This is a genomic window from Streptomyces cupreus (assembly GCF_014257025.1).
Lineage (GTDB): Bacteria > Actinomycetota > Actinomycetes > Streptomycetales > Streptomycetaceae > Streptomyces > Streptomyces cupreus.
On the sequence record NZ_JACMSF010000020.1, the window covers coordinates 1 to 114,615 of the forward strand.

A 114,615-nucleotide genomic window follows, 5' to 3' on the forward strand; every position below is an offset into this window, starting at 1 on the left:
CACGCACCTGCCCCAGCCACTGGAGCGTCCGTCGGATGTCCGTCGCCATGGGGTGGGCGGGTCCGTGCAGGCGTTCCACGTCGTGCAGGAGGCGTACCAGGGTGTCGTGGGCGGCGGGTCGGTCGCCGAGGGCGAGGAGGAGGTGGCCGATGCGGCGGCGGACGTCGTGGGCGAGCTCCGGGTCGCCGGCCACGTACTGGTTCTCGTAGTACGGAAGCAGCGCCCGGTATTCCGTCAGTGCCGCCGCCGGGTCGCCGAGCTGCTCCAGGCACTGGGCCGCGTCGTAGCGGAAGCGCAGGGACTGGGGGTCGGCATGGCCGGCCTCGGCGGCGCGTTCGGCGGCAAGGGCGCGCAGGACGGGGAGCGCGCGCCGGTACTGGCCGTCGTCCATGAGCGTGGCCGCGTACTGCTTGCGCAGGGTGCGCACGACCGGGGAGTTCTCGCCGTGCTGCTCGGCGGCGACCGGGAGGATCGCGCCGAGGATGTCGACGGCCTGGGTGATACGGCCCTCGCCGAGGAGGCGCTTGACCTCGTCGACGGCGCGGGCGACGTCCGGCTTCTCGGCGACCGGGGTGACCGGTGTGGCGGGGGCGGGCTGGGGCGCGGGCGTGCGAGCGCGGTCCGGCCAGGGGGCGTGCGGGCGCAGGAACGGGCGCGTGGGGTCGAGGGGCGCCCCGGTGGGCATCCCGCGCGCGGGCAGCAGCAGCGCCAGGTCCTCGTATACCTCCTGCGCGGACGCCGGACGGTGCTGCGGGTCCTTGGCGAGCAGGCGCAGGACCAGCGCTTCCAGTGCCTCGGGCACCTCGGGACGCATCCGGCGCACCGGCAGCGGCGGCTCGTACAGATGCCGGTGCAGCACACCGAGCGCCGTGGAGCCGGAGAACGGCACGTCGCCGCTGAGGAGTTCATGCAGCAGCACACCGAGCGCGTACAGGTCGGTGTACGGGCCGACCGCGCCGCCCATCGCCTGCTCGGGCGCCATGTAGGCGGGCGAGCCGATGGGTGTGCCGGTGTGGGTGAGGCGGGTGGTGTCGGCGTCCATGACGGAGGCGACGCCGAGGTCGAGAACGGTGACCGTGCCGTCCTGCTTCACCATCACATTGCGCGGCTTGAGGTCGCGGTGGACGATCGGCACGGCGTGCACGGCGCTCAGCACGGCGCACAGTTGCGCGGCCACCGCGACCGCCCACTGCCAGGGGTACGGGTCGTGCTCGGCGAGATGGTCGGACAGGTCCGCGCCGTCGACGTACTGCATGACGAGGAACAGCTCCTCGCCCTCGCTGCCCGCGTCATGCACGGTGACCAGACCGGGGTGGTCGACCTGCGCGGTCACCCGGCACTCGCGCACGAACCGACGGCGCAGTTCGTCCGCCTCCTGCCCCGCCACCTTGTCCGGGCGCAGCAGCTTCACCGCCACGCGCCGGTCGAGCCGTTGGTCGTACGCCGTCCAGACCTGGCCCATGCCGCCCTGCCCGATGAGCGTGGACAGTTCGTAACGGCCGGCGACGACACGCCCTGTCGTCACGGTCACCTTCCGCCCTCGTGGTCCCCGCCGCGGCCGTCGTGGTTGCGCAGATAGTCACTGAGCTCGTCGAGCTCGGCGCGCACCTGGTCGATACGCGCGGGTGCGGGCCGCTGCGGCGGCGGGGGCGCCGGTACGGGGCTGGGGGGCACGGCGTCCTGGGGCATCGGCGGACGAGGGGCCGCCGCCGGGTGCGGTGTCGGCGTGGGCGGCTGCTGCGCCAGGGGCTGCTGGACCGGCGTGGTCGTGTACGGCGCCGGCGGCTGCGGATAGCCGTAACCGGCGGGCCCGTGCGGCGCGTGGATCGTCGTGGCCTGCGCCGGCGCGTAACCGCCGTACCGCTGGCGGCGCAGCGCGCTGTGGAAGCGGATGTCCATCACCAGGAAGTACACGGAGCTGAACGCGCCGAGCAGCAGGACCGCGGCCAGCGCGATGTCCGACTTGACGTCGGTCTCCGGCACCGAACCGACCACCGCGAAACACGCGATGGACAACGGCAGGCTCACCCAGGCCAGCAGCCAGTCCGGCCAGCGTCCGCGCAGGATGGCCACCCTGAACAGCGGCACGCACGCGAGGATCCCGCAGGACAGGAATCCGGCGGCGGCGAACAGCACGCGCAGGGAGATGACTGTTGCCTCGCTGCGGGTGGGCGGCGCCGCGCCGTGGCCGTACATGACTGCTCCTGGACCGGTTGGCCGATGGGACGAAGGAACGACAGAGTTCGAGCGTATAGGCCGACACGGACAACCGGTCCCGGGTTGTACCGAACCGTTGTTGTACTGATCACTTCCCTCAGTCGGGAGCGACCGTCCCATCGGTCAGACCGTCGTACATCCCGCGCACGAGCTGGTCCCCGAGCCGGTTCGCGTGCCTGAGCGCCCGCTCGAACTCGTCGAGTGCGCGGAAGCGCGCGCCGTAGCGCCGCTGCTCGTCGAGCGGCAGCCGGGGCAGCTGGAGGCGGCGCACGTCCAGGCGCGTGGCGGTGGAGGCGTAACTGCTGGCCTGGCGGTTGTTGGCGGTGCCGCGCAGGAAGCCGGCGAGGAACCAGGAGTCGAGCGCCGTGCGATCGGGGCGCAGCAGCACGAGGTTGCGCCCCAGGGCGGCGCCCCCCGTCGCCTCGTCGATCACGCGCGCCATCGAGCCGCCGCCGAGCACCGGCACGACGACATCGCCCGGCTCCGTCAGCACCGGCTCCTCGTCGCTCTCGGGCAGTGTCCCCGAGGGGGCCGTCCCGGCGAGGACGTCATGGTCGGTGAGCACGGGCACACGCGCGTGGCCGCCGTTTCCGCCGGTACGCATCACCAGGGCTCCCCCGCGCGCGAGTTCACCGACGGTGGTGAGCGGCCAGCGCACGGGCCGAGCGCCCGCGGCGGGCGGCGGGGTGAGCTCGGCGGCGAGTCCCAGGGTTTCCCCCAGGCGCTCGCGCACGGCCGTGAGCTCCTCGGCGCCGTCGGCCGCGGTGGGGGGCGGCAGATGGCGGGCCGGGGCGAGGTCGACGTCGTCGTCGAGGAGTTCGATCACGGGCAGCGCGCGGGCCAGACCGGGCCGCTCGTCGAGGGTGCCGGTCCGGTCGAAGGCATGCCAGGCGTCGAGCACGGCCTCCCGCACGGCCCGCCAGTCGGGCCCGCCACGCCCCTCCGTCGCGAACTGCCCGGCGTCCGCGAGCAACACCTCGGGCTGCGCCGGCGCCTTGTCGGGCCTGCGCAGCACCCACAGGTGCAGCGGGATGTTGTACGGCGGTGCAGCGCCGACCGGCAGCGCGACGACGGCGCGCAGCGCACCGCGCCGCAGCAGGTCGGCGCGGATCCGGCGGCCGGAGCGGCGGGAGGCGGCGGCAGGCGGCATGAGCAGCACGGCCGTACCGCCGTCCTTCAGGCGCGCGAGCGCGTGCTGCACCCAGGCCAGCTCGGACTCGTTGCGCGCCGGGAAGCCGTACTCCCAGCGGGGGTCGTAGGCGAGTTCGTCATGGCCCCAGTTGCGCTCGTTGAACGGCGGGTGACACAGGACGGCGTCGGCGCGCAGCTCCGGATACGCGTCGGCGCGCAGGGTGTCGCCGGCGGCGGCGCGCACGGTGGCCCGGGTGCGCAGGGCGAGCCGCAGCGCGGTGACGGCGGCGAGGTCGGGGGCGGTGTCCTGGGCGTACAGCTCCTGCTCGGGGCGGGGGGCGACGGCGCGCAGGAGGGCGCCGGTGCCGCAGGCCGGGTCGAGGGCGGTACGGGCCGGGCCGGCCAGGTCGGCCATGAGCCCGGCGAGTTCGGCGGGCGTGAGCGTGTACTGGCGCGGGTTGGCGTCGAGGTGCCGGCCGAGCAGGAACTCGAAGGCCTGGCGGGCGCCGCCCATCTCCGCGGCGAGCTCTGCGGCGCCGCGCAGGAGGGGGGCGGAGGGGAGGACTTCGGGGCCGGTGGGGGTGTGTACGGCGGGGGTGGTGTTCACAGGGGGTGGGGTGTTCACGGCGCCGGGGCGATTCACGGCACTGGGCGCGGTCGGGGCGATGGGGGTGTTCACAGCGCCCGACGGGTTCACGGAGCCCGGTTCGTTCACGGAGCCAGGCTCATTCACAGAGCCGCGTTCGTTCACAGCGACGCGGGACCTCGCTCCGCCACGCGAGTTCACAGCACCCGGCGAGTTCACAGCCGAACGCGAGTTCACAGCCGCCGCGCCCCTTCGCGCCGACGTCGCCCCGAACCGCGGTGCGAGCACCTGCTCCAGCGCCCCCGGCAGCATCGCCGCGAGCCGTTCGTCGGAGCCGGCGCTCACCTCCAGCCAGAGCGTGGGCCGGTCATGGATGAGCAGGAGCACACAGCCGGCGTGAGTGAGGGCGGTGACCGGACCTTCGGGATGTCCCGCGAGCTGCTGCCAGACCCGTTCGCGCAGCGGGACTTCGGCGAGTTTGCCCTGGCGGCGGAGCCAGGCCTCGACCTCGGCGAGCGCGAAGGAGGGGCTGGTCTCGGTGCCGCCCACGGGCTTGGGGAAGTCGGCGTGCCGACGCCGCCAGTTGCTGACGGCGGCACGGCCGACGCCCGCGAGCCGGGCGATTCCGGCCGCGGTCACCTCTGTCGCATTGTCCTGCACCGCCCGGCTCCCCTCGCCCGCCCGATTTCGCCTGCATCCGATCTGTGGCGTCGAGCATACCGACGTACGCAAGATCCGGGCATTCACGCCCGTGTACATAAGCCATCCCGTGAATCGTGTTGACTCGGTTCACAAGCTCTGGTCTTATTGACCCATCGAACGAGCGACCGCCGGTGAAGGCGGTCGCCGCTCAGGGGAGGGGAACAGCCATGGGCATGAAGGGCAAGGTCGCGCTGGGCGCCGTCGTGGGGATCGTCGTCATCGGCGCCGTGTCGGCGAACGCCGGAAGCGACGGCGGCAACTCCGGCGACAAGGGCTCTTCGGCATCCGCGGACCGCAGCACCGGTGGCGACAAGAAGAAGTCGGACGCGGCGGAAGTCGCCGAGAAGAAGGTCGCGTTCGAGGGGGACGGCGACTTCCAGGTCGGTTCGGACATCAAGCCCGGCACCTACCGCACCACCGGCAACACCGACGGCCTGTGCTACTGGGAGCGGGCCAAGGACTCGTCCGGCGAGATGGACTCGCTGCTGGCCAACGACAATGTGACCGGCACCAGTTACGTGACCATCAAGGCCACCGACAAGCTCTTCTCCTCCAGCGGCTGCGGCGACTGGGAGGCCGTCGACGAGAAGGCGAAGGGCTCCCGGGCCTCGAAGATGGCCGGCGACGCGGGCATGCTCAGAGTCGGCGTCGACATCGCGCCCGGCACCTACAAGTCCACCGGCAACACCGACGACTCCTGCTACTGGGAGCGCGCCAAGAACGCCGACCACTCGATCGACTCGATCATCGCCAACAACAACGTGACCGGCACGGCCGTCGTCACCATCAGCGCCTCGGACGCCTACTTCAAGACGTCCGGCTGCCAGGACTGGAAGAAGTCCGCCTGACCCAGGCCCCCGAGGCCACTCGTCGCCACGCGGGGCGCGGCACACCAACAGCACCGCCACGCCCCGCCCGCGTCGCCGCCCGCCGTGAGGGCGGCCCACCTCATCAGCTCACCTCAGCGCCCCCGCGCGCTTCGTCTTCATCGAGGAACCCTCATGCGTCGTACCGCACTTGCCGCTCTCTGTCTCACCGCCGTCGCCACCATGGCCGTCACCGGCTGTCAGGGCGACGACAAGTCGGAGGGCAAGGCGAAGGACAAGCCCAACGCCGGCCAGTCGGACAAGGCCGGTCAGTCCAGCAAGCCGAAGGAAGCGTTCGCCGGACTGACCGGCGGGGAGATCGTCGACCGGGCGGTGAAGGCGACCAGCGGCGCCGACTCGTTCCGGATCAAGGGCGACATCCCCGACGAGGAGAGCGGCGGCACGATCTCCATGGACATGGCCCTCAACCGGAAGGGCGACTGTGCCGGCCACATCAGCATGGACGGCGAGGGCCGGGCCGATCTGATCAAGAGCGGCGACACGGTCTACATGAAGTACGACGAGGCCTTCCTGCGCGGCCAGAGCGAGGGCGAGTCCAAGGCGGAGGCCGACGCGGCGGTCGCGATGCTGGCCGGGAAGTGGACCAAGATGTCCGCCAAGGGCGCCGACGCCGAGGAACTCGCCGGCTTCTGCGACCTGAACACGATCCTCGGTGACGCCGCCGACGGCGAGTCGGACGCCACCCGCGGCAAGACCACCACGGTCGACGGCACGCCCGCGATCACCCTGTACGAGAAGGACGGCAACGAGAAGGCCGGCAAGGAGAGCTTCACGATCTACGTCGCCACCGAGGGCGAGCCGTATGTGCTCAAGCTCGTCAGCACCACCCCCTCGGACCCCGGCTCGCTCTCCTTCAGCGACTACGACAAGCCGGTCCCGACGGACAAGCCCACCGGCGAGATCATCGACCTGGACGCGCTCGGCTCCTGACCGCCCCGGTCCGGTCGTGCCACTGCTGAAGCGAGCCTGACGTTCGGGCGGGCGTCAGCCTCCGCACTGGCGCAGCATCATCTGCTTGTCGGGCGGTGTCACGGGCAGCTCGTACTTGAGCGAGACCTGGGCGAAGCGCACCGCGTAGGAGCAGCGGATCTGTTTGTTCGGGGGGAGCCAGGCGGCGGGGCCCGAGTCGCCCTTGGAGCTGTTGGTGGGTCCGTCGACCGGCATCAGGTTCAGCGGGTCGTTGGCGATGTCCTGGCGTTTGCCCTCGGTCCAGCGTGCGGCGCCCATCTGCCAGTCGTAGGAGAGCGGCATGACGTGGTCGATCTGGACCTCTGTGGCACGGGACTTGGTCCAGTCGATCGTCCTGCCCGTGTACGGGTCGTCCAGCCGCATCGACATCACCACGCAGTCCGAGCCGGACCGGAAGCGCAGGTCCTCGCCGTCCCGCTGGAGGAGGTCGTTGCGGGTGTCGCAGCCGTTGCGGGCGAACGGTATGCCGCCCGGGGCCGAGTCCATCCAGGCGTAGCCGAACTCGTCGCGGTCGTACCCGGTCCTGGGGCCGCGACCCTTGGTCGCCACCTTCTCGATCAGAGCCCGCGCCTCGGCCCGGTCGGCGTCGGAGGTGATGGCGGCCAGGCCCGGCTCGGTGCCGTCGGGGTTGTCCAGGGGGCTGACCGCACGGCCCGGGCCGGCGCCCTGGGCGGAGCCGGAAGCGGCGTCGTCCAGGGGCAGGTCGTCCAGGTCGTCGCAGCTCGTGAGTACGAGCACCATGCCGAGCACCGCGGCGGATGCCGCCGCCCCGCCCCTCAGACGCATCACGCTGCGCCCCTCCCCTGCGTGCCGGTCCCGTACCGGTTTTCCGACCCCCCACGGTAGCGGCCGAGAGGTTCAGACCATACCGATCGAAAATGCGCATTCGTCGCATCAGCGGCGTATCGTCGGTTGGGAGTCACCTCCGGAAGGAGCTCTGGATGGGCATCTTCGACAGATTCAAGAGCAACCGCGGAATGCAGGACAAAGCCAAGGACATGTCCGACACCGCGGAGAAGAAGGTCAACGAGAAGACGGGCAACAAGTACGAGAGCCAGGTCGACGACGCGCAACGCAAGGCCGAAGGCGCGCTCGGCATGGACCGCGACAAGCCCGGACAGCCATAAGGCCGGAGACCCACGGAGGTCCTGAGACCCGCCGGACGGCATCCCCCGCGGGGGCGTGCTCCGCCGGGTTCCCCGAACCATCCTGGAAACAGAAGCCGTCCGATAGACCCACCACCCGCGGGCGGCTTCGCCTGTTCGAAACCGCTGCACCACCGCGCGCCTTCAGACCTTCCCTATCCCCAGCGTCGTCTCCGAGGGCAGCAGGCCCGAGGAGAGAACCGCGACCCAGAACTCGCCCAGCAGGTCGGCGAGTCGGTCGATGTCCTGGGGCGTGAGTGCGCGCCAGGGGTCGGCGGCGACATGGTCGGTGTGGTCCTCTATGCCGCGACGCAGGTCGTGACCCGACTCGGTTGCCGTGCCGTCGGCGTTCAACAGACCACGGGCGACGAGCCGTTCGCGCGCCGCCGCCCACTCCTGCACGCTCCAGCCCCGGCTCGCGAAGCGCTCGACGGACGCGGCGCCTATCGCGGCGAAGGACACGAGCGACTCGATCGGGTCGAGGCCGGCGACGAGCAGGGCGGCGAGATGGCCGTCGCCGCGGTGCTCGCGCAGGATCGTCGCCGCGTGCCACAGCTGAAGGTGTGGGGCCTGCGGCCAGTCCAGTTCGGCGTTGGCCGCGGCGAGCGGGCGGCCCGCCGTGTTCGCCGCCTCGGCAGCGCGCCGGGCGAGGGCGGCGACCTCTGCAAGTTCCGGGCTGTCGACGCGGTCGCCGAATATCGCGCGGTACGCCCGGTCCATGCCGCGCAGTCTCGCCGTCACCACGTCGTCAGGACTCGCACTCCGCCATGCCGGGTCGATGTGCTCGGCGACCATGCGCGGGCTGAAGCTGTAGAAGGCGGAGGTCACGCGCTCGGCGCCGACCGCACCCAACGGCGCGGCGCGCAGCGGGAAGTAGCTCGGCCAGCGCTCCTTCGTGTCGTACCCGAGCGCGGCGGCCTCCTCGAAGACCTCCGGCGCGTAGTACAGCACCGCGTGCAGCGGCTCCAGCAGGTGCCAGAGCTGGCGGACACGGGTCGGTTCGATCCCGCCGGACTCCTCGTCGTACGTCGACATGGTGATTCCCCTCGCACCCCAGGCCGGTGATGACCGAGTCTGGAACCCGCTCACAACTTGACACTGGCTAGATTGCCCGAGCCGCCGCCAACTTGTCAATGCCTAGATTCCGCGTAGGCTGCTGAGCATGCCGCCCGCACAGTCGAGGAATTCCGCCGAACGCCCGTACCACCACGGTGACCTGCGGCGTGCCGTCCTCACCGCCGCGCTCGACGTCATCGCCGCCGACGGCCCCTCCGGCCTGAGCCTGCGCGACCTGGCCCGCCGCGCCGGGGTCTCGCACGCGGCGCCCGCGCACCACTTCAAGGACCGCACCGGCCTGCTGACGGCGATCGCCGCGGAGGGCTTCGGGCTGCTGGCGGCCACCCTCACCGAGGCCTCGGACCTGAAGGACGCGGGCGTGCGCTATGTACGCTTCGCCCGCGAACACCCGGCGCACTTCCAGGTGATGTTCTCGCCCCAACTGCTGCGCGCCGAAGACCTGGAACTCACCACGGCCCGCGTGCTCGCCGGTGACGCCCTGCGCGGAGCCGTCGCGACCGTACGCCCCGGCGAGCTCGGCCTCGACCCCCGCCTCGCCGGAGTCGCCGCCTGGTCCCTGGCCCACGGCTTCGCCACGCTGCTCCTCGGCCACAACCTGGACGGGCCCGTGGGCAACCGGGACCCGGAGGAGGTGTTCGGGGCGGTGGCGACGATGCTGTTCCGAGCTGACGCAAGCGTCAAGGACGCCTGACCGGCTCCGGATTGCGCACCACCCACTCCTGGAACTCACGGTGGCGGAACTGGTAGGCCACACCGGAGGTGCGCAGCAGGCCCGCGGTCACGGACCAGTCGAGGAAGGCCTGGAAGCGGAGGCCCAGGCGGGGATGGCGAATTCGGTAGATGTGGTAGCCGATCCAGTCCTGCATGCCCGTCAGCGCGGCGGCCAGCAGCCCGTCGGTGAAGATCAGGTCGCCGAGCCCGATGTGACCGCTGACCATCTGGCCGCTCGACAGCAAAAGCGTGGCGAGCGCGATCAGGTACCAACCAGTGCGGATCGGGCCGCTCGGACCGACGGCCGTGCTGTCCAGCTGTGTGATGACGCCCAGCCCCACGACCACCGCCATGAAGCCACCCGTCAGCCACAGCACCCAGGGGTCTCCCAGTCCACCCCATGCCTCAGGAAGCGCCACCCACAGGCTGAACACCAGCATGGCGAGCACGGCGTAGGTCCACACGCTGCGTGCGTGCCACATCCTGCGCAGCCCCAGCCTCCACAGCGGGCCGCCCAGGGGCGGGGTCGCCATCGCGGAGAAAGACGGCGAGAAGATCCCGCCGCTCTCGCGCAGCTCCCAGTACAGCAGGTAACAGGTGAGGAAGAGGACCGCCCCCGCGAGGAACAGCTCGTCCACGTAGCTGTCCCACCGCGCCAGCACAAGCGCGGGCAGGATCGCGAGAGCCACCAGCCCGACCAGAACCGTCGGCCGCAGCGCTCCCCGCACCCGATCCGCCAGCCGCAGGAGCACCAGATCGGTCTCGTCCGCGCCGTCGGCACCGAGCGTCAGCGCGAGCTGGTGCAGCCGCTCATGGATCAGCCGCTCCTCGTAACGTCCGGCCTCTCCGGGCGCGTTGTCCGCCGCGGCCCCGATGAACCGGCCCAGCAGCAGCTCCGCCACCGAGCCGTCCGGTCCGGTCGCCGCCCGCAGCAAGTCCCCCGGATCCCCCCGGCGTTCGTACACCGTGGCCGTCAGCATCAGCCGCCACGGCGTGGACAGGTCACGGGCCAGCGTGCCCGAGGGCGCGTTCCGCAGTTCGTCCAGGACCGGCTGCCACGCGGCAGGCCTGCGGGCGGCTCCCCTCTGTTCGAGGAAGCGCACCGCTTGCTCCGGGTCCACCGGATCGATCTCGATCCTGGCCGCGTCGAGGATGTGGCTGCCGTCGGCCTCCAACTCGTCGTAGCGGCGGGTACGGCAGGTCAGCACGAGCGGCGCCGGATCCGTGCCGTCCTGGTAGCGGGCGAGCGCCTCCAGAGCGGCACGCGCGCGTGAGTCCTCCGCGGCCACTTCCGCGGCGTCCATCTCGTCCAGTCCGTCGAGGACGGGCAGGACCCGGCGCCCGCGCACCACTCGGCGGGCGGAGCGGCGCGGCATGCCGAAGTCCCGTTCGAGATGCCGTGCGATCCAGTCACCGAGCCCCTCGCGTGTGTCCCAGTCGGCCAGGGCGACGAGGACAGCGACCGGTTCGCTCTCACCGCGTGCCTTGTTGAGCTCCATCACGAGCTTGCGCGCCAGCACGGTCTTACCGGCTCCGGGCTCCCCCGTGATCACCAGCCGTCGTGGTCGTACGGCCCGATAGTCCTCGACCACTCGCTCCAACTGCCCCGCCGGGGTGGGCGGAAGCGCGGCGGCACGCGCGTGGGCGTACGGCCGGAAGGAGAAGGTCACGTCGATGGCCTTGAGGTCGCCGCCGAGGCTGTGCATCCACTGGGGCTCGCCGACCGACCGCACCTCCCGTACGAGCCGGGCCACCGCCGCCGCCTCGTCCTCGTGCGCGCCGGAACGCGTCGCCAGCCAGCCGATCAGGGCCAGCACCAGGGCGAGCAGTGCCGCGACCATGGAGATCAGACTCATGCGGTCCGACACTCCCAGCGACCCCTGCCGCCCCGCCAGCACGTACGCCAGCGCCCCGCCGACCAGCACACAGGTCACCGCCACCCAGGCAACGGCGACCCTGCTCCCGCTTCCCCCGACAGCCATGCCCGACATGGTGCCGGAAACCGGCCGGCTACGACCCCAGAATCGACGCCAAGAACTCCCCGACCCAGCCCAGCAGTTCCCGCCCGACCAGCGGCTTCCCGCCCACCTTCGCAGTCTTCGGGCGCGGCACCAGCACCTGATGCACCGCCGGTTTGACGACCGATCCGGGGTACAGCCGCTTCAGCCGCAGTTCCTGCGACTCCCGCAACTCCACCGGTGCGAAGCGGATGTTGTTGCCCTGGAGGACGATCTCGCCGACGCCGCACGCGCGTGCGAGCATGCGCAGGCCTGCCACCAGGAGGAGGTTCTCCACCGGTTCGGGCAACTTGCCGTAGCGGTCGACGAGTTCCTCTCGTACGGCCTTGATGTCCTCCTCCGTGTTGGCGGAGGCGATCGAACGGTAGGCCTGGAGCCGGAGTCGCTCGCCGGGCGCGTAGTCGTGCGGGACGTGTGCGTCGACCGGGAGCTCGATCTTGACCTCCAGCGGCGGTTCCTCCTCCACGCCGCCCTCCAGGGACGCGCGGTAGTCCGCCACCGCCTCGCCGACCATACGGACGTACAAGTCGAAGCCGACGCCCGCGATATGGCCGGACTGCTCGCCGCCCAGGAGGTTGCCGGCGCCTCGGATCTCCAGGTCCTTCATGGCCACGTACATGCCCGCGCCCATCTCCGTGTGCTGAGCGATGGTCGCCAGCCGCTCGTGGGCCGTCTCCGTCAGCGGCTTCTCCGGCGGGTACAGGAAGTACGCGTAGCCGCGCTCGCGGCCACGGCCGACCCGGCCGCGCAGCTGGTGCAGTTGGGAGAGGCCGAAGTTGTCGCCGCGCTCCACGATCAGCGTGTTGGCGTTGGAGATGTCGATGCCCGACTCGACGATCGTCGTCGACACGAGCACGTCGAACTTCTTCTCCCAGAAGTCCACCACCACCTGCTCCAGCGCCGACTCCGACATCTGGCCGTGCGCGGTGGCGATTCGGCCCTCGGGGACGATCTCGCGGAGCCTGGCGGCCGCGCGGTCGATCGACTCCACGCGGTTGTGGATGTAGAAGACCTGGCCCTCGCGCAGGAGTTCACGGCGGATCGCCGCGCCGATCTGCTTCTCCTCGTACGGGCCGACGAAAGTCAGCACCGGGTGCCGTTCCTCCGGCGGGGTGGTGATCGTGGACATCTCGCGGATGCCCGTCACGGCCATCTCCAGCGTCCGCGGGATCGGCGTCGCGGACATCGTCAGTACGTCCACGTTCGCCCGCAGCTTCTTCAGCTGCTCCTTGTGCTCGACGCCGAAGCGCTGCTCCTCGTCGACGATGACCAGACCCAGGTCCTTGAACTTCGTCTCCGACGAGAACAGCCGGTGCGTGCCGATGACGACGTCCACCGCGCCGTCCTTCAGGCCCTCCAGGACCGCCTTCGCCTCGGTGTCCGTCTGGAAGCGGCTGAGCGCCCGTACGTTGACCGGGAACTGCGAGTACCGATCGGAGAACGTCCCGAAGTGCTGCTGCACCAACAGCGTCGTCGGCACCAGCACCGCCACCTGCTTGCCGTCCTGTACGGCCTTGAAGGCGGCCCGGACCGCGATCTCGGTCTTGCCGTAGCCGACGTCGCCGCAGATCAGGCGGTCCATGGGGACGGACTTCTCCATGTCCTCCTTGACCTCGGCGATGGTGGTGAGCTGGTCCGGGGTCTCCGCGTAGGGGAAGGCGTCCTCCAGCTCGCGCTGCCAGGGCGTGTCCGCCCCGAAGGTGTGGCCCGGGGCCGCCATGCGCGCGCTGTACAGCTTGATCAGGTCGGCAGCGATCTCCTTGACGGCCTTCTTCGCGCGTGCCTTGGTCTTGGTCCAGTCCGCGCCGCCCAGGCGGTGCAGCGTGGGCGCCTCGCCGCCGACGTACTTGGTGATCTGCTCCAGTTGGTCGGTGGGGATGTAGAGCCGGTCGCCGGGCTGGCCGCGCTTGGCGGGGGCGTACTCCACGACGAGGTACTCGCGCGTGGCGCCCTGGACGGTCCGCTGGACCATCTCGATGTAGCGGCCGACGCCGTGCTGCTCGTGGACGATGTAGTCGCCGGACTCCAGGGTCAGCGGGTCGATGGTCTTGCGGCGGCGCGCGGGCATGCGCGCGCCGTCCTTGCCGGCCGCCTTCTGGCCGGACAGGTCGGTCTCGGTGAGGACGGCGAGCTTCAGCGCCGGGTCGACGAAGCCGTAGTCGATCGAGCCGCACGCCACGTGCACGACGGACGGGCTCAGCGTCGTCAGGTCCGTGTCCAGGCGGGCGGCGATGCCCTCGCCGCCGAGCACCTCGACCGTGCGGGCCGCGGGGCCGTGGGCCTCGGTGACGTAGACCGCGCGCCAGCCGTCGGCGAGCCAGCCCTTGGTGTCGGCGAGCGCCTTCGCGGTGTCGCCGCGGTAGGTCTCCGGCGCGTGCATGCCGAGCTTGAGGGTGTCGGCCTCTTCGAGCGCCTCGTCCGCCGCGAACGGCGACACCGACCACCACATCATGTCCAGCTCGCGCGCGCGGTCGCGTACGTCCGCGATCGACCACAAGGAGGCCGCGCCGACGTCGATGGGCGCCTCGCCGCCGCCCGCCGTGGCCGCCCAGGACGCCTGGAGGAACTCCTGCGAGGTCGCCACGAGATCGGCCGCACGCGTGCGTACCCGCTCCGGATCGCACACCAGAGCCATCGCGCCCTTGGGCAGCACGTCGAGCAGCAGCTCCATGTCGTCGACGAGCACCGGAGCCAGAGACTCCATTCCTTCTACGGCGATCCCCTCGGCGATCTTGCCGAGCAGCTCGCCGAGCTCCGGGTGCTGTTCGGCGAGTGCACGCGCGCGTGCGCGTACGTCCTCGGTGAGCAGCAACTCGCGGCAGGGCGGCGCCCACAGGCCGTGCTCGGCGACCTCCAGGGAGCGCTGGTCGGCGACCTTGAAGTAGCGGATCTCCTCGACGTCGTCGCCCCAGAACTCGATGCGCAGGGGGTGTTCCTCGGTGGGCGGGAACACATCGAGGATGCCGCCCCGTACGGCGAACTCGCCGCGCTTCTCGACCAGCTCGACGCGGGAGTACGCGGCGGCGGCGAGGGACTCGACGATGTCGTTCAGGTCGGCGGTCTGGCCGGTGCGCAGGGCTACCGGTTCCAGGTCGCCGAGTCCCTTGACCTGCGGCTGGAGGACGGAGCGGACGGGCGCGACGACGACGGAGACCGGGCCGGTCTCGGGGTCGTCGGGCCGGGGGTGGGCCAGGCGCCTGAGGACGGCGAGGCGGCGGCCGACGGTGTCGCTGCGGGGGCTGAGGCGCTCGTGCGGCAGCGTCTCCCAGGAGGGGTACTCCACGACGCCCTCCGGGGGGAGGAGGGAGCGCAGGGCGGCCGCCAGGTCCTCGGCCTCCCGGCCCGTCGCCGTCACCGCGAGCACGGGGCGGCCGGCCTCGCGGGCGAGGGCGGCGACCGCGAAGGGGCGGGCCGCCGGGGGGCCGACGAGGTCGACGTGCATGCGGTTGCCATCGGCGGCCGCGGTGATCGCTTCCGCGAGGGCGGTGTCCAAGACGGCGGCGTCGAGCAGACCGTGCAGGCTCATTCGGGGCGGCTTTCGTCCGGGGGCGGGCAACACGAACCGCCCGACACGCATCGCGGGCCGGGGGTGTCTCCAGCGTACGTCGCTGCGCCGACAGGCGCGGGGGCTGTGGATAACGCCGACTTTGTGGATACCGGCGTCTGCGTGGGCGCCATGGTGTTCTCGCCCCCGCCGCCCCTACCCGTCCCGTCCCTGGGGGCTGCCACCCCCAGAACCCCCGCTTCGGCCCTGAACGGGCCTCGTCCTCAGAAGAACAGCCCGGTGCCGGGAAGCCCCCCAAGGCTCCCCGGCACCGGTTTCTCCCCCGCAACCCCCGTGTGCGGTGGCTACTCCGTCGCGATTGCGTTCAGTACGTTCATCCGGCCCGCCCGGAACGCCGGGATCAGTGCCGCGAACAGGCCCACGAAGGCCGAGCCGATGAAGACGCCGCCGATGGTGACCCAGGGGATCTCCAGGACCTTCAGGCCCTCCAGGGCGAGCAGCTTCTGGGCCGTCGCGCCCCAGCCCATGCCCAGCCCCAGGCCCAGCAGCGCGCCGAAGAGGGCGATGACCACCGACTCCATGCGGATCATGCGGCGCAGCTGGCGGCGGGAGAGGCCGATGGCTCGCATCAGGCCGATCTCACGGGTCCGCTCCACCACCGACAGGGCCAGGGTGTTCACCACACCCAGGATCGCCACGATGATCGCGAGGGCCAGCAGGCCGTAGATCATGTTCAGCAGCTGGCCGATCTGGTCCTTCAGGGCCTCCTTGTAGTCGGTCTGGTCGCGCACGGTGTACTGCGGGTAGTCGTGCAGCGCCGACTTCAGGGACTTGTACGCGGCGTCCTGTTGCCCGTCCTTCGCCGAGGCGAAGACCAGCTGGTCGAGCGGCATCTTGTCGGCCGGCACGTACTTGGCGAGCGTGGCGATCGAGGTGTACTTGGAGCCCGCGTCGATGACGACGTCACTGCTGGTGATCGCCCGGACCGTCAGCTCGGCCGTGGCGCCGTCCTTGAAGTCGACCTTGATCTTCGAGCCGAGCTCGATGTCGTGGTCCTTCGCGAACTTCTCGTGGACGGACATCGAGTCGGGCTTGTAGGCGTCGGCGAGGTTTCCGGCGACCGTCTTGGTGCGCAGGTCCTCGGCGTACGTCGGGTCGGCCGCCGTGATGTCGGTGCTCTTGAGCGTCTTGCCGTCGGGGGTGACGTAGTCGGCCTCGGCGATCTTGTACTCGGTGACATGGTCGAGCCCCGGCGTCGACTTCGCCGCCTTCACGGCCTCCGGAGTGACCAGCTGGCCGCTGTCGGACTGGATGATGAAGTCCGTGCCGACGGTCTTGTCGAGCTGGTCGGTCGCCGAGGCGACCATCGAGGAGCCGACGACCGAGAGGCAGGCGACCAGCGCGAGCCCGATCATCAGGGCGGCGCCCGTGGCACCCGTACGGCGCGGATTGCGCAGCGCGTTGCGCTCGGCCATGCGGCCGACCGGGCCGAAGACCCGCAGGATCAGGGCGCCCAGGACCCGCACCACACCGCCCGCGAGCAGCGGGCCGATGACGACGAAGCCGATGAGGGACAGGACGATGCCGAGGCCGAGCCACAGCGAGCCGTCCTTGGCCTTGTCGGCCGACGCGGCCAGATAGAGGGCGTAGCCGCCGCCCGCGGTGAGCAGCGTGCCCAGCACGGCCCGCACCACGCCCGCCTTGGCGTCCGCCGGGGCGCCCGCGTCGCGCAGGGCGGCCATCGGGGAGACCTTGCCCGCGCGGCGGGCCGGCAGATACGCGGCGAGGACGGTGACGACCACGCCGAGGACCAGGCCGATGGCCGGGGTCGTCCAGACGATCGTCAGGTCGGAGGTGGACAGCTCCATGCCCATGGAGCCCATGAGCTTCATCAGGCCGATCGCGAGCCCGACGCCCGCGCCGACGCCAAGCACCGAGCCGACGAAGCCCAGCAGCAGCGCCTCCACCAGCACCGACCGGTTGACCTGCTTACGGCTGGAGCCGATGGCCCGCATCAGGCCGATCTCGCGGGTGCGCTGGGCGACCAGCATCGAGAAGGTGTTGATGATCAGGAAGATGCCGACGAGGAAGGCGATCCCGGCGAAGCCGAGCATCGCGTACTTCATGACGTTCATGAAGCCCTCGACGTCCTTCTGGTTGGCGTCGGCGGTCTCCTTGGCCGTCTGCACCTTGTAGCCGCCGTCGGTCGCGGCGAGCACGTTCTTCTTCAGCTGCGCGTCGGTGACGCCGCTCGCCGCCGTGACGTTGACGTTCGTGTAGACGTCCGGCTCGCCGACCAGCGCCTGCTGGGCGGTCCTGGTGTCCAGGTAGAAGATCGCCGCGCCGGGGTTGGTGACCTCGAAGTCGGCGATGCCGGAGATCTTCGCGGTGTGCGTGCCGACCGCGCTGATCACGCCGATCTCGTCACCGAGCTTCAGGTCGTGCTTGTCGACCGTGTCCGCGTCCACCATGACCTGGTCGGGGCCCTTGGGCGCCGTACCGTTGGTGATCTTCATGGTGCGGGCTTCGTTGCTGTTCCAGCTGCCGACGATGGTGGGGGCGCCGCTGGAGGGCGAGAGGCTGTCCTTGTCGCCGTCGACGACGGTCACCGAGGTGGAGAAGACGGCCCCCTCCGCCGACTTCACGCCCTGCACGCCGCGCACCTCGTCCAGCACGGAGGCCGGCATGACCGGCGGCTTGCCGTTGTCGGCCGTGGTCTCGCCGGTGTCCGAGGCTTCCTTCGAACTGACCGTCACATCGGAGGAGGTGGCGGCGAAGAGCTTGTCGAACGTCGTGTTCATGGTGTCGGTGAACACCAGGGTCCCGCAGACGAAGGCCACCGACAGCAGGACCGCCACGGCCGACAGGGCCATGCGTCCCTTGTGCGCGAAGAAGTTGCGCATCGAGGTCTTCAGGACGGTCATGACGTACGCCCCCGGGCGTCGAAGTCCTTCATGCGGTCGAGGACGGCCTCGGCGGTCGGCTTGAACATCTCGTCGACGATGCGGCCGTCGGCGAGGTACAGCACACGATCCGCGTAGGAGGCGGCGACCGGGTCGTGCGTGACCATCACGATGGTCTGCCCGAGCTCGTCGACCGAGCGGCGCAGGAAGCCCAGAACCTCGGCACCCGCGCGTGAGTCGAGATTTCCGGTCGGCTCGTCACCGAAGATGATCTCGGGCCGCGCGGCGAGCGCACGGGCCACGGCGACGCGCTGCTGCTGACCGCCGGAGAGCTGGGTGGGCCGGTGCTTGAGCCGGGAGGACAGACCGACGGTCTCGACGACCCGCGCCAGCCAGTCCCGGTCGGGCCTGCGGCCCGCGATGTCCATCGGCAGCGTGATGTTCTCGAGCGCGTTCAGCGTCGGCAGCAGGTTGAACGCCTGGAAGATGAAGCCGATCCGGTCCCGGCGCAGCTGCGTGAGCTTCTTGTCCTTCAGGCCGGTGATCTCGGTCTCGTCCAGGTAGATCTGACCGCTCGTCACGGTGTCCAGACCGGCGAGGCAGTGCATGAGGGTGGACTTGCCGGAACCCGAGGGACCCATGATCGCGGTGAACTGTCCCCGCGCGATGTCCACGTCCACATGGTCCAGGGCGACGACCCGGGTCTCCCCGGACCCGTAGGCCTTCACGACCTGCCGCGCCCGGGCGGCAACGGCCGTACGCCCTCCAGTGCCTCCGTGCCTGGGAATGGTCACGGCCGATGTCATGGCAATTCTCCTATGTCGGTCAACAAGTGGTCGTGCGAATCGGTGCAGATAGGTCGTGTGAAGCGGTACGTCGATGAGTCTGGTCTCGGGAGGGGCCCCGGCGCGCTGGTGCCCAGCGCAGTCTTTTGCGGGGGAAAACCCCACCCCCGCAAGGCCGGTCAGCCGCCCCCCAGCGGCGTAAAGCCAGGTTAAGGACCGGTCGGGGGCCCTCTCGTCCTCCGCCGGGACGAACCCTCCCCGAGCCCTGGTACGGAGATACCCCTAGGGGCAGTCCACCCTTCGGTGGAGTACTTCTCGGGGTTGTCTCCACCCTGGGGCCCGGTCCAGGTTCGCCCCTCCCGCCACGTGAGGGTCAAGTGGGATGCTGCGGGCGGTGGATAGATGCAGGGGGAAGGAATCCGGTGGGCGGCGATACGAGACCTGCGACACGCGACGTGGCCGAGCGCACCGGGACCGAGCGCCGCGGCGCCGTCGTGGCCGCCCTGATGCTGGCGATGGCGCTGGCCGCGCTCGACTCGACCGTCGTCTCCACCGCCGTCCCCCAGATCGTCGGCGACCTCGGCGGCTTCTCCTACTTCTCCTGGCTCTTCTCCGGCTATCTGCTGGCCGTGACGGTCAGCCTTCCCGTCTACGGCAAGCTCTCCGACACCTTCGGCCGTAAGCCGGTGCTGGTGGCGGGCGCTGCCGTGTTCCTGCTCGGCTCGCTGCTGTGCGCCGTCGCCTGGAACATGGGGGCGCTGATCGCCTTCCGGATCGTGCAGGGACTCGGCGGCGGCGCGCTCCAGGGCACGGTCCAGACGCTCGCCGCGGATCTGTACCCGCTGAAGGAGCGCCCCAAGATCCAGTCCAAGCTGTCCACGGTGTGGGCGGTGTCCGCGGTCGCGGGCCCCGGCGTGGGCGGTCTGCTCGCGGCGTACGCGGACTGGCGGTGGATCTTCCTCGTCAACCTTCCTGTCGGGGCGGTGGCGTTGTGGCTGATCGTGCGTCATCTGCACGAGCCGGAGCGGGAAACGCCCGCCACGCGCGCGCGTGTCGACTGGGCGGGCGCGCTCGCGGTGTTCGCGTGCGGCGGCGTCCTGCTGACCGCGCTGGTCCAGGGCGGGGTGGCCTGGGCCTGGCTGTCGGCGCCCTCGATCGCCCTGCTGGCCACGGGACTCGCGCTCGTGGCGGTCGTCGTCCTGGTCGAGCGCCGGGCGGCGGAGCCGATCATCCCGGGCTGGGTCTGGCGCCGCCGTACGATCGCCGCGGTCAACCTCGCCCTCGGCGCGCTGGGCCTGCTGATGGTCGCCCCGACCGTCTTCCTGCCCACCTACGCCCAGTCGGTGCTCGGCCTCGGCCCCATGGCCGCCGGATTCGTGCTGTCCGTATGGACGTTGAGCTGGCCGGTGTCGGCCGCCTTCAGCCAGCACGTCTACCGCAGGATCGGCTTCCGTGACACCGCGATGCTCGGCATGGCGGCCGCGGCAGTCATCCTGTTCGCCTTCCCGTTCCTGCCGTATCCGGGCCAGGCCTGGCAGCCGGCGCTGCTGATGCTGCTGCTCGGCGGCGCGCTCGGGCTCTTCCAACTCCCGCTGATCGTGGGCGTCCAGTCGACGGTGGGCTGGTCGGAGCGGGGCACCACCACGGCGTCCGTGCTGTTCTGCCGGCAGACCGGTCAGACGCTGGGCGCGGCGGCCTTCGGCGCCATCGCCAACGGTGTCCTCGCGGCCCGCCTCGGCGGCGCGAGCGACCTGGACTCGGTCACCCGCGCACTGGACTCCGGTACGGCGTCGGAGGCGACCCGGCACGCCATCGCGGACGCGGTGCACGCCGTGTATCTGGGCGCGTCCTGCGCTGCGGCGTCGGCATTCCTGGTGCTGTTGTTCCTCGCGCCGAGGAGGTTCCCGGTGATCGGGGACTGAGCCGTCCCTATCCTGGATCGCATGGTGAGGTTGGAGCGGCTGCGGGCCGACCACGCGGGCGCGCTGTTGGCCTTCGAGCGAGAGAACCGCGCGTACTTCGCGCGCACGATCCCCGACCGCGGTGACGCCTACTTCGAACCCGCCGTCTTCGCCGCCCGCCACCAGTCCCTCCTCGCCGAACAGCGCGTCGGCACCTGCCACTTCCACGTCCTCCTCGACGACGAGGGCCGGCTGATCGGCCGTGTCAACCTGGTGGACGTCGAGGACGGCAGCGCCGAACTCGGCTATCGCGTCGCGGAGAGCGCGGCGGGCAAGGGCGTGGCGACAGCGGCGGTCGGGGCGGTGTGCGGTCTTGCGGCGACGGCGTACGGACTCCTCGCGCTCACCGCGGTCACGACGCTGGACAACCTGGCCTCGCGGGCCGTCCTGGAGCGCAACTCCTTCGCGCCCACGGGCGAACTCATGGTCGACGAGCGGCCCGGCATCGCCTATCGCCGCGAGCTGATGTAGTCGGCGCTCTCAAAAAGTCGGAGTTAACGGGGGTAACACCCGAGGTCAGACCGGTCGGGACGAAAGTAAGCGCATACCGACCACTCAGTTTGCCCAAAGCCTCGCGGATCTTGCTACCAGCGAGTACCGTGCGTCACCCGCTCCACTGCCCCCCACCTCCCTGCGGTCCGCACCGGACCCGAGCCGCCATGCAAGGAGCACGGGATGTCCTCCGACCCGTACCCGCATTACCCCGTTCAACCGCAGCAGCCGTACGCCACCTACCCCTGGCAGCCGCCCGTGCCCGCCGACCCCCCACAGCAGCGCGTCCCGCGCCACCCCGCGCTCGGGCACCACAGCGATCTGCGCATCCTGCGCAGCGCCTACCGCTGGCAGCGGCGCACCGCCACCCTCACCGCGCTCGGCTACTTCGTCCTGTTCCTGATCCTCTCGGCGACCGCGCCGTCCTTCATGACGAGCACGGTGACCGACGGCCTGCCCACCGGCCTGCTGCTCGCCCTGATCCAACTCCCCGTCACCTGGCTGGCGACAGCCCTGTACGAGCACACCGCGCACCGTTACGTAGACCCGCTCGCGGACCGCATCCGCAAGCAGGCCGTGGTGGACGCCCGACGCGAGGAGGCCTCGCGCCGATGACGTCGACACAGTTCAGCGGCGACGCGCAGGCGATGTCCCTGGTGGCGTTCTCCGCCGTCGCCACGATCACGCTGCTGCTGTGCGTAATGACCGGCCCCGACCGGGACGACCTCGACGAGTTCTACACCGGCTACGGTTCCCTGTCCGCCATGCGCAACGGCCTCGCTATAGGTGGCGACTACATATCCGCCGCCACCGTGCTCGGCACCACCGGGGTCATCGCCCTGTACGGCTACGACGGCATCGTCCTCGCCCTCAGCACGGCGCTGTCGCTGATGCTGCTGATGTTCCTGCTGGCCGAACCGCTGCGCAACGCGGGCCGGTTCACCATGGGCGACGCGCTGGCCCGCCGGATGCCCGGGCGGAGCGTTCGGATCACGGCGTGCCTGGTCACGATCGCCGCACTGGTGCCGCTGATGGTGGTCCAACTGGCCGGCACCGGGCAGCTGATGGCGTTCATCCTCGGCTTCTCCGGCGACTCGCTGAAGACGGGCTGCATCATCGGCCTCGGCGCCCTGATGATCAGTTACGCGGCGATCGGCGGCATGAAGGGCACCGCCCTCATCCAGATCCTGAAGATGGTGATGCTGCTCGGCTCGGGCGCCGTGGTCGCCGCCATGGTGCTGAGCAAGTTCGACTGGGACCCGGTGGCGCTGCTCGACGCGGCCGCCGGACAGAGCGGGGTAGGCTCCGCCTTCCTGAACTCCGGGTTGCAGTTCTCGGGCGGGCCGCACCCGGGCCTGGACATGATCAGCTCGCAGCTGGCCGTCGTCCTCGGCGGTGCCTGTCTGCCGCATGTCACCATGCGCATGTACACCGCCGACAGCGCCCGCCAGGTGCGCCGCTCGATGTCCTGGGCGGTCTCCACGGTCGTGCTGTTCGTGCTGGTCATCACGGTCGTCGGATTCGGCGCGACCGCGCTGATCGGGCGGGCGGTGATCGCCGGGGCCGATCCGCAGGGCAACACCGCCTATCTGCTCGGCTCGCAGGCCGCGTTCGGGGTCGAGGTCTCCACGGCGGAGACCTTCCTGTTCACCATGGTCACCACGGCGATCTTCCTCACCCTGCTCGCCTCGGTCGCCGGAATGATCCTCGCCTGCGCCAACTCCCTCGCCCATGACCTGTTCGCCACCCGGGTACGGGAGTTGTCGGGACGGCGCGAGATGATGACGGCGCGGTTGTCCGCACTGGCCGTGGGGGCGCCCGCGATCCTGCTCGCCACGCTGGCACAGCACCGGAGTCTTCAGCCCCTGGTGACGCTGTCGTTCTGCCTCGGCGCCTCGGCCATCGCCCCCGCCCTGGTGTTCAGCCTTTTTTGGCGCCGCTACACCCGGACCGGCCTGCTCAGCACGCTGATCGGCGGGTCACTGGTGGTGCTGCTGCTGATGCCGGGCACGAATCTGGTCTCCGGATCACCCTTCTCCGCCTTCCCCGAGGCCGACTTCAACTGGTTCCCGTTCACGACGACCGGGCTCGTCTCCATTCCGGCCGGGTTCCTGTTCGGATGGCTGGGGACTGTGGTGTCGGGGCGCCAGAACGCCGAGGAACAGCGACGGCAGTACGAGGCCGTGGAGGGGTGGATTCTGGCGGGGGCGCTGCGCCGACAGGGGTGACCGTATCTTTGATGTCCGCTTTTTTGATGTCCGCGCGCGGCAACCTTTCGCGCCGTCGGTGGCGACAGGGGGACGGAAGCGCACTTGATCTTCCGTCTCCCCCGAACTTCCGAACGAGAGCGACGACGTGAGCGAGAGAGCAACGGCCCGCAGGCACCGGCCGCGGCGCAGGACATCGACCCGCCGCAGGGCTTTTCTGATCGGCGGCCTGGTCACCACCCTGGGCGCGGGCGCGGTCACCGGCGGCATGCTGATGACGGCCTCGGCGTCGGGGCCGGGCGCGGGCAGCTACCGGCTGGTGAACGCGGCCGACAGCACATGTCTGACCGTGCCTTCCGGTGGAACCCAGTTGGCCACGGCGGCGTGCGACGACAGCGCCGACGCTCAGGTCTGACAACTGGCTGACACGGACGGCGGGTTCACCGTCAAGGCCGCCGGCAGCGGGCTGTGCGCCACCGTGAAGGGCGCCTCCACGTCGGCCGGCAAGGCGGTGCAGCAGCAGGCCTGTGACGGCAGCGCGGCCCAGGTGTGGGAGCTGAGCGCGGTGGGCGAGGCGTACCACCTGGTCAACGCGAACAGCTCGAAGTGCCTGAACGTCAAGTCGGCGCTGGCGCAGCAGAACTCGTGCGACAAGGCGAGCAGCAAGAGCTGGACGCTGCTCGCGGAGGGCGAGGCGGCTCCTTCGACTTCGGCCTCTGCCTCGGCTTCGCCATCCGCGTCCCCGACCGCCACCAAGTCGGCCACGGCTTCCCCGTCGGCGTCCACCACCAAGTCGGCCACCGCATCCGCGTCGGCGTCCACCACGATGTCCGCCACCAGCGGTACGGCCCTCGCCGCTTGGCCGACCCCCACGGGCAACCAGGCCGTGAGCTCCACCATCGAGGTCTCCGGCACCTACGACGGCTCCCTCAAGCGCTTCCACGGCTCCGGCGACCTCGGCAGCGACGGCCAGTCCGAGAGCCAGGGGCCGCTGTTCGAGCTGGCCGACGGCGCGGTCCTGAAGAACGTCGTCCTCGGCTCCCCGGCCGCCGACGGCGTCCACTGCCTGGGCAGTTGCACGCTCCAGAACGTGTGGTGGGAGGACGTCGGCGAGGACGCCGCCAGCTTCAAGGGCAAGTCGACCTCCGCGAAGTACCTCGTGGACGGCGGCGGCGCCCGCAAGGCGGACGACAAGGTCCTGCAGTTCAACGGCGCCGGCACCCTCACCGTCAGGAACTTCCAGGTCGAGGACTTCGGCAAGCTGGTCCGCTCGTGCGGCAACTGCTCGACGCAGTACCAGCGGCACATCGTCATCAGCAACGTGAAGGCGACCGCCCCCGGCAAGGTCCTGGTGGGCGTCAACGCCAACTACGGCGACACCGCGACGCTCTCCGGCGTGACCGTCGTGGGCGACAAGGACCTCACCGTCTGCGAGCGCTTCAAGGGCAACAGCGGCGGCGACGAGCCGACTTCGCTCGGCGAAGGCCCTGACGGGACGACCTGCCGCTACAGCACCTCGGACGTCACCCACCAGTGACGTGAGCGCCGTGCATCGGTGAACCACGCCGGGTCGTGAGTCCCTCGGGAGGACTCGCCCCGGCTCTCGAAGGGGCGCCCGGGAAACGGGGGCTCGGGCGCCCCTGCACCACTACTCCGCCGCGGCCCGCCCGGTCAGGGTGATCAGGCTGTTGCGTACGTGGTCCATGTGGGCGCGTACATCGTCCCAGCGCTCCCCGTGCTCGCACAGCACGCGCTCGGTCTCGCTCGCGATCCGCTCCTCGCGCAGCCGCGCCGCCGCGATCACCTCGGCCGCCCGCGCCCGCGCCTCCTCCTGGCGCCGCCGCCCCGCCGCCTCGGCGTCAGCAAGGGCCTGCTTCGCGTCGGACAGCGCGGCCTCCGCGCGCGCCACCTGCTCGGCGTGCCGGGCCTCGGCGGCGGCCGCGCGCTCCTCGGCCTCGCGCTCGACCGCGGCCCACCGTTCGGCATGCTCCTTGTCCTGCTCGGCGAGCATGCCGGCGGTGCGCTGCCGCATCTCGCGCAGGGCGGCGAGCGCTTCGCTGCGACTCTCCTTGACCTCGCGCCGGGCCGCGATCCGGGTCTCGTCCGCCTCGGCGCGGGCCGCGAGCAGGCGCTGACGTGCTCGCTCCTCCGCCTCGGCGCGTACGGAGTCGGCGTGCGCCTGCGCCTCGCCGAGCACGCCGTCCGCGTGCGCCCGCGCCTCCTCCGCTAGGCGCTGCGCCTCCTGGCGGGCGGCCTCCCGCACGGCGGCGGCCTCCTCGGCCCCGAGCTGGAAGATGTGCCGCGCCCGCTCCCCGAGGGTGTCGTACGTCTGCGGGGCGAGCCGGGCCACGGTCTCGCGCAGCCGTACCGCCTCCGCCTCCATCTCCTTGGCGAGCACGGTCAGCCGGGCGGCGCGCTCCCAGGCGGCGTCCCGGTCCTGGGAGAGCGCGGCGGCGTACGCGTCGACCTGTTCGGGACGGTAGCCACGCCCCCGTACGGCCACGAAGCCGTGAGGCGAGACCGGTGTGCCGCTCATGCTGGAACCCCTCTCCATCAGACGGACGCAAAATCATGAATTCGCGGACATCTTGATGTATCGGAAAGAAAGGTGCATAACGCGACACTCCGGGCAGTGGTCACGGTCGACTCCCTTAGGCGCACAAAAAAGCCGGGTCCGGTCGCCATGACCGGACCCGGCTCTCCCACGTGCGTGCCGCCGCCTCAGCGGCAGTGCGTCACAGCAGGCCGTCCCACATCTGTTCCAGCAGCACCGACCACCAGCTCTCCGGCGAACCGAGCGCCGCCGGGTCGAGGGAGGCCAACTGGGCCTGGAAGTCGACGGTCCAGCGGCCCGCCTGCTCCTGGTTCAGCCCGAACCGCAGCCGCCACATCCGGCCGAGCAGCGCCAGACAGCGCTGGAACTCGGGCAGCCCGGTGTTCACGAACTGCGGCGGCACGGGCGCACCGCCCGGACCCGCCTCCACCGGCACGGCGACGATGTTCGCCGTCCCGTACTGCACACAGAGCGCCCGGCCGAAGTCGCTGCCCATCACCAGGTAGGAGCCCGCGTCCGAGGCCGGCTGCACCCCGCGCTCGGCCGCCAGCTCCGCCAGCGTCGGCACCGGCCGCCCCGGCTGGGCCTGCGCCCAGAAGAAGGGGCCCATGTCCATCGGCAGCCCCGCCGCGACCAGGGTGTGCGCCACGACCGGCGGCACGCCCTGCCGGGACACGGCGGCCTGCTCGAACCGGAACACCCCCGGCCCGAACGCGGCCGCCAGCTCCTGCGCGATCGCCTCCGGTGGCACCGGCGGCGCGGGCTGCACCTGCGGCAACGGCGCCCGCACCGGCGCGGGCCGCGCGGGACCATCCGCCACCTGGTGCAACTCGCCCTGGTGCGCCAGCAGTTGTCGCATCCCCTGCTGCCGGCTCGCGTGGTCCGTGCCGTACGGCGCGATGCTCGCGATCCTCGCCTGCGGCCACTGCTCCCGGATCATCCGCGCGCAGTACGCGCCCGGCAGCTCGCACGACTCCAGCTCGGTGTGCAGCTCCAGCACCTGGTCCGGCGGCACGTTCATGGCGCGCAGCTCATGGAAGATCTGCCACTCCGGGTGCGGCGTGCCCGGCGCGGAACGCCGGATCAACTGCTGCTCGGAACCGTCCTGCGCGCGGTAGCGCAGCACGGCCTGGTAGCCCGGGCCCACGGTCGGCTGACCGGTGGGCTGCTGCGGATAGCCGTACGCCGGGGGCTGGTGACCGGGCATGGGCGCGGGCATCTGCTGACCGGGCATCGGCGTGGGCATCGGCTGACCGGGCGGTGGCATCGCGCCGGGCGGCATCGGCGGCTGGGGAGCGCCCGGCGCCATACCGGGGGCGCCCGGGGCGCCGGGTACGCCGGGGGCGTGCGATGGCGGGGGCGTGCCGGGGGCGCCCACCGGGGGCGCGGACAGCACGGTCTCGGCGTGGTGCACGGCGCCGCGCCCGCCGCTGGGGGCGCCAGGGGGCTGCGGTGCGCCGGGGGCGCCAGGCGTACCCGGGGCGCCCGGGGTTCCCGGTGCGCCGGGCGGGTTCGGCATGCCCGGGGCGCTCGGCGCACCAGGCGGCCCCGGAGGCTGCGGCGCGCCCCCTCCCCCGCCCATCTGACTCGGGTCGGCCAGCATCGTGGCCGCATGGTGAACACCGCCCGGAGGCGTCCCGCCGGGCGCACCCGGCGCACCGGGCGGCCTGGGGGCACCCGGCGGCGGAGTCGGCGCGCCCGGAGCCCCCGGCGCACCCGGGCCTGCCGGACCCGCGGGCCCCTCCGGACCGAGCGCGGACACGAGCTGCGTGGGCACATACCCACCCGCCGGTGTACCCGGCATACCGGGACCGGACGGCGCGGGCGGCGGCGTGGCACCGGAACGCGCGCCCGGCGCTCCCGGGGCACCCGGCGGAGGCGGCGGAGTCGCCCCACCCCGCGCACGACGCGGCGGAGGCGCCGCCTTGCTCGTCGCGGCGTCGGCGATGTCCCCGGCGTTCGGCGCGAGCGGCCGCCCCGGCACACCCGCACCGGCCGGAGGCTGCGCCCCGTCGGGAGCGACACCCGGGCCGCCCTGCGGATAGCCGGGCGCGCCCGCAGGAGGAGACGGAGGCGCGGGAGCCGGAGGGGGCGTGCCCGGCCCGCCCGCACCACCCGGTCCCTGCGGATAGCCGTACGGCGCACCCGGCGTCGGCGTACCGCCCGGCGCACCCCGATCATCGAGCGCCGGTGCCACCGCCGTCCGAGGCAGCTGACTGCCCCCCGACATCAACGCCGTCTTCGCATCCGGAGCCGCCGGCAGCGGCGTACTGTCGTCGACCTCGTTCAGCGGCGGCGCAAACACAGTCGCGGGCAGCGGTACGGAACGGTCCTCACCGGCGTCCGCGTTGGTGTCCGTACCCGCCCAGGGAGTCGCCCCGGCCTGCGTCTCCGGAAGCCCCCCACCACCGACAACAGGCCCCGAACCCACGCCAGTTCCCGCAGCCGCCCCGCCCGAGGTGTCCCCACCCCGGCGCCCGGGAATCCCCAGCTGATCCGCCGCCTCCTGCAACCACTCCGGAGGAGTCAGCAGAAACGACGTCTGGTTCAGATCCACCCGCGCCGAAGCCGCCGGCGCCGGTTCCGGGGCCGCGTCCGGGCGGCCGTACTCCTCCTCGTACCGGCGGATCACCTCGCCCACCGGCAGCGCGGGCCACAGGGTCGCCTCGCCGCTGTCCCGGGCGATGACCAGCCGCAGTGCGCCACCCTCCGAGCGCGGCCCGTCCGCGCGGTCCTCCGCCCAGACCACGAAGCCGAGCTCGAACTCCCGCACCCGCACCTCGCGGTGCTGGTACGAGGGCACGTCGCCGTTGACCCATTCCTCGGCGCGCTCCTGCGCCTGAGCGAACGTCACCATCGCGAAACTCACTCCCCAGCCACGGACGTAGACACGGGCACGGAACGGGCGAAACCGCCGTCGACCATCAGGTTCGCCACCGTCTCCAACTCCGGCGGCGATCCCGCCAGTCGGGACAGGAAGGCGTCGAAGTCCTCACCGCAGGGCAGCAGCAGCCGCTCCACGCGTTCCGCCGGCGACCAGGAGGGATCGACGTCCCGCGCGTCGTCGTACGCGCAGAACCACACCGAACCGATCCGCTCACCCTTCACCTTCACGGCCAGCAGACCGCCCTGAACGAAACCGACGCCCAGATAGTCCTTGGTCAGATGGTCCCGCAGGCACTTGTTGACGTAGACAAGGTCATTGACCGCCGCCTCGTCCCGCACCGTGAAGAAGGGCTGGTCGATCAGCAGGCCCAACTCCGCGTCCAGCGCGGTCCCGACCGGCGCACAGCCGCCCGCCGCCTTCAGGAAGGAGCGGTACGCACCCGGCAGCCGGTACCCGAGATCCTCCTCCACGCCCAGCACCTGCGACTCGCTCACCGCCACACCCGACTTGGGCAGACCGATGTGCGCGGGACGCGTCTCCTGAAGCGGCCGAGTGCCCCTCTTGTTCTGGTCCACGGCCGCCGTGGCGACCCCACCGTGATGCCGCAGCAGCGCCTTGACCTCGACCGGAACCAGTTCGAGCCGCCGTGAACCCACCGCGTGGTGCCACGTCCAGCCGTGCGGCGTCGCCACCGACGGCACCGTGTCCCACAGCTCATGACCGGTGGCCGCCAGCGCCGCGTTCGCCGACACGTAGTCCGTCAAGCGCAGTTCATCGACGCCGAACCCCTCCGGCGGTTCCGCGATCTCCGCGGCCGCCCGCGCATAGGGCGAGAAGTCGGGATAGCCGTACTCGTCGATCCGTACCCCTCGCGGGTGACGGGCGGCCCGGACCGGATCCGGGAAGTGCACGACCTGCCCGGCGTAGGCCGCGTTCGGCGGCGCGGCTTGTCCCCCAGCCTGGCGGCCGGGAGGTGCCCCCAGCCCGAGCCGACCTGTCGTCATGGCGGTTGCCCCCTGCGGCGTTCTGGTACGGCACGCAATGACCCTCCTCGGCCACTACGCCCCGTAACGACTGTTTCCACGCGTCAACCGCATGGATCGCGGTGCCGACAGCCTATGCGGTACGACGACACGGGTCACCGGGCACCGGTCAGGGCCCCTCCGCTTCCGTGACCAGCCGTCACCCCGCCGTGACAGCCCGCCCAAACCCGAGCGTGTCGCACCGCCCCAGCTTCCGCACCAGCCACGCCATTTGGCACTCTGTGTCGTCCGGGGGGATGCTCGGGAGGGGATGACGATCATGAACGCGACGCAGACAGGACCACACGGCGGCCCGAAAACCAGCCCGTCCGGCGACCCCCGTGTCGGCTGGAGCGCCACCGAGGCCCCGCACGCCCCCACCCTGCAACACCGCCGCGACGGCATACTCCCCACCATCGCCGCCGCCCTCTCCGTCCGCGGCGCCACCCTCACCGGCACCGCCGCCCGCGGCGACCAGCCACCCGCACTGCACCCACTGGTCCAGGACTTCCTGGACACACTGACCAGCGCCCAACGCGACCGCTTCACCGGCCGCTGCGCCGAGACGATCCTCATCTCCCGGCACATCGCCACCGTCGACGCCACCCGCAGCAAACGTGCCGCCCGCAAACCGATGACCAACGGCGAAGCACGCAAAGCCCTCAAGCAGGCCAAGCTCACCGCCCGCCGCATCCGCGAGGACGGCGACCCGCTGCACGGCAGCTTCGCCGCCCCCTGCCGCGCCTGCACCGCCCTCAGCGCACACTTCGGCGTCCGGGTCGTCGACCCCGCGACCACCGACGACTGACGCGACCGACGCCACACCCATCACACCCGCACGATCGAGGGCAGATGCACCCGGACCGCACATCCACCACCCGATTCCCGGTACCCGTCGACGCCGCCCTGCGCGCCGCCGGCTGGCAACCCGGACGCTGGGACATCAAACAAGCCGAGATCTGGGCCGACACCCTGCGCGACCACACCTCCCCGGCAGGCCACCGGCACACCGTCTTCCCCGCCGCGGTAGAGGCCTGGGCCGAGTTCGGCGGACTGCACATCACCCCACCGGGACCCGGCCGCCAAGTCGCCCCGGCCAGCGTGCACCTCGACCCACTGCACGGCCTGCACATGGCCCGCACCCTCAGCGACCTAGGCCGCGCCCTCGACTGCGAGGTCTGCCCGCTCGGCGCCGAAACCGACACCCACGCCCTGCTCGCCATCGACACCGAAGGCCGCGTCTACACCCTCGACCACACCGGGGACTGGTACCTCGGCCCCGACATCGACACAGCCCTGACCACCCTCGTCGCGGGCACGGAACCGGTACGACTCACCGCGCCCTGAACGCCGTACAACCGGACGTCACGCCGCCGGAATCACCGCCGACACCCGGAACCCCCCGGCATCCGTCGGCCCCGACACGAACACCCCGCCCAGCGCGGAGACCCGCTCCTTCATCCCCACCAAGCCGTTACCACCCGACGGCAGCCGCGCCGAGGACGCCGACGCCACCTCCGACGGCGGCTCGTTCTCCACCTGCATCGCAATCTCCGACACCCGGTGCGCCAGCCGTACGTACGTCTTCGCACCCGCCGCGTGCTTGTGAACGTTGGTCAACGCCTCCTGCACCACGCGATACGCCGTCTGCTCCACCTCCGGCGCGTAACTGCGTACGTCCCCCTCGACCGAGAGAGCCACCACCATCCCCGCTGCGGCGGACTGCCCGATCAACTCGTCCAGTTCCGACAGACACGGCCCCTCGGCCTCCTCCGCCGCCCGCGAGGCCGCCGCAGCCGCAGCCGCGCCCACCGCCGCCAGCGGCACCGCCGAACGCCGCTCGGCCACACCGTCCCCGGCACGCAGCACACCGAGCATCTCCCGCAGCTCGGTCAGCGCCTGACGTCCCATGTCGCCGACCAGGGCGGCATTCTTGACAGCCTTCTCCGGATCCTTGCGCGCGACCGCCTGAAGCGCCGCCGCATGCACCACCATCAGACTCACCCGGTGCGCGACGACGTCATGCATCTCCCGCGCGATCCGGGTCCGCTCCTCACTGCGCGCCCACTCGGCCCGCTCCTCCGCGCGCTCGGCGAGCAGTTGCAGCTCCCGCTCCAGACTGTCCGCCCGCTCCCGCAGCGACTCCATCAGCCGCCGCCGGGCACCCACATACAGCCCGAGCAGCAGCGGAGGCGCGGTCATCCCCAGCGACGTCGTGATCGCACCGAACGGCACGAACCAGTCCCCGAACTGCAGATCACCCTGATCCACACCCTGGCGCAGCCACACGAACGTCACGATCAACATGCCGACCTGCGACATCCCGGCCAGCGCCCCGATGATCCGGCGGGGCAGCTCGGACGCGGCCAGCGTGTACAGGCCGACGACGATCATCAGGAAGCCCATCTGGGCGGGCATGACGGCGATCGACACGAGTACGACGGCAATGGGCCACCGCCGCCGCACCACCAGCACCGAACCGGCCAGCACCCCGAACAGCACACCCACAAACGCCGGAATCCCCGCGTCCGCGGCAAACTCGAACCCTTTCGCCCCACACTCCAGCGCGGACACGGCCGCCAGGCCTATGTCCAGCACGGCACTGCGCCACCTCGCCCACCACCACGGCCCGGCGTGGGCCCCGGCGTGGTCTTCCCCCGTCGTGGTCATGCCTCCAGCCTACGGGCGGGGGGCGTGGCTTTTCCGGCGAGTTTCCGGGACTGGCCTACACCACACGGTGTGACCGACCGGATACGAAACAGCCCGATATCCCTCGAACTGCTGAATCGCTCACCGTTCGACACCGGAAGATCCAATTCCGCCCGGACGGTATGCCCATGGCACATCTGCAAGGCAGGTACGCGGACTTCGAGGGACTTCGGGAGCAGGCGGTGGCGTTGCGGCGGGAGGGACTCAGCCGACGCCAGATCCGAGACAGACTGCACGTCGACAACAACGACATGCTCAACCGGCTCCTGGAGGGCGAGCCGCCTCCGGAATGGACGAAGCGTCCGAACGCGAAGGACGACCTGAGGAATCGGGCGAGGGAGCTACGGCTCCAGGGCTGGACGTACGACCAGATCCAGGTGGAGCTGGGGTGCTCGAAGAGTTCGATCTCGCTGTGGGTACGGGATCTGCCGAAGCCGGAGCGGCGGAAGCGGACCAAGGAGGAGTCATCGGCGATCGCAAAGCGAGGCTGGGAAGCCACGTTGCGGCTTCGGGAAGAGGAGCGTCAGCAGACCAAGCAATCAGCAGCGCAGGAGATCGCGCAGCTGACGGATCGCGAACTGTTCCTCGTAGGCGTTGGCCTGTACTGGGCCGAGGGCTCGAAGAGTAAGCCGTATCGACGGCAGGAACGGGTCACCTTCGTGAACAGCGACCCCGGCATGATCACGCTCTTCCTGGCCTGGCTCAACCTGCTCGGCGTGCAACCGGAACGCCTCAGGTTCGCCGTACAGATTCACGAAACCGCTGACGTAGCGAGCGTCGAACAGTTCTGGTCCGATCACGTCGGCGTCGAGCGAGCCACGTTCCTCAAGACGACGCTCAAGAAGCACAACCCCAGCACGAACCGGAAGAACATCGACGAGAACTACTACGGCTGCCTCCGCGTCGATGTCCGCAGCGGAGCGGATTTGTACCGTCGCATCGAAGGCTGGTGGTCTGGCATGGTGGTGGAGGCACAGCGGCGAACCGCGTAGGCTGCCCTGGTGATCCCCCGTGGTGTAATCGGCAACACACATTACTTTGGATAATGTATTTCAGGTTCGAGTCCTGGCGGGGGAGCCATGCTCGGTTCGGGCCCCGACAGCCGCGTCAGGGCCCGCTCGCATAACCCCCACGAAACGCCCCGGTATCCTGCGGATGTCCCCCCACCCCATCCCAGAAGCCGAAGGGCAACCCCGTGAGCGCCATTCGCCCGGCAGCCGTCGTCGTTCTCGCAGCGGGTGAGGGCACCCGTATGAAGTCGGCCACACCCAAAGTCCTGCACGAGATCTGCGGACGCAGCCTCGTGGGTCATGTGCTCGCCGCCGCGCGTGAGTTGCAGCCCGAGAATCTCGTCGTGGTCGTCGGCCACGCCCGCGAGAAGGTCACCGCGCATCTCGCCGAGGTCGACCCGCACGTCCGTACGGCGGTGCAGGCGCAGCAGAACGGCACCGGGCACGCTGTCCGGATGGGGCTCGAAGAGCTCGGCGGCACCATCGACGGGACCGTGGTCGTCGTGTGCGGTGACACCCCGCTGCTCACCGGCGCGACGCTCCAGGCTCTCGCCGCCACCCATTCCGCCGACGGCAATGCCGTGACCGTGCTGACCGCCGAGGTGCCGGACGCGACCGGGTACGGCCGGATCGTGCGGGACGGGGTCTCCGGTGCCGTCACCGCGATTGTCGAGCACAAGGACGCCAGTGAGTCGCAGCGGGCGATCCGGGAGATCAACTCCGGGGTGTTCGCGTTCGACGGGGCGCTGTTGTCCGACGCCCTGAAGCAGGTCCGTACCGACAACAGCCAGGGTGAGGAGTACCTCACCGACGTGCTCGGGATTCTGCGTGAGGCGGGGCATCGGGTCGGGGCCTCGGTTGCCGGTGATCATCGTGAGATCGCCGGTATCAACAACCGTGTGCAGTTGTCCGAGGCGCGGCGGATTCTCAATGACCGCCTGCTCACGGAGGCGATGCTGGCCGGCGTGACGGTCGTGGATCCGGCGACGACCTGGGTCGATGTGGCGGTGACGTTCGAGCAGGATGCCGTCGTGCACCCGGGCACCCAGCTGTTGGGTGCCACGCATCTCGGCGAGGGCGCGGAGGTGGGGCCGAATTCGCGGTTGACCGACACCCGGGTCGGTGCGGGCGCGCGGGTCGACAACACGGTGGCGGACCGGGCCGATGTGGGCGCGGGGGCGCTTGTGGGGCCGTATGCCTATCTGCGTCCGGGGACGCGGCTGGGTGCGAAGGGCAAGATCGGGACGTACGTCGAGACGAAGAACGCGACCATCGGTGAGGGGACCAAGATCCCGCATCTGTCGTACGTCGGTGATGCGACGATCGGTGAGTACACGAACATCGGTGCCGCGAGTGTCTTCGTGAACTATGACGGGCGGGACAAACACCACACGACGGTCGGGTCGCACTGTCGGACGGGTTCGGACAACATGTTTGTGGCTCCTGTCACGATCGGGGACGGTGCGTACACCGCCGCCGGGTCTGTGATCACCAAGGACGTACCGCCCGGTTCGCTGGCCGTGGCCCGTGGTCAGCAGCGGAATATCGAGGGCTGGGTGGCCCGTAAGCGTCCGGGGAGTGCGGCCGCGAAGGCGGCCGAGGCGGCCTCTGGGCAGCCGGAAGGCGAAAGCTGACTGGAAACGGGTGCGTCTGGGACGGCGTACCGTGATAGGTGCACATCCGCACCTAACCAGCTGAGACGGCCGCTCGCACCAGCCGGTGACGGGCTGGTGCGGCCTCTCGACATCCAGCTGAGATACCTCTGAGGAGACAGTGCTGTGACCGGGATCAAGACGACCGGCGAGAAGAAGATGATGTTCTTCTCCGGCCGCGCCCACCCCGAGCTTGCCGAGGAGGTCGCCCACCAGCTGGGTGTCGGGGTCGTCCCGACGAAGGCCTTCGACTTCGCCAACGGCGAGATCTATGTGCGTTATCAGGAGTCGGCTCGTGGTGCTGACTGCTTTGTGATCCAGAGCCACACGGCTCCGATCAATCAGTGGATCATGGAGCAGTTGATCATGATCGACGCGCTGAAGCGTGCGTCGGCCCGTTCCATCACGGTGATTGTGCCGTTCTACGGTTACGCGCGGCAGGACAAGAAGCACCGTGGTCGTGAACCGATTTCGGCGCGTCTGATCGCGGACCTGATGAAGACGGCGGGTGCGGACCGGATCCTCACGGTCGATCTGCACACGGACCAGATTCAGGGCTTCTTCGACGGCCCGGTGGATCATCTGTTCGCGCTGCCGCTGCTGGCGGATTACGTGGGCCGCAAGGTGGACCGCGAGAAGCTGACGGTGGTTTCCCCGGACGCGGGCCGGGTGCGGGTCGCGGACCGTTGGTGCGACCGGCTGGGCGCGCCGCTGGCGATCGTGCACAAGCGGCGTGACAAGGATGTGGCGAACCAGGTCACCGTCCATGAGGTCGTGGGTGAGGTCAAGGGCCGGGTCTGTGTCCTGGTGGACGACATGATCGACACCGGTGGCACGATCTGCGCCGCGGCGGACGCGCTGTTCGCGCACGGTGCGGAGGATGTCATCGTGACGGCGACGCACGGTGTGCTGTCCGGTCCGGCGGCGGACCGTCTGAAGAACTCGCGGGTCAGCGAGTTCGTGTTCACCAACACGCTGCCGACGCCGGGTGAGCTGGCGGACGACCTCGACAAGATCACGGTGCTGTCGATCGCGCCGACGATCGCGAGCGCGGTGCGTGAGGTGTTCGAGGACGGTTCGGTGACGAGCCTGTTCGACGAGCAGTAAGCCGCTTGATCAATTTTCTTACGGCCTCTCCTGCCGAGTAGACTGCTGAAGTTGCTCGGCGAGGGAGGCCGTACTCATTGCGGTACGGCTGTCCGTTATCGACGCGCTCTTCGTAGCAGGCCGTTCGTGGCCGGGTGACCTTGTCCGTTTCTCACCCATACGAGGAGTGATCAGTATGTCCGAGGTGAAGATCTCCGCGGAGACGCGTACCGAGTTCGGCAAGGGTGCCGCGCGTCGTATCCGCCGTGACAGCAAGGTTCCCGGTGTGCTGTACGGCCACGGTTCGGACCCGCTGCACCTGACCCTGCCGGGCCACGACCTGCTGCTGGCGCTGCGTACGCCGAACGTCCTGATCTCCCTGGACATCGACGGCAAGACCAACGAGCTGGCGATCCCGAAGGCCGTGCAGCGCGACCCGCTGAAGGGCTTCCTGGAGCACGTCGACCTGCTGCTGGTCAAGCGTGGCGAGAAGGTCAACGTCGAGATCCCGGTCCACACCGAGGGCGAGCTGGCCGCCGGCGGCAACCTGCTGGAGCACGTGCTGAACGCGCTTCCGGTCGAGGCCGAGGCCACCCACATCCCCGAGTCCGTCTCCGTGTCCGTCGAGGGCCTGGCGGCCGGCGCCTCCGTCCTCGCCAAGGACATCACTCTGCCCAGCGGTGTGAAGCTGGCCGTCGAGGAGGACGCGGTCGTTCTGCAGGTCCTGGCCGCGCAGGCCGAGGAGGCCGCGGAGGGCGAAGAGGCCGCCGAGGGTGAAGAGGCCGCCGAGGCCTGAGCCTGAGCTGTTCACTGCTCACCGCCGACACAGCCGCCGTTTCCCCGGAAGCGGCGGCTGTGGCATATCAAGGAGACATGGACGTGACTTCCGACCCGAGCGCCCCCTGGCTCATCGCCGGCCTCGGCAATCCCGGACCCGAGTACGCCATGAACCGGCACAACGTCGGGTTCATGGTGGTGGATCTGCTGGCCGCGCGGATCGGGGGGAGGTTCAAGCGGGCCGGTAAGGCGCAGGCGCAGGTCGTGGAGGGGCGGATCGGGCCGCCCGGGCCGCTGAACCGGCGGGTGATTTTGGTGAAGCCGATGTCGTTCATGAACCTCTCCGGGGGTCCGGTGAACGCTCTGAAGGACTTCTACAAGGTGCCGGTCGCCAACATCGTCGCCATCCACGACGAGCTCGACATCGACTTCGGAACTCTGCGGCTGAAGCTGGGCGGCGGGGACAACGGCCACAACGGTCTGAAGTCGATGACGAAGGCGATGGGTGCGGACTATCACCGGGTGCGGTTCGGGATCGGCCGGCCGCCCGGGCGGATGCCGGTCGCCGACTTCGTGCTGAGGGACTTCTCCTCGACCGAGCGCAAGGAGCTGGACTACTTCGTGGACCGGGCTGCGGACGCGGTGGAGTGTCTGGTCATCGAGGGGTTGGAGCGGGCTCAGGGGACGTACAACTCGTAGCCTCCCCGCTCTCTGCGAAGGTCGCCATGAGGCGGTCGGAGTCGCAGTCGGGGTTGGCTTCGGCCCACTCGACGGCGTACTGGTGCAGGGTGGCGCGGTGTTCGGCTGCCGGGACGTAGTCGGCGAGGCGGGAGATGACGCGCCAGGCGGGTGGGCTCAGGCGGTGCTCGGTGAGCCAGTCGAGGGACTGGCCGACGGTGCCGTCGTCGGGGGTTCCCGCCCGTTCCATGTGGCGCAGCAGGGCGGCGAGGACGTAGGCGGCCTCCTGGGCGTCGGCGTGTATTTTCAGCCAGTTCCGGGCGTGGGTGAGTGTGGGCTGTGCCGCGTCCGGCGGGAGGTTCTCGAACTGGATCAGATGGCAGATCACGAACCCGGCCTGGGGGATGCGGTGATGTTGGTCGAGCCAGTTCACCACCCGTACGACGATCCGCGGGTCGGGGTTCTCGGCCGACCTGAGGCGTCGTACGACGGCTTGGAGGAGCCGGGCGTCGCCGGGGTCGGTCATGCCGGGGGTGAGGACCCGCCGGATCTGGCGGAGCAGCCGTTGCTCGGTCTCGGGGGGCAGTGGCGGCAGCCGGTGCACGTAGTGCAGGGCATTGTCGTCGCCGATCGCATCCCGTGACTGGTCGCGGTAGTAGCGCAGCGCGTTGTCGACGGCGCGCTGTGCCTGCTCGGTGGTGAGGCGTTCGCCGAAGCGGAACAGGACGCGCAGGAGGACTTGTCTGCGGTAGTTGTCGGGGTCGGCGGTGGCCTCGGCCTCGGTGTCGTCCGGGGTGCGCTCGGCGGGTTCCTCGTCGCCGGTGTCGTCGGTGACGGTGGGCCGGGGGCGGTGCGCCTCGGGGTCCTCCAGCCAGTCGAGGATGTGGTCGATGGTGGTGTGCATGACCTGGCCGGCGTCGAGGGTGTCGGTGGCCACCTTCCAGTAGAAGAGCATTTTGCGCAGGACGGCGAAGGCCTGCGGGGTGCGGCCGTAGGTGCGCAGCCATTCCAGGGCGATGGTCGCGCCGGTCTTCCTGGTGTCGGTGGGGGTGTCCTCCTCCTGGGCGAGAAGGAGGTAGGGGCCGAGGACCAGGGAGGCTTCCAGGCAGGTGCCGTGGGCGGTGAGCCAGGCAGCCGCGCGGGCCAAGGCGGACTGTTGTGTCGCGGGGGACAGGGGTCTGGCGCGCAGCAGGCCGCTGATGATGTGGCGGTCGCTCTCCTGCGGTGTGCCGGGGGGTTCGGGGAGCCGGTTCAGGGCGACGGCGGTGACGCGCTCGGTCTGCTGCTGGGTCAGGTCCTGCATGCGGAAGAACACGGCCTTCAGGAGCCGGTCGTCATCGGCGTCGCTGCCGAAGGCGTCGAGCCAGGCGACGGCCGGTACCAGGGCCCTGCGGACGATGGTGGACTCGCTCAGGTCCCGGGTGGAGAGGCCCTGCCATTGCAGCAGGCGCCGTATGACGAAGTCGGCGCCGGGCTCGGTCGGGTTCGGCTCTGCCCAGGCCAGTGTGCGGTTGACGGCCTCGGTGAGGTCGTCGGGGTCGGCGGCGGGCCGCTGTCTGCGCAGGGCCTGGAGGAGCGGCTGGAGCACGAAGGAGGCCTGCGTGGTGGTGCCGTTGCGGGTGAGCCAGGTCAGGGCGTGGTCGATGGCGCGCTTCTCCATCGTCGAGGGCTGGCCGCGGCGGCTGAGGACGTCGTGCAGGACGAAGCAGGCCTTCTCCTTGCGCCCGTGGATGTCGAGCCAGTCCAGGGCGTAGCGGGCGGTCTGTTCGACGAGGCCGGGCCTGACCTCGGGGTCGCGGCGGCGCAGGGCGGCGGAGAGCAGGAAGGTGGCGCGTTCGCGGCCGCGGTACTGGTACAGCCAGTCGCGGGCGGCGGTGTACAGCAGGTCGCTGTCGTCCTCGTCGGGCGGGGCGGTGCGCATCAGGGCGGTGATGAGGCGTTCGGTGTCCGGCTCGCCGCTCAGTTGCTGGGCGAGGGCGATGGCGGTGCGGGCGGCGTGGTCGATGACGGTGGGGTCGGCCGCGGGGTCTTCGTCGCGCTGGGTGGTGAGCAGGGCGAGCAGGGCGTACCGGGCTTCGCGGGTGGTGCCGTGGGCGTCGAGCCAGACGTGGGTGAGGGCGTCCAGGTGGGCGCGGACGTCGTTGTCCAGGCCGTCGGTGCGGCGCAGTGCGCTGATGAGCTGGAGGGCGTCGAGGTCGGTGGGGGTGTGCGCGTCGAGCCAGGCGCGGGCCTGATCGAGCAGGACGGTCGGGACGGGCCGTGGGCTGTTGCGGATCGCGTCGGTCAACAGGGCGCGGACCAGGGCGGGTTGGGTGGTCGCGGCGATCCAGGGGGCGGCGAGGGCTGCCCAGGTGTCGAGGACGCCCTGCTGCCAGGGCGTGGCGGAGATCATCGACACGATGGTGCGCATGCCCTGGTCGGGGGTGGACAGCAGCAGCGCGAGGACGTCCTCGGCGCGCCGGGCGAGCCACTTGGACAGGGTGGTGCCGAGCTTCTTGCGTACGTGGTCGTTCTGGTCGTGGGTCCAGCGGCTGAGGTGGGCGACGGCCCGGCGGAAGCCGGTGAGGTCGCCGAGGAGAGCGTCGAGGAAGGCGCGCAGGACGGGGGTGTCGACGGTGAGCGCCTGCGGCAGGCAGCTCTGTTCCAGGAGTTGGTCGGTGACGATGTCGTGGATGGTGTCGATGGTGTCGGGCCCGTCGGCGGCGGCGACGAGCCAGCCCAGCGCCTCCAGGTTGTCGACGATGCTCTCGCCGGTGTGGCCGGTGCCCGGCCGGGTCTCGAGGAAGCGGTCGACGGCGTCTTCCACGGCGCCGCGTTCCTGGACGCAGGCGAGCGTGGCGAGGGCGCTGGCGTGGACCAGGACGGGGTCGGGCTCCCGGCGCCTGTCACCCGCGGAGTCGGCGGCGACGAGGTCGCGGCGCGTGCGGTGGTTCAGCCAGTCGACCAGGTCCGCGGGGGGTGGTGCGGCGGGCCGGTCGCCGTGCCGGTCCTGCTGGTCGAGGGCGCCCTCGAAGGCGAGGGCCAGCAGCAGGGTGAGCATCGGCCGGGTGCCGCAGATCTCGGCCATCTTCTCGGGGCCCCACGCGGCGAGGGCGTTGGGCGCGACCTTCTTGAAGATGCCCGCGGCGACGGTGAGCAGATGGGTCTGGTCCTGTTCGAGTTCGACCTCCTCGAACAGCGTGCGCGAGCCGTTCTTGCGTACGTCGGCCAGGGCGCCGGGGCGGACGGAGGCGAGGCAGGCGACCCGGGCGCCCTCGGCGCGTTCCGCGTGCAGGAGGTCGGCGAGTTCGCGCAGGTCGAGGCTGTACTGGTCGAGGTAGTCCAGGACCAGCAGCAGCTTCTGCTCCTGACGGTCCTTCAACTCCTCCTGGATCTCCTCGAACAGGACCCGGGCGGACAGCGCGCCGGCCTGCTGGATGTGCAGCACCTGCCAGCCGCTGCGCTCGGCGAGGCGGGCGGTCTCCAGGCAGGTACGGGTCTTTCCGGCTCCGGCGAGGCCGGTGAGGAGCAGTCCGCAGCCGGGGGCGCCGAGCCGTCCGCGGCCGGGTTCGTCCAGGCGCGCGAGGAGGTTCTCGGGCCGGGCCGGGTGCTCGGGGTCCTCGGGGACGACGTAGGGCAGGGCGTCGTTGGTGAGGTACGTGGCCCGGTTGCCGAGGCGGCGCAGGACGGCGTCGGTGGTGAGCAGCCAGGAGGGGCGGGTGCGGGGGCGGTAGCCGGCGTAGTGCAGGGGTTCGGCGTCCCAGGTGCGGGCGTCGATGGCGGGGATCTGGGGCGCGTCGGGGTCCGCCGCCATCCGGGCGCGGACGTGCTCGATCAGCGGCCGTGGGTCGGGCGGCCAGGGTCCTTCGGCCGCGGTGAGTTCGGCGAGCAGGGCGCGGGTGAAGGCGCCGCCGCGGTCGTCGCCGTAGGAGATGTCGCCGTCCTGGGTGGCGTGCATCAGCAGCAGGCGGCTGGTGGTGCGGGTCGGGGGTGCGGTGCCGATGCGGTTCTCGCTGAAGGCGTCGAGGTTCTCGACCTGGTTGCGGCAGGCGTCGATGCTGACGACCTTGTGCCGGATGCGCTGGTAGCGGGGGTTGTACAGCAGCGCGCTCTGGAGGTTGTCGGTGCACAGGGCGGCGGCGTCCTCGTACGGTCTGCCGGCTTCGTGGATGAGGAGGTGGCGGTGGCTGCCGGGGGTGATGGCGCCGTGGCCGCTCCAGGTGAGCCAGAGCAGATCGGCGTCCCACTCGGGCAGTTCCTCCGCGATGATCCGGTGGACGGTTCCGTAGTCGGCGCCGAGGAGGGGGATGCCGAGTTCGTCGGCGGTGGCTGCGGTCTGCTCGCGGTGGTGGTCGAGCGGGGAGACGCACAGCCGGATGTGGTCGCCCGGTACGCCGTTCTCGCGCAGCCGGCGGGCGTGGCCGAGGGCGTCCTGGGCGGGGCCCGGGAGGTCGGGGAACGGGCCGGGGGCGTAGGCCTCCACGCCGACGAGGATCGCCCGGGTGCGCTCGGGGGTGATCCCCGACAGTTCCGCGCTCATGCGCCGTCCCGCAGGATGCCGGCGAGCCGCCGCTGGAAGCCGGGGTGCGCGAAGTAGGCGCTGTGGGCGGCGGGGAAGGGCTCGTTGGTGTTGATCTCGATGTCGTCGACGCGGCGCGGGAAGACGGCGGCGGCGGCGAAGCCGAGCAGATCGCGCTTGTCGTAGAAGTTGGTCCAGGCGGGGAAGTGCTCGGGCAGCGGCTTGCCGGGGTCGAGGCTGGGCAGGGCGCCGATCTCGTGCAGATGGGCGGCCTGGGTGCCGACGGTGACGAGGTGGTCGACGCCGCCGGCCTCCTCCTCGATGAGCAGGTCGACGGCGGCGATGCCGCCGAGGCTGTGGCCGAGGAGGACGACGGGCCCGTCGGCGGGGCCGAGTTCGGCGAGGCGGTCCCGGATGAACGCGCGCAGCCGGTGGCCGCGGGCGAGGTACTTCAGGACGTCGCCGAGCTTGGGGTGGACGCCGGTCATGAGCTCGGCGCGGTTCTTCTCCACGCGGCCCAGCACCCCGAACCGGCGGGCGGTCCACCAGGAGGCGCGCAGGGCGGCGCGGTCGAGTGCGCTGCGCGGGACGCCGCCGAGGGCAGTGGTGATCGCGCGTACGGCCTCGTCGCGCTGGCCGGTGCTCCACAGGACGGGGGTGCCGCGGTGCTGGGCGACGCCGAGGAGGTGGGCGATGACGGCGGTGGCGAGCGCGGAGGGGAGTTCGCCGGGGCGGAGGCCGAGGGCGACGGCCTCCTGGCCCTCGGTGCTGTCGAGGACGGCGGTGACGGAGGCGGCGAACTCCTCCTTCACGCGCGCGTCGTCGAGGAGCGCGGCGAGGGCCTCGGGCGGTTCGGCGGCCAGGGCCTTCAGGCGCCGGGCGACCTGGGGGCCGGTGCGGTCGGCGACCATGCCGCCGAAGGCGCTGTCCTCGGTGCGGCGCAGCGGGGTCAGCGGGTTCTCGTAGAGCAGGCCCCAGGTGAGGGCGGCGCGGTCGTCGTCGTCGAGGTCGTCGGTGGGCACGGACTGCGCGTCGGCGTAGGTCTCGACGGGTTCGGCGCCGGGCAGCGCCGCGGTGCCCACGCCGTCCGGTACGCCGAAGCAGTCGCCCCAGTAGCACTCCTCGACGCGGGTGTGCCCGGGCATGGTGGCGCGCAGCAGCGTCAGCATCTCGGTGCAGGCGGGCCGGCGGACGCCCGTGCCGTGGACGAACAGCAGTGTGCTCATCGGTCTCCCCCGTCTCACGGCAGCGCGGTGCCGGTCACCATCCGTTCATTTTAAGAAAGTTGGGGGACGGCGTTGGAGTTCCCGCCAAGACCGACATTGACTTTCAGCAAGGCGATGGCCAAGGATCGCGGCCATGCCTACAGCCGTCATGTCCAGCCAGGGCGCCGTGACCGCACTGCGGTTCGGACGCGTCGCGGCGATGGGTACGGTCGCGGCGCTGATCCTGATCGCGGGCGTGTGGGCGTCGTGGGGGACCGCCCAGCACGTGATGCTCACCAAGGGGCGCGAGAGCGGCACCGTCGAGGTGACCCGCTGCGCCGAGGACATCTGCACCGGCCCCTACACCCCGATCTCCCAGGGCTCACAGCCCCGCGACCGCGTCACCATCGAGCACACGGCCGCGATCCGCAAGGGCCAGACCTACACGGTCGTCATCAAGCCCGGCTCCGACGACGTCGTCCGCTCCGGCCCGTCCGGCATCCTCTACGCCTGGGTCCCCCTCGGCGGCGCCCTGCTGCTGGCCTCGGTCGTGGTGGCGGGCGGCCTCAGGCGGACACGCGCCGCATGGGCCCTGGCAGGCACCGGAATCGCCTTGCTCACGGCGGCTTTTCTGACGGTCTGAGCAGCGTTACGGCGGTGACGCGGGCGTAAGCCTGTGAAGAAACGGAGTGTTGCCTGTTCGTGATTGATCTGGAGTCAGAAGTGGCTGGAAGCTGAGCTGCCCCCTCCACATCTTCCCGTTCGTTTTCACGAAGATGGACTGCCCATGCGTACCCTCACCCGCGCCGGCGCCGTGTCCGCCGTCGCCGCGGCGGCACTGCTCCTCGCCCCCGCCACCGCCCACGCCACCCCGACCGGGGACAACGGCACCGTGAAGATCCACGACGCCACCACCGACGAGGAGCTCCGCCACAACGAGCCCCACGTCTGCTCCTTCTACCTCGACGCCTTCGGCTTCGACGGCGGCCAGCAGGTCGACTGGCACATCGAGGCCTGGGCCCCGACGGCCGACGTCAAGGGCGAGATCGTGAAGTCCGGCGAGCTCACCCTGGACGCCGAGGGCCACGGCCGCATCGACGACATGACGCTGCCCGACGGCCACTACAAGCTGTTCTGGAACTTCGAGGGGGAGAACGGGTCAGCCAAGCACAAGGTGTTCTGGACGGACTGCGAGGACTCCGAGGACACCGGGGAGTCCGGTGAGTCCGGCAGCCCGGCCCCGAGCACCGAGCCCACCGCCGCCCCGAGCGCCTCGGACGACGCGGCGGCCCCCTCCGCCTCCGCTTCCGCCGCCCCGTCCGCCCAGGGCGACGTCGACGGCGACCTCGCCGAGACCGGCAACGGCGCCCCGGTGGGCCTGCTGAGCGGCATCGCGGCCGCCCTGGTCGCCGCGGGCGGGTACCTGATGTACCGCCGCCGCAAGGCCTGACGTACGGCACAAACCTGACGTACGGCACAAAAGAGGGTGCCCCCCGAGAGGCTCGGGGGGCACCGTCGTGTTCAGAGGGCCGTCAGCCGGTGTTCCGCAGGCCCGCCGCCACACCGTTCACCGTCAGCAGCAGTGCCCGCGACAGCAGCGGATCCGCCTGCTCGCCCGCGGCCGCCGCGTCGCGCTGGCGCTTGAGCAGGGCGACCTGGAGGTAGGAGATCGGGTCCAGATAGGCGTCCCGGATGGAGAAGGTCTGCTTCAGCACCGGGGTGGCGTCCAGGAGTTCCGTCTCGCCCGTCACCTTCAGCACCTCGCGCACGGTCAGCTCGTGCTCGGCCTTGATGGTGTCGAACACGTGCTTGAGCTCGTCGGGGACGAGCGTGTCGACGTAGTGCTGGGCGATGCGCAGATCGGTCTTCGCGAGCGTCATCTCGACGTTGGAGACGAAGTTGCGGAAGAAGTGCCACTGCTCGTGCATCTCGTCGAGCACGGTGTCCAGACCAGCTTCCCGCAGCGCCTTCAGGCCCGAGCCGACGCCGAACCAGCCGGGCACGATCTGCCGCGACTGGGTCCAGCCGAACACCCACGGGATGGCGCGCAGTCCGTCGAGGGAGACACCCGAGCCGGGGCGGCGGGAGGGCCGCGAGCCGAGGTGCAGGTCGGCGAGCTGGTCCACCGGCGTCGACGCGAGGAAGTACGCCGGCAGGTCCGGGTCCTCCACCAGCCTGCGGTAGGCGGCGTGGGCCGCGTCCGAGACGACGTCCATCGCCGCGTCCCAGCGGGCCAGCGCCTCGTCGGACTGGCGCGGGGCGGTGTGCAGGGCGGACGCCTGGAGCGTGGCCGCGACGGTCAGCTCCAGGTTCTCCCGGGCCAGCGATGGCACCAGGTACTTGTCGGAGATGACCTCGCCCTGCTCGGTCACCTTGATCTCGCCCTCCAGGGTGCCCCAGGGCTGGGCGAGGATCGCGTCGTGCGAGGGACCGCCACCACGGCCGACGGTGCCGCCGCGGCCGTGGAAGAGGCGCAGCCGTACGCCGTAGCGGTGCGCCACGTCACGCAGCCGCCGCTGGGCGCGGTGGATCTCCCACTGCGAGGTGGTGATGCCGCCGAACTTGGAGGAGTCGGAGTAGCCGAGCATGACCTCCTGGACATCGCCCCTGAGCGCCACCAGACGCCGGTAGGACGGGTCGGAGAGCATGTCCTCCAGGATGGTGTCGGCGGCCTTCAGCTCGTCCGTGGTCTCCAGCAGCGGCACGATGCCGATCTTCGCCCAGCCGGCGTGCAGATCGATCAGACCGGCCTCGCGGGCCAGCACGGCCGCCGCGAACACGTCGTCGGCGCCCTGGCACATCGAGATGATGTACGACTCGATGACCTCGGGCCCGAAGACCTCAAGCGCCCGCTTGACGGTCTGGAACACGCCGAGGGTCTTCTCCCCGGCCGCGTCCACCGGCGCCGGCGAGGGGGCCAGCGGCCTCCTGGACCTGAGCTCCTTGGCGAGCAGCTTGCCCCGGTAGTCGCGCGGCATGTCCGCGTACCGCCAGGACTCCTCGCCGAGCCGGTCGAAGAGCTGGCCGAGGGCGTGGTGGTGGGCGTCGGCGTGCTCGCGGACGTCCATCGTGGCGAGCTGGAGGCCGAACGCGGACAGCGTGCGGATCGTGCGGTTCATCCGCCCCTCGGCGAACAGTCCGCCGCGGTGCTCGCGCAGCGAGGTCTGGATCAGCGTCAGGTCGCCGAGCAGCTCGCTGGTGCCCAGGTAGTCCCGGCCCTTCTCGTGCGGGATGCCCTTGGCCAGGCGCGTCTTGGTGTTCTCCAGCTTCTGCCGGATGCAGGTGGCCTTGAGCCGGTAGGGCTCCTCGGCGTTCAGCCGCTTGTAGCGGGGGCTGATCTCGGGCAGCGCCTCCAGGTCGGCCTGGAGGGAGGCGAGCAGCTCCTCGGTGGCGCCGGTGTAGCGGATGGAGTTCGACAGGAAGCCGCGCAGCTCGTCGATCATCTCCAGGGCGTCGTTGATGCCGTGCTCGTGCTGGAGGATCAGCACGTCCCAGGTGACCTGCGGGGTGACGTTCGGGTTGCCGTCCCGGTCGCCGCCGATCCAGGTGCCGAAGGTCAGCGGACGGGTGTCGTCGGGCAGCTTGACGCCGACCCGCTCCAGCTCGGCGGTGAGGTCTTCCAGTACGTCCCCGACGGCGCCGGCGTGCAGCTCGTCGAGGTAGTAGATGGCGTTGCGGGCCTCGTCGGTGGGCTCGGGGCGGACGACGCGCAGCTCGTCCGTCTGCCAGACGAGGTCGATGTTCTCCGCCAGACGGGTGTCGTAGCGTCGGCGGTCCGCCTCGATGACCGGGGTCTCCAGAAGCGCGGCGATGCGCCGGAGCTTGTTCAGCACCGACCGGCGCGCGGCCTCGGTGGGGTGCGCGGTGAAGACCGGGCGGACATTGAGGTGCCGCACCGTCGCACGCAGGTGCTCGGGGTCGGCGTCCTTCAGCCGATCGGCCGTACGGGCGAGCAGTCCGCCCTCGGCGGCGCGCTTGGCGCGCAGCTCGCGGCCGCGGTGCACCTGCTCGGTGACGTTGGCGAGGTGGAAGTAGGTGGAGAAGGCGCGGACCAGCTTGGCCGCGGTGTCGAGTTCGGTGCCGCGCAGCAGCTCCGCGGCGGCCTCGCCGTCCTCGCGGGTGAGTCGGCGGACCCTCTCGACCAGATCGAGAAGCTCTGGACCTTCCTGCCGGACGAGAGTCTCGCCGAGGAGATCACCCAGGCGCCTGATGTCGGCGCGCAGCTCGCTGCTGGTCGACGTGGTGCTCGTAGTCAGGTCGTCGGCACTGCTCACAGGTGCGGCTCCTTGCAGTGTTGAAGCTCGTCTGGAGGGGACCCCGAAGGCACGTCTCGCGCGGCGGCTGCCGCATACGGGCCGGACATCCGGGAAGAAAACAGAGCGGACCGCGCTGTCCGACCGACTCCAAGGATAGGTGTCCGTGCGGACGCGCAGACTCACGGGCCCTTGCCGCCGGCCGACGCGCTGCCATACTTACGACGCCGTAGGTTACGGAACCGTAGGGACCGTTGTAACGGAAACAGGGAACGGTTCCCGAAGCCACCCGGCATCTGCCTCACAACCCTCGACCCCACAGGGGACGCCCATGACCACGAGCTCCGATGTGATCGAAGACGCCCCGCAGGGCAGCGACGACACCCAGACCTCCTCCGCCACGCTCGGCGGCGAGCAGAAGCGGTCGATCGAGCAGATCGCCCTGCTGCTGTTCATCGCCGTCCCGTTCCTGGCGCTGCTGGCGGCGGTGCCGCTGGCCTGGGGCTGGGGTGTGAGCTGGCTCGACCTCGGCCTGCTGGTCTTCTTCTACTACCTGGGCTGCCACGGCATCACGATCGGTTTCCACCGTCATTTCACCCACGGTTCCTTCAAGGCGAAGCGGCCCCTGAAGATCGCGCTGGCGATCGCCGGGTCGATGGCGGTCGAGGGGCCCCTGGTCCGCTGGGTCGCCGACCACCGCAAGCACCACAAGTTCTCCGACGCCGAGGGCGACCCGCATTCGCCGTGGCGCTACGGCGAGACCTTGCCGGCGCTGATGAAGGGCCTGTGGTGGGCCCATATCGGCTGGATGTTCGACGAGGAGCAGACCCCGCAGGACAAGTACGCCCCGGATCTGATCAAGGACCCGGCGCTGCGGGCGATCTCCCGGCAGTTCATCTACTGGACGATGCTGTCGCTGGCGCTGCCCGCGCTGATCGGCGGTCTGGTGACCTGGTCCTGGTGGGGCGCCTTCACCGGTTTCTTCTGGGGCTCGCTCGTCCGGGTGGCCCTGCTGCACCACGTGACCTGGTCGATCAACTCCATCTGCCACGCGGTCGGCAAGCGGCCCTTCAAGTCGCGGGACAAGTCGGGCAACGTGTGGTGGCTGGCGGTCCTGTCCTGCGGCGAGTCCTGGCACAACCTGCACCACGCCGACCCGACCTCGGCGCGGCACGGGGTGATGCGCGGGCAGGTGGACTCCTCCGCGCGGCTGATCCGCTGGTTCGAGCTGGCGGGCTGGGCCTACGACGTGCGCTGGCCGTCACGCTCGCGTATCGATTCGCGCCGGAACACCTCGGATGACGACTCCCGGCGGGGGGCGGAGGCGACGAAGGCGGCATGATTGACGCCGTGGCGACCGACTCCAGCAGTACCCCGAGCAACGAGAAGCCGCGGCGCGCGCGTCGCACCCGGATGACCGGTGCGGAGCGCCGCCAGCAGCTGCTGGAGATCGGTCGCACCCTCTTCGCCGCGAAGGGCTTCGAGGCCACGTCGGTGGAGGAGATCGCGGCGAAGGCCGGGGTCTCCAAGCCGGTGGTGTACGAGCACTTCGGCGGCAAGGAGGGCCTGTACGCGGTGGTGGTGGACCGCGAGATGCGCCGCCTGCTGGACATGGTCACGAGCTCCCTGACGGCAGGCCACCCCCGTGAACTCTGCGAGCAGGCGGCCTTCGCCCTCCTGGACTACATCGAGGAGTACACGGACGGCTTCCGCATCCTGGTCCGCGACTCCCCCATCCCCCAGTCGACGGGTTCCTTCGCGTCGCTGATCTCGGACATCGCCACCCAGGTGGAGGACATCCTCGGCCGCGAATTCAAGAGCCGGGGCTTCGACCCCAAACTGGCCCCCCTCTACGCCCAGGCCCTCGTCGGCATGGTCGCCCTGACCGGCCAGTGGTGGCTGGACGTCCGGCGCCCGAAGAAGGCGGAGGTGGCGGCCCACCTGGTGAACCTGGCCTGGCACGGGCTGGACGGCCTGGAGGCGAAGCCGCACCTGATAGGACGCCGCAAGGCCTAGGCGAGCGGCTCCAGGAACTCGATGCGGTTGCCGACAGGGTCGTAGGAGAAGAACCGCCGGTGTCCGGGCAGCTCCTCGTCCCACTGCACCTCGGCGCCGTGGGCCCGGAGCCGGGCGCCGTAGGACTCGATCCCGGCGACTCGCAGTCCCGGGTGCGCCTTCCGGGCAGGCCTGAAGTCCTCCTCGATGCCGAGGTGCAGTTGGACGACCCCGGCCTGGAACCAGCAGCCCCCTCGTGCGGCGAGGGCCGGGGGCTTGGGAATCTCGGTCATGCCGAGGACGTCGGTGTAGTACACCCGCAGCCGGTCCTCGGAGCCGGGCGGTGCGGCGAGCTGAACGTGATCGAGCGCGGTGATCACCGCGCCGCCTTGCGGGCGACCGCGAAGACGCGGCGGAAGGGGAAAGGCGTCCCGTGCGGGCCCGGTGGATACGCCTCGCGCAGGGCCGTCCGGTACTCCTCGACGAAGGCGTCCCTGGCCTCGGGATCGTCCTTGAGTGCGGTGAGGACCGGCAGCAGGCCCGTGCCCTTCACCCAGTCGAGGACCGGGTCCGCGCCCGTCAGCAGATGGATGTACGTCGTCTCCCAGACGTCCGCCGCGCAGCCGAGGTCGGCCAGCCGCTCCAGATAGGCCCCCGGCGTGAGAATCGCTCCGTCGTGGCGCAGGGCGTCGGTGAGGCCGTACCCGTGTGCGAGCTCGCGCATCAGGCGGTGGCTCGGGGAGTCGAAGTTCCCGGGGACCTGGAAGGCGAAGGTGCCGCCGGGGGCGAGCCCGGCGATCCAGTCACCGAACCGGTCCGCGTGGCCCGGGACCCATTGCAGCGTGGCATTGCTGATGATCAGGTCGTACGGCTCCCCGGGCGTCCAGGTGCGGACGTCGGCGTGGGCGAAGTCGAGGCGGGGGCCCGCGTGCGCCTCGGCCCTGGAGAGCATCTCGGGTGAGTTGTCGTAGCCGGTGATGTGCGCCGTCGGCCAGCGGTCGGCCAGGCGGGCGGTGGCGTTGCCCGGGCCGCAGCCCAGGTCGGCGATGCGGGGCCGGTCTCCCGGGAGCTCGGGGACTCGCGCCAGGAGGTCGGCGAAAGGGCGGGCGCGGTGGTCGGCGTGGCGCAGATACTGGGCCGGGTCCCAGGTCGGGGCGGTCATGGAGCCTCCCAAGCACGGTCGGTCGACAGGTACCCAGGATCCCGCCCGATTTAGCTCGATGTCAAGATGCTTGACGTCAAGAGACTTCATGTCGACACAACCACTACACTGATCGTCATGGAGGACGAGGTCGATCGGCTGGTCGCGGCGTGGCGTCGGGAGCGCCCGGACCTCGACGTGGAACCACTCGAAGTACTCAGCCGTGTCAGCAGGCTGGCCCGGCACCTGGACCGCGCGCGCCGGCTGGCCTTCGCCGAGCACAGTCTGGAGCCCTGGGAGTTCGATGTGCTCACCGCGCTCAGGCGCGCGGGCACGCCGTATCAGCTCTCCCCGGGGCAGTTGCTGACGCAGACCCTGGTGACCTCCGGCACGATGACCAACCGCATCGACCGGCTGGCGAAGAAGGGTCTGGTGGAGCGGCTCCCCGACCCCAGCGACCGCCGGGGCGTGCTGGTCCGCCTCACCGAAGAGGGCCAGGACCGCGCGGACCAGGCCCTGGCCGGACTGCTGGAGCAGGAGCGCGCCATCCTCGCCGAGCTCTCCCGGGCCCAGCGCGGTGAACTGGCCGGGCTGCTGCGCCAGTTGACCGCCCCGTTCGACAACATCCCCGGCTAGACGCTTCGCCGGGAGAGCCGGTCAGGTAAGGCCACGGTGGGCCGTCGGCTGTCTGCGGCGCCGTCGTGGCTGGTCGCGCAGTTCCCCGCGCCCCTTAGGACGCTGCCGAACCGCCCACCGACCTGCTACGCCAGCTGACCGCCCCGTTCCACAACACCCCCGGCCAGACGCTTCGCCGGGAGAGCCGGTCAGGTAGTGCCACGGTGGGCCGTCGGCTGTCTGCGGCGCCGTCGTGGCTGGTCGCGCAGTTCCCCGCGCCCCTTAGGACGCTGCCGAACCGCCCACCGACCTGCTACGCCAGCTGACCGCCCCGTTCCACAACACCCCCGGCCAGACGCTTCGCCGGGAGAGCCGGTCAGGTAGTGCCACGGTGGGCCGTCGGCTGTCTGCGGCGCCGTCGTGGCTGGTCGCGCAGTTCCCCGCGCCCCTTACGGCGCTGCCGAACCGCCCACCGACCCGCTACGCCAGCTGACCGCCCCTTTCCACAACATCCCCGGCCAGGTCCACCGGTCCCACCCCTGCCCTCCGCGCGAGCGCCACCGCCGCCAGCGTGCTGTGGACGCCCAGCTTCCCCAGCACGTTCTGCATATGCGTACGGACGGTGTGCGGGGACAGATACAGGCGCTCGGCGACCGCCTTGCGCCCCAGGCCCGCCACCATGCACCGCAGGACCTCCCGCTCGCGCGGGGTCAGCGACTCCACCAGCCGCTCGCTCTCGGTGCGGTGCTTGCGCGCGGCGGTCAACTCGCGCAGGACGCCGGTGAGCAGGGCGGGCGGAAGATGCGTCTCCTCGCGCAGCACCCCGCGGATGACGGTCAGCAGCCGGGACAGCGAGCAGTCCTTGGCCACCCACCCGGACGCCCCGGCCTGCAGCGCCAGCGCCGCCCGCCGCGGGTCGTCCTTCTCCGCGAGCACCACGATCCGCACCCCGGGCTGCGCGGTCCGCACCCCGGCCACCAGCGAGATGCCGTCGACCAGACCGTCCTCCCCCACCTCCTGGACCGGCACGGCGGGCCGTACGCCCGCTATTCCGCCCCCCAGGTCGGCGTCGACGAGCAGGACGTCGTACCGGCGCCCCTCTGCGGCGGCGCGCTCCAGGCTGCGCAGCGCGGCCGGGCCGCTGCCCGCGGCGGAGACGTCGACATCGGGCTCGGCGGCCAGCGCGGCCGCGAGTGACTCGGCGAAAATACGGTGGTCGTCGACGACCAAAACTCGGATGCGAACCACTGAAACCCCCACTGGCCCGGTGAACGAAGACCGGCGCGGGTACGACGCCCAGGGGAGGTCGAAGCCGCACGGCCGCCGCCGTGCAGAAACTGGTACCCCCCACGCGGGCGTCGTACCCGCCTGTCTCGCCCCCTGATCAGCACCGGCCCCCACCGGCACTGTCCATCAGGGTACGGCCGGGGGCTCGGAGCGGAAGGCAATTTGCAGAACTGGCCCGTCTACGCGTTTATGGTGTGCCGCATGTTCCGAATGGAGACAGAAGTCGACAAAGAGCGGCGCGATCTTCTTCGCGCCCGGCTGCGGGACACCAACACCGCGGCCTCCCCGGTCATCGGCGCGATGCGCGGAACCCCAGGTGAACGTGAACTTCCGCTCCATGTCTGGATGATGGACGAGGCGGGCGGTCTGGTCGGCGGGCTCGTCGGGCACACCTGGGCGACCTGGCTCCATGTGACGTACCTCTGGGTCGACGAACGCCACCGCGGGGCAGGGCTCGGTTCGCGACTGCTCGCGCGGGCGGAGCAGGTGGCGCGCGAGGAACGGGGCTGTGCCGCCGTACGCCTGGAGACCTGGGACTTCCAGGCGCCGGAGTTCTACAAACGGCAGGGGTACGACGTGGTGTGCGTGATCCCCGACTATCCGCCGGGGATCACGGAGTTCACCTTGACGAAGTCCCTCGGCTGAGGCGGCGCGCACCTGCCGCGGGGACCGCCTCGAAGACGCGCGGGGCGGTGAACCCGGCCGCCGCGAACGCCTCCTGGACCGCCTTGGTGATGGTGTCCACGTCGGCCGCCTCCGCCAGCACGATCGCCGAGCCGCCGAACCCGCCGCCGGTCATCCGGGCACCGAGGGCGCCGGACGCGAGGGCGGTGTCGACGACCAGGTCCAGCTCGGGGCAGGAGATCCGGAAGTCGTCGCGCAGGGAGGCGTGGCCCTCGACCAGCACGGGGCCGATCGCGCGGGTCTCGCCGGACTCCAGCAGGGAGACGACCCGCTCCACGCGGTGGTTCTCCGTCACGATGTGGCGGACCAGGCGAACGATCTCCTCCTCGTCGCCGAGGCGGGCGAGGGCGGCGTCCAGGTCGTCGTACGCCACATCCCGCAGGGCGTCGACGCCCAGCAGCGCCGCGCCCTTCTCGCAGCCGGCGCGGCGCTTGCCGTACTCGCCCTCGTTGTGGGCGTGCTTGACGCGGGTGTCCACCACGAGCAGGCGCAGGCCCTCGGCCGCGAGGTCGAAGGGGATCTGCTTCTGGGAGAGGTCCCGGGTGTCGAGGAAGAGCGCGTGCCCCTCCTCGCAGCAGGCGGAGGCCGTCTGGTCCATGATCCCGGTGGGGGCGCCGACGTAGACGTTCTCAGCGCGCTGGCACAGGCGGGCCAGCTGCCAGCGCTGGAGGCCGAGTTCGTACAGGTCGTTGAGCGCCAGGGCGATCACGACCTCCAGGGCCGCCGAGGAGGACAGGCCCGCGCCCGCCGGGACCGTCGAGGCCAGGTGGACGTCCGCGCCGGTGACCGGGTGCCCGGCCTCGCGCAGGGCCCAGACGACACCGGCCGGATACGCCGTCCAGTTCCTGTCGGTCTCAGGCGCGAGGTCGTCGAGACGCAGCTCCACCACCCCGCCCTCGACATCCGCCGAGTGCAGGCGCAGAACGCCGTCCGTGCGCTTGGAGACGGCCGCGACGGCCGTGTGCGGCAGCGCGAAGGGCATCACGAAACCGTCGTTGTAGTCGGTGTGCTCACCGATGAGGTTGACGCGGCCGGGCGCCGACCAGACTCCTTCGGGCCCGGTTCCGTAGAGCTCGACGAAACCGTCCCGCACCTGCTGCCCCACTACTGCTCCCTTGTGCTCTTCTGCGCGAACTCCCAGGCGTCCGCGACGATCCCCGCGAGGTCGGCGCGCGACGGGTTCCAGCCCAGCTTCTCGCGGGCCGCGGCGGCGGACGCCACCAGGACCGCCGGGTCGCCGCCCCGGCGCGGGGCCACGACCTCGGGGATCGGGTGCCCCGTCACCTTGCGCACCGTCTCGATGACCTCGCGCACGGAGAAGCCGTTGCCGTTGCCGAGGTTGCAGATCAGGTGCTCGCCGGGCTGTGCGGCCGCCACGGCCAGCAGGTGCGCCTCGGCCAGGTCCGCGACGTGGATGTAGTCGCGCACACAGGTGCCGTCCGGCGTCGGGTAGTCGTCGCCGAAGACCGAGATGGCGTCCCGGCGGCCCTGCGCCACCTGGAGGACCAGCGGGATCAGATGCGACTCGGGGTCGTGGCGCTCGCCGAACTCGCCGTAGGCGCCGGCCACGTTGAAGTAGCGCAGCGACACGGCCGCGAGACCGTGGGCGGCCGCCTCACCCGTGATCATGTGGTCGACGGCGAGCTTCGAGGCGCCGTAGGGGCTGGTCGGCTCGGTCGGCTCGGTCTCGACGATCGGGACCTGCCGGGGCTCGCCGTAGGTGGCCGCCGTGGAGGAGAAGACGAGCCTGCGGACGCCCGCCGCGCGCATGGCGCCGAGCAGGGCCATGGTGCCGCCGACGTTGTTGTCCCAGTACTTCTCGGGCTTCACGACCGACTCGCCGACCTGGGAGGAGGCGGCGAAGTGCAGCACGGCGTCGTAGGAGGAGTCCAGCCACTTGGCGGCGTCGCGGATGTCGCCCTCGATGAACGTGGCGCCCGCGGGGACGCCCTCGCGGAAGCCGGTGGTGAGGTTGTCGAGCACGGTGACCTCGTGCCCCGCCTCCAGCAGATGCTGGGCGACCACACTGCCGACGTAACCCGCCCCGCCCGTCACCAGGTACTTCATGAACTCGCTACCTCTCGCAGTCGCTCTGCCGCGCGCTCCGGCGGCACGTCGTTGATGAACACGCTCATGCCGGATTCGGAACCCGCGAGAAACTTCAGCTTGCCGGAGGTTCGGCGAATGGTGAAAAGCTCAAGGTGAAGCGCGAAGTCGTCGCGGACGACCCCGTCGAACTCCTCCAGCGCCCCGAACGGCGCCTGGTGCCAGGCGGCGATGTACGGCGTGGGCGGTTCACCTTCACCGAAGATCCGGTCGAAGCGCTTCAAGAGTTCCAGATAAACCTGGGGGAATTCTGAGCGCGCCTCCTCGTCAAGACCCAGCAGATCCGGCACCCGGCGGCGCGGGTACAGGTGGACCTCGTACGGCCAGTGCGCGGCGTAAGGCACGAACGCGACCCAGTGTTCACTCGCGAGGACGACCCGCTCGTCGGCGAGTTCACGCTCCAGGACGGCGTCGAAGAGGTTCTCGCCACCGGTGGCCTCCTTGTGCTGGGCGAGCCGGCTCAGCATCAGCGCGGTGCGCGGGGTGGTGAACGGGTAGGCGTAGATCTGCCCGTGCGGATGCCCGAGGGTCACGCCGATCTCGGCGCCGCGGTTCTCGAAGCAGAAGACCTGCTCGACGGAGGGCAGGTGGGACAGCTCCGAGGTGCGGTCGGTCCAGGCCTCCAGCACCAGCCGCGCCTGCTCCTCGGTGAGGTCGGCGAAGGCGGCGTTGTGGTCGGAGGTGAAGCAGACCACCTCGCAGCGGCCGGAGTCACCGGCCAGCGAGGGGAAGCGGTTCTCGAACACCACGACGTCGTACGACGAGTCCGGGATCTCGCTCAGCCGCTCGCCCTGCGAGGCGCAGAGCGGGCACTCGTCGGCCGGCGGGTGGTAGGTGCGCCCCTGCCGGTGCGAGGCGATGGCGACCGAGTCGCCGAGCAGCGGATCACGCCGGACCTCGGACGTGGTGACGGTGCGCTCCAACGGCCGCCGGTCCACCGCGTCCCGCACACGGTCGTCGCGCAGGTCGTAGTAGATCAGCTCACGACCGTCGGCCAGTCGGGTCGAGGTCTTCTTCACCACCGGCTCCTTCACTCAAACATAAGTAAACACAAGTAACCATAACTCGACAGCCACGTCAACGCCGGAATCAATCAAAGTTGAACGACAGAAGGGTTCAATGACGGGATGCAAAGCCCCACAAACGACGCATTCCTGGCCGCCGAGCTACGGCTCCCCACGAACTGGCTCGACTACACGATCCTCGGCATCTACTTCGTCGTCGTCCTGGGCATCGGCTTCGCGGCCCGCCGCTCGGTGAGGACGAGCCTCGACTTCTTCCTCTCGGGGCGCTCCCTGCCCGCCTGGATCACCGGCCTCGCGTTCATCTCCGCCAACCTGGCCGCCACCGAGATCCTCGGCATGGCCGCCAACAGCGCGCAGTACGGCGTCTACACCGTGCACTGGTACTGGATCGGGGCCATTCCCGCGATGGTGTTCCTGGGCCTGGTGATGATGCCCTTCTACTACTCGAGCAAGGTCCGCTCGGTCCCCGAGATGCTGCTCCTGCGCTTCGACAAGTGGGCGCATCTGCTGAGTTCGGCGCTGTTCGCCTTCGCCGCCATCCTGATCTCCGGGGTCAACCTGTACGCCCTCGCGATCGTCGTCGAGGCGCTGCTGGGCTGGCCGCAGTGGGTGGCGATCGTGGTGGCAGGTGCCTTCGTGCTCGCCTACATCACCCTCGGCGGTCTCTCCTCCGCGATCTACAACGAGGTGCTCCAGTTCTTCGTGATCCTCGCGGCCCTCATCCCGATCGTCGTGCTCGGCCTGAAGAAGGTCGGCGGCTGGGACGGTCTGACGGACTCGCTCACAAAGACACACGGCGCCGACTTCACCACCGCGTGGGGCGGCACGGGCATCGGCAGTGACAACCCGCTGGGCGCGAACTGGCTGACGATCGTGCTGGGCCTGGGCTTCGTGCTGAGTTTCGGTTACTGGACGACGAACTTCGCCGAGGTCCAGCGAGCGCTGTCGGCGAAGAACCTTTCGGCTGCCCAGCGCACCCCCCTGATCGCCGCGTTCCCGAAGATCTTCATCGTGTTCCTGGTGATGATCCCGGGCCTGGCAGCCGCGGCCCTGGTCCCCGGCTTCGGCACCAGCGAGTCCGGCTACCAGTACAACGACGCCATCCCGTACCTGATGGAACAGCTACTGCCCAACGGGGTGCTGGGCATCGCGGTGACGGGCCTGCTGGCGGCGTTCATGGCGGGCATGGCGGCGAACGTCTCGTCCTTCAACACGGTGTTCACCAACGACATCTGGGCGCGGTACGTGGTCAAGGGCCGCGAGGACGGCTACTACGTCGGCTTCGGCCGCCTGATCACGGTGATCGGTGTCTGCGCGTCGGTGGGCACGGCGTTCCTGGCGTCGAGTTTCTCCAACATCATGAGCTACTTGCAGACGCTGTTCTCCTTCTTCAACGTGCCGATGTTCGTCGTCTTCATCGTCGGCATGTTCTGGAAGCGGGCATCTGTGGTGTCCGGCTTCTGGGGCCTGCTCGCGGGCACGGTCGCCGCGATGGTGAACTACTTCTGGATCTACAACGAGGGGATCATCGACATCCCCTCCGACCAGGGCGCCAACTTCGTCTCGGCGATCGTCGGCTTCGTGGCCGGCGCGGTGGTGATGGTCGCGGTGTCGATGTTCACCAAGCCGAAGCCCATCGAGGAACTCCAGGGCCTGGTCTACGGCACCCGCTCCCCCGGTATGTCCGAGCCCCCCGCGAAGGGCGACGACGCCTGGTACCGCAAGCCGGCCCTGCTGGGCTGGGGAGCGATCATCCTGGCCGCCGCCTGCTACATCCCGTTCTCGTTCTGACGGCATGCTGAGAAAGGGAGTTGGAGAAACCCATGTCCGACCACTCCGAACACCACGGCTACTCCGAAGAGGACGTCCAGCGGGAAGTCACCGAGCTGGAGGCCAAGTCGGCCACCGCGGCCCGCATCTTCGACCTGCGCCGCATCATCGGCGGCCTCTTCGTCATCTACGGCGTGATCGTCACGATCGCCGGCATCAACCCCTCGGACGCCACCCTGGACAAGGCGGAGGGCGTCAACATCAACCTGTGGACCGGCCTGGGGATGCTGCTCCTGGGCATCTTCTTCCTGGTCTGGCTGAAGCTGCGGCCTACGGTGCCGCCGACACCCGCGGCGGAGCCGGAGGACGCACGCGGGGAGTGACGGGAGTACGGGGCCGGGGGCCAGCGGGGGTCCCGGCCCCTCTCGGCTGTCAGAGCTCCGGTGGGCGAGGTTCGTGCGGGACGGGCCCCGCCCGGTCCAGCAGGCCCGTACGGGCTGCCAGGGCCGCCGCCTCAAGCCGCGACCCCACGCCCAGCTTCATCAGGACGCGTTGGACGTGGGTGCGGGCCGTGGATGGGGCTATGCCCATGCCCGCCGCTATCAGGCGGGTGTCCTCGCCGTCGGCGACGCGGACCAGGACCTCCACCTCTCTCGGTGTCAGCATCTGGAGCAGGCGCTGGCCCTCGTCGTCCGGCTGGGCCGCCGGGTTGAGCAGCTCGCTGAAGGCTCCCTGGAGCAGTTGGGGGGCCACCGCCGCCTCACCCGCCCGCGCCTTCATGATCGCCCGCTCCACTCCCTCGATGCGCTCGTCGTGCCGTACATAGCCCGACGCCCCCGCCGCGAACGCCGCCGCGATCCCCCGTGGGCTGGGCACCGGGCCCAGGACCAGCACCGCCACCTGTGGGCGTTCCCGCTTGATCTTCACCACCGGGTCGAACATCCCCGGCTCGGCCGGTGTCGCCGTCCCCAGCAGGCACACCTCCGGCGCCCTGGTGATCACCAGCTCCGCCGCCCCCGCGGCCGGTGCCGCAGCGGCCAGCACCCGGTGCCCTCGCAGTTTCAGCGCCGAGGCCAACGCCTCGGCGAGCAATCGGTGGTCGTCGACCACCATGAGCCGAACTCCCATCGAGCAACCCCCCAGTCCCCCCAATGGATCCCCACACGTCCCCCGGGCGCACCCCCGTGGATGCCCCCGGAAGCTACACGCTTGTTCGACGTTGCGCTCCCCCTACCGGAGAGAACTGCCCCGGATCGCCGAAAATCCTCTTATTCGAGGGTGATGAGCGGTAAGTGCACGGCCCCGCCCCTGAACCGGGACGGGGCCGTGGCCACAGGCGTTCGAGCGGTTATTTCGCGCCGAACCCGATCACCAGGTACTCCTCCTCGCCGGTGCTGCCCAGCTCACTGGCGAAGACATCGGACATGAACAACCGGCCCTGGCTGTACAGGATCTCGGCGTAGTCGGGCAGCATGCTCCGCTCCACGTCCATCACCGACTCCGTGGCCGGGTTCTCCATCAGCTTGGTCTCCTTGAAGGAGCCGCCGTCGATGGAAACGACCTGGCCACCCTTGTCGTACGGCCCGCGCTTGTACGCGATCAGGTTCGGGCCGTCCATGCGCAGCGGAACGAGCTCGTAGTCGTCCCCGGCGTCGGCCCGCTGGCCGGTCTGCTTGCCGGTGGCCAGGTCGAAGGAGACGACCTCGTTGGTGTCGCTGTACTCGCCGGTGCCGTCGTGCTTCTCGGTCGGCAGATAGAGCCGGTCGTTGCCCACGGCGAGCAGGCGGCACTCCTCGACCTTGGAGATGCCGTCGCAGGTGGCGTTGTACTCCTCGCCCGGCGCGGAGATCCGGCTGCGCAGCTTGCCGGTCTTGTTGTCGATGGCGAAGAAGTCCGAGATACCGCTTCCGTCACCAGCGGAGTCACCGACGTCGGCGGCCACGACCAGCGGCTCGGTCGACACCACGCTGGCGTACTCGATGCCCTGGTCCATCTTGTACTCGGAGATCACCTTCCCGGACTTCGGGTCGATGGTCTGGATGTGCAGCTGACGCTCGCCGTACTGACCGCACTTGCGCACCGCCACCAGCTTGGGGCCGCCCGCGTAACCGGCGTCGTAGCAGGTGTCGGTCGGCTTCGGCGCCCACAGCTGGTCGCCGGTGGCGATGTCGAACGCGGCGCCGCCGCTGGTGCTGCCGACGGCCACGGTGCTCGCGCTGACGGTCACGTTGTCGAAGCTGATCGGATCGGTGCCGCTCTCCACGGTCTTCGTCCACAGCTTCTCGCCCGCGTCGAGGTCGATCGCCGCGACCTGGCTGCAACCGTGGGACGGCGTGGCCTTGGTGGGCATCTGCGGCTGGTAGGTGATCGCCACCTTGTTGTCCTCGGTGGCGTGATTGCTGCCCTGGCAGACCGGGCCGGGGAGCTTGATCGTCCAGAGCTCGGTGCCCTTGTCGAGGTCGTAGCCGACGACCTCGGCGACGCCGCTCTTGACGTACACCTTGTCGGTGAGCCAGGAGCCGACCGTCGGGATGGTCCGGTCCTCCTTCACCTCGGGCGCCGGGACCTGGAAGAGGACCTCGGAGTTGGGGTCGGCGGGCACCTTCTCCGTCGCCTTGCCGGACGAGGTGCCGCCGGTGTCGCCGCCCTTGTCGCCGCCACCGCCGGTGCCGCCGCTGGAGCTCGCGGTGTCGTCCTTGCCGCTGTCCTCACCGGAGGACGAGGCGTACCAGACACCGCCACCGATGATCAGGGTGATGGCCACGACCGCGGCCACGATGATGACCAGCTGAGCGTTGAACTTCCGCCCGCCGCCCGGCTGTCCCGGCTGCGGCTGCATCGGCATGCTCGGCTGGCCGGGGTAGCCGTAGCCGGGCTGCTGGCCGTACGGCGGGGTGGGGGGCTGGGGCTGGCCGGGGTATCCGTAACCCTGCGGCTGCTGGGGCGCCTGCGGGTAGCCGTAGGCGGGCGGCTGCTGGGGATAGCCGTAACCCTGCGGGGGCTGCGGAGGCTGCTGCGGGGGCTGGGGGGCGCCGAAGCCGCCCTGCTGGGCGGGCTGTTGCGGCGCGCCGAAGCCGCCCTGCTGCGGCGGCTGGTCCTGGGGCGGGCCGAAACCTCCCCCCGGCGGGGGCTGGTTGGGCGGCGGGGGCGGTGGCTGGGTCATGGTGTGGCTACCTCGGAGGGGGGACGGCTGCGGACGGGACCTGGGAGCGGATCACTTGCCGAAGGCGAGCATCAGCTTCTCCTTCGTCTCGTCGCTGCCGGACAGTCGCGTGGTCGACAGATAGAAGCGGCCGTCGATCCAGTCGTAGGTCCCGGAGTAGAAGCTGTCCTCGATGTCGGCCGTGCCCGCGGGGTTCTGGAGCAGCTTCGTCGGCTGGTGGCTGCTGCCCGTGGTCGGGATGGACACGACCTGGCCGCCCGACTCCCAGGACGGCTTGACATAGGCGATGAGCTTGCCGTCCTCCACCTTCAGCGGCTGCATCGACTCCTCCGCCGGGGACTTCACCCGCCACTTCTCCTTGCCGTTGGCGAGGCTGATCGCGACGATCTCGTTGGCGCCGGTGGTGGCCTCGGTGGGCAGGTACAGCGTCGTGCCGTCGGCGGCCACGCCGTTGCAGCCCTGGAGGTCACGCTGAAGGACGGCCCAGCCGCACTCGGGGGAGAAGCTCTCGTCGACGTCGACCTGCGAGGCGATGGAGCCGCCCGGGCTCAGCGTGGAGATGTTCCACGAGTTCTTGTCCTCGTTGGTGCTGTAGACGACCACGGGGTTCAGGGAGTAGACGCGCGCGACCGTCCAGCCCTTGTCGGGCTTCCAGGTCCACTTGACCTTGCCGGTCTTCGGGTCGAGCTCCTGGACCTCGTCGTGCTCGTTGTTGCCGCCCGCGCCGCAGGACGAGACGGCGATCAGCTTCTCGCCGCCGGCGAAGGCGGCCGGGAAGCAGGCGTCGCCGTACTTCTTCTTGTCCCACATCTTGTCGCCGGTGGTGACGTCGTACGCCGTGCCGGACTGCGAGCGGCCCACCATCAGCGTGTTGCCGGTGATGGACAGCTCGATCTGGAGCGTGCTGTCGAAGAGTTCGCCGTCGGCGACCTCGCCCTTCCAGCCCTTCTCGCCGGTGTTCAGGTCGAGTTCCTGGAGCTGGTTGCACTCGGCGCGGTCGCTGCTGCCGCTCATGTACGCGATGACGACCTTGTCGTCGGCCGTCTTCTGGGGGGTGACCGAGCAGATCTTCTGCGGGAAGGTGATCGGGTCCCAGGCCGGGGCGCCGTCACCGATGCCGTAGGCGAAGACCTGCTTGTACGCCGCCTTCACCGCCGTCTTGTCGGTGATCCACATGCCGGGGGCGTCGGCGCCGGAACCGGGCGCGTCGGGCGCCTCCTTGTACCAGAGCACCTTCGCCTCACCGGCCTTGCGGCCCTCGTTGAGGTTCTCCGGATCCTCGCCGCCGTCGCCGCCGCCGTCGCCGGGGTTGACCGGGTCGTCGGAGGCCTTGGGGTCGTCGCTCTTCTGCGCGACCGGCTTCTTCTTTCCGCCGTCGTCACCGCTGGTCACGGCGAACACGGTGCCGCCGATGACGAGCAGCGCCGCGACGGCGGCGCCGATGACGAGCGCGGGCTTGCCCTTGAAGGGGTTGCGGGAGCCGGGCGGGGTGGGCGCGCCCGGGTACTGGGGCTGCTGCGGGTAGCCGTAGCCGGGCTGCTGGCCGTAGGGGCCGGGCTGCTGGGGCTGGCCGTAGGGACCCGGCTGACCGTACGGGCCCGGCTGCTGGGGTGCCTGCGGGTAGCCGTAACCGGGCTGGGGCGCGGCGGACGGCGGGCCCTGCGGAGGCGGTTGCGTCTGAGGTGGGCCCTGGGGTGGCGGCGGTGCGCCGAATCCGCCCTGCGGCGGCGGGTCCTGCGGCGCGCCGAAACCGCCGTGCGGCGGCTGGTTGGGCGGCTGGCTCATCAGCGGTTCCCCCTTGTGACCGATGTGGCGCCGCGCTCTGTGGCGCTGCGTTTCCGCCACACCCGTTGTTCTCAGACGGTTCTCAGACGGCTCTTTCTATCACTCGGCACCGACAACCCACCGGGCCGGTCAACCCCTGTTCCCAAGGGACGACCGGCCCGTGATACCGCTGTTACGCGCCTTCACGCGCCCTTCACGCCGCTTAGGCGTCCTCCGCCAATTCGAGCCAGCGCAGCTCCAGTTCCTCGCGCTGTCCGGCCAAGTCCCGCAGCTCGGCGTCGAGTTCCGCCACCTTCGCGAAGTCCGTGGCGTTCTCGGCGATTTGGGCGTGCAGCTTGGTCTCCTTCTCGGAGACCTTGTCGAGCTGTCGCTCGATCTTCTGCAACTCCTTCTTGGCGACGCGCTGGTCGGCGGCGCTCTTCTCGGGGACGGCCTTCTCGACGACCGGGGCCGCGGCGGCGGCCGCCTCCTCCATACGGTGGCGGCGCTCGATGTACTCGTCGATGCCGCGCGGCAGCATCCGCAAGGTGGCGTCGCCGAGCAGGGCGAAGACGCGGTCGGTGGTGCGCTCGACGAAGAACCGGTCGTGCGAGATGACGATCATCGAGCCGGGCCAGCCGTCGAGGACGTCCTCCAGCTGGGTCAGGGTCTCGATGTCGAGGTCGTTGGTGGGCTCGTCGAGGAAGAGGACGTTCGGCTCGTCCATGAGCAGCCGCAGCAACTGGAGCCGACGCCGCTCACCGCCGGACAGGTCGCCGACCGGCGTCCACTGCTTCTCCTTGTTGAAGCCGAACGTCTCGCACAGCTGCCCGGCCGTCATCTCGCGCCCCTTGCCGAGATCGACGCGCTCACGCACCCGCTGCACGGCCTCCAGCACCCGTAGGTTCGGGTCGAGTTCGCCGACCTCCTGGGAGAGGTAGGCGAGCTTGACGGTCTTTCCGACGGCGACACGGCCGCCCGCGGGCTGTGTCTCCCCCTCGGTGCGTGCCGCCTCGGCCATCGCGCGCAGCAGCGAGGTCTTGCCGGCGCCGTTGACGCCGACGAGGCCGATGCGGTCACCCGGGCCGAGCTGCCAAGTGACGTGCTTGAGCAGCATCTTGGGACCGGCCTGGACGGTCACGTCCTCCAGGTCGAAGACGGTCTTGCCGAGCCTGGACGAGGCGAACTTCATCAGCTCGCTGCTGTCCCGGGGCGGCGGTACGTCCTTGATGAGCTCGTTGGCGGCCTCCACCCGGAAGCGCGGCTTGGACGTACGCGCGGGTGCGCCGCGGCGCAGCCAGGCGAGCTCCTTGCGGACGAGGTTCTGCCGCTTGGTCTCCTCGGTGGCGGCGATGCGCTCCCGCTCGGCACGCGCGAACACGTAGTCGGAGTAGCCGCCCTCGTACTCGTAGACGTCGCCCTTCTGCACGTCCCACATGCGCGTGCAGACCTGGTCCAGGAACCAGCGGTCGTGGGTCACGCACACGAGCGCGGACCGGCGCTCGCGCAGATGCCGGGCGAGCCAGGAGATGCCCTCGACGTCGAGGTGGTTCGTCGGCTCGTCGAGGACGATCAGGTCCTGTTCGTCGATGAGCAGCTTGGCGAGCGCGATACGGCGGCGCTCGCCACCGGAGAGCGGTCCGATGACGGTGTCCAGACCCTGCGGGAACCCGGGCAGGTCCAGGCCGCCGAAGAGCCCGGTCAGCACGTCCCTGATCTTGGCGTTGCCCGCCCACTCGTGGTCCGCCAGGTCCCGGATGACCTCGTGCCGCACGGTGGCGGCCGGGTCGAGGGAGTCGTGCTGGGTGAGAACGCCGATGCGCAGCCCGCCGGAGTGCGTGACCCGGCCGGTGTCGGCCTCCTCCTGCTTGGCCAGCATCCGGATCAGGGTCGTCTTGCCGTCGCCGTTGCGGCCGACCACCCCGATCCGATCCCCTTCGGAGACGCCGAGCGAGACACCGTCGAGCAGGGCACGGGTGCCGTACACCTTGCTGACGTTCTCGACATTGACCAGATTGACGGCCATTTCTCTCCTGCCCAGGGGGATCGATCGACCCTCCAGGGTAGTCGGCGGGGCCGGAGAGCGGACGCGGGAGCCATGGAGCCTGCGTCACATCCCCGACCGGGCGCGCGGCGCCTGGCACGCCCTCCCCCAGAGGGGACCCCCAGCCGCGTTGCCGAACCACCCACGTGGCTCCTCCCCCATCGAGGGCGCTCCGGCGCCTTGCGATCGCACGCCCCAGACGCCGCGCGCTGATCCGACCAGGGATGTGGAACAGGCTCTTACGCGGACACCACGGTGGCGCCCGGCGCGGGCGCCGTCGCCAGCCGCACCGCCCGGCAGGTGCCGGACGACCGCAGAGTTTCGGCCACCTTCAGCGCCGACTCCGGGTCCCGCGCCAGGAACGCCGTCGTCGGGCCCGAACCGGAGACCAGTCCGGCGAGCGCCCCGGCGGAGCGGCCCGCGGCGAGGGTGTCGGCGAGCTCGGGGAACAGGGAGAGCGCGGCGGGCTGAAGGTCGTTGGAGACGGCCGCGGCGAGCGCGTCGGGGTCGCCCTCGGCGAGCGCGCCGAGGAGTTCCTCGGAGGCGATGGGCTCGGGGATGTCCAGGCCCTGCGCCAGCCGGTCGAACTCACGGAACACGGCCGGCGTCGACAGCCCGCGCGCGGCCATCGCGAACACCCAGTGGAAGGTCCCGCCGGTCTCCAGCGCACGCAGCTTCTCGCCCCGCCCGGTGCCGAGCGCGGCCCCGCCCACCAGGCTGAACGGCACGTCGCTGCCCAGTTCGGCGCAGATGTCGAGGAGTTCGTCCCGGGAGGCGTTCGTGCCCCACAGCGCGTCGCAGGCGAGCAGGGCGCCCGCGCCGTCCGCGCTGCCGCCCGCCATGCCGCCGGCGACGGGGATGTCCTTGGTGATGTGCAGATGCACGTCGGGGCTGATGCCGTGGCGCGCGGCGAGCGCCTCGGCCGCGCGGACGGCGAGGTTCGTACGGTCCAGGGGGACCTGATCGGCATCGGGGCCTTCGCAGGTGACGCGCGGGCCGCCCGGCGACGGGGCGACGGTGACCTCGTCGTACAGGCCGACCGCGAGGAAGACGTTGGCCAGGTCGTGAAAGCCGTCGGGGCGGGCGGCGCCCACCGCGAGCTGGACGTTGACCTTGGCGGGGACGCGTACGGTGACGCTCACTGGTGACCGGACTCCTTGTTCTCCGCGATCCGCGCGAACTCCTCGACCGTCAGGGCCTCCCCGCGCGCCTGCGGCGAGACACCCGCCGCGACGAGCGCCGCCTCGGCGGCCGGCGCGGACCCGGCCCACCCGGCGAGCGCCGCCCTGAGCGTCTTGCGCCGCTGCGCGAACGCGGCGTCGACGACGGCGAACACCTCCTTCTTGGAGGCGGTCGTCTTGATCGGCTCGGACCGGCGGACCAGCGACACAAGCCCGCTGTCGACGTTCGGAGCCGGCCAGAAGACATTGCGGCCGATGGCTCCGGCCCGCTTGACCTCGGCGTACCAGTTCGCCTTCACGGACGGCACGCCGTACACCTTCGAGCCGGGCGCCGCGGCGAGCCGGTCGGCGACCTCCGCCTGCACCATGACGAGCGTGCGCTCGATGCTCGGGAAGGTGTCGAGCATGTGCAGCAGCACAGGTACGGCGACGTTGTACGGCAGGTTCGCCACCAGCGCGGTGGGGGCGGGGCCGGGCAGCTCGGTGACGTGCATCGCGTCGGAGTGGACCAGCGCGAACCGGTCGGCGCGCTCCGGCATCCGGGCGGCGACGGTGGCGGGCAGCGCGCCCGCGAGGACGTCGTCGATCTCCACGGCGGTGACCCGGTCGGCCACCTCCAGCAGCGCGAGCGTGAGCGAACCGAGCCCCGGCCCGACCTCCACGACCACGTCGTCGGGCCGTACGTCCGCGGTACGGACGATACGGCGCACGGTGTTCGCGTCGATCACGAAGTTCTGACCACGCTGCTTGGTGGGCCGCACGCCGAGCACATCCGCGAGTTCACGGATGTCGGCGGGACCCAGAAGGGCGTCGGGGGTGGGGCTGCTGCTCACGGGACAAGGGTACGGGCCGGAAAGAAGGCAGCCGTTCCTGCCGGCCCACGCTCATCCGTACAACCGCGCCCCACAGTGCGGCCAGGGCCCGGCCCCCCGCTGCACGTACAGCTTCTTCGCGCGGAACGTCTGTTCCGACGCCGGTGCGTCCTGGGGCCGCCCGCTCCCGCCGAGGCTCTGCCAGGTCCGCATGTCGAACTGGTACAGACCCCCATAAGTCCCCGAAGGGTCCACCGCGTCGGGCCGACCGCCCGATTCGCACTCCGCGAGCCCCTGCCAGTTCAGATGGTCCACCCCCCGCACGGACGTCGGCATGGGCTTCGTCCCCACCTTCACCACCTGCGTCCTGGGTTCTCGCACCACCTCGCTCTTGATGAGCCGCGGCTTCTGCTTGACGCCGTTGACCATGCGCAGGGAGTACGTGACCCGCAGCAGCCCCGGCTGCCCGGCGCGCTCGACAACCTCGGTGCCCCGGAACAGCGACGGATCCCCGGTCCGCTCCGCACCGAAGGGGATCTCCTCCTCGCGGACCTCCTTCGTGCCGGTGATCCGCAGCACGGTGACCGTCTGCCCGTCGCGCGGGAAGCTTCCGAGCGGCACGGAGGTGGCGTCCTGTCCGCGCAGTGTGATCCCGGCGTCCTCGACGACTTCCCGTACGGTCGCCGCGTTGGTGCGCACGGTACGGGCCCGGCCGTCCGCCATGATCGTCACCGAGCGCTCGGTACGTACGTCCAACGCGAGCCCCGCGCGCCCGATGCGCGTGGAGCGCGCGACGGACAGATACGCCCCCTGCGCGCGCACCCCCCACTGTTCGAGCGCCTCCTCGACCGTGCGCGCCGTCGTCCACGCCTCGTGCCGCTCGCCGTCGACCGTGAGCCGCACGGGGCGCCCGTACCGCACTTCGACCTCGTCCCCGCTGCTGAGCTCCGTACCGGTGGCGGGCGCGACCACGTCATGCGCCCCCACCTCCACGCCCTCCTGTGCGAGCAGTTCGGTCACGTCGTCGGCGAAGGTGTGCAGCGTGCGCGGCCGGCCGTCGACATTCAGCTCGATCGCCTTGTCCTTGGCGACGAAGGCGGTGGTACCGCCCGCGAGGAACGCGACCACCAGCGCCTGCGGCAGCAGACGGCGCATGGAACCGTCCGCACGCCCGGCGCACCGCGCCTTGCGTCGGCGTGCGCCCCGCCGCCCCACTCTGGCGTGCACAACGGGCGCGAGCGCCTCCTCGGCGTACGCCGGCCGATACGTGTCCACGTATCCGCCGTACACCTCACGCGCCGCCTCGTACGTCCCGTACTGCGAGTTGCTGCTCACGTCGCCACGCTCCAGAGGGCCAGAGGGGTCCGACCGGGCCCCCAGAACGTAGCGGAGCGAGCGTCACTCTCCAAAGCGACGCGACTACGCACCGTCGCGACACTGCCCGGACATGGCCCGCCCGAGCGTTATCGACAGGTTACGAAGAATCCACCCTCAGTAACCGAAGGCGCGTGCCGTGTTCGCGCCGAGGGCCGTCGCCAGCGCGTCCTCATCGATCCCGCGCACCGCGGCCATCGCGCGCACCGTGACCGGAACGAGATACGGGGCGTTGGGCCGTCCGCGGTGGGGCGCCGGCGTCAGGAAGGGCGCGTCGGTCTCCACCAGCAGCAGCTCCAGCGGGGCCACGGCCACCGCGTCCCGCAGGTTCTGGGCGTTCTTGAAGGTGACGTTGCCGGCGAAGGACATGAAGTATCCGGCCGCGGCGCAGATCTCCGCCATCTCGGCGTCGCCGGAGTAGCAGTGGAAGACGGTCCGCTCCGGCGCACCCTCCTCCTTGAGCACCCGCAGCACATCGGCGTGCGCGTCGCGGTCGTGGATGACCAGCGCCTTGCCGTGCCGCTTGGCGATCTCGATATGGGCCCGGAAGGAGCGCTCCTGCGCCTCCTTGCCCTCGTCGCCGGTGCGGAAGTAGTCGAGGCCCGTCTCACCGACGGCCTTCACGTGTGCCAGCGCGGCCAGCCGGTCGATCTCGGCGAGTGCCGCGTCGAGCCCGGCGTCCCCGCCCGGCTCGCGTGCCCCCTGCCGGGACCAGCCGTCGGGGTCGCCGTGGACGATGCGCGGGGCCTCGTTGGGGTGCAGGGCGACGGCGGCATGGACATTCTCGAAGGCCGCCGCCGTGTCCGCCGCCCACTGCGAGCCGCGTATGTCACAGCCGACCTGCACGACCGTCGTCACGCCGACCGACGCGGCCTTCGCGAGCCCCTCCTCCACCGTGCCGGACTGCATGTCGAGGTGGGTGTGGGAGTCGGCGACCGGCACCCGCAGAGGCTCCGGGAGCGGCGGCGCCGCGTTCTTGTCGGTGGAGGAAGGCATGCCCCGATCCTACGAAAGCGGCACGCCCCGCCGTCCGGCTCAGTCGGCCCGGCGCTGGAAGGGATGCAGCAGGTCGGACAGATGCCAGTGGTGCCGGTCCTCGTCCGGCCCGTGCGTCTGCTCCGCGTCCCGCACCGACGAGACCTGCCCCGCGCGCATGATCCGTACGACATGGCCGTCGCAGTTCTGGCAGGTGGGCCGGCTCAGCGGGGACGGGACGACCTGGCCGTCCGCCACATACAGGACGAACTCCTGCCCCTCGGCGTCCGTGTGGTGCTCGATCTCGTACGACTGTTCCCAGCCTTGCCCGCAGCGCATGCAGGCGAAGGAATACGACTCGTGGACGACGGGGGTCGCCGCGGTGCGGAGACGGGTCTGCCCTGCGATCTCACTCATTCCGGCTCCAGTTGGTCCGCTGGTGGGGCGGGTTGCGCCCCTTGCGTCCAGTGGACTCCTCGGTCAGACTGCCTGCACGTCAGCTGTGCAGTGTTGGCCGTGGCTTGGCCGTTCCTTGCCGAAACGGCCGTGGCGCTTTACCCCGGCATGCCGACCGGTCACCGGCTCTTTGCCGCGACCACCGCGTCGAAGACCACCCGCTTGGGCAGCCCCACCTCCGCCGCCACGGCAGCGATGGCCTCCTTGCGCCGTTCGCCCGCCTCCTCGCGCACCCGCACCCGGCGCACCAGCTCCTCGGGCCCGATCTCCTCCGGGCCCTTCTCCGGAGCGCCCTCCACGACCACGGTGATCTCCCCGCGCACGCCCTCGGCCGCCCACGCGGCCAGCTCGCCCAGCGGGCCGCGCTTGACCTCCTCGTACGTCTTGGTCAGCTCCCGGCACACCGCGGCCCGCCGCTCGTCGCCGAAGACGGTGGCCATCGCGGCGAGGGTGTCGTCGAGCCGGTGCGGGGCCTCGAAGTAGACGAGGGTGCGCCGCTCCTCGGCGACCTCCCGCAGCCGCGAGAGCCGCTCGCCCGCCTTGCGCGGCAGGAACCCCTCGAAGCAGAACCGGTCCACGGGCAGCCCCGACAGCGCAAGCGCGGTGAGCACCGCCGAGGGCCCGGGCACGGCCGTGACCTTGACGTCCCGCTCGACGGCCGCCGCGACCAGCCGGTACCCGGGGTCGGACACCGACGGCATCCCGGCGTCCGTGACGAGCAGCACACGCGCGCCGCCGAGCAGTTCGTCGACGAGTTCGGGTGTACGGGCGGATTCGTTGCCCTCGAAGTAGGAGAGGACCCGCCCCTTGGGCGTGACGCCCAGCGCCTGGGTCAGCCGGCGCAGCCGCCTGGTGTCCTCGGCCGCGACGACGTCGGCGCCGGCGAGTTCCTCGGCGAGCCGGGGCGGGGCGTCGGCGATGTCCCCGATGGGAGTGCCGGCGAGGACCAGGGTTCCGGGTGTAACTGTCACGTTTCCATCCTCGCAGGCGCCATGCGCGGGACTCCCACAGAAGGGTTCCCTACGATGGCGCGGTGACCAGTACAGCGTCGTCCATGGACTCCACGGACACCCGGCAGGGCCAGGCGCCGCACGACCAGCGGCCCTCGTGGCAGCAGCGGCTGCGCCGTTTCGGATACACGGCGGGGCCCAGAACCGATGTCCGCGACCGCCTGGTGCCGCCGTACGCGCAGCCCAGCCCGCGTCTGTGGGCGGTGCTCGGACTGCCGCCGACCCTCGCCGACCGGCTGGCGCGCTGGTCGGGCTGGGGCGGGCCGCTGCTGGTCACCCTGCTCGCGGGCGTGCTGCGGTTCTGGAACCTGGGCAGCCCGAAGGCGGTGATATTCGACGAGACGTACTACGCCAAGGACGCCTGGGCGCTCGTTCACCGCGGGTTCGAGGTGAACTGGGACAAGAACGCCAACGATCTGGTCCTGTCCTTGGGCGACAAGGTCCAGATCCCGTCGGACGCGGCGTATGTCGTGCATCCGCCGGTCGGCAAGTACGTCATCGGGCTCGGCGAGCTGGTGTTCGGGTTCGACCCGTTCGGCTGGCGGTTCATGACCGCACTGCTCGGCACGCTCTCCGTGCTGATGCTGTGCCGCATCGGCCGCCGGATCTTCCGCTCGACCTTCCTCGGCTGTCTCGCGGGCGCGCTGATGGCGGTGGACGGACTGCACTTCGTGATGAGCCGCACCGCGCTGCTCGACGGCGTGCTGATGTTCTTCGTGCTGGCCGCGTTCGGCTGTCTCGTCATCGACCGCGACAAGGCGCGCGAGAGGCTGGCGGCCGCGCTGCCGGCGGACGCCGACGGCCGGGTCCGTCCGGACGCGCACACCGCGGAGACCCTGAGCCTGGGCCTGCGTCCCTGGCGCTGGGCGGCGGGCCTGATGCTGGGCCTTGCCATCGGCACCAAGTGGAACGGCCTGTACATCCTGGCCGCGTTCGGCCTGCTCACGGTCCTGTGGGACATCGGCTCCCGCAAGGTGGCGGGCGCCCGCCGTCCGTACGCGGCGGTGTTCAAGCACGACCTTGGCTTCGCGTTCCTGGCCACCGTGCCGGTCGCGATCCTCACGTACATCGTGTCCTGGACCGGCTGGATCCTCTCCCCCACGGACGGCTCCGGCGGCTACTACCGCAACTGGGCGGCCACCGACGGCAAGAACAGCGACTGGTCGTGGCTGTTCCCCGACTGGTGGCGCAGCCTGTGGCACTACGAGTCCCAGGTGTACGAGTTCCATGTGGGCCTGTCCTCGCCGCACACCTACCAGTCCAACCCCTGGAGCTGGATCGTCACCGGCCGCCCGGTCTCGTACTTCTACGAGTCCCCGGCGCCCGGCAAGGACGGCTGCCCGGTCGACGCGGGCGAGAAGTGCGCGCGCGAGGTGCTGGCGATCGGCACCCCGCTGCTGTGGTGGGTGGCCGCCTTCGCGGTGCTGTACGTCCTGTGGCGCTGGTTCTTCCGCCGCGACTGGCGCGCGGGCGCCATCGCCTGCGGTATCGCGGCCGGCTACCTGCCCTGGTTCATTTACCAGGAGCGCACGATCTTCTTCTTCTACGCCGTCGTCTTCCTGCCCTTCCTGTGCCTGGCCGTGGCGATGCTGCTCGGCGCGATCGTCGGACCGCCGAAGTCGAGCGAGACCCGCCGGGTGGCGGGCGCGACGGGCGCGGGCGTGCTGGTGCTGCTGATCGCCTGGAACTTCATCTACTTCTGGCCCCTGTTCACCGGCACCGCGATCCCGATCGACAGCTGGCGGTCGCGGATGTGGCTGGATACCTGGGTCTAGCAACAATCGGGGAACACCGGCCCCGACTGTCACACCCTCCCCTTACAGTGCGAATGACCAACGGGGAAACGGGGAGGGACAGCCCAATGGGCAAGGGGGTGAAGGTCGCCGTCATCGGCGGAGTGTTCGCCGTGATGGTGGGCGGTGCCGGCTACGGCGCCTACAACGTCGTATCGGCGCTGAACGGCGACGGAGGCGGGCCCGCGGCCGTGGAGACCGGGCCGCCGAGCGGGGACGAGGTCGAGGAGACGTCGGGGAAGTTCTTCGCGGCCTGGGAGAAGGGGCAGGCGGCCGAGGCGGCGTCGTACACGGACTTCGCGCAGGCGGCCGAGCCGCTGCTGACCGCGTACGGGCAGGACGCGCACATCACCGACGTGAAGATCACGCCGGAGGCGGCGAACGGCGGTGTCGTGCCCTTCTCGGTGCAGGCGACCGTGTCGTACGACGGGAAGTCGAAACCGCTCGCCTACGACAGCGAGCTCAAGGTCGTGCGGGGGAAGACCTCCGGGAAGGCGCTGGTCGACTGGGATCCGGCGGTGATCCATCCGGAGCTGAAGAAGGACGACACCCTCGTCACCGGCGAGGCGAAGAGCCCGCCCATCGAGGCAGTGGACCGCAACGACCAGGTGCTGACGAAGGCGAAGTACCCCTCCCTCGGCCCGATCCTGGACACCCTGCGCGAGCGCTACGGCGACAAGGCCGGCGGCACGCCCGGCATCGAACTGGTGATCAGGCACGCGGCCGAGGGCGTCGCCGACACCCCGCTGCTCACCCTCTCCGAGGGCAAGGCGGGCAAGCTGCGCACCACGCTGAGCGCGAGCGTGCAGGCGGCGGCCGAGCAGGCGGTGAAGAGCTACGACGAGTCGTCGGTGGTGGCCGTCAAGCCGAGCACGGGCGAGGTGCTGGCGGTGGCGAACCACCGTGAGGACGCGTTCAACGCAGCCTTCCAGGGTCAGGTCGCGCCCGGTTCCACGATGAAGATCATCACGGCCGCGATGCTGATAGACAACGGCGTGACCTCGATGAACGGCCCCGCGCCCTGCCCGGACACCGCCACCTGGCGGAGCCAGACCTTCAAGAACCTCCCGGGGCTTCAGGCCAACATGAGCGCGACGCTCGCCGACACGTTCATGCGCTCCTGCAACACCGGCTTCATCAAGCTCGTGGACGAGGAGCCGCTGACCGACGCCTCACTGACGGCCGAGGCGCAGGAGCGGTTCGGGCTCGGCAAGGACAACTGGAAGACCGGCATCTCCTCCTTCGACGGCAGCGTGCCCCCCTCCGCCGGCCCGGACCGCGCGGCCAACGCCATCGGCCAGGGCCAGGTCCAGATGAGCCCGCTGAACATGGCGTCCGTCACAGCCACCGCGATCACGGGAACCTTCCGGCAGCCGTATCTCGTCCCACCCGATCTGGACGGCCGTCAACTGGCCACCGCCAAGGGTCTGGAGGCGAACACCTCGTACCAGCTCAAGCAGATGATGCGGCTCACCGCGACGCAGGGCACGGCCGCGGGGGTGATGTCCGGCCTCGACGGCGACATCGGCGCGAAGACCGGCTCCGCCGAGGTGGACGGACAGACCGCCAACAGCTGGTTCACCGGTTTCCGCGACGACGTCGCCACGGCGGCGATGAGCGTCTCCGGCGGACGCGGCGGCGAGGCGGCGGGCCCGATCGTGAAGGCGGTACTGGCAGCGGGTGGCTGATGTCACGTGCTGAGGACGGGACTCTAGGGTGGTGCCGTCGTTGGGCTGACGGGAACCCTGGGATCTCGCGGAGGATCGGAAGACAGTGGGCAAGAGAAGGCGCGTCGCCGAGCGACGGAAGACGAGTCCCGGCGTGCTGGTCGGCGGGGCGCTCGCCGTGGTCGTCGTCGGCGCCGGGGTCGGCTACGCGCTGGTCGGCGGCGGGACTGCGGCCGAGGACCGTACGCGGACCGCGTCCGCCGACGAGAAGAGGGTCAAGACGGGCCCGCTGTCCGCCAAGGAGGTCGCCACCGCCTCCCGCGCCTTCCTCACCGCCTGGCAGCAGGGCAAGGTCACCGAGGCCGCCGCGGCCACGGACGACGCTACGGCGGCCGAGAAGCTGCTCACCGGCTACACCGAGGACGCCCGAATCCAGGGCGTCACGCTCACCGCCGGGACCCCCACCGGCGCCGAGGTCCCCTTCTCCGTCAAGGGCACGGTGACGTACGACAAGCTCAGCAAGCCGCTGGCCTACGACAGCGCCCTGACCGTCGTACGGCGGAAGGCGGACGGCGAACCGGTCGTGGCGTGGCAGCCGTCCGTCGTGCATCCCGACCTCAAGGACGGCGACACCCTGGTCACCGGCGAGTCCGGGACCCCGCCGATCAAGGCGCTCGACCGGGACGGCGGCAAGCTGACGACCGCGAAGTACCCCTCGCTGGGCACGGTCCTGGACTCGCTGCGCGAGAAGTACGGCAAGACCGCCGGCGGCGAGGCGGGCATCGAGCTGCGGGTGGTCCGCGGCAAGAAGTCCAAGTCGGCGGACAAGACGGTGCTGGAGCTCAGCAAGGGCACGCCGGGCACCGTGAAGACGACGCTGAACCCCACCCTCCAGGCCGCCGCCGAGGAGCAGGTCGCGAAGAAGGCGCGCTCCTCGGTGGTCGTGCTGCGCCCCTCGACCGGCGAGATCCTGGCCGCCGCGAACGCCTCCAAGGGCTTCAACACCGCCTTCCAGGGCTCCCTCGCGCCCGGCTCCACCATGAAGGTCATCACCTCCTCGCTGCTCATCGAGAAGGATCTGGCCTCGGCGGACAAGGCGCATCCGTGCCCGAAGTACTTCACGTACGGCGGCTGGAAGTTCCAGAACGACGACAAGTTCGAGATCAAGGGCGGCACCTTCAAGGCGAGCTTCGCGCGCTCCTGCAACACCGCCTTCATCAGCCAGGCGCCCGAGCTGGACGACGACAGTCTGACCAAGCAGGCCCAGCAGGTGTTCGGTCTCGGCCTGAACAACTGGTCCGTGGGCGTCTCGACCTTCGACGGCGCCGTCCCGGTGCAGTCGCAGGCGCAGATGGCGGCCGAGCTGATCGGCCAGGGCGGGGTGCGGATGAACCCGCTGAACATGGCGTCGGTGTCCGCGACGGTCAAGTCGGGCGTCTTCCACCAGCCCTATCTGGTCTCTCCCGACGTGGACGGCCGCAAGCTCGCGACGGCCTCGCGCACGATGTCCGCCGGCACGCTGTCCCAACTGCGCGAGCTGATGGCCTATACGGCGGCCTACGGCACGGCGGCCGAGGCGATGTCCGGGGTCGGCGGTGACGTCGGCGCGAAGACCGGCTCGGCGGAGGTCGACGGCCAGAAGAAGCCGAACGGCTGGTTCACCGCGTACCGGGGCGATCTCGCGGCCGCGGGCGTCGTCCAGTCGGGCGGCCATGGCGGCGAGACGGCGGGGCCGATCGTGGCGGCGCTGCTGAAGCTGGGCGGCTGAGACAGCGGGCTTGGGGGCTCAGCGGCGTACGGGCTCGGCGGCCGCCATGTAGGTGCGGCGCAGGAAGCGCAGCAGCGCCTTGGTCTCGAACTGCACGACCGAGACGCCCTGCGCGGAGTGGAACTCCACGACCGCCTGCACCCGGCCGCACGGCCATACGCGGACCTCACCGCTGCCGGCCGGGGCGCGCAGACCCTGTTCCAGCAGGGCTCGGTCGCAGGTCCATTCGTGCGCGCCGGGCAGTCCGAACCGCACCGCGCGGGGGTCGCGGTCGGGGTCGTAGCGCAGGATCACAGGGACGGCGTCACGGTCCTCCTGCACGCGGACGTCGGTGTCCGTGACGATGTGGGCTCGTGCGTACTGCTCGACTACGGACATCGGACGGCCCCTTACGCTCAGCGACCTGTGCGAAATCTGTAAATCCGCTTCCCCTCCAATGTCCCATATTTTCCGTGGAGCGCCCCTGGGACCGGAGAGCCTGCGCCAGTTGTTTCCTGTCACACGCTCTTGCAAGTTATTCGCAACAAGCCACTATCATCGAACGGTGCATGTGCCTGACGGATTCATAGACGCCCCGACCTCGGTCGTGACCGGAGCGGTGGCCGCGGCCGCGGTCGCCGTGAGCCTGCGCGGCGCGCGCCGGGAACTCGACGAACGGACCGCGCCGCTGGCCGGTCTGGTGGCCGCGTTCATCTTCGCGGTGCAGATGCTGAACTTCCCCGTCGCGGCGGGAACCAGCGGCCATCTGCTGGGCGGTGCGCTCGCCGCGATCCTCGTCGGCCCCTTCACGGGTGTGCTGTGCGTGTCCGTGGTCCTGCTGATGCAGGGCATCCTCTTCGCGGACGGCGGTCTGACCGCGCTCGGCGTGAACATCACCAACATGGCGGTGGTCACGACGATCGTCGCGTACGGCTTCTTCCGCGCCCTGGTGAAGCTCCTGCCGCGCACCGGCCGCTCGGTGACCATCGCGTCCTTCGTCGCCGCGCTGGTCTCGGTCCCGGCGGCGGCGCTCTCCTTCACGCTGATGTACGCCGTCGGCGGCACCACCGATGTCTCGATCGGCAAGGTCGCCGGCGCCATGGTCGGGGTGCACATCCTGATCGGCATCGGCGAGGCGGCGATCACGGCGCTGACGGTGGGCGCGGTGATCGCGGTGCGCCCGGATCTCGTGTACGGCGCGCGCGACCTGCGTCAGCGCCTGAAGCTGCGTGTGAACGGCGCTCTGGTCGACGCTCCCGCGCCCGAGGGGGCGCGCACGACGCCCGTCGCGGCGCGCGCCTCCCGCCGCGCGCTGTGGATCACGGGCCTGGTCACCTCGCTCGTCCTCGCCGGCTTCGTCAGCTTCTACGCCTCCGCCGACCCGGACGGCCTGGAGAAGGTCGCCGCCGACAACGGCATCGACAAGAAGGCCGAGGAACACTCCTCCGCCGATTCGCCGCTGGCGGACTACGGCGTGAAGGACGTGGATGACGCCCGCCTGTCCGGGGGGCTGGCGGGCGTCATCGGCGTGGGCGTCACGGTGGTCGCGGGCAGCACGGTGTTCTGGGCGGTGCGCAGACGGCGTACGGCCGATGACGTCTCTCCCGTGAGCACGAGCGTCTGACATGGGCGCCGGACACGCGCACAAGCTCTACCGGCACGGGCACTCCCCCGTGCACGGCCTGCCTCCGCACACCAAGCTCGCCGCGACGTTCGCGTTCGTGGTGGTCGTGGTGTCGACCCCGCGGGAGGCGATGTGGGCCTTCGGTCTGTACGCCGTCCTGCTCGCCGGCGTGGCGTACCTCGCGCGCGTGCCCGCCGGCTTTCTGCTCAAACGGCTGCTGATCGAGGTGCCGTTCGTCGCGTTCGCGGTGCTGATGCCGTTCGTCGCGGAGGGCGAACGCGTCGAGGTGCTCGGCATGTCGCTGAGCGTCAGCGGCCTGTGGGGCGCGTGGAACGTCCTGGCGAAGGGCACGCTCGGCGTCGCCGCGTCGGTGCTCCTGGCGTCCACGACCGAGCTGCGCGAACTGCTGCTCGGCCTCCAGCGGCTCAACCTCCCGCCCCTGCTGGTCCAGATCGCGTCCTTCATGATCCGCTACGGCGATGTCATCACCGACGAGATGCGGCGCATGCGGATCGCACGCGAGTCGCGCGGGTTCGAGGCACGGGGCGTGCGGCACTGGGGGGTGCTCGCGAAGTCGGCAGGCGCCCTGTTCATCCGCTCCTACGAACGCGGCGAGCGCGTGCACCTGGCCATGGTCAGCCGCGGGTACGCCGGTTCGATGCCGGTCATCGACGAGGTGACCGCCTCCCGGGCGCAGTGGACGTACGCGCTCGCCCTCCCCCTCGCCGCCCTCGTCGTATGTCTGCTGGGATGGACGCTGTGACTGCTTCTCTGGAGGTCTCCGGCCTCGCCTTCGCCTACCCCGACGGCCATCAGGCCCTGTTCGGCGTCGACTTGTCCATCGGGCGCGGCGAACGGGTCGCGCTGCTCGGCCCGAACGGCGCCGGCAAGACCACGCTCGTGCTGCACCTCAACGGCATCCTGACCGGCGGCACCGGCACGGTGAGGGTCGCGGGGCTGCCGGTGGGGCGCGAGCACATGGCCGAGATCCGGCGCAAGGTCGGCATCGTCTTCCAGGACCCCGACGACCAGCTCTTCATGCCGACGGTCCGGGAGGACGTGGCCTTCGGGCCCGCGGCGGCCGGGCTGAAGGGCGCCGAACTGGAGGAGCGCGTGGACCGGGCGCTCGACCGGGTCGGCATGGCCGAGTTCAAGGAACGGCCTCCGCACCATCTGTCGTTCGGGCAGCGCCGGCGGGTGGCCGTGGCGACGGTGCTGGCGATGGAACCGGAGATCCTGGTCCTGGACGAGCCGTCCTCCAACCTCGACCCCGCCTCCCGTCGCGAACTGGCCGACATCCTGCGCTCGTTGGACGTGACCGTGCTGATGGTCACCCACGACCTGCCCTACGCCCTGGAGCTGTGCCCGCGCTCGCTGATCCTCAGCGAGGGCGTGATCGCCGCCGACGGAAAGACGGGTGAGCTGCTCGCGGACGAGGACCTGATGCGGGCGCACCGGCTGGAGCTGCCCTTCGGCTTCGACCCGCGTTCCGTCCCGGCCGCTCCCTGCCGTCCGTGACAATGGGCGCGTGAGTAACGACGAGAACAGTGGCGCCGCCGGGTCCCTGCTGCTCGACGAGCAGCTGTGCTTCGCGCTGTACGCCGCCCAGCGCGCGGTGACGGCCGCGTACCGGCCGCTGCTCGACGAACTCGGTCTCACCTATCCGCAGTATCTGGTCCTGCTGGTGCTGTGGGAGCGGGGCGAGACGACGGTGAAGGAGCTGGCGGGGGCGCTCCGGCTGGACTACGGCACGGTGTCGCCGTTGCTCAAGCGGCTGGAGAGCGCGGGGCTCGTACGCCGGGAGCGTGCGACGGGCGACGAGCGCTCGGTGCTCGTGGCGTGCACGGCGCGCGCGGAGGAACTGCGGGAGCGCGCGGCGCGCGTACCGGGCGCCCTGCTCGCGGCGACGGAGCTCGGTGGGCCGGAGGTCGCGCGGTTGCGCGAGGAGCTGTGGAGGCTCACGGAGAAGGCGCAGGCGGCAGCGGACCGCGCGCGCTGAACTCCGCACACCGGGGCGCACCCACCTGATCCGGCGTTACCCCCGGTTGCCGCCCCCTGCCCGCACCCTCCTCCCTACCGGCCAGTACCTTGTGCACGATGTACTTGTGCACGTGCTTCTTGTACTTGCGCACACGCTTTTCCGGGGGAGGACGACCATGACCGAGGACACCGCTGTCGACACCCGTCCGACGAAGATCATGTACGTCGCGGAGGCCACCGCGCACGGCGGCCGGGACGGCTATGTGACCAGCCAGGACGGCCAGTTGGAGCTGCGGGTCGCGATGCCGCGGCAGCTCGGCGGCGACGGCAACGGCACCAACCCCGAGCAGCTGTTCGCCGCCGGCTATAGCTCCTGCTTCCACAACGCGCTGGTCCTGGTCGGGCGCCGGGCCGGTTTCGACCTGTCCGGCTCCACGGTCGCCGCGAAGGTCGGCATCGGCCCCAACAAGCAGCACGGCTACGGGCTCGCGGTCGCCCTCAGCGTCTCCCTGCCGGTACTGGACGCGGACGTGGCGGCGAAGCTGGTGGACGCCGCCCATGAGGTCTGCCCCTACTCGAACGCGACCCGCGGCAACATCGACGTGACGATCCTGCTCGGCTGAACCAGTTCTCCTCCGAGCACGACTCGAAGGCCGCCAACACGATGACCGCCGCCAACGGCATCAGCTGAACAGCGCGCAGGTGACGGCCGGAGGGGTCCCCGGGACGGCGCGGACCCCTCCCGGCGTGGTCATCCGGGCTGAGCGTGCTTGCCCAGCTCCCTGCCCCAGGCGTCGAGGATCTCCTGTGTGGTCATCGAGTCCACGTCCGCGGGCAGTTCCTTGCCGGACTTGGCCAGGTCCGCCTTCCACATCTCGATGTAGTCGGCCCGTGTCCTCGCCGGTTCCGTCTGCACGGACACGGAGTCGTCCTCGGCGAGAGCGGCGTACGCGGCGGCCCCGGCGCCCGCGCACACGGCGGCCAGCAGTACGCCCGCGATGATGATCTTCTTCACACGGGCACGCTACCGACCCGACCATGGCCGGACGGTCCTCCTCCGCCTTCCCACACACAACCCCCTCCGATTCCACCGAGCCGAGGAATCGCAGGCGACCGCCCGTTGTTACACGCACTGTCGCAGGCAAGCGGAGAGGACGTACGGGCGTGGATGTGAACGGCACGGTCGCCGACGGGTTCGAGCCGGTCAGGGAGGCGTTCGTACGGAACTTCGACGCACTGGGTGAGCGGGGCGCGGCCGTCTCCGTCTACCGGAACGGGCACCCGGTCGTGGACATGTGGGCCGGCACCAAGGACGTCGACGGCACCGACCCCTGGCAGCGCGGCACCGCCCAGGTCGTCCGCTCGGCGACCAAGGGCGTCGCCGCCGTCGTACCGCTGCTGCTGCATCAGCGTGGGCTGCTGGACCTGGACGCGCCGGTGGGTGAGTACTGGCCGGAGTTCAAGGCGCGGGGCAAGGAGCAGGTGCCGGTCCGGCAGGTGCTGAACCACCGGGCCGGGCTGCCGGTGCTCGACCGGCCGCTCACACCCGAGGAGGCGCTCGACCCGGCCAAGGGTCCCGAGGCGGTCGCCGCGCAGGCCCCGGCGTGGGAGCCGGGGAGCGACCACGGGTATCACGCGCTGACGTACGGCTGGATGCTGGATGAGCTGGTGCGCCGGGTGACCGGGCAGGGCGCCGGCGAGTGGATCGCGGCGGAGATCGCCGGACCGCTGGGCGCCGGCCTCTGGCTGGGGCTGCCGGCCGAGGAGGAAGCCGCGGGACGGGCGGGCCGGGTCGGCCGTGTCGAGGGCCCCGAGCCCTCCTCCGGAGCGGTTCTGCGGGCCCGGCCCAAGCGTTCGGTCACCGAGGCCTACGCCGACCCCGACTCCCTCACCCGCCGGGCCTTCGCCGCGATCACTCCCTTCCCGGACCAGAACGACCCGGCGTACCGGGCGACGGCGCTGCCCGCCACCAACGGCATCGCGACGGCCGACGGGCTCGCCCGCGTGTACGCGGCGCTGATCGGCGAGGTCGACGGCGTCCGTCTCTTCGACGAGGACACGGCGCGGCTCGCCCGCGCGGAGGAGTCGGCGGGACCGGACCGGGTCCTGGTCGTGAACACCCGCTTCGGCCTCGGGTTCATGCTGCACGGCAGCGCGTCCCCGTTCCTGTCCCCCGACTCCTTCGGCCACCCCGGCCGCGGCGGCTCGCTCGGCTTCGCCGACCCCGCCTCGGGCATCGCCTTCGGCTATGTCACCAACGGCTTCCGCAAGACGGTGACGGCGGACCCCCGCGCACAGGCACTGGTCCGCGCGGTACGGGAGTCGCTCACGCGGGGCGCGTAACCCTTCACGCGCCCCGGAAACCCCCTTTCACACCTCACACATGAATCGGATGCGAAGTCCGCCCCGAAGCCGCGTCGATCTCACCGTGCGCCTTCGTCAGCAACTGCATCGCGAGTTCGTTCAGCGCACGCGCCCCCGCGATCTCCTCACCGACCCGTGGCTGATTCGCGTCGGTGTGGTGCCGGCTCGCGTGGCCCTGGGCCCGCACCTCGGTGCCGTCGGGCAGACGTACCAGCGCCGCCGCGCGCGTGTGCTGGTCGTCCTCGCTGAACTCCATCTCGACGTGCCATCCCACTGTGGTTCGCATCATGACGATCACCTCCGGAACACTTGCTTCCAGGGTGCTCCTTCAGCCACGTTCCACACCACCTCAGCCGCACGGAATGGGGGGCGGTTTCCGGCGCGTTGAGTGGATCATGACGTCTGACGAGCGCACGATCACCAACCCGGCCACGCTCCACGACCCCGTCCCCTTCGGCTACAGCCACGCCGTCTCCGCCCCCGGCGAGATCGTCCACATCGCCGGCCAGTACGCCTCCGACTCCTCCGGCGCCCCTGTGCCCGGCGACTTCGCCACCCAGGTGGACCTCGCCCTCGACCGACTGAACTCGGCGCTCGCGGGCGTCGGCCTCGGCTTCGAGCACGTCGTACGCCTCGGCACCTTCATCGTCGACCACGACCCGGCGAAGCTGACGGTGCTCGGCAAGGCGCTGAGCGCCCGCTTCGGCGACCGTCTGCCCGCCCAGACCCTGGTCGGGGTGGCCGCCCTCGCCCTGCCCGGGATGCTCTTCGAGGTGGACGCGGTGGCCGTCAGGCCCTAACCCGCCCGCAGCATCAGCCCGATCCCCAACACCACCAGCGCCGCGGCCACGATCCGCGGCGCTCCGAACCTCTCCTTGAAGAACACGGCGCCGATCGCCGCCCCGACGATGATCGAGGACTCCCTCAGCGCGGCGATCGGCGCCAGTTCCGCCCGTGTCTGCGCCCACAGGACCAGGGCGTAGGCGGCCACGGACAGCGCGGCACCGAGCAGACCGAGCGCGGCGAACGGCCGGAGGACCGCGGCCGTCTCCCCCCGCCAGCGGTACAGCGCATACGCCGGGATCACCGTCCCCTGCACCGCCATCAGCCAGGCGATATAGCCGAGCGAGGAGCCGGCGGCGCGGACGCCCAGGCCGTCGACGACCGTGTACGCCGCGATGGTCAGGCCGGTCGCGAGGGCCGCGCCGATCGCCGCCCAGTTCGGCCGGTGCCCGCGCAGCCCCCACAGGGCGACGCCGGTCAGCCCCGCGCACGAGACGAGGATGCCGGTGGCCGCCCAGCCGTCGGGCACCTCGTGGGCGAGGAGCCCGGCGAGAAGCGTGACGACCAGGGGCGCGGTGCCTCGGGCGAGCGGGTAGGCCTGCCCGAAGTCACCGAGCCGGAAGGACGTCATCAGCAGGGCGTAGTAGGCGATGTGGATCACCGCGGAGGCGATCAGATACGGCCAGGACCCGGCCGCCGGGACCGCCGTGAACGGCATCATCGCGAGCCCGATCACCAGCCCCCCGCCCGAGATCAGGGCGAACCCGACGAGCTTGTCGGGGATGTGGTGGGCGAGAGCGTTCCAGCCGGCGTGGGTGACCGCGGCGAGCAGGACGGCGACGGTGACCAGCGGCGTCACGCGGTGCGCTCGCGCACGTCCACCAGGGTGCCGCCGGCGTGGGCGATCAGGGTCTTGGGTTCCATGGGGAACACGGTGTACGGCGTGCCGGCGGCGGCCCAGACGAGATCGTGGTCGAGCAGCGAGCGGTCGGCGAGCACCCGCGTCCGCATGCGGTGCCCGAAGGGCGGCACGCCGCCGATGGCGTACCCGGTGGTCTCCCGTACGACGTCGGCCTTGGGCCGGGTGACCTTCTCGGCGCCGAGTTCCCGGCGCACGAGCTCCACGTCGACGCGGGAGGCCCCGTCCATCAGGACGAGCACCGGTACCCCGTCGGCGGCGAAGATCAGGGACTTGCAGATCTGGCTCAGCTCGCACCCGATGGCGGCGGCAGCCTCGGCGGCGGTCCGGGTGGCCTCCGGAAAGTGCCGGACCTGTGCCTTGACCGCCCCGAGCCCCAACTCGTCGAGGGCGGCGGCGAAACGGGGGTGGGCTCCTGAATCGGCAGACGTCATGCAGGCACGCTAGCGGTAGGTGTAAACGGCATGCGACCCGATTGAGAGGGCGCACGAGGAAGCCGGTGAGGGCGCCACCGTCCCCACGTTGGCCCTCACCGGCTGGTCTCACTCACAAGCGGTACGTCAGGCGCGTACCAGCTCCTTGTCCTCGTCATCCTCGTCAGCCCGCGCCTCGGACGCGCGCTGAAGGCCCTCGCCCTCGACGTCGACGTTCGGCAGCGCGCGGTCCAGCCACTTCGGCAGCCACCAGGCGCGCTTGCCGAGCAGGGCCAGCACCGCCGGGACGATCGCCATACGGACCACGAACGCGTCGAAGAAGACCGCGATGGCGAGGCCGAAGCCGATCATCTTGACCATCGACTCGGAGGAGCCGATGAAGCCCGCGAACACCGCCATCATGATCACCGCTGCTGCCGTGACCACCCGGGCGCCGTGCTTGAACCCGGTCACCACGGCCTGGCTGGGCTTCTCGCCGTGGACGTACGCCTCGCGCATCCGGGTCACGAGGAACACCTCGTAGTCCATCGCGAGACCGAAGACCACGCCGACCATGAAGATCGGCATCATCGACATGATCGGGCCGGTCTCCTCGACGCCCATGAGGCCGGACAGCCAGCCCCACTGGAAGACCGCGACGACGGCGCCGAGCGCGGCGAGCACGCTGAGCAGGAAGCCGAGGGCCGCCTTCAGCGGGACCAGGATCGAGCGGAACACCGCGATCAGCAGGAGGAAGGCGAGGCCCACCACGAGCGCGAGATACGGGATCAGCGCGTCGTTCATCTTCTGCGAGAAGTCGATGTTCATCGCCGTGGTGCCGCTGACCAGCACCTCGGTGTCCGTGTCGGCCTTGACGCCGGCGCCGGTGTCCCGGATCGCGTGGACCAGGTCCTCGGTCTGGGTCGAGGAGGGCTTGGAGTCGGGGATCACGGTGATGGTGAAGGTGTCCCCGGCCTTGTTGAACGTCGCAGGCGCGACCGTCACGACACCGTCCAGGCCCTTGATCTCGTCGGCCACCTCGGCCGCGGCGGCCGTCGGGTCGTCGCTGCCCTTGGCGTCGCCGACGACCATCAGCGGACCGTTGAAGCCTGGCCCGAAGCCCTCGGACAGCAGGTCGTAGGCGCGGCGCTGGGTGGTGGAGATCGGCTGCGAACCGTCGTCGGGCAGACCGAGCTCCAGGGAGCCGACCGGGACGGCGGCGGCCCCGAGTCCGACGATGCCGAACAACAGCACGGCGACCGGACGGCGGACCACGAAGCTGGCCCAGCGGGTGCCCATGTTGGGCTTGGCCGGCCTGTCCTCGGAAGCGGCCTTCTTACGGCCGAACAGCTTGCTCTTCGCACCCGCCGGCTGCACCTTGCGGCCCGCGTAGCCGAGCAGGGCCGGGATCATCGTCAGGGCGATCAGAACCGCGATCACGACCGTGCCGGCCGCGGCGATACCCATCTTCGTCAGCATCGGAATGTTGACGACGGACAGGCCCACCAGGGCGATAACGACGGTGAGGCCGGCGAAGACCACGGCGGAGCCGGCCGTTCCGGCGGCGCGGCCGACGGCTTCCTCGCGGTCGCGGCCCTCGGCCAGTTCGGCGCGGTAGCGGGAGACGATGAACAGCGCGTAATCGATGCCTACGGCGAGGCCGATCATCATGGCGAGCGTGGAGGTGGTGGAGCCGAGCTCCAGGGTGTTGGCGAGGGCGGTGATCGTCGAGACGCCGATGCCCACGCCGATGAGGGCGGTCAGCAGCGGGAGTCCGGCCGCGACCAGCGAGCCCAGGGTGATGACCAGGACGACGGCGGCGACCGCGATACCGATGATCTCGGTGGACCCGGTCTCGGGTGTGGCCTGGAGCGCGTCACCGCCGATCTCGACGGTCAGCCCGGATTCGCGCGCGTCCTCGGCGGCCTGTTCCAGGGCCTCCTTGGAGGCGTCCTGGAGCTCCATGCCGGAGACCTCGTAGCGGACCTGGGCGTAGCCGACCGAGCCGTCCTTGGAGACCGACTTGGTCTGGAAGGGGTCGGTGACCGAGACGACCTCGGAGCCGGTGCCGAGTTCCTTCACCGCGTCTTCGACGGCCGACTTGTTGCCGGCGTCCGAGAGCTTCTGCCCGTCGGGCGCCTGGAAGACGACGCGTGCGGTCGCCCCGTCGGCGCTCATCCCGGGGAATCGTTCGTCCAGCAGATCGAAGGCCTTCTGGGCCTCGGTGCCGGGGATGGAGAAGGAGCTGCTGCCCGCTGCGGGCGCGGAGGCGGCGCCGACGCCCGCGAGCGTCAGCAGGGCCACCCAGATCAGGGCGACGAGGTGCCGTCGCCGGAAGGCGAGCCGGCCGAGTCGATAGAGATACGTGGCCACGGAGGCGTACTCCCGGTCAGGTCGTGGGGTGTTCAGGGCATGGGTGATCAACCCGGTGGGTGGCAGGGGTGATCGGCCCGACGACGTGAGCGGTCGCGTCAGGTACTGCGGGGGTGCTCAGGAAGCGGGGGCGCCGAGGGCGGGGAGGACCACGGCGTCGATGTACGAAAGGAGGAAGGCCTGGGTCGGCGGCAGCTCGTCGATCATCGTGCGGGCGGCGAACCCACCGAGCATCATGTGCATCATGTAGTCGATCGCCGGATTGTCCGCGTGGACCTCACCCCGGTCGATCGCCCGCTGCACCACACGACGGAACTCCGCCATCTCCGGTTCGATGAGATGTTCCCGGAAGGCCTGCAGGAGATCCGGGTTGCTGTGCACGGCCATGGCCAGCCCTCGCATCAGCGCGGAGTTCTGCTCCATCTCGCAGTCGTCCGAGCGCAGAGTGAGGGCGTGCAGGTCACCCTTGAGCGACCCGGTGTCGATGTCGCCGAGCCCGATACCGCCCGGCTTGCTGTGCCGTACGGCTTTCGCCACCAGTTCGGCCTTGCCGCCCCACTGGCGGTAGAGCGTGGCCTTGCTGGACTTGGTGCGCGCGGCGACCGCGTCCATGGTCAGGGCGTCGTAGCCGACCTCGCGGAGCAGATCGAGCACGGCCTCGTAGAGCTCGGCCTCACGCTCGGGCGTGATCCGGCTGCGGCGCGCTGTTGCGACCTCGGCCATGATGCACTCCCCTCTCCGCCGCGAATCTCCGCTGCGAACGACACGGTTTCGTACAGAACGAATGTAGCGCAGCCACTGAGCGAAACGAAACCGTTTCGTACGTGTCTTGGGTCACGTGCCCTCTGCCCCACGAGTTGCCCGGGCCCATCCAGCGGAAAAGCATGAGGAGGTGAGCTATCTGCGCCTGCCCCATCTCAACGGTGACCTGCTGTGCTTCGTGGCCGAGGACGACCTCTGGCTGGCCCCCCTGGACGGACCCGGCCGCGCCTGGCGGCTCACCGTGGACCGCACCAAAGTGGGCCATCCCCGCTTCTCGCCCGACGGCGAGCGGATCGCGTACACGAGCTGGCGAAGTCTCGTCCCCGAGATCCACCTGGTCCCGACGGAGGGCGGACCGGGGCGCCAGCTCAGCCACTGGGGGACCGCGGACACCCAGGTCACCGGCTGGACTCCCGACGGCGACATCCTCGCCGTCGCCTCCCACGGCGAGCCCTTCTCGCACTTCACCTGGGCCTACAAGGTCACCCCCGACGGCTCCCCCGGCCGCAAGCTGCCCTGGGGCCCGGTCTCCGACCTCCAGGTCGCCGACCTGCACGGCGAGCGCAAGACCCTCCTGCTCACCGGCACCCCGCCGCACGAACCGGCCGCCTGGAAGCGCTACCGGGGCGGCGCCACGGGCCGCCTGTGGCTGCACGGCGAACGGCTGCTGGCCGACCTCGAAGGACACCTCGCCTGCCCCATGTTCGTCGACGGCCGGATCGCCTTCCTCTCCGACCACGAGGGCGTCGGCAACCTCTACTCCTGCGCCTACGACGGCACCGACCTGCGCCGGCACACCGACCACGACGCCTTCTACGCCCGGCACGCCTCCAGTGACGGCACCCGGGTGGTCTACCAGTGCGCGGGCGAACTGTGGATCGTCGACGACCTCTCCGCCGAGGCGCGCAGGCTCGACGTCCGACTGAGCGGCCCGCGCGCGGGACGGCGCCGCTACCAGGTGCCGGCCGCCCAGCACGTCGACGGCATCTCCGTCGACGAGACGGGCCGCGCGAGCGCCGTCGTCGTACGCGGCAGCCTGTACTGGCTGACCCACCGCGACGGCCCGGCCCGTACGATCACCGACACTCCGGGCGTACGGGTCCGGCTCCCGGAGATGCTCGGCTCGGTCGGCCAGGTCGCCTACGTCACCGACGCCGAGGGCGAGGACGCCATCGAGATCGCCTATCTGCCCCGGGCGACCGGTGACCGCGAGCCGCGCCGGCTGGCCTCGGGCGAGCTGGGCCGGGTCCAGGAACTGGTCTCGGATCCGCAGGGCGAGCGCCTGGCCATCGCCGCGCACGACGGACGGCTCCTGCTCATCGACGCCACCGAGGAATCCAACGGCGAGGTGACCGAGCTGATCCGGTCGATCAACGGCCCGGTCCGCGACCTCGCGTTCTCTCCGGACGGCTCCTGGCTGACCTGGTCGCACCCGGGCATCGGCCGCTCCCTGCGTCAGATCAAGATGGCCAGAATCGCCGGTACCGGAGGTACCGGAGAGGCGGCCCGGCTCATCGTCGACGTCACCAACGGCCGCTTCGAGGACGAGAACCCGGTCTTCACCAGCGACGGTCGCTATCTGGCCTTCCTCTCCTGGCGTGGCTTCGACCCGGTGTACGACGTCCACACCGGCGATCTGTCCTTCCCGCTCGGCTGCCGCCCCTACCTGGTGCCGCTGTCGTCGGCGACGCCCTCCCCCTTCGCCCTGAACCCGGAGGGCCGCCCGGCCGCCGGGGGCCTGGACCCGATGGAGGACGAGGGCGGCGAGGGCGGCGCGGTGACCGTGGAGATCGAGGGCCTGGAGAGCCGGGTGACGCCGTTCCCGGTCGCCGCCTCCAAGTACTCGGCGCTGCACCCGGTCGCGGGCGGCGGCCTGGTCTGGCTGCGCTGGCCGATCTCGGGGGCGCTCGGCGAGACGTTCGTCAACCCCGACGACACCAGCGGCCGTCCGACCCTCGAACACTTCACCATCAGCAAGGCGAAGAAGTCCGAACTCGTCGAGCATCTGGACTTCTTCGCGGTCAGCGGCGACGGCAGCCGGCTCGTCCTGGTCGACGAGGGCGACCTGCGCGCGGTACCCGCCACCGAGCCCGGCGACAGCGACTCCACGGTGTGGATCGACGCCCGCCGCATCCTGCACGAGGTCGACCCCGCCGCCGAGTGGCGTCAGTCGTACGAGGAGGCGGGCCGCCTGATCCGCGCCTACTTCTGGGACCCCGGCATGTGCGGCATCGACTGGGACGCGGTGCTCGCGCAGTACCGCCCGCTGGTCGAACGCGTGGCGTCCCCGGACGAGTTCGCCGATCTGCTCCGCGAGGTCCTCGGCGAGCTCGGCACCTCCCACGCCTACGTCTCCCCGGCCCGCCGCAACGAGGGCCCGCCCCACTACCAGCGCCGCCAGGGCCTGCTCGGCGCCAACTTCGTACGGCGCGAGAACGGTTGGACGGTACGGCGGATCCTGCCCGGCGAGTCCTCCGACTCCAAGGCCCGCTCCCCACTCGCGGGTACCGGCATCCGCGAGGGCGCCGTACTGACCCACGTCGACGGCCGCGAGGTCGACCCGGTGACGGGCCCCTATCCGCTGCTCGCGGGATCGGGCGGTACGACGGTGGAGCTGACGTTCACCCCGGCGGAGGGCGAGGGCCGCGCGCGCCGGGTCGCCGTGGTCCCGCTCGTCGACGAACGCCCCCTGCGCTATCAGGACTGGGTGGCCAAACGCCGGGAGGTCGTACGGGAGTTGAGCGGCGGCCGCTGCGGCTACCTCCACATCCCCGACATGGGCGGCTCCGGCTGGGCCCAGTTCAACCGCGATCTGCGCATGGAGGTCTCCCGCCCCGCCCTCATCGTCGACGTCCGCGGCAACGCCGGCGGCCACATCAGCGAACTCGTCGTGGAGAAACTGACCCGCACGATCCTCGGCTGGGACCTCACCCGCGACGCCCAGCCGGTGTCGTACGCCTCGAACGCTCCGCGCGGCCCGGTGGTCGCCCTGGCCGACGAGGCGACCTCCTCCGACGGCGACATGATCACGGCCGCCTTCAAACTCCTGAAGCTCGGCCCGGTCGTCGGTCAGCGCACCTGGGGCGGAGTGGTCGGCATGACCGGCCGCCACCGCCTGGGCGACGGCACTGTGATCACGGTCCCGATGAACGCGGCCTGGTTCGACGCGTACGGCTGGACGATCGAGAACAAGGGCGTACTCCCCGACCTGGAAATCCTCCGCACCCCCCTGGACTGGGCAGAGGGCCGCCACGCCCAGTTGGACGACGCGGTCCAGCTCGCGTTGGACCTGTTGGCGACGAACCCCCCGGCGAGCCCGCCGGACTACTCCCACGTACCGGACAGGTCGCGGCCGAAGTTGCCGCCGCGCTCCTGAGGTCAGGACACTACTGAGCCCGCTTGCGCAGGCGTCGGTCCAGGGCGAGGGACATCTCCGCCTCCACCACGCTTCTCGCGAGGGGGCGCAGGCGGGGGAGGTCCTCCTCGGTGCCATGGCGCAGGATGAGGTCGGCGAAGAGGTCGGCGAGGACGTCGGCGTGGGCGCGCAGTTCCTTGCCGGCGGCGAGGACCTCGGACAGCGGGATGCCCTCGCGGACCAGGGCGGCGGAGACGTCCAGCAGGCGGCGGCTGATGTGGACGATCTCCTGGCCGTCGGTGGCGAGATAGCCGAGCTCCAGCGCGGCGGCGAAGTTCTCCGGGGTGACCTCGCCGGCGAAGCGGTCGGCGAGTTCCTCGGGGGTGAGGCGGACCGGGATCTCCTCGGTCGGGGAGTCCATGCCCAGCAGGTCGGCGACGTCGCGTCCGTGGTCGAAGGCCTCGGCGAGGTCGGCGATGCCGCTGAGGGTGTGGCCGCGTTCCAGCAGCGCCGAGATCGTGCGCAGCCGGGCCAGGTGGCGGTCGTCGTACCAGGCGATACGGCCCTCACGGCGGGGCGGCGGGAGGAGCCCCCGTTCGCGGTAGAAGCGCAGGGTGCGCACGGTGATGCCGGCGAGTCGGGCCAGCTCTTCCACGCGGTACTCGTGTCGGCCCTCGGGTCGTCCTGCGTCTTCTGCCACGCCGGAAGCCTATGGCGTACCGGAGGTAACTTTCCTTCGCCCACCCCCTACCCATGAGTACGGAGCTGCTCTACCCTCCCATTGCGCCAGTGTTCACTGGCAGGGTCGCACGGCTGTGTGGAGGGCTTCGGGATGACCGAACACGAGCATGTACGGGTGGCGGTGGTCGGATCCGGGTTCGGTGGGCTCGGGGCCGCGGTGCGGCTGCGGCGGGAGGGCGTCACCGACTTCGTCGTCCTGGAGCGGGCGTCCGGTGTCGGCGGCACCTGGCGGGACAACAGCTATCCCGGCTGCGCCTGCGACGTCCCGTCCCACCTGTACTCCTTCTCCTTCGCACCCAACCCCGACTGGCCGCGCACCTTCTCCGGGCAGGAGCACATCCGCGCCTACCTGGAGCACATCACGGACGTCTTCCGGCTGCGCCCGCACATCCGCTTCGACTCGGAGGTGAAGCGGATGGCGTGGAACGGCGAGAGGCTGTGCTGGGACATCGAGACCACCAGCGGGAACCTGTCGGCCGACTTCGTCGTCTCCGCCACCGGGCCGCTGTCCGACCCCAAGGTGCCGGAGATCCCGGGGCTCGACTCCTTCCCCGGCAAGGTCTTCCACTCCGCCCGCTGGGACCACGACTACGACCTGCGCGGCAAACGCGTCGCCATGGTCGGCACCGGCGCCTCCGCCATCCAGATCGTGCCGGCCATCCAGCCGGAGGTCTCCCGGCTCACGCTCTTCCAGCGCACCCCGCCGTGGGTGATGCCGCGCATGGACCGCGCGATCAGCGGCGTGGAGCGCTGGCTGCACAGGCAGCTGCCCTTCACCACCCAGGCCCGGCGCGGGCTGCTGTGGGGCATCCGGGAGCTGCAGGTCCAGGCGTTCACCAAGCACCCGAACGAACTGGGGCTGGTCGAGAAGCTGGCCAAGCAGAACATGGCCCGCGTCATCAAGGACCCGGCCCTGCGCGCCAAGCTCACCCCTCACTACCGCATCGGCTGCAAGCGGATCCTGCTCAGCAGCGAGTACTACCCGGCGATCGCCCGGCCGAACGTCGACGTCGTCGCCGGCGGGCTCGCCGAGATTCGCGGCTCGACGCTCGTCGCCGCCGACGGCACCGAGGCCGAGGTCGACGCGATCGTCTTCGGCACCGGCTTCCACGTCACCGACATGCCGATCGCGGACCGGGTCGTGGGCGCCGACGGGCAGACCCTTGCGGAGTCGTGGAAGGGCGGAATGGAGGCCCTGCGGGGCGCGTCCGCCGCCGGGTTCCCGAACTGGATGACGATCATCGGGCCCAACACCGGGCTCGGCAACTCGTCGATGATCCTGATGATCGAGAGCCAGCTCAACTACATGGCGGACTTCGTACGGCAGTTGGCTGTGCTTTCCGGGGGGAATCCCCCCGGACCCCCCGGGCTCGGCGGACGCGTCGCCCTGGACGCCCGCCCGAGCGCCGTGCACGCCTGGAACCGGCGCGTGCAGGAGCGCATGAAGCGCACGGTGTGGAACACCGGCGGCTGCACGAGCTGGTACCTGGACGAGAGCGGCCGCAACACCACGATCTGGCCGGGCACGACAAGCGAGTTCCGGCGCGCGACACGGCGGGTGGATCTCACGGAGTACGCGGTGGTGCGCGCCGCGGGCGGCTCCGAGGGGCGCACCGGCGCCGAAGAGCGTGCGGAGGTGGACGCGTGAGCCGCCTGATGCACGTGAGCTCCGGGCCCTACGCCCCGCCCACCCCCACCCGCGAACTCACCGCGATCTCCGCGGACGGCGCGCGCCTGCACGTAGAGGTGCACGGCCCCGAGAACGCGCCCCCCGTCGTCCTCGCCCACGGCTGGACCTGCTCCACCGCCTTCTGGGCGGCGCAGATACGGGAACTGGCGACCGACCACCGCGTCATCGCCTACGACCAGCGCGGCCACGGACGCAGCCCGGCGAGCCGGTCCTGCGGTACCGAGGCGCTCGCCGACGACCTGGAAGCCGTACTGAAGGAGACCCTCGCGCCTGCGGAGAAGGCGGTGGTCGTCGGGCACTCGATGGGTGGGATGACGGTGCTGGCCGCCGCGGCGCGGCCGGCGTTCCGGGAGCACGCGGCCGCCGTACTGCTGTGCAGCACCGGGTCGTCGCGGCTGGTCGCCGAGGCGACCGTCGTACCGATGCGGGCGGGGCGGACGCGGACGTGGCTGACCAAGCAGATCCTCGGGTCGCGGGCGCCGCTAGGTCCGGTCACGCCGCTCGCTCGGCGGATCCTCAAGTACGGGACCATGGGGCCGGGTTCGGCGCCGCACATGGTCGAGGCGTGCGCGCGGATCGTGCACGCCTGTCCGCGGCGGGTGCGGCACGCCTGGTCACAGGTGCTGGATCTGCTCGATCTCGACCATGGCGTAAGGGAGTTGAGGGTGCCGACCGCGGTCGTCGTCGGGACCGCCGACCGGCTCACCCCGCCGGTGCACGCGCGGTCGCTGGCCGCCGCGCTGCCCACCTGCGTCGGGCTCACCGAACTCCCCGGGCTCGGGCACATGACGCCGGTGGAGGCGCCCGAGCTGGTCAGCACCAGGATTCGTGAACTCGTCGTCGCCTACGCACAGATCAAGGAGGGCGCATGAGCAGGGTGAGCCTCGAAGGACAGGTCGCCGTCGTCACCGGAGCGGCGCGGGGCGTGGGCGAGCTGCTCGCCCGTAAGCTCTCCGCGCGCGGGGCGAAGGTGGCGCTGGTCGGGCTCGAACCGGACGCGCTCAAGCAGGTCTCCGAGCGGCTGCACAGCGAGAGCGACCACTGGCACGCCGACGTCACCGACCACGAGGCGATGGCCCGGGTGGCGCGGGAGGTCAAGGAGCGGTTCGGGAAGGTCGACATCGTGGTGGCCAACGCCGGTGTCGCGTCCGGGGGCCCCTTCGTCGACTCCGATCCGGTGGCGTGGCGGCGGGTCATCGAGGTGAACCTCATCGGCTCGGCGGTGACCGCCCGGGCGTTCCTGCCGGTGCTCATGGAGAGCCGCGGCTATCTGCTCCAGATCGCCTCCCTCGCCGCGATCACTCCGGCGCCGATGATGACGGCGTACTGCGCGTCCAAGTCGGGCGTGGAGGCGTATGCACACAGTCTGCGCGCCGAGGTCGGCCACAAGGGCGTGCGCGTGGGCGTGGGGTATCTGTCCTGGACCGACACGGACATGGTGCGCGGGGCCGATCAGGACGACGTCATGCGGGAGCTTCGGCAGCGGCTGCCGTGGCCGTCGAACAAGACGTATCCGCTGGGGCCCGCGGTCGACCGGATCGTGGCCGGGATCGAGCGGCGGGCGGGCCATGTGTACGGGCAGTGGTGGCTGCGCGGGATGCAGGGTGTGCGGGGGTATCTGCCGACGGTCATCGGGACCGTGGGTCAGCGGGAGATGCGGCGGTTCGCGGACCGTCTCGACGGCATGCGGATCGGTCTGGTCGGAGCGGGCGGCGCGGCCGACGAGCAGGAGCGAACTACGCGCCGTAACTGATCGACATGCGTAGTGTTACGGCGCGTGTGAATCTGGTCGAGCCCGATCCCCTCACCCATCACGGGAGTGAAATCTCATGGGCATGAAGGACCAGTTCCAGGACAAGTCCGAGCAGTGGCAGCAGCAGGCCAAGGAAAAGATGCAGCAGGCCCGCGAACGCGGCCAGGAGCAGCGCGGCAAGCAGCGCGACCGCGACGAGGAGACGGAGCGACTCCAGCAGGAGGAGCAGGACCGTTTCGACCAGGACTACGACGCCTGACGCTGCGCTCGGCTCGAGCCGATGACGTGGGGTGCCCGAAGCTTCGGGGCACCCCACGTTCGCTTGTCACTGCTCGAAGACCACCGTCACCGGGGCATGGTCCGACCACCGCTCCTCATGACTCGCGGCCCGCTCCACGTAGGCCTTGACCGCCCGGCCGGCGAGTCCTGGTGTCGCGACGGCGAGGTCGATCCTCCATCCGGAATCGTTGTCGAAAGCCCGCCCCCGGTACGACCACCAGGAGTACGGCCCCTCGACGTCCGGATGCAGGGCCCGCACGACGTCGACGTACCCGCCCTCGGCCGGGTCGAGCACCTGACCGAGCCACTCGCGCTCCTCCGGCAGGAACCCGGAGCTCTTCTGGTTGCCGCGCCAGTTCTTCAGGTCCGCCTTCTGGTGGGCGATGTTCCAGTCGCCGCAGACCACGACCTCGCGCCCGTCGGCGGCGGCGCGTACGCGCAGGTCCTTGAGGTAGGCGAGGAACTCGTCCATGAAGCGGATCTTCTCGTCCTGGCGCTCGGTGCCGACCTCGCCGGAGGGCAGGTAGAGGGAGGCGACCGTCACACCGGGCAGGTCGGCCTCGACGTAGCGGCCGCTCGTGTCGAACTCGCTCGATCCGAAGCCGACCCGGACACGGTCGGGCTCGCGGCGGGTGTAGAGGGAGACGCCCGCGCGGCCCTTGGCGGCGGCGGGCGCGTGCACGACGTGCCAGCCGTCGGGCGCCCGCACGGCGTCCGGGAGCTGCTGCGGCTCGGCGCGCACCTCCTGCAGGCACAGCACATCGGCGGAGGTCTCGGCGAGCCACTCCACGAAGCCCTTCTTCGCGGCGGCGCGCAGCCCGTTCACATTCACGCTGGTCACAGTGAGCACCCGGGCACGATACCGGCAGACTGGACGGAGTCCAGATTCCGACCACCTATGAATGTACGGTTACCCGCATGCACATACGTCGCGTCTCCTTCGACCACCCCGACGCCGTCAAGCTCAACGACGCGGTCCAGGCCGAGTACGACGTCCGCTACGGCGACGGCGGTGACGCCACCCTCATGGACCCTGCCGACTTCGAACCGCCGAACGGCGTGTACCTGATCGCCTACGACGAGTACGGCTCCCCGGTCGCCTCGGGCGGCTGGCGCGTCCGGGACGCGAACGACGAGGGCAACATCGACGGGGACGCCGAACTGAAGCGGATGTATGTGATCGACGCGATGCGCGGCCGTGGCCTCGCCCGGCGCATCCTCGCCGCTCTGGAGGAGGACGCCCACGCGGCCGGCCGACTGCGCATGGTGCTGGAGACGGGCGCCAAGCAGCCGGAGGCCGTCGCCCTGTACGAGTCCAGCGGCTACGAGCCGTGCGCGAAGTTCGGCTACTACCGCTTCCACGATCTGAGCCTGTGCTTCGCCAAGCCGCTCACCCCCTGAGACGGACCGAGGCGCGCGGCGGGCCGTTCACGGGGTCAGATGCCGGTCGGGGCGGGAGCGTTGGGCGCCCGCCCCGAAGCCGCGGAAACGCCGAGATCCCGCCCGATCGAAATGATCGGACGGGATCTCGTGTATCGCTTACGAGTTGACTCGTGAACGATGCTGCGGTGGACCTGAGGGGATTTGAACCCCTGGCCCCCTCGATGCGAACGAGGTGCGCTACCGGACTGCGCCACAGGCCCTTGCAACGAGTGAAACTCTAGCATCCCGATCCGCCCGCTCGGAAATCCGTTCCGGGCGCCTACTCGTTGGCCGCCCGCGGCCGTCCGCCGTCCTCGTACTGGTCGAACAACGGCGTGCGTCCCCGCTCACGTGCCCGCCGGGCGGACGCGGCCCGGCGGGCGTCACTGCGCCCGCCGCCGTCCGCCCTCTCCTCGTCGTCGGCCGCCTCCGTCTGCTCGGCCGTGGCGGCGCGGGACTGCGCCTCCTGCTCCGGTGCGACCGCGCTGGACCGCGCCGAGCTCCAGGCATCGGGCGCGCCCAGATCGACATCGGCGGTGGCCCGCGGCGCGACCGGCGCGGTCACGTACGTGGGGAGCGGCACCGGCACCGGGTCCCAGCTGTCGCCCTGCCCCGGCCGCCGCTGGCGCTCACGCTGCTGATCGACCCACTCGGCGTGATCGGTCTGCTCGACGAGTGCCCGCCGGTCGGCGGCGAGCGCCGACAGCCCCGGGTCGGTGTGTGGTCCGGCCCCTTCGTCCGGCTCCTCTGCGTCCGCGCCGGCGTCGGCGGGCATGCGCCGGCGCGGCTGGCGGGTGCGCTCCCTGAGCCGCTGCGCGGCGGCTTCGGCTCGGCGGCGGTCCATCTGGTACGCGAAGCGGCGGCGCTCCTGGGTGCGCAGGTACGCGATGTACACGCTGAGCAGCACGGCGGGCACGCCGGGCGCCCACAGGAAAGCGAGCCCTCCGACGGCGGCGACGATCGCGCCGAGTGTGAAGGCGAGGAAGAGCACGACGGTGGTGCGCCGACGGCGCGCGAGCACCTTCGTGCGCTGGGCGCGCGCTGCGGCCGCCTCCGCGGCGGGCGTCGGGGGCGTGCGCCGTGCGGCCGGGACCGGTTTCTGCGCCGCCTGCGCCTTCTGGGACTTCTGCGCCGGCGCGGGCCCGGGTTCGGGCGCCGGCGCGGCCGTCTGCGGGCGCGTCGGAGGCATGGCGAAGGCCCGGACGTCCACCGATGCGGTGACGCCGTCCGGGTCGTCGGCGCTGGGCTCCCCCTCGTCGGCGGAGCGCGCGCGCAGGTCCTTGGCGTATCGGCGCTCCATCCCCGCCCGTCCGGACAGCAACCGGATGGCTGTGCTGAAGCGTTCCGTCGGACGGGCCTCGTTCAGCTCGTCCTGCCTACGGAGCCACATCGGCACCAAGTAGGCGGCCCAGGCCCCGACAATGACTGCGTAGATGAGGCCGCTGCTGCTCACGCCTCACACGGTAGAGGGGTTTGCGTGAGGCCATCTGCCAATTGAGCCGGTGTGTCGCACGATCTGGCTGATATTTCGAAATTTTTTTGTGACCCATGCGATCAGCAGGCCGCACAGGACGCGAATTCAGGGCTCCGAGACGGTCACGCGGCGATCAATTTCGAACATTTATTCAATTACCCGGGCTGTGCGGGATTACCCGGCGTGTTCTGCGCGTTCCTCGGCCCGTCGGACGACCTCCCCCGGGAGTGTGCCCGGTGCCAGCGGTTCAGCAACCCGTCGGGCACCTCTTCAGCCGTGAGCGCGAACACGAGATGGTCGCGCCAGGCGCCGTCGATGTGGAGATAACGGGGTCTGAGCCCCTCCTCGCGGAATCCGAGTTTCTCCACCACCCGGCGGCTCGGCCCGTTCTCGGGGCGAATGCAGACCTCGATGCGGTGCAGTCCGACGGTGCGGAAACAGTGGTCCACGACGAGCGCCACGGCCGTCGGCATCACCCCGCGGCCCGCGACCGCCTCGTCCACCCAGTAGCCGACGTGTCCCGAGCACATGGAGCCCCAGGTGATCCCGGCGACCGTCAACTGCCCGACCAGCCGCCCCTGGTACTCGATGACGAAGGGCAGCATCCGGCCCGCGTTCGCCTCGGAGCGCAGGTGCCGGACCATCTGGCGGTAGGTCGGCCGGTGCGCGATCGGCCCGCTGGGCGTGGGCGGTGGGATGGTCGCCTCCCAGGGGCGCAGCCAGTCCCGGTTGCGCCGGTTGACCTCGCGCCAGGCCCGCTGGTCGCGCAGCTTTATCGGCCGGAGGACGACATCGCCGTCCGCCAGTACGACGGGCCAGGATGGGCTGTTCAGCTCGCACCCCCGCTGCCTGCGCCGGGTCTGGGGTGATCGCCGCCACGGATCTGGTCGACGGCGTGGAGCAGCAGGAACTCAAGGACGGCCAGTCCGTCCTTCACCCCGCCGGTGGAACCCGGCAGATTGACGATCAGCGTGCTTCCCGCCACCCCGGCAAGGCCCCGGGAGAGCGCGGCCGTGGGCACCTTCTCGCGTCCGAACGCCCTGATGGCCTCCGCGATGCCCGGCACCTCGTAGTCGATCACCTTGCGGGTCGCCTCGGGCGTGCGGTCGGTCGGCGAGATGCCGGTGCCGCCGGTGGTGACGACGACGGCGTACCCGGCGTCCACGGCGGCGCGCAGCGCGGCCTCCACAGGGTCCCCGTCGGGTACGACCTGGGGTCCCTCGACGTCGAGGCCGAAGCGCTTCAGGCCGTCGGCGATCAGTGGGCCGCCCTTGTCCTCGTAGACCCCGGCGGCGGCCCTGTTGGAGGCGGTGACCACAAGAGCGCGATACGTCATGCCCGGCTCCAGTCGCCCGACTTGCCGCCCGTCTTCTCCTCCACCCGTACGTCCGTGATGACCGCTCCCTTGTCGACGGCCTTGACCATGTCGATCACGGTGAGCGCGGCGACGGAGACCGCGGTGAGGGCCTCCATCTCGACGCCCGTGCGGTCCGTGGTCCTGACGGTGGCCTGGATCTCCACGGCGTCGTCCGCTACCGACAGATCCAGTTTCACACCGGACACCGCGAGCGGGTGGCACAGCGGGATCAGGTCCGGGGTGCGCTTGGCGCCCATGATGCCCGCGATCCGCGCGGTGGCCAGCGCGTCGCCCTTGGGGACGCCCTCGCCGCGCAGCAGCTCGACCACGCGGGGCGAGACCAGGACGCGCCCGCTCGCGCGGGCGGTGCGCGCCGTCACGTCCTTCTCCGATACGTCGACCATGCGGGCCGCGCCCGCCTCGTCGATGTGCGTCAGTCCGTCCTGCGTACTCATGCTGTGTGGCGCTCCCGGTCCGGGCCCGTGGCGGTGCGGCGCTGGGCCTGCTGTGCGCGACACGGTACCGCCAAGTCGGCGCGCGCACCGGAGCAGGACCGGCCCGCGGACCGGCACACGCGCGTGCGCTCAGCCGAGCAGGACGACCTCGACCTCGGCGCCGGGCTCCACGGACTCGGTGTCCTCGGGGACGACGATCAGCGAGTCGGCGTGCGCGAGGGCGGCGACCAGGTGCGATCCGGCGCCGCCGACCGGGGTCACGGTGCCGTCGGCGTACGTCCCGCGCAGGAACTGCCGGCGCCCCTTCGGCGAGGTCAGCGCCTTGTCCGCCGCCAGGGTCGCCCTCGTGCGCGGCCGGTGGACGTCTTCGAGGCCCATGAGGGTGCAGATCGCGGGGCGCACGAACAGCTCGAAGGAGACGTACGACGACACGGGGTTGCCGGGGAGGGCCAGCAGCGGGGTGTGGTCGGGGCCGATGGAGCCGAAGCCCTGGGGCTTGCCGGGCTGCATGGCGAGCTTGCGGAAGTCGATACCGCTGCCCGCCTCGTCCTCGTCGCCGACGGACTGGAGGGCCTCCTTGACGACGTCGTACGCGCCCACACTCACGCCGCCTGTGGTGACCATGAGATCGGCGCGCACCAGCTGGTCCTCGATGGTGGAGCGCAGGATCTCGGCGTCGTCGGCGACGGCACCCACGCGGTAGGCGATGGCGCCGGCGTCCCGGGCGGCCGCGGTGAGGGCGAAGCTGTTGGAGTCGTAGATCTGGCCGCTGCGCAACGCCTCGTCGGGCTGGACGAGTTCGCTGCCGGTGGACATCACGACCACGCGCGGGCGCGGGCGCACGCGTACCGTGCCGCGGCCGATCGCGGCGAGCAGGGCGATCTGCGGCGGTCCGAGGACGGTGCCGGCCTCCAGGGCGCGGTCACCGGCCTTCACGTCGCTGCCCTTGGCGCGCACATGCGCGCGTGCCTCCGCGGGCCGGTACACGTGCACGTGCCCCTCGGCGCCCTCGGGGGCCAGCGCGCGGGCGCGCATCCCGGTCACGGGACCTTCTCCGAGGCCTCCGTCGGTCCATTCCACCGGTACGACGGTCTCGGCGCCGGGCGGCAGTGGGGCGCCGGTCATGATGCGGGCGGCCTGGCCGGGACCCACCTGGAGCGGTTCCGCCTGGCCCGCGGCGACGTCCCCGACGACCTCCAGGACCGCCGGGAACTCCTCGCTCGCGCCCGCGACATCGGCGACCCGCACCGCGTATCCGTCCATGGAGCTGTTGTCGAACGGCGGCAGGGACACCGGCACCGTGACGTCGTCGACCAGGACACAGCCCTGGGCGTCGAGGAGTTGCAGCTCGATGGGTTCGAGGGGGCGGACGGTCGCGAGGATGTCCTCCAGGTGTTCGTCCACCGACCAGAGGTGATCCTGGCCTGTGGTGCGGGGCGCGGCGCTGCTCAAAATGGCTACATCTCCTCGGCTACGTAACTGCGAAGCCAGGTCCGGAAGTCCGGGCCCAGGTCTTCACGTTCGCATGCGAGTCGGACAATGGCACGCAGGTAGTCGCCACGGTCGCCGGTGTCATAGCGGCGACCCTTGAAGACGACGCCGTGCACCGGGCCACCGACCTTCTCGTCCGCGGCGAGCTGCTGGAGGGCGTCGGTGAGCTGGATCTCGCCACCGCGGCCGGGCTCGGTCTTGCGCAGTATGTCGAAGATGTGCGGGTCGAGGACGTAGCGGCCGATGATCGCGTAGTTCGAGGGGGCGTCCGCGGCGTCGGGCTTCTCCACCATGCCGGTCACCTTGACGACGTCGCCGTCCTCGGTGGTCTCGACCGCGGCACAGCCGTAGAGGTGGATCTGCTCGGGGGCGACCTCCATGAGCGCGATGACGCTGCCGCCGCGCTGCTCCTGGACCTCGACCATGCGCTTGAGCAGCGGGTCGCGCGGGTCGATGAGGTCGTCACCGAGGAGCACGGCGAAGGGCTCGTGGCCGACGTGCGGGGCCGCGCACAGCACCGCGTGGCCGAGCCCCTTGGGGTCGCCCTGGCGGACGTAGTGCATGGTCGCGAGGTCGCTGGACTCCTGCACCTTGGCGAGCCGGCCGGCGTCGCCCTTCTTCTGAAGAGCGGACTCCAGTTCGTAGTTGCGGTCGAAGTGGTCCTCAAGGGGGCGCTTGTTGCGGCCCGTGATCATGAGGACGTCGTCGAGGCCCGCGGAGACGGCCTCCTCGACCACATACTGGATCGCCGGCTTGTCGACGACCGGCAGCATCTCCTTGGGAGTGGCCTTGGTCGCCGGGAGGAACCGGGTGCCGAGACCTGCTGCGGGAATGACAGCCTTGCTGATCCGAGGGTGCGACTGAGTCATGCCCGCAACCTTATCCGGTGCCTTTGTAGGGAATCTGTGGCTCCGGTTAATTGGCTCTCATATGAGCGTATTGAAAGGGTACGGGTACGACCATTGAGTCAGATCGGACGTCCGGCTGAGCCTGACAAGCGAACGTTGCGTCGAGAGTTCCTCGCGGTGAGGAACAGGTTGACGGCTGATGACGTACGGGAGGCCGGGGTCGCGCTGGCGGGGCGCGCGCTGGAGCTGCCCGAGCTGGCGCGGGCGCGCACGGTGGCGGCGTATGTCTCCGTGGGGAGCGAACCGGGCACGCTCGCGCTGCTGGACGCGCTGCGCGCGCGGGACGTGCACGTCCTGCTCCCCGCGCTCCTGCCCGACAACGACCTGGACTGGGGCGCGTACACCGGCGAGGGCTCCCTCGCACGGGTCCAACACGGCGGAAAGATGGCCCTGTTCGAGCCCGCCGGCGAACGCCTCGGGCCGGACGCCGTGACCACCGCGGACGTGGTGCTGCTGCCCGGGCTCGCGGTGGACGCGCGCGGCATGCGTCTGGGGCGCGGCGGGGGCTCGTACGACCGCGTGCTCGCCCGCCTGGAACGCGCGGACGCGCACCCCGCCCTGGTCGTGCTGCTGTACGACACGGAGGTCGTCGAGCGCGTCCCCGCGCAGGCGCACGACCGGCCGGTGCACGCGGTGGTGACGCCGTCGGGCGTACGCCGCTTTCCATCGACCTGAAGCCCGCTCCCGGGTCCCTGCGCATGTGAAAGGGCCCTCCACGCGTGCGTGGAGGGCCCTACGTTGCGTGCACCGTCAGCGGCTCACGGCTTCAGCACCAGGGTGTCGCTCGTGCTCTCGTCGACCGCGCCGTCGGAGAAGGACCAGTCTAGCAGTTCGCCGTCGGCCCACTTTTCCGTCTGGTCGGTGTAGTGGGCGCTGTAGGCGTGCCCGGAGGCGCCGGTGAGGTTGATCCACTTCGACTTGTCCAGGTCGCCGAGGTTGACCACCATCCGCATCGACGGCACCCACACGACGCCGTAGCCGCCGGCGGCGTTCCAGCCGGTGGCGTTGACCGTCGCCTCGCCGCCGCTGAGCTTCCAGGGGCCGCGGTTGAGGACGTACTGGAGGAAGCCGGGGCCGTCGGTGCCGAGGGTCTGGTTCTTCAGGAACAGGCGGTGCAGCCGGCCCCAGCTCCAGGTGTCGATGTCCTTGCCGAGCTTGGCGGTCAGCTCCCAGCGGGCGTCGATCATGGCGCGCCGGAACAGCTCGTCACGGTTGTCGGCCTTGGGGCGGGTGCCCGACGACGGCGTCTTCCACCAGTCGCTGTCCTCGTCGTCCATGAGGTTCCGGACGACCTCGAACCAGCGGTCACCGCCGTCCGGCTGCGCCTGGTCGGCATCGCGCCGGCCGCACTCGCGGACCTTCTCCGTCTCGTCCGCCGGGCCGGTGGTGTTGACCGGGTCGACCCACAGACACTGGCCCTTGACCCGCAGCTCCTTGGGCAGCTTGTTGCCGAAGGCGAGCTTGAGGATGTTGCGCCAGACCGAGTTGAAGTAGGCGGCGGCCGCCGAGTCGGCGTCCTGGGTGTAGTCCCAGCCCTCCAGGAGCTTCTGCGCCTCGCGGACGTCCTTGTCGTCGGTGTCGATCTTCAGCAGCTTCGGTACCAGCAGCTTGGCGATCTCGCTGCTGTTGTCCAGCTGCATCTGGCGCATGTCATCGGTGGAGATCTTGCCGCCGTCGTCGATCTTCGACTTGATCAGGTCGGTGATGCGCTGGCTGCGCGTGCCGTAGCTCCAGTCCGTCGTGAGCGTGTAGGGGTACTTGTCCTTGTCGATCACGGCCTGGTTGGCGGTGACGATGTACCCGCGCGCGGGGTCGAACTCGAAGGGCAGCTCGTCCTGCGGGATGTAGCCGGTCCAGCGGTACTTGGAGTCCCAGCCGGGCTGCGGGATCGAGCCGTCGACGTCCTTCGCGCGCGTGGGGATCTTTCCGGGGAGGGTGTAGCCGATGTGGCCCTCGGTGTCGGCGTAGACCAGGTTCTGCGAGGGCACGTCGAACAGGGCCGCGGCGGCGCGGAAGTCGCTCCAGTTCGCCGCCCTGTTCATCGCGAAGACGGCGTCCATGGAGGTGCCCGGGTCCAGGGCGGTCCAGCGCAGGGAGATGCCGTAGCCGTCGCCGCGGTCGGGCGCGGAGGTGTCGACGGAGGCCTTCTTGCCGACCTTGACCAGTTCGTCGCTGCGGTCGGAGAGCAGGGGGCCGTTGTTGGTCTCGCGGACGACGATCTTCTTGGAGGTGCCGCCGGCGACCTTGATGGTCTCCTCGCGCGTGGTGAACGGCTTGACCTTGCCGTCGTACTGGTAGCCGTCGCCGGTGAGCTTCTCCAGATAGAGGTCGGTGACGTCGACACCGGAGTTGGTCATGCCCCAGGAGATGTTCTGGCTGTGGCCGATGATCACACCGGGCATGCCGGCGAACGTGTAGCCGGTGACGTCGTACTGGCACTTGCTGGAGACGCTGCGGCAGTGCAGGCCCATCTGGTACCAGACCGACGGCAACGACGCCGACAGGTGCGGGTCGTTGGCCAGCAGCGGCTTGCCCGTGATGGTGTGCTCGCCGGAGACGACCCAGGAGTTGGAGCCGATGCCGTTGCCGTTCACGCCGACGGCCGTGGGCAGGTCCTCCAGGACGCCGTAGAGGCCGGAGAGCTGGCTCTGCAGGCCCGTGGTGCCGCTCGTGGACGTGCCGGCCGTCGAGGTGCCGTCGGCCGATGTTCCGGCCGCGGACGCGGCGCCCTCCTGCTCGAACGTCCCGGTCAGCTCGTCGTACTGACCCTCCTGGACGATCGCCTTGTTCCGGTCGTACGGGTACTGCGGGTAGAGGTCCTCGATCTGCTGCGGGCCCAGACGGCTGGTCATCAGGGCGCGGTCGATCTCGTCCTCCATGTTGCCGCGCAGGTCCCAGGCCATCGCCTTCAGCCACGAGACCGAGTCGACCGGGGTCCACTGCTCGGGCTTGTAGTCGTTGGCGAAACCGAGGGCGGCGTACTCCAGGGAGAGCTCCTTGCCTTCCTTGCCCTCCAGGTAGGCGTTGACTCCCTTGGCGTAGGCCTGGAGGTACTTCTTGGTGGCGTCCGACAGCTTGCTGTCGTACTCCTCCTTCGCGATCCGGTCCCAGCCCAGGGTGCGCAGGAACTCGTCGTTGTCGACCTGGCTCCTGCCGAACATCTCCGACAGGCGCCCGGAGGTCATGTGACGGCGCACGTCCATCTCGTAGAACCGGTCCTGCGCCTGGACGTAGCCCTGCGCCATGAACAGGTCCTCGTCGGAGGAGGCGTAGATCTGCGGGATGCCGTAGCCGTCCCGCTTCACGTCGACCGGGCCCGACAGGCCGTCGAGCGTGATCGAACCCTTGGTCTGCGGGAAGGAGGCGCGGACGGTACTGATGGACCAGTACGCCCCGTACGCGACGCCTCCGATGATGGCCAGCACGAGGACGATGACGATCAGGCGGGCTCTGCGCCCCTTCTTCCTGCCGGACTTGCCGGGCTGCTGACCCGTAGAGGCGGTGGTGTTGGGGGGCATCGCTGTCCTTGCTGTCCTAACGCGAGCGGCAGGGCGGGCTGTCCTTTTGAATGAGCGCTGGAGCAACCATAGGCGCAGGGCCTGGTGCCACTTGACGCGGAGTAGGGAACCAGGACGCACGACGTTCGATCATGCCCGGCGGAGCGTCAAGAAATCGTCAAGAGTTAGGTAAGGTAACGAAGTAGTTGGGTACGGAGTTCCGCCACTTCGTGTCCTATGTACGTGAGCTCACGCGCGCGTGCCCGTGAGCCAGGGAAGGGAACGGCCGCTGACTGTCCACGACCTCAACCAGCTTCTGCTCGTCTGCTCGCTCGTCCTGCTCGTCGCCGTCGCAGCGGTCCGGATCTCCTCGCGCAGCGGGCTCCCCAGCCTGCTCGTGTACCTGGGGATCGGCGTCGCCATGGGGCAGGACGGCATCGGCGGCATCAAGTTCGACAACGCCGAGCTGACGCAGGTCATCGGGTACGCGGCCCTGGTCGTGATCCTCGCCGAGGGTGGTCTTGGCACGAGGTGGAAGGAGGTCAAGCCGGCTCTTCCCGCCGCCACCGCGCTGGCCCTGGCGGGCGTCGCGGTGAGCGTCGGCGTGACGGCGACGGCCGCGCACTATCTGACCGGCCTGGAGTGGCGCCAAGCGCTCATCGTCGGGGCCGTCGTGTCCTCCACGGACGCGGCCGCGGTCTTCTCCGTGCTGCGCAAGATCCCCCTCCCCACGCGCGTGACGGGCACTTTGGAGGCGGAGTCCGGCTTCAACGACGCCCCTGTCGTGATCCTGGTCGTCGCCTTCTCGCACTCCGGTCCGGTCGAGCACTGGTACGCACTGGTCGGCGAGATAGCGCTGGAGCTGGCCATCGGCGCCGCCATCGGCCTCGCGGTGGGCTGGCTGGGCTCCTGGGGCCTGCGCCATGTGGCGCTGCCCGCCTCCGGCCTCTACCCGATCGCCGTCATGGCCATCGCCGTCGTGGCGTACGCGGCGGGCGCCCTGGCCCACGGCAGCGGCTTCCTCGCGGTCTACCTCGCCGCGATGGTGATGGGCAACGCCCGCCTGCCCCACTGGCCGGCCACCCGCGGCTTCGCCGACGGGCTCGGCTGGCTGGCCCAGATCGGCATGTTCGTCCTGCTCGGCCTGCTGGTCACCCCGCACGAACTGGGCGACGACATCCTGCCCGCCCTCGTCATCGGCCTGGTGCTGACGATGGTCGCGCGCCCGCTGAGCGTCGTGCTCTGTCTGACGCCGTTCCGGGTGCCCTGGCAGGAGCAGACACTGATGTCGTGGGCCGGTCTGCGCGGCGCCGTCCCCATCATCCTGGCGACGATCCCGATGGTCGGCGGCGTCGAGGACAGCCGTCGGATCTTCAACATCGTCTTCGTCCTGGTCGTCGTCTACACCCTGGTCCAGGGGCCGACCCTGCCATGGCTCGCCCGCACCCTGCGGCTCGGCGAGGACACGGAGGCCCCCACCGACCTCGGCATCGAGTCGGCGCCGCTGGAGCGGCTGCGGGGACACCTGCTGTCGGTCGCGATCCCCGCGGGCTCGAAGATGCACGGCGTCGAGATCAACGAGCTCCGGCTGCCCTCCGGCGCCGCCGTCACCCTGGTCGTGCGGGACGGAAAATCGTTCGTGCCACTGCCCACGACGGTGCTGCGACGCGGGGACGAGCTGCTCGTGGTCGCCACGGATCCGGTACGGGACGCCGCCGAGCGGCGACTTCGGGCCGTGGGACACGGGGGCAAGCTGGCCGGGTGGCTGGGCACGGACGGCGAGGGCGCGGAATAGGGGCGCGCCAGGCGCGTTATGGGTGGTGCGCGACGCGTGCAGGGGCGCGCCCGGTCGTTAAGGGCGCGTTTCGTACCGTTCACACCCCGTTCATTCACAGGCGTCCCAGCGCCATGGTGCTTGTTTTCACAGGAGCACGAAGGGTTGATCCCTGTACGATGAAGGCGCACCTTGATCGAACCAACTCTGCCTGACGCAGAGCTGGCGCGACCGTATGGCGGCCGCGACGCCCTCCCGCAGTGAGGCGCCGGTATCTACCGCAGTTCCGCGCATGAGGACAGCTCTCGGCGCCGCCCCCCATCCGAAGGGGCCGCGCTACCAGGCGGCAGAAAGGCACGGGCCGTGGAGTCCACGGTCACCACCGAGCCGTCGAAGACCTCGCCGGCCTCCTCCCGCCCGGGATACGGACAACTGCTGCGCACCCGCGGCGCCTGGACATTCCTGCTCCCCGGCTTCGCGGCGCGCCAGCCGTTCGCGATGCTCACCATCTCCATCGTGCTGCTCGTGCAGCACACCACCGGCTCGTACGGCGTCGCGGGCGCCGCCGCGGCCGTCACCGGCGTCTCCATGGCGCTGTTCGCGCCCTACAGCGGGCGCCTCGCCGACCGGTACGGGCAGCGTGCCGTCCTGATCCCCGGTGTGCTGGTGCACGCGCTGGCGGGTCTGACCCTGACGGCGCTCGCGCTGGCGGACGCGCCCCTGTGGGCGCTGTTCGTGGCGGCCGTGCCCACCGGCGCCTCGGTTCCGCAGGTCGGCCCGATGGTCCGCGCCCGCTGGGGCGTGAAGCTCCAGGGCTCGCCCCTCATGACCACCGCGGCGGCGTTCGAGTCCGTCACCGACGAGCTGACCTTCGTCGTGGGCCCGCTGCTCGCCACCGCGCTGTGCACCGCCGTCGACCCGGCCGCCGGCCTGGTCACGGAGGCCGCGCTGACGCTGATCGGCGGCCTGCTGTTCGCCGCGCAGAAGAGCACGCAGCCCTCTGTCACCGTCGACGGGCACGCACGCGTGGAGCACACTTCCGCGCTGCGCATCCCCGGGGTGCGGGTGCTGATCGTGACCTTCCTGGGCATCGGTTCCGTATTCGGCGGCATGCAGGTGTCGCTGGCCGCGTTCACCGAGTCCATCGGCGAACCCGGTCTGAACGGCGTCCTGTACGGAGTCTTCGCCGCCGGCAACATGCTCTCCGGCATCGCGTGCGGCGCCATCGCGTGGAAGGTCGCCCCGCAGCGGCGCCTCGTCCTCGGCTACGCCGCACTCGCGCTCGCCGCGTCCGGTCTGTGGGCCGCGCACTCCGTGCTCATCCTGGCCGCCCTCGGCCTCCTCGTCGGCATGTGCATCGCGCCCGCACTGATCACCGGCTACACCCTGGTGGAGGGCCTGGTCCCGGCCGGCGCCCGCACCGAGGCCTTCACCTGGCTGACCGGTGCGGTGGCGCTCGGTCAGGCGGCCGCCGTCACAGTCGCCGGACAGCTGGAGGACCGCTTCCGGGACGGCGCCGGATTCCTGGTGCCGATGGCCGGCACACTGCTCGCCCTGGCGACGCTTCTGGCGCTGCGCTCCCGGCTGGTGGCACGCCCCCGCAGCCGTACCGTCGCACGTGGCGTCGGTCACCGCGTGCCGGTGACAGTGGACTGATCCCGAGGAATACGTCACTATGGACCGTCGTTAGCACTCATTGAGTGAGAGTGCCAGGAGGAAGACAGTGCCGACCTACCAGTACCAGTGCACCGAGTGCGGCGAGGGCCTTGAGGCGGTGCAGAAGTTCACCGACGACGCCCTCACCGAGTGCCCCAACTGCGGTGGCCGCCTGAAGAAGGTGTTCTCCGCCGTCGGCATTGTCTTCAAGGGCTCCGGCTTCTACCGCAATGACAGCCGCGGCTCCTCGTCGAGCAGCTCGCCGGCGTCGTCGTCGAAGTCGGCCCCCTCCTCGGCGTCCTCCTCCTCGACGTCCTCGGACTCGAAGTCGTCGGGTTCGGGCACCTCGACCAGCAGCAGCTCCGCCGCGTAAGCACTGCGCTCACGGGACCCCGCCGTCGTAGGACGGCGGGGTTCTCCGCGTTTTCCGCGGCCCCTCTCGGCGGCGATCGGCCGCCAGCTAGTGTGACCGCATGGCGAAGGCAGAGATCGGTGTAATCGGTGGCTCCGGCTTCTACTCGTTCCTCGACGACGTGACCGAGATCCAGGTGGACACCCCGTACGGACCGCCCAGCGACTCCCTCTTCCTGGGCGAGATCGCCGGCCGGCGGGTCGCCTTCCTGCCGCGGCACGGGCGCGGCCACCATCTGCCACCGCACCGGATCAACTACCAAGCCAACCTGTGGGCGCTGCGTTCGGTGGGTGTGCGCCAGGTCCTGGGCCCGTGCGCGGTGGGCGGCCTGCGCCCCGAGTACGGTCCGGGCACGCTTCTTGTGCCGGACCAACTGGTCGACCGTACGAAGTCCCGGGCGGGGTCGTACTTCGACGGGCTGCCGCTGCCCGGCGGCGCCGTGCCGAACGTGGTGCATGTGTCGCTCGCCGACCCGTACTGCCCGGCCGGAAGGGCGGCCGCGCTGAAGGCGGCGCGCGGGCGGGACTGGGAGCCTGTGGACGGCGGCACACTGGTCGTGATCGAGGGGCCGCGCTTCTCGACCCGTGCCGAATCGTTGTGGCACCAGGCGCAGGGCTGGTCGGTGGTGGGCATGACCGGCCACCCCGAGGCGGCGCTCGCCCGTGAACTGGAGCTCTGCTACACGTCGATGACGCTGGTCACCGACCTCGACGCGGGCGCCGAGACCGGCGAGGGCGTCTCGCACGACGAGGTGCTGCGGGTGTTCGCGGCCAACGTGGACCGGCTGCGGGGCGTGCTGTTCGACGCGGTGGCCGCGCTGCCCTCGAACGAGGAGCGGGACTGCCTGTGCACGTCCGCGCTCGGCGGGATGGACCCCGGGTTCGAGCTGCCGTAGGGCCCGGGCCGCGGGTCCCCTGTGGATCCGCTGGGCACACCTCCTGGGCGGAACCTCCCGTTCGGGTGAGGGAGTTGTCCACAACCTCTCGGTCGTCCACCGGCCTCAGCGGGCGGCGGCGCGAAGCCTCATCGTGGTCGTCGCAAGCCGTTCTCTCGTGGCAGGTGGTGGCTCCTCATGTCCTTCGGTCCGTCTCCGACTCCCTCTCCCTTCTCACCCGCGTCCGCCTCTCCCCTTCCTCCGCGCCCGCTCGGCACGGACGCTCCTCCGACGTGCGAGGTGCCGCACTTCGCACCGGTGCGGGTGCGCGGCGGACGCTTCCCACTGCGCCGTCTTGTACGGCATCGACGGCGGGCCGTGGCCGCGGGTCTGGCTGTCACCGCCGCCGCGTTGGTGGCGGCGGGCCCGCGGGACACCGACCGGGCGCGCGGGCATCCGGCGGCGGAGCCCGTACGCGATCGGCGCGCCGTCCAGATGGTGACCGCCCCGGTGCGGATCGCCGACGGCGCGACGGTCCGGCTGCTGCGGCCCGGGGACCGGGTGGACGTCATCGCGGCGGAGGAGACGTCCGCGGGCGGGGACGCGCGGGTGGTCGCGCGCGGGGTGCGGGTGACGAAGGTGCCCGAGGCCCTGGACGACGCGGACGACAGCGGCGCGCTGGTCGTGCTCACGGTGCCGCGTTCCGCCGCCGCGCGTCTCGTGGGCGCGAGTGCGACGGCACGACTGGCGGTGACGCTGTGCTGAGCCGTGTCTTCCGCCTGGTGCGTGACTGTCTGTCAAGTATCACGATCAAGCGATCGGATTGGACAGAACGGCCCAGCCCTGACGTAGGTTGCGGAGCGGTCCGTTCCACAACTTGCGCGCGCGAGGAGAGTCCCCGAGGTGAGCGAGAAGAAGCCCAGCGTCCTGGACGGCTTCAAGGCCTTCCTGATGCGCGGGAACGTCGTCGATCTGGCCGTAGCGGTGGTCATCGGCGCCGCCTTCACCAACATCGTCAACTCGGTGGTGAGAGGCGTCATCAACCCGCTCGTCGGGGCGATCGGCACCAAGAGCCTCGACAGCTACAGCTCGTGTCTGAAGGGTCCCTGCGAGAAGGCCGCGGACGGCACGGTCACGAGCGGCGTGATGATCCTGTGGGGCTCGGTCCTGGGAGCGACGCTCAGCTTCGTGATCACCGCGGCGGTGGTCTACTTCCTGATGGTGCTGCCGATGTCGAAGTACCTGGCGCGCCAGGAAGCCCGCCGCAAGGCGAAGGAGGGCACCCACGAGGTCATCGAGGTGACCGAGCTGGAGGTGCTGAAGGAGATCCGCGACGCGCTGGTCGCACAGCGCGGCTCGGGGCACAACGAGTCGTAGCGACGCTCGAAGGGGCCCTGCCGGGGGTGGTCCGCCGGGTTCCGAGGTCCCCCTCTGGGGTGGGGGTGCCCGCTCTGGGGGAGCGTGCCAGGCGGCGGGCGCCCGGCCGGGGAGGTGACGCAGGCTCTCAGAGGTGGTGGGGCGGCTTCTCATCGAGGAAGCGCTTCAGGTCGGCCGCGCTGTCGCCGGTGGCGCCCGGCCGCTCGCCCCACCCGTGGTCCGTGTCGTCCGAGGACTGCTGGTCCAGCGGGTCGTCGAAGATCAGCGCGGCCTTCGGCTCGCGCGGCTCGGGGTCAGGGGCGGTGTCCATCCCTCAAGGGTACGGCCCTGGCGGGGCCCCCGGTCCGCGAGCTGCCGCGTCGGCGGGCAGGCGTCTGGCCTGGCCTTTTCGGGGGGACCTTGAACCCCCGCGCACTCGTGAATCCGTTCACAAGAAATTCGGCGCCCTGTCTGCTGTGCTTGGACTCATGACGTCCAGCTCGACTCCCGCTTCGCCCACGCCCGGCGCGCCCGGAAACAACCGCCCCTTGCGCAAGCTCACGGCCCGGGGCCGCGGCGAGGCGCACCGCGCCTCCACGCCACTGGAGCTCTTCTTCGACCTGTGCTTCGTCGTGGCCATCGCCCAGGCCGGTGTGTCGCTGGTGCACTCCGTGGCCGAGGCGCACACCGGCGAGGGCATCCTCAACTACGCGATGGTCTTCTTCGCCATCTGGTGGGCCTGGATGAACTTCACCTGGTTCGCCTCCGCCTACGACAACGACGACGTCCTCTACCGGGTCGTCACCCTGGTGCAGATCGCCGGCGTGCTGGTCCTCGCGGCCGGGGTGTCCAAGGCGTTCGACGACCACGACTTCCTGGCCGTCTGGCTGGGCTACTTGATCATGCGGCTCGCGATGACGAGCCAGTGGCTGCGCGCGGCCCACTGCAGTCAGGGCCCGGAGAGAACGACAGCCCTGAGGTACGCCGCCGGCGTGCTGGTCTGCCAGATCGGCTGGCTGGGACTGCTGATCCTGCCCGAGGGCGGCAGGCCCTGGCTGTTCCTGCTGATGGCGATTGCGGAGATGTGCGTGCCGGCGTACGCCGAGAAGGACCACGCCACGTCCTGGCATCCGCGCCACATCGCCGAGCGCTACGGCCTGTTCACGATCATCGTGCTCGGCGAGACGATCGCCGCGGCCACGGTCGCCGTGAAGACCGCCCTCGACGAGAACGAGGCGCTCGGCGAACTGCTGCCGATCGCCGCGGGCGGACTCCTGATCATCTTCTCCGCCTGGTGGATCTACTTCGTCGTGCCGATCCACGGCCATCTGCGCTCCAAAAGACAGTCCTTCCTGTGGGGCTACGGCCACTACGTGATCTTCGCGTCGGCGGCCGCGATCGGCGCCGGTCTGGAGGTGGCGGTCGAGCAGGCCGTCGGCAAGGCCCACATCTCCACGCTGTCGGCGTCGGCCGCGGTGACCCTGCCGACCGCGCTCTATCTGCTCACGGTCTGGGCGCTGCACTCACGGCACTTCAAGGTGGGCACAGCCCAGCAGCTGGTGCTGCCGACGACAGCGCTGCTGGTCATCGCCTGCACCTTCTTCGGTGACTGGGCCGTGCTCACGGCTGGGATCGTCGCGGCGCTGGCGGTGGCGACCGGCACGACGCTGACGGCCCGAATGACCGCGCGGGAGAGCAGAGCCACGGCGGCCACGACGGCGACGCCGACCGGCTGACCTCTCCTGGCGCGGCCCCGGGCTGGACGACACTGGCTCCATGACAGTTGACGCATTGACGGACGTCGCCGGTGTGCGGGTGGGACACGCGACGCGTATCGGCGACGGTTGGCTCACCGGCACCACTGTCGTCCTCGCTCCGGAGGGCGGGGCCGTCGCGGCGGTCGACGTGCGGGGCGGCGGCCCCGGCACCAAGGAGACCGACGCCCTCGACCCACGGAACGTGGTGCAGAAGGTCGAGGCGATCGTCCTGACCGGCGGCAGCGCCTACGGGCTCGACGCGGCGTCCGGCGTGATGGCCTGGCTGGAGGAGCGGGGGCGAGGGGTGCGCGTAGGGCCGGATCCGGCGCACGTGGTGCCCGTGGTGCCCGCGGCGTGCGTCTTCGACCTGGGGCGGGGCGGCGACTTCCGGGCCCGGCCGGACGCGGCGACCGGGCGCGCGGCGGTCGAGGAGGCCGCGGCGAGCGCGGCCGGCGCCCGGGTGCGGGAAGGGTGCGTCGGCGCCGGTGCGGGGGCGGTGGTCGGGATACTGAAGGGCGGGGTCGGGACGGCGAGCGTGGTGCTCGGGTCGGGGGTCACCGTGGGCGCGCTGGTGGTGGCGAACGCGGCGGGGGGCGCGATGGATCCGCAAACCGGTGTGCTGTACGGGGAGTTGTTCCAGGGGCGGGTGGAGTATCCCGAGGCGCGGGTGCACGAAGCCGCGCTCCGGCGGCTCGCGGAGACCTCGGCGAAGAGCGCGCCTCCCCCGCTGAACACGACGCTCGCCGTCGTCGCCACCGACGCGGACCTCTCCAAGGCGCAGGCGCAGAAACTGGCGGGCACGGCGCACGACGGCATCGCACGCGCTGTGCGGCCGGTGCATCTGCTCCACGACGGCGACACGGTGTTCGCCCTGGCGACGGGGGCTCGCTCGCTCGACGCCGGGAGCCCG

General features: G+C 70.8%; 99 protein-coding genes and 2 tRNA genes (1 of these 101 only partly in view). 51 read left to right on the top strand and 50 right to left on the bottom strand.

What is annotated here, in order from left to right:
* The 3 genes from H4N64_RS19585 to H4N64_RS19595 form a co-directional block, all read right to left on the bottom strand.
* On the bottom strand, positions 1-1,462 hold a 1,462-nt coding region (locus H4N64_RS19585), incomplete at its 3' end, for a serine/threonine-protein kinase (protein ID WP_260859826.1).
* Between the two features lie 65 nt (positions 1,463-1,527).
* Positions 1,528-2,196, bottom strand: a complete 669-nt coding sequence (locus H4N64_RS19590) for a hypothetical protein (RefSeq protein WP_186283668.1) — start codon at positions 2,194-2,196, stop codon at positions 1,528-1,530.
* A 118-nt stretch (positions 2,197-2,314) separates the two neighbouring features.
* On the bottom strand, positions 2,315-4,594 hold the full coding sequence (locus H4N64_RS19595; RefSeq protein ID WP_186283669.1) for an N-6 DNA methylase: 2,280 nt from the start codon (positions 4,592-4,594) through the stop codon (positions 2,315-2,317).
* 209 nt (positions 4,595-4,803) lie between these two features.
* Between H4N64_RS19595 and H4N64_RS19600 the strand changes: the two genes are divergently transcribed.
* Both H4N64_RS19600 and H4N64_RS19605 read left to right on the top strand, forming a co-directional pair.
* On the top strand, positions 4,804-5,484 hold the full coding sequence (locus H4N64_RS19600) for a hypothetical protein (RefSeq protein WP_186283670.1): 681 nt from the start codon (positions 4,804-4,806) through the stop codon (positions 5,482-5,484).
* A gap of 153 nt (positions 5,485-5,637) precedes the next feature.
* A complete protein-coding gene (locus H4N64_RS19605) occupies positions 5,638-6,453 on the top strand; it encodes a hypothetical protein (RefSeq protein ID WP_186283671.1) in 816 nt (271 codons plus the stop codon).
* Between the two features lie 54 nt (positions 6,454-6,507).
* Here the strand turns inward: H4N64_RS19605 and H4N64_RS19610 are convergent, their stop codons facing one another.
* The gene (locus H4N64_RS19610; RefSeq protein WP_186283777.1) at positions 6,508-7,278 is read right to left on the bottom strand and encodes an HNH endonuclease family protein; all 771 of its coding nucleotides are present in this window, start codon (positions 7,276-7,278) and stop codon (positions 6,508-6,510) included.
* 155 nt (positions 7,279-7,433) lie between these two features.
* Between H4N64_RS19610 and H4N64_RS19615 the strand changes: the two genes are divergently transcribed.
* On the top strand, positions 7,434-7,619 hold the full coding sequence (locus tag H4N64_RS19615) for an antitoxin (RefSeq protein WP_186283672.1): 186 nt from the start codon (positions 7,434-7,436) through the stop codon (positions 7,617-7,619).
* A gap of 162 nt (positions 7,620-7,781) precedes the next feature.
* Here H4N64_RS19615 and H4N64_RS19620 read toward each other — a convergent pair whose 3' ends face one another.
* Positions 7,782-8,672 carry an SCO6745 family protein gene (locus H4N64_RS19620; RefSeq protein WP_186283673.1) on the bottom strand — a complete coding sequence of 297 codons (891 nt, stop codon included), beginning with the start codon at positions 8,670-8,672 and terminating at the stop codon, positions 7,782-7,784.
* Positions 8,673-8,799: 127 nt separating this feature from the next.
* Here H4N64_RS19620 and H4N64_RS19625 point away from each other — a divergent pair, with 127 nt between their 5' ends.
* Complete coding sequence (locus H4N64_RS19625; protein ID WP_186283674.1) at positions 8,800-9,405, top strand: TetR/AcrR family transcriptional regulator; 606 nt, start codon at positions 8,800-8,802, stop codon at positions 9,403-9,405.
* Here H4N64_RS19625 and H4N64_RS19630 read toward each other — a convergent pair.
* From H4N64_RS19630 to H4N64_RS19645, 4 genes are all read right to left on the bottom strand, one after another.
* Positions 9,392-11,407 carry an NACHT domain-containing protein gene (locus tag H4N64_RS19630; protein ID WP_186283675.1) on the bottom strand — a complete coding sequence of 672 codons (2,016 nt, stop codon included), beginning with the start codon at positions 11,405-11,407 and terminating at the stop codon, positions 9,392-9,394. The genes H4N64_RS19625 and H4N64_RS19630 overlap by 14 nt on opposite strands.
* A gap of 28 nt (positions 11,408-11,435) precedes the next feature.
* A complete protein-coding gene (gene mfd, locus H4N64_RS19635; RefSeq protein ID WP_186283676.1) occupies positions 11,436-14,969 on the bottom strand; it encodes a transcription-repair coupling factor in 3,534 nt (1,177 codons plus the stop codon).
* 323 nt (positions 14,970-15,292) lie between these two features.
* A complete protein-coding gene (locus H4N64_RS19640; protein WP_186283677.1) occupies positions 15,293-17,872 on the bottom strand; it encodes an ABC transporter permease in 2,580 nt (859 codons plus the stop codon).
* Positions 17,869-18,657, bottom strand: a complete 789-nt coding sequence (locus tag H4N64_RS19645) for an ABC transporter ATP-binding protein (RefSeq protein ID WP_186283678.1) — start codon at positions 18,655-18,657, stop codon at positions 17,869-17,871. The genes H4N64_RS19640 and H4N64_RS19645 overlap by 4 nt, the downstream gene beginning before the upstream one ends.
* Before the next feature lie 485 nt (positions 18,658-19,142).
* On the opposite strand from H4N64_RS19645, the gene H4N64_RS19650 reads away from it, so the two are divergent.
* From H4N64_RS19650 to H4N64_RS46770, 6 genes are all read left to right on the top strand, one after another.
* Entirely contained in the window at positions 19,143-20,558 is a 1,416-nt protein-coding gene (locus H4N64_RS19650) for an MFS transporter (protein WP_260859827.1), read from the top strand.
* 21 nt (positions 20,559-20,579) lie between these two features.
* Complete coding sequence (locus H4N64_RS19655) at positions 20,580-21,068, top strand: GNAT family N-acetyltransferase (protein WP_186283680.1); 489 nt, start codon at positions 20,580-20,582, stop codon at positions 21,066-21,068.
* A 204-nt stretch (positions 21,069-21,272) separates the two neighbouring features.
* Entirely contained in the window at positions 21,273-21,704 is a 432-nt protein-coding gene (locus tag H4N64_RS19660; RefSeq protein ID WP_186283681.1) for a DUF485 domain-containing protein, read from the top strand.
* Positions 21,701-23,317, top strand: a complete 1,617-nt coding sequence (locus H4N64_RS19665; RefSeq protein ID WP_186283682.1) for a sodium/solute symporter — start codon at positions 21,701-21,703, stop codon at positions 23,315-23,317. The genes H4N64_RS19660 and H4N64_RS19665 overlap by 4 nt, the downstream gene beginning before the upstream one ends.
* A gap of 127 nt (positions 23,318-23,444) precedes the next feature.
* Complete coding sequence (locus H4N64_RS19670; protein WP_186283683.1) at positions 23,445-23,711, top strand: RICIN domain-containing protein; 267 nt, start codon at positions 23,445-23,447, stop codon at positions 23,709-23,711.
* A gap of 3 nt (positions 23,712-23,714) precedes the next feature.
* Entirely contained in the window at positions 23,715-24,833 is a 1,119-nt protein-coding gene (locus H4N64_RS46770) for a pectate lyase (protein WP_418896279.1), read from the top strand.
* A gap of 111 nt (positions 24,834-24,944) precedes the next feature.
* Here the strand turns inward: H4N64_RS46770 and H4N64_RS19680 are convergent, their stop codons facing one another.
* From H4N64_RS19680 to H4N64_RS19690, 3 genes are all read right to left on the bottom strand, one after another.
* Positions 24,945-25,832 (bottom strand): cellulose-binding protein, encoded by an 888-nt coding sequence (locus tag H4N64_RS19680; protein ID WP_186283685.1) that lies wholly within the window; start codon positions 25,830-25,832, stop codon positions 24,945-24,947.
* A gap of 199 nt (positions 25,833-26,031) precedes the next feature.
* Entirely contained in the window at positions 26,032-28,707 is a 2,676-nt protein-coding gene (locus tag H4N64_RS19685; RefSeq protein WP_186283686.1) for an SUKH-4 family immunity protein, read from the bottom strand.
* Positions 28,708-28,715: 8 nt separating this feature from the next.
* On the bottom strand, positions 28,716-29,741 hold the full coding sequence (locus tag H4N64_RS19690; protein ID WP_186283687.1) for an SMI1/KNR4 family protein: 1,026 nt from the start codon (positions 29,739-29,741) through the stop codon (positions 28,716-28,718).
* Between the two features lie 289 nt (positions 29,742-30,030).
* On the opposite strand from H4N64_RS19690, the gene H4N64_RS19695 reads away from it, so the two are divergent.
* On the top strand, positions 30,031-30,567 hold the full coding sequence (locus tag H4N64_RS19695) for a YwqJ-related putative deaminase (protein WP_186283688.1): 537 nt from the start codon (positions 30,031-30,033) through the stop codon (positions 30,565-30,567).
* A 44-nt stretch (positions 30,568-30,611) separates the two neighbouring features.
* A complete protein-coding gene (locus tag H4N64_RS19700; protein WP_186283689.1) occupies positions 30,612-31,106 on the top strand; it encodes an SUKH-3 domain-containing protein in 495 nt (164 codons plus the stop codon).
* 18 nt (positions 31,107-31,124) lie between these two features.
* Here H4N64_RS19700 and H4N64_RS19705 read toward each other — a convergent pair whose 3' ends face one another.
* A complete protein-coding gene (locus H4N64_RS19705; protein ID WP_186283690.1) occupies positions 31,125-32,429 on the bottom strand; it encodes a sensor histidine kinase in 1,305 nt (434 codons plus the stop codon).
* 167 nt (positions 32,430-32,596) lie between these two features.
* On the opposite strand from H4N64_RS19705, the gene H4N64_RS19710 reads away from it, so the two are divergent.
* From H4N64_RS19710 to pth, 6 genes are all read left to right on the top strand, one after another.
* Positions 32,597-33,460, top strand: coding sequence for a hypothetical protein (locus H4N64_RS19710; RefSeq protein ID WP_260859822.1), 864 nt, complete (start codon positions 32,597-32,599; stop codon positions 33,458-33,460).
* Positions 33,461-33,473: 13 nt separating this feature from the next.
* Positions 33,474-33,548, top strand: a tRNA-Gln gene (locus H4N64_RS19715).
* A 115-nt stretch (positions 33,549-33,663) separates the two neighbouring features.
* On the top strand, positions 33,664-35,112 hold the full coding sequence (gene glmU, locus H4N64_RS19720; protein WP_186283692.1) for a bifunctional UDP-N-acetylglucosamine diphosphorylase/glucosamine-1-phosphate N-acetyltransferase GlmU: 1,449 nt from the start codon (positions 33,664-33,666) through the stop codon (positions 35,110-35,112).
* A 144-nt stretch (positions 35,113-35,256) separates the two neighbouring features.
* Positions 35,257-36,237 carry a ribose-phosphate diphosphokinase gene (locus H4N64_RS19725; protein ID WP_186283693.1) on the top strand — a complete coding sequence of 327 codons (981 nt, stop codon included), beginning with the start codon at positions 35,257-35,259 and terminating at the stop codon, positions 36,235-36,237.
* A gap of 175 nt (positions 36,238-36,412) precedes the next feature.
* Complete coding sequence (locus H4N64_RS19730) at positions 36,413-37,012, top strand: 50S ribosomal protein L25/general stress protein Ctc (protein WP_186283694.1); 600 nt, start codon at positions 36,413-36,415, stop codon at positions 37,010-37,012.
* Positions 37,013-37,089: 77 nt separating this feature from the next.
* Positions 37,090-37,692 carry an aminoacyl-tRNA hydrolase gene (gene pth / locus H4N64_RS19735; protein ID WP_186283695.1) on the top strand — a complete coding sequence of 201 codons (603 nt, stop codon included), beginning with the start codon at positions 37,090-37,092 and terminating at the stop codon, positions 37,690-37,692.
* On the opposite strand, the gene H4N64_RS45175 is transcribed toward pth, so the two are convergent.
* On the bottom strand, positions 37,649-42,190 hold the full coding sequence (locus H4N64_RS45175) for a caspase family protein (protein ID WP_186283696.1): 4,542 nt from the start codon (positions 42,188-42,190) through the stop codon (positions 37,649-37,651). The genes pth and H4N64_RS45175 overlap by 44 nt on opposite strands.
* Positions 42,187-43,395: a lipase family protein gene (locus H4N64_RS19745; protein WP_186283697.1), complete on the bottom strand. Its 1,209-nt coding sequence runs from the start codon at positions 43,393-43,395 to the stop codon at positions 42,187-42,189. The genes H4N64_RS45175 and H4N64_RS19745 overlap by 4 nt, the downstream gene beginning before the upstream one ends.
* A 133-nt stretch (positions 43,396-43,528) precedes the next feature.
* Between H4N64_RS19745 and H4N64_RS19750 the strand changes: the two genes are divergently transcribed.
* The gene (locus H4N64_RS19750; RefSeq protein WP_186283698.1) at positions 43,529-44,017 is read left to right on the top strand and encodes a hypothetical protein; all 489 of its coding nucleotides are present in this window, start codon (positions 43,529-43,531) and stop codon (positions 44,015-44,017) included.
* Positions 44,018-44,161: 144 nt separating this feature from the next.
* Positions 44,162-44,824 (top strand): LPXTG cell wall anchor domain-containing protein, encoded by a 663-nt coding sequence (locus H4N64_RS19755; RefSeq protein WP_186283699.1) that lies wholly within the window; start codon positions 44,162-44,164, stop codon positions 44,822-44,824.
* Between the two features lie 82 nt (positions 44,825-44,906).
* Here the strand turns inward: H4N64_RS19755 and ppc are convergent, their stop codons facing one another.
* Positions 44,907-47,648, bottom strand: coding sequence for a phosphoenolpyruvate carboxylase (ppc, locus tag H4N64_RS19760; RefSeq protein ID WP_186283700.1), 2,742 nt, complete (start codon positions 47,646-47,648; stop codon positions 44,907-44,909).
* Positions 47,649-47,958: 310 nt separating this feature from the next.
* Here ppc and H4N64_RS19765 point away from each other — a divergent pair, with 310 nt between their 5' ends.
* Positions 47,959-48,969, top strand: a complete 1,011-nt coding sequence (locus H4N64_RS19765; protein WP_186283701.1) for an acyl-CoA desaturase — start codon at positions 47,959-47,961, stop codon at positions 48,967-48,969.
* Entirely contained in the window at positions 48,966-49,643 is a 678-nt protein-coding gene (locus H4N64_RS19770) for a TetR/AcrR family transcriptional regulator (RefSeq protein WP_186283702.1), read from the top strand. The genes H4N64_RS19765 and H4N64_RS19770 overlap by 4 nt, the downstream gene beginning before the upstream one ends.
* Here the strand turns inward: H4N64_RS19770 and H4N64_RS19775 are convergent.
* Both H4N64_RS19775 and H4N64_RS19780 read right to left on the bottom strand, forming a co-directional pair.
* Positions 49,640-50,002 (bottom strand): VOC family protein, encoded by a 363-nt coding sequence (locus H4N64_RS19775; protein ID WP_186283703.1) that lies wholly within the window; start codon positions 50,000-50,002, stop codon positions 49,640-49,642. The genes H4N64_RS19770 and H4N64_RS19775 overlap by 4 nt on opposite strands.
* The gene (locus tag H4N64_RS19780) at positions 49,999-50,784 is read right to left on the bottom strand and encodes a trans-aconitate 2-methyltransferase (protein ID WP_186283704.1); all 786 of its coding nucleotides are present in this window, start codon (positions 50,782-50,784) and stop codon (positions 49,999-50,001) included. Before H4N64_RS19780 ends, H4N64_RS19775 begins: the two co-directional genes overlap by 4 nt.
* A gap of 117 nt (positions 50,785-50,901) precedes the next feature.
* Here H4N64_RS19780 and tamR point away from each other — a divergent pair, with 117 nt between their 5' ends.
* Complete coding sequence (gene tamR, locus H4N64_RS19785; RefSeq protein WP_186283705.1) at positions 50,902-51,399, top strand: MarR family transcriptional regulator TamR; 498 nt, start codon at positions 50,902-50,904, stop codon at positions 51,397-51,399.
* A 459-nt stretch (positions 51,400-51,858) separates the two neighbouring features.
* Here tamR and H4N64_RS19790 read toward each other — a convergent pair whose 3' ends face one another.
* Complete coding sequence (locus H4N64_RS19790; RefSeq protein WP_186283706.1) at positions 51,859-52,626, bottom strand: LuxR C-terminal-related transcriptional regulator; 768 nt, start codon at positions 52,624-52,626, stop codon at positions 51,859-51,861.
* Between the two features lie 228 nt (positions 52,627-52,854).
* Here H4N64_RS19790 and H4N64_RS19795 point away from each other — a divergent pair, with 228 nt between their 5' ends.
* The gene (locus H4N64_RS19795; RefSeq protein ID WP_186283778.1) at positions 52,855-53,310 is read left to right on the top strand and encodes a GNAT family N-acetyltransferase; all 456 of its coding nucleotides are present in this window, start codon (positions 52,855-52,857) and stop codon (positions 53,308-53,310) included.
* On the opposite strand, the gene galK is transcribed toward H4N64_RS19795, so the two are convergent.
* From galK to galT, 3 genes are read right to left on the bottom strand one after another with little or no spacing between them, the layout of a single operon-like run.
* Positions 53,285-54,454, bottom strand: a complete 1,170-nt coding sequence (galK, locus tag H4N64_RS19800) for a galactokinase (RefSeq protein WP_186283707.1) — start codon at positions 54,452-54,454, stop codon at positions 53,285-53,287. The two genes, H4N64_RS19795 and galK, sit on opposite strands and share 26 nt — an antisense overlap.
* Entirely contained in the window at positions 54,454-55,416 is a 963-nt protein-coding gene (gene galE, locus H4N64_RS19805) for a UDP-glucose 4-epimerase GalE (RefSeq protein WP_186283708.1), read from the bottom strand. Before galE ends, galK begins: the two co-directional genes overlap by 1 nt.
* Positions 55,413-56,474: a galactose-1-phosphate uridylyltransferase gene (gene galT, locus H4N64_RS19810; protein ID WP_186283709.1), complete on the bottom strand. Its 1,062-nt coding sequence runs from the start codon at positions 56,472-56,474 to the stop codon at positions 55,413-55,415. Before galT ends, galE begins: the two co-directional genes overlap by 4 nt.
* A 108-nt stretch (positions 56,475-56,582) precedes the next feature.
* On the opposite strand from galT, the gene H4N64_RS19815 reads away from it, so the two are divergent.
* Both H4N64_RS19815 and H4N64_RS19820 read left to right on the top strand, forming a co-directional pair.
* Positions 56,583-58,271, top strand: a complete 1,689-nt coding sequence (locus H4N64_RS19815; RefSeq protein WP_186283710.1) for a sodium:solute symporter family protein — start codon at positions 56,583-56,585, stop codon at positions 58,269-58,271.
* 32 nt (positions 58,272-58,303) lie between these two features.
* On the top strand, positions 58,304-58,633 hold the full coding sequence (locus H4N64_RS19820) for a hypothetical protein (protein WP_186283711.1): 330 nt from the start codon (positions 58,304-58,306) through the stop codon (positions 58,631-58,633).
* A 49-nt stretch (positions 58,634-58,682) separates the two neighbouring features.
* Here the strand turns inward: H4N64_RS19820 and H4N64_RS19825 are convergent, their stop codons facing one another.
* The 10 genes from H4N64_RS19825 to rsmI all read right to left on the bottom strand — a co-directional run bounded on the left by H4N64_RS19825 (position 58,683) and on the right by rsmI (position 70,990).
* Positions 58,683-59,378, bottom strand: coding sequence for a helix-turn-helix transcriptional regulator (locus H4N64_RS19825; protein ID WP_186283712.1), 696 nt, complete (start codon positions 59,376-59,378; stop codon positions 58,683-58,685).
* A gap of 220 nt (positions 59,379-59,598) precedes the next feature.
* On the bottom strand, positions 59,599-61,413 hold the full coding sequence (locus H4N64_RS19830; RefSeq protein ID WP_186283713.1) for an outer membrane protein assembly factor BamB family protein: 1,815 nt from the start codon (positions 61,411-61,413) through the stop codon (positions 59,599-59,601).
* Between the two features lie 51 nt (positions 61,414-61,464).
* The gene (locus H4N64_RS19835) at positions 61,465-63,198 is read right to left on the bottom strand and encodes an outer membrane protein assembly factor BamB family protein (protein WP_186283714.1); all 1,734 of its coding nucleotides are present in this window, start codon (positions 63,196-63,198) and stop codon (positions 61,465-61,467) included.
* A 202-nt stretch (positions 63,199-63,400) separates the two neighbouring features.
* The gene (locus tag H4N64_RS19840) at positions 63,401-65,203 is read right to left on the bottom strand and encodes an ABC-F family ATP-binding cassette domain-containing protein (protein WP_186283715.1); all 1,803 of its coding nucleotides are present in this window, start codon (positions 65,201-65,203) and stop codon (positions 63,401-63,403) included.
* Positions 65,204-65,460: 257 nt separating this feature from the next.
* Complete coding sequence (locus tag H4N64_RS19845; protein WP_186283716.1) at positions 65,461-66,363, bottom strand: 4-(cytidine 5'-diphospho)-2-C-methyl-D-erythritol kinase; 903 nt, start codon at positions 66,361-66,363, stop codon at positions 65,461-65,463.
* Positions 66,360-67,235, bottom strand: coding sequence for a 16S rRNA (adenine(1518)-N(6)/adenine(1519)-N(6))-dimethyltransferase RsmA (gene rsmA / locus H4N64_RS19850; protein WP_186283717.1), 876 nt, complete (start codon positions 67,233-67,235; stop codon positions 66,360-66,362). Before rsmA ends, H4N64_RS19845 begins: the two co-directional genes overlap by 4 nt.
* Positions 67,236-67,286: 51 nt before the next feature.
* Positions 67,287-68,549, bottom strand: a complete 1,263-nt coding sequence (locus H4N64_RS19855) for a ubiquitin-like domain-containing protein (protein WP_336246738.1) — start codon at positions 68,547-68,549, stop codon at positions 67,287-67,289.
* Positions 68,550-68,705: 156 nt separating this feature from the next.
* Positions 68,706-69,584 (bottom strand): TatD family hydrolase, encoded by an 879-nt coding sequence (locus tag H4N64_RS19860; protein ID WP_186283718.1) that lies wholly within the window; start codon positions 69,582-69,584, stop codon positions 68,706-68,708.
* Positions 69,585-69,623: 39 nt separating this feature from the next.
* Complete coding sequence (locus tag H4N64_RS19865) at positions 69,624-69,980, bottom strand: hypothetical protein (RefSeq protein ID WP_186283719.1); 357 nt, start codon at positions 69,978-69,980, stop codon at positions 69,624-69,626.
* Between the two features lie 158 nt (positions 69,981-70,138).
* A complete protein-coding gene (gene rsmI, locus H4N64_RS19870) occupies positions 70,139-70,990 on the bottom strand; it encodes a 16S rRNA (cytidine(1402)-2'-O)-methyltransferase (RefSeq protein ID WP_186283720.1) in 852 nt (283 codons plus the stop codon).
* A gap of 62 nt (positions 70,991-71,052) precedes the next feature.
* Between rsmI and H4N64_RS19875 the strand changes: the two genes are divergently transcribed.
* From H4N64_RS19875 to H4N64_RS19885, 3 genes are all read left to right on the top strand, one after another.
* Positions 71,053-72,804, top strand: coding sequence for a phospholipid carrier-dependent glycosyltransferase (locus H4N64_RS19875; protein ID WP_186283721.1), 1,752 nt, complete (start codon positions 71,053-71,055; stop codon positions 72,802-72,804).
* Positions 72,805-72,890: 86 nt separating this feature from the next.
* Positions 72,891-74,510 (top strand): penicillin-binding transpeptidase domain-containing protein, encoded by a 1,620-nt coding sequence (locus H4N64_RS19880; protein WP_186283722.1) that lies wholly within the window; start codon positions 72,891-72,893, stop codon positions 74,508-74,510.
* Between the two features lie 85 nt (positions 74,511-74,595).
* Positions 74,596-76,257, top strand: coding sequence for a penicillin-binding transpeptidase domain-containing protein (locus H4N64_RS19885; protein WP_186283723.1), 1,662 nt, complete (start codon positions 74,596-74,598; stop codon positions 76,255-76,257).
* An 18-nt stretch (positions 76,258-76,275) separates the two neighbouring features.
* Here the strand turns inward: H4N64_RS19885 and H4N64_RS19890 are convergent, their stop codons facing one another.
* Positions 76,276-76,635, bottom strand: a complete 360-nt coding sequence (locus H4N64_RS19890; protein WP_186283724.1) for an SsgA family sporulation/cell division regulator — start codon at positions 76,633-76,635, stop codon at positions 76,276-76,278.
* Between the two features lie 166 nt (positions 76,636-76,801).
* On the opposite strand from H4N64_RS19890, the gene H4N64_RS19895 reads away from it, so the two are divergent.
* The 5 genes from H4N64_RS19895 to H4N64_RS19915 all read left to right on the top strand — a co-directional run bounded on the left by H4N64_RS19895 (position 76,802) and on the right by H4N64_RS19915 (position 80,463).
* On the top strand, positions 76,802-77,860 hold the full coding sequence (locus H4N64_RS19895) for an energy-coupling factor ABC transporter permease (RefSeq protein WP_186283725.1): 1,059 nt from the start codon (positions 76,802-76,804) through the stop codon (positions 77,858-77,860).
* 1 nt (position 77,861) lies between these two features.
* Positions 77,862-78,623 carry a cobalt ECF transporter T component CbiQ gene (gene cbiQ / locus H4N64_RS19900; RefSeq protein WP_186283726.1) on the top strand — a complete coding sequence of 254 codons (762 nt, stop codon included), beginning with the start codon at positions 77,862-77,864 and terminating at the stop codon, positions 78,621-78,623.
* The gene (locus H4N64_RS19905) at positions 78,599-79,378 is read left to right on the top strand and encodes an energy-coupling factor ABC transporter ATP-binding protein (RefSeq protein ID WP_186283727.1); all 780 of its coding nucleotides are present in this window, start codon (positions 78,599-78,601) and stop codon (positions 79,376-79,378) included. Before cbiQ ends, H4N64_RS19905 begins: the two co-directional genes overlap by 25 nt.
* A gap of 10 nt (positions 79,379-79,388) precedes the next feature.
* Positions 79,389-79,859 carry a MarR family transcriptional regulator gene (locus H4N64_RS19910; RefSeq protein WP_186283728.1) on the top strand — a complete coding sequence of 157 codons (471 nt, stop codon included), beginning with the start codon at positions 79,389-79,391 and terminating at the stop codon, positions 79,857-79,859.
* A 157-nt stretch (positions 79,860-80,016) separates the two neighbouring features.
* Positions 80,017-80,463, top strand: coding sequence for an organic hydroperoxide resistance protein (locus H4N64_RS19915; protein ID WP_186283729.1), 447 nt, complete (start codon positions 80,017-80,019; stop codon positions 80,461-80,463).
* A gap of 128 nt (positions 80,464-80,591) precedes the next feature.
* Here the strand turns inward: H4N64_RS19915 and H4N64_RS19920 are convergent, their stop codons facing one another.
* Entirely contained in the window at positions 80,592-80,855 is a 264-nt protein-coding gene (locus H4N64_RS19920; protein WP_186283730.1) for a hypothetical protein, read from the bottom strand.
* Positions 80,856-81,004: 149 nt separating this feature from the next.
* On the opposite strand from H4N64_RS19920, the gene H4N64_RS19925 reads away from it, so the two are divergent.
* Positions 81,005-82,183, top strand: coding sequence for a serine hydrolase (locus H4N64_RS19925; RefSeq protein ID WP_186283731.1), 1,179 nt, complete (start codon positions 81,005-81,007; stop codon positions 82,181-82,183).
* 34 nt (positions 82,184-82,217) lie between these two features.
* Here the strand turns inward: H4N64_RS19925 and H4N64_RS19930 are convergent, their stop codons facing one another.
* The gene (locus H4N64_RS19930) at positions 82,218-82,493 is read right to left on the bottom strand and encodes a DUF1876 domain-containing protein (RefSeq protein ID WP_186283732.1); all 276 of its coding nucleotides are present in this window, start codon (positions 82,491-82,493) and stop codon (positions 82,218-82,220) included.
* Between the two features lie 106 nt (positions 82,494-82,599).
* Between H4N64_RS19930 and H4N64_RS19935 the strand changes: the two genes are divergently transcribed.
* Positions 82,600-83,004: a RidA family protein gene (locus H4N64_RS19935; protein ID WP_186283733.1), complete on the top strand. Its 405-nt coding sequence runs from the start codon at positions 82,600-82,602 to the stop codon at positions 83,002-83,004.
* Here H4N64_RS19935 and H4N64_RS19940 read toward each other — a convergent pair.
* From H4N64_RS19940 to H4N64_RS19955, 4 genes are all read right to left on the bottom strand, one after another.
* The gene (locus H4N64_RS19940) at positions 83,001-83,846 is read right to left on the bottom strand and encodes an EamA family transporter (protein WP_186283734.1); all 846 of its coding nucleotides are present in this window, start codon (positions 83,844-83,846) and stop codon (positions 83,001-83,003) included. The two genes, H4N64_RS19935 and H4N64_RS19940, sit on opposite strands and share 4 nt — an antisense overlap.
* Entirely contained in the window at positions 83,843-84,340 is a 498-nt protein-coding gene (locus H4N64_RS19945) for a YbaK/EbsC family protein (RefSeq protein WP_186283735.1), read from the bottom strand. Before H4N64_RS19945 ends, H4N64_RS19940 begins: the two co-directional genes overlap by 4 nt.
* A 126-nt stretch (positions 84,341-84,466) precedes the next feature.
* Positions 84,467-86,692, bottom strand: a complete 2,226-nt coding sequence (locus H4N64_RS19950; RefSeq protein WP_186283736.1) for an MMPL family transporter — start codon at positions 86,690-86,692, stop codon at positions 84,467-84,469.
* Positions 86,693-86,809: 117 nt separating this feature from the next.
* Positions 86,810-87,415 (bottom strand): TetR/AcrR family transcriptional regulator, encoded by a 606-nt coding sequence (locus tag H4N64_RS19955; RefSeq protein WP_186283737.1) that lies wholly within the window; start codon positions 87,413-87,415, stop codon positions 86,810-86,812.
* 169 nt (positions 87,416-87,584) lie between these two features.
* Between H4N64_RS19955 and H4N64_RS19960 the strand changes: the two genes are divergently transcribed.
* Positions 87,585-90,830, top strand: a complete 3,246-nt coding sequence (locus tag H4N64_RS19960) for a S41 family peptidase (RefSeq protein WP_186283738.1) — start codon at positions 87,585-87,587, stop codon at positions 90,828-90,830.
* Between the two features lie 10 nt (positions 90,831-90,840).
* Here the strand turns inward: H4N64_RS19960 and H4N64_RS19965 are convergent, their stop codons facing one another.
* A complete protein-coding gene (locus H4N64_RS19965) occupies positions 90,841-91,509 on the bottom strand; it encodes a MerR family transcriptional regulator (protein ID WP_186283739.1) in 669 nt (222 codons plus the stop codon).
* 132 nt (positions 91,510-91,641) lie between these two features.
* Between H4N64_RS19965 and H4N64_RS19970 the strand changes: the two genes are divergently transcribed.
* From H4N64_RS19970 to H4N64_RS19985, 4 genes are all read left to right on the top strand, one after another.
* Complete coding sequence (locus H4N64_RS19970) at positions 91,642-93,198, top strand: flavin-containing monooxygenase (RefSeq protein ID WP_186283740.1); 1,557 nt, start codon at positions 91,642-91,644, stop codon at positions 93,196-93,198.
* Positions 93,195-94,112 carry an alpha/beta fold hydrolase gene (locus tag H4N64_RS19975; RefSeq protein WP_186283741.1) on the top strand — a complete coding sequence of 306 codons (918 nt, stop codon included), beginning with the start codon at positions 93,195-93,197 and terminating at the stop codon, positions 94,110-94,112. The genes H4N64_RS19970 and H4N64_RS19975 overlap by 4 nt, the downstream gene beginning before the upstream one ends.
* Entirely contained in the window at positions 94,109-94,993 is an 885-nt protein-coding gene (locus tag H4N64_RS19980; protein ID WP_186283742.1) for an SDR family oxidoreductase, read from the top strand. Before H4N64_RS19975 ends, H4N64_RS19980 begins: the two co-directional genes overlap by 4 nt.
* A gap of 76 nt (positions 94,994-95,069) precedes the next feature.
* Positions 95,070-95,252 (top strand): hypothetical protein, encoded by a 183-nt coding sequence (locus H4N64_RS19985; protein ID WP_186283743.1) that lies wholly within the window; start codon positions 95,070-95,072, stop codon positions 95,250-95,252.
* 66 nt (positions 95,253-95,318) lie between these two features.
* On the opposite strand, the gene H4N64_RS19990 is transcribed toward H4N64_RS19985, so the two are convergent.
* Positions 95,319-96,122, bottom strand: coding sequence for an exodeoxyribonuclease III (locus tag H4N64_RS19990; RefSeq protein ID WP_186283744.1), 804 nt, complete (start codon positions 96,120-96,122; stop codon positions 95,319-95,321).
* Positions 96,123-96,190: 68 nt separating this feature from the next.
* Between H4N64_RS19990 and H4N64_RS19995 the strand changes: the two genes are divergently transcribed.
* Entirely contained in the window at positions 96,191-96,673 is a 483-nt protein-coding gene (locus tag H4N64_RS19995) for a GNAT family N-acetyltransferase (protein ID WP_186283745.1), read from the top strand.
* A 168-nt stretch (positions 96,674-96,841) separates the two neighbouring features.
* Here H4N64_RS19995 and H4N64_RS20000 read toward each other — a convergent pair.
* The 7 genes from H4N64_RS20000 to galU form a co-directional block, all read right to left on the bottom strand.
* A tRNA-Ala gene (locus H4N64_RS20000) sits at positions 96,842-96,915 on the bottom strand.
* A 59-nt stretch (positions 96,916-96,974) separates the two neighbouring features.
* On the bottom strand, positions 96,975-98,147 hold the full coding sequence (gene sepX, locus H4N64_RS20005; RefSeq protein ID WP_186283746.1) for a divisome protein SepX/GlpR: 1,173 nt from the start codon (positions 98,145-98,147) through the stop codon (positions 96,975-96,977).
* A 176-nt stretch (positions 98,148-98,323) separates the two neighbouring features.
* Complete coding sequence (locus H4N64_RS20010) at positions 98,324-99,001, bottom strand: GNAT family N-acetyltransferase (RefSeq protein WP_186283780.1); 678 nt, start codon at positions 98,999-99,001, stop codon at positions 98,324-98,326.
* On the bottom strand, positions 98,998-99,504 hold the full coding sequence (locus H4N64_RS20015) for a MogA/MoaB family molybdenum cofactor biosynthesis protein (RefSeq protein WP_186283747.1): 507 nt from the start codon (positions 99,502-99,504) through the stop codon (positions 98,998-99,000). Before H4N64_RS20015 ends, H4N64_RS20010 begins: the two co-directional genes overlap by 4 nt.
* Positions 99,501-99,980 (bottom strand): cyclic pyranopterin monophosphate synthase MoaC, encoded by a 480-nt coding sequence (moaC, locus tag H4N64_RS20020; protein WP_186283748.1) that lies wholly within the window; start codon positions 99,978-99,980, stop codon positions 99,501-99,503. The genes H4N64_RS20015 and moaC overlap by 4 nt, the downstream gene beginning before the upstream one ends.
* Positions 99,981-100,109: 129 nt before the next feature.
* Positions 100,110-101,432 carry a molybdotransferase-like divisome protein Glp gene (glp, locus tag H4N64_RS20025; RefSeq protein WP_186283749.1) on the bottom strand — a complete coding sequence of 441 codons (1,323 nt, stop codon included), beginning with the start codon at positions 101,430-101,432 and terminating at the stop codon, positions 100,110-100,112.
* A gap of 5 nt (positions 101,433-101,437) precedes the next feature.
* The gene (gene galU, locus H4N64_RS20030) at positions 101,438-102,340 is read right to left on the bottom strand and encodes a UTP--glucose-1-phosphate uridylyltransferase GalU (RefSeq protein WP_186283750.1); all 903 of its coding nucleotides are present in this window, start codon (positions 102,338-102,340) and stop codon (positions 101,438-101,440) included.
* Between the two features lie 93 nt (positions 102,341-102,433).
* Here galU and H4N64_RS20035 point away from each other — a divergent pair, with 93 nt between their 5' ends.
* The gene (locus H4N64_RS20035; RefSeq protein WP_186283751.1) at positions 102,434-103,054 is read left to right on the top strand and encodes a 5-formyltetrahydrofolate cyclo-ligase; all 621 of its coding nucleotides are present in this window, start codon (positions 102,434-102,436) and stop codon (positions 103,052-103,054) included.
* An 83-nt stretch (positions 103,055-103,137) separates the two neighbouring features.
* Here the strand turns inward: H4N64_RS20035 and H4N64_RS20040 are convergent, their stop codons facing one another.
* Positions 103,138-105,897, bottom strand: a complete 2,760-nt coding sequence (locus tag H4N64_RS20040; RefSeq protein ID WP_186283752.1) for a penicillin acylase family protein — start codon at positions 105,895-105,897, stop codon at positions 103,138-103,140.
* A 238-nt stretch (positions 105,898-106,135) separates the two neighbouring features.
* On the opposite strand from H4N64_RS20040, the gene H4N64_RS20045 reads away from it, so the two are divergent.
* From H4N64_RS20045 to mscL, 6 genes are all read left to right on the top strand, one after another.
* Positions 106,136-107,671 carry a potassium/proton antiporter gene (locus H4N64_RS20045; RefSeq protein WP_186283753.1) on the top strand — a complete coding sequence of 512 codons (1,536 nt, stop codon included), beginning with the start codon at positions 106,136-106,138 and terminating at the stop codon, positions 107,669-107,671.
* Between the two features lie 342 nt (positions 107,672-108,013).
* Positions 108,014-109,306: an MFS transporter gene (locus H4N64_RS20050; RefSeq protein WP_186283754.1), complete on the top strand. Its 1,293-nt coding sequence runs from the start codon at positions 108,014-108,016 to the stop codon at positions 109,304-109,306.
* Between the two features lie 67 nt (positions 109,307-109,373).
* Positions 109,374-109,679, top strand: coding sequence for an FmdB family zinc ribbon protein (locus tag H4N64_RS20055; RefSeq protein WP_186283755.1), 306 nt, complete (start codon positions 109,374-109,376; stop codon positions 109,677-109,679).
* A 100-nt stretch (positions 109,680-109,779) separates the two neighbouring features.
* Positions 109,780-110,613, top strand: coding sequence for an S-methyl-5'-thioadenosine phosphorylase (locus H4N64_RS20060; protein ID WP_186283756.1), 834 nt, complete (start codon positions 109,780-109,782; stop codon positions 110,611-110,613).
* A 177-nt stretch (positions 110,614-110,790) separates the two neighbouring features.
* Entirely contained in the window at positions 110,791-111,357 is a 567-nt protein-coding gene (locus H4N64_RS20065) for a hypothetical protein (protein WP_186283757.1), read from the top strand.
* A gap of 138 nt (positions 111,358-111,495) precedes the next feature.
* Positions 111,496-111,969, top strand: a complete 474-nt coding sequence (gene mscL, locus H4N64_RS20070) for a large conductance mechanosensitive channel protein MscL (RefSeq protein WP_186283758.1) — start codon at positions 111,496-111,498, stop codon at positions 111,967-111,969.
* A gap of 127 nt (positions 111,970-112,096) precedes the next feature.
* On the opposite strand, the gene H4N64_RS20075 is transcribed toward mscL, so the two are convergent.
* Positions 112,097-112,279 carry a hypothetical protein gene (locus tag H4N64_RS20075; RefSeq protein ID WP_186283759.1) on the bottom strand — a complete coding sequence of 61 codons (183 nt, stop codon included), beginning with the start codon at positions 112,277-112,279 and terminating at the stop codon, positions 112,097-112,099.
* A gap of 157 nt (positions 112,280-112,436) precedes the next feature.
* Here H4N64_RS20075 and H4N64_RS20080 point away from each other — a divergent pair, with 157 nt between their 5' ends.
* Both H4N64_RS20080 and H4N64_RS20085 read left to right on the top strand, forming a co-directional pair.
* Positions 112,437-113,684 carry a low temperature requirement protein A gene (locus tag H4N64_RS20080; protein WP_186283760.1) on the top strand — a complete coding sequence of 416 codons (1,248 nt, stop codon included), beginning with the start codon at positions 112,437-112,439 and terminating at the stop codon, positions 113,682-113,684.
* Between the two features lie 40 nt (positions 113,685-113,724).
* Positions 113,725-114,615 carry the 5' portion of a P1 family peptidase gene (locus H4N64_RS20085; RefSeq protein WP_186283761.1) on the top strand. It continues 147 nt past the right edge of the window, so 891 of the gene's 1,038 nt are visible here — the first part of the coding sequence; its start codon is at positions 113,725-113,727; the stop codon falls past the right edge of the window.

What these genes read in the sequence shown, in the direction of transcription:
- H4N64_RS19890 (WP_186283724.1), bottom strand. Translation starts at nt 76,635, where the DNA reads ATGTCCGTAGTCGAGCAGTACGCACGAGCCCACATCGTCACGGACACC.
- H4N64_RS19860 (WP_186283718.1), bottom strand. Translation starts at nt 69,584, where the DNA reads ATGCCTTCCTCCACCGACAAGAACGCGGCGCCGCCGCTCCCGGAGCCT.
- H4N64_RS19905 (WP_186283727.1), top strand. Translation starts at nt 78,599, where the DNA reads ATGTCTGCTGGGATGGACGCTGTGACTGCTTCTCTGGAGGTCTCCGGC.
- H4N64_RS19865 (WP_186283719.1), bottom strand. Translation starts at nt 69,980, where the DNA reads ATGAGTGAGATCGCAGGGCAGACCCGTCTCCGCACCGCGGCGACCCCC.
- H4N64_RS19750 (WP_186283698.1), top strand. Translation starts at nt 43,529, where the DNA reads ATGCCTACAGCCGTCATGTCCAGCCAGGGCGCCGTGACCGCACTGCGG.
- H4N64_RS19690 (WP_186283687.1), bottom strand. Translation starts at nt 29,741, where the DNA reads ATGACGACAGGTCGGCTCGGGCTGGGGGCACCTCCCGGCCGCCAGGCT.
- H4N64_RS19825 (WP_186283712.1), bottom strand. Translation starts at nt 59,378, where the DNA reads ATGGGAGTTCGGCTCATGGTGGTCGACGACCACCGATTGCTCGCCGAG.
- H4N64_RS20065 (WP_186283757.1), top strand. Translation starts at nt 110,791, where the DNA reads ATGTCCTTCGGTCCGTCTCCGACTCCCTCTCCCTTCTCACCCGCGTCC.
- H4N64_RS19700 (WP_186283689.1), top strand. Translation starts at nt 30,612, where the DNA reads ATGCACCCGGACCGCACATCCACCACCCGATTCCCGGTACCCGTCGAC.
- H4N64_RS19620 (WP_186283673.1), bottom strand. Translation starts at nt 8,672, where the DNA reads ATGTCGACGTACGACGAGGAGTCCGGCGGGATCGAACCGACCCGTGTC.
- H4N64_RS19945 (WP_186283735.1), bottom strand. Translation starts at nt 84,340, where the DNA reads ATGACGTCTGCCGATTCAGGAGCCCACCCCCGTTTCGCCGCCGCCCTC.
- H4N64_RS19615 (WP_186283672.1), top strand. Translation starts at nt 7,434, where the DNA reads ATGGGCATCTTCGACAGATTCAAGAGCAACCGCGGAATGCAGGACAAA.
- galE (WP_186283708.1), bottom strand. Translation starts at nt 55,416, where the DNA reads ATGAAGTACCTGGTGACGGGCGGGGCGGGTTACGTCGGCAGTGTGGTC.
- H4N64_RS19660 (WP_186283681.1), top strand. Translation starts at nt 21,273, where the DNA reads ATGTCCTCCGACCCGTACCCGCATTACCCCGTTCAACCGCAGCAGCCG.
- tamR (WP_186283705.1), top strand. Translation starts at nt 50,902, where the DNA reads ATGGAGGACGAGGTCGATCGGCTGGTCGCGGCGTGGCGTCGGGAGCGC.
- H4N64_RS19610 (WP_186283777.1), bottom strand. Translation starts at nt 7,278, where the DNA reads ATGCGTCTGAGGGGCGGGGCGGCGGCATCCGCCGCGGTGCTCGGCATG.
- H4N64_RS20080 (WP_186283760.1), top strand. Translation starts at nt 112,437, where the DNA reads ATGACGTCCAGCTCGACTCCCGCTTCGCCCACGCCCGGCGCGCCCGGA.
- H4N64_RS19600 (WP_186283670.1), top strand. Translation starts at nt 4,804, where the DNA reads ATGGGCATGAAGGGCAAGGTCGCGCTGGGCGCCGTCGTGGGGATCGTC.
- H4N64_RS19625 (WP_186283674.1), top strand. Translation starts at nt 8,800, where the DNA reads ATGCCGCCCGCACAGTCGAGGAATTCCGCCGAACGCCCGTACCACCAC.
- H4N64_RS19705 (WP_186283690.1), bottom strand. Translation starts at nt 32,429, where the DNA reads ATGACCACGACGGGGGAAGACCACGCCGGGGCCCACGCCGGGCCGTGG.
- H4N64_RS20075 (WP_186283759.1), bottom strand. Translation starts at nt 112,279, where the DNA reads ATGGACACCGCCCCTGACCCCGAGCCGCGCGAGCCGAAGGCCGCGCTG.
- H4N64_RS20040 (WP_186283752.1), bottom strand. Translation starts at nt 105,897, where the DNA reads ATGCCCCCCAACACCACCGCCTCTACGGGTCAGCAGCCCGGCAAGTCC.
- H4N64_RS19630 (WP_186283675.1), bottom strand. Translation starts at nt 11,407, where the DNA reads ATGGCTGTCGGGGGAAGCGGGAGCAGGGTCGCCGTTGCCTGGGTGGCG.
- H4N64_RS19765 (WP_186283701.1), top strand. Translation starts at nt 47,959, where the DNA reads ATGACCACGAGCTCCGATGTGATCGAAGACGCCCCGCAGGGCAGCGAC.
- H4N64_RS19780 (WP_186283704.1), bottom strand. Translation starts at nt 50,784, where the DNA reads ATGACCGCCCCGACCTGGGACCCGGCCCAGTATCTGCGCCACGCCGAC.
- H4N64_RS19815 (WP_186283710.1), top strand. Translation starts at nt 56,583, where the DNA reads ATGCAAAGCCCCACAAACGACGCATTCCTGGCCGCCGAGCTACGGCTC.
- pth (WP_186283695.1), top strand. Translation starts at nt 37,090, where the DNA reads ATGGACGTGACTTCCGACCCGAGCGCCCCCTGGCTCATCGCCGGCCTC.
- H4N64_RS19880 (WP_186283722.1), top strand. Translation starts at nt 72,891, where the DNA reads ATGGGCAAGGGGGTGAAGGTCGCCGTCATCGGCGGAGTGTTCGCCGTG.
- H4N64_RS20060 (WP_186283756.1), top strand. Translation starts at nt 109,780, where the DNA reads ATGGCGAAGGCAGAGATCGGTGTAATCGGTGGCTCCGGCTTCTACTCG.
- galU (WP_186283750.1), bottom strand. Translation starts at nt 102,340, where the DNA reads ATGACTCAGTCGCACCCTCGGATCAGCAAGGCTGTCATTCCCGCAGCA.
- H4N64_RS19835 (WP_186283714.1), bottom strand. Translation starts at nt 63,198, where the DNA reads ATGAGCCAGCCGCCCAACCAGCCGCCGCACGGCGGTTTCGGCGCGCCG.
- H4N64_RS19985 (WP_186283743.1), top strand. Translation starts at nt 95,070, where the DNA reads ATGGGCATGAAGGACCAGTTCCAGGACAAGTCCGAGCAGTGGCAGCAG.
- H4N64_RS19730 (WP_186283694.1), top strand. Translation starts at nt 36,413, where the DNA reads ATGTCCGAGGTGAAGATCTCCGCGGAGACGCGTACCGAGTTCGGCAAG.
- H4N64_RS19710 (WP_260859822.1), top strand. Translation starts at nt 32,597, where the DNA reads ATGGCACATCTGCAAGGCAGGTACGCGGACTTCGAGGGACTTCGGGAG.
- H4N64_RS19605 (WP_186283671.1), top strand. Translation starts at nt 5,638, where the DNA reads ATGCGTCGTACCGCACTTGCCGCTCTCTGTCTCACCGCCGTCGCCACC.
- H4N64_RS19680 (WP_186283685.1), bottom strand. Translation starts at nt 25,832, where the DNA reads ATGAGCGGCACACCGGTCTCGCCTCACGGCTTCGTGGCCGTACGGGGG.
- H4N64_RS19685 (WP_186283686.1), bottom strand. Translation starts at nt 28,707, where the DNA reads ATGGTGACGTTCGCTCAGGCGCAGGAGCGCGCCGAGGAATGGGTCAAC.
- H4N64_RS19980 (WP_186283742.1), top strand. Translation starts at nt 94,109, where the DNA reads ATGAGCAGGGTGAGCCTCGAAGGACAGGTCGCCGTCGTCACCGGAGCG.
- H4N64_RS45175 (WP_186283696.1), bottom strand. Translation starts at nt 42,190, where the DNA reads ATGAGCGCGGAACTGTCGGGGATCACCCCCGAGCGCACCCGGGCGATC.
- H4N64_RS19665 (WP_186283682.1), top strand. Translation starts at nt 21,701, where the DNA reads ATGACGTCGACACAGTTCAGCGGCGACGCGCAGGCGATGTCCCTGGTG.
- H4N64_RS19955 (WP_186283737.1), bottom strand. Translation starts at nt 87,415, where the DNA reads ATGGCCGAGGTCGCAACAGCGCGCCGCAGCCGGATCACGCCCGAGCGT.
- H4N64_RS19935 (WP_186283733.1), top strand. Translation starts at nt 82,600, where the DNA reads ATGACGTCTGACGAGCGCACGATCACCAACCCGGCCACGCTCCACGAC.
- H4N64_RS19820 (WP_186283711.1), top strand. Translation starts at nt 58,304, where the DNA reads ATGTCCGACCACTCCGAACACCACGGCTACTCCGAAGAGGACGTCCAG.
- H4N64_RS19830 (WP_186283713.1), bottom strand. Translation starts at nt 61,413, where the DNA reads ATGACCCAGCCACCGCCCCCGCCGCCCAACCAGCCCCCGCCGGGGGGA.
- H4N64_RS19795 (WP_186283778.1), top strand. Translation starts at nt 52,855, where the DNA reads ATGGTGTGCCGCATGTTCCGAATGGAGACAGAAGTCGACAAAGAGCGG.
- cbiQ (WP_186283726.1), top strand. Translation starts at nt 77,862, where the DNA reads ATGGGCGCCGGACACGCGCACAAGCTCTACCGGCACGGGCACTCCCCC.
- moaC (WP_186283748.1), bottom strand. Translation starts at nt 99,980, where the DNA reads ATGAGTACGCAGGACGGACTGACGCACATCGACGAGGCGGGCGCGGCC.
- H4N64_RS19640 (WP_186283677.1), bottom strand. Translation starts at nt 17,872, where the DNA reads ATGACCGTCCTGAAGACCTCGATGCGCAACTTCTTCGCGCACAAGGGA.
- H4N64_RS19695 (WP_186283688.1), top strand. Translation starts at nt 30,031, where the DNA reads ATGACGATCATGAACGCGACGCAGACAGGACCACACGGCGGCCCGAAA.
- H4N64_RS19655 (WP_186283680.1), top strand. Translation starts at nt 20,580, where the DNA reads ATGGTGAGGTTGGAGCGGCTGCGGGCCGACCACGCGGGCGCGCTGTTG.
- H4N64_RS20015 (WP_186283747.1), bottom strand. Translation starts at nt 99,504, where the DNA reads ATGACGTATCGCGCTCTTGTGGTCACCGCCTCCAACAGGGCCGCCGCC.
- H4N64_RS19995 (WP_186283745.1), top strand. Translation starts at nt 96,191, where the DNA reads ATGCACATACGTCGCGTCTCCTTCGACCACCCCGACGCCGTCAAGCTC.
- H4N64_RS19590 (WP_186283668.1), bottom strand. Translation starts at nt 2,196, where the DNA reads ATGTACGGCCACGGCGCGGCGCCGCCCACCCGCAGCGAGGCAACAGTC.
- H4N64_RS19840 (WP_186283715.1), bottom strand. Translation starts at nt 65,203, where the DNA reads ATGGCCGTCAATCTGGTCAATGTCGAGAACGTCAGCAAGGTGTACGGC.
- mfd (WP_186283676.1), bottom strand. Translation starts at nt 14,969, where the DNA reads ATGAGCCTGCACGGTCTGCTCGACGCCGCCGTCTTGGACACCGCCCTC.
- H4N64_RS19650 (WP_260859827.1), top strand. Translation starts at nt 19,143, where the DNA reads ATGCTGGCGATGGCGCTGGCCGCGCTCGACTCGACCGTCGTCTCCACC.
- H4N64_RS19770 (WP_186283702.1), top strand. Translation starts at nt 48,966, where the DNA reads ATGATTGACGCCGTGGCGACCGACTCCAGCAGTACCCCGAGCAACGAG.
- H4N64_RS19930 (WP_186283732.1), bottom strand. Translation starts at nt 82,493, where the DNA reads ATGATGCGAACCACAGTGGGATGGCACGTCGAGATGGAGTTCAGCGAG.
- H4N64_RS19915 (WP_186283729.1), top strand. Translation starts at nt 80,017, where the DNA reads ATGACCGAGGACACCGCTGTCGACACCCGTCCGACGAAGATCATGTAC.
- H4N64_RS19970 (WP_186283740.1), top strand. Translation starts at nt 91,642, where the DNA reads ATGACCGAACACGAGCATGTACGGGTGGCGGTGGTCGGATCCGGGTTC.
- H4N64_RS19755 (WP_186283699.1), top strand. Translation starts at nt 44,162, where the DNA reads ATGCGTACCCTCACCCGCGCCGGCGCCGTGTCCGCCGTCGCCGCGGCG.
- H4N64_RS19745 (WP_186283697.1), bottom strand. Translation starts at nt 43,395, where the DNA reads ATGAGCACACTGCTGTTCGTCCACGGCACGGGCGTCCGCCGGCCCGCC.
- H4N64_RS19645 (WP_186283678.1), bottom strand. Translation starts at nt 18,657, where the DNA reads ATGACATCGGCCGTGACCATTCCCAGGCACGGAGGCACTGGAGGGCGT.